The sequence below is a fragment of the Labrys methylaminiphilus subsp. lupini genome (genome assembly GCF_051161885.1).
Classification (GTDB): domain Bacteria; phylum Pseudomonadota; class Alphaproteobacteria; order Rhizobiales; family Labraceae; genus Labrys.
Genome location: NZ_JBMDIH010000002.1, coordinates 696111 through 811453 on the forward strand (window position 1 = coordinate 696111; position 115343 = coordinate 811453).

Genomic DNA, 115343 nt, shown 5'->3' on the forward strand with positions numbered 1-115343 from the left:
TCACGACGTCCTCGACGAGTTTTCGGCAGAAGTCTTGGTCCATGAGATCGCCGGGCGGGGCGAGCCCTTTGCGGCCTACGGCCTCGATCAGCTTGATAACCTCTTTGGCATCTTCTTCTTCTTTGGGATGGTAGTTGATGGCGACGCCGCCTCCCTCCATGGCATAGGCGATGGCTGTGGCACGGCTCATTCCGGAGTCGCCGCCGGTAATAAGGGCTTATCTGCCAGCCAACCGTCCGGAACCGCGATAAGATTGCTCGCAGTGATCCGGTCTTGGGTTCATTTTCGAAGCCAACCCCGGCCAGGGTTGAACCTGGCGCTTGAAGGGCCGTTTTGGATACTTCTCGACAGGGTTTGTTGTCGGTGACTTGGGGGGCTGACTCCTGGACATACGGATCTCCAGCGCAAATGGGAAGGGTGCTTTCGAACTTCGCCCAGGGCCCGGGTTCCATTGACGGGGAGTTTCGAGAAGGCACTGTGCCCACGGAAGAGTGGTGGCGGGAACGAATGATATCGCCAATCGTTCGGTGGGTCTCCAAGAGCAGTCCGATCAGATCGGCCCCGTTGCCTGCTCGCTTGCAACAACGAGGTGGAGAAGGTGGACCCCCGCAACTTCGTTGCGACCTTTCGTCAAAGGCGCACACAAGGAGGATTTCTACATGGCTATCGAGAGCACGGAATATGGCAATCTAATTGGCAGCGACAAGGTTGAGGGCACGGCCGTTTATGGCGCGGACGGGGAGAAAATCGGCTCGATCGAGCGCGTCATGATCGACAAGAAATCTGGTCAGGTATCTTACGCGGTGCTGGGCTTCGGTGGCTTTCTCGGCATTGGTACCGAGCATTATCCGCTGTCTTGGAACTCACTGACCTACAACACCGAGCTCGGCGGCTATCAGACCGCTTTGACGGACAGCCAATTGCAAGGTGGTCCGAAATATTCATCCGACGATGAGTGGGACTGGGACAACCCCGATCGCCCCCGTGCCGTTGATGCATATTACGGCGCGCTGTGGAGCGGTAACCCTCTCGATCCGAGGTTGGATCAGCGTCCATAGTATCGTTGATCGAGAGGGGCCGGAATCCAGGTTCCGGCTTCTCCGTTCGATCGTGACGAGGCTGGGCTTGCCGGGCGGCGATCGCGGGGGAAGAATCCCATGAGACGGTTGATCGATCGGAAACTATTACTGACATGACGGTTTAACGCTGCGGGAATAGCGCCCAGGCTTTCCTACCGATGCCTGCGGCGATGCTGGCGCTTGAACACATCGACGGCCCGATCGCCATGTTGGCGCGCAGGCGCGACAAGCAGGCCTTGCAGCGTAAACAGCGTGAATGGTCGGGGCGAACCCTGGGAGGAGATATCCCGATGGCAAAGAAAACCCGAGAAAAGACCGCGAGAATCCACGAGCAAACCCTGATGCGTGGCAATGGCGGCGAACTGCATCAGATCGCCGAGGGCGATACGCCCGTGCTTACGACGGCGCAGGGCAATCCGGTTGCCGATGACCAGAACAGCCTCAGAGCCGGACCGCGTGGTCCAACCCTCCTCGAGGACTTCCATTTCCGGGAGAAGATTTTCCATTTCGATCATGAGCGCATTCCCGAGCGTGTCGTTCATGCTCGAGGTTATGGAGCGCATGGCTATTTCGAGACCTACAAGTCCCTGGCGGAATATACGCGTGCCGATTTGTTTCAGCGTGCTGGCGAGAAGACGCCGGCCTTTGTGCGCTTCTCGACGGTCGCCGGCTCCAAGGGTTCGTCCGATCTGGCGCGTGACGTGCGCGGTTTCGCGGTCAAGATCTATACAAAAGAGGGCAACTGGGATCTGGTTGGCAACAACATCCCGGTTTTCTTCATCCAGGACGCCATCAAGTTCCCCGATATCATTCATTCGGTGAAGCCAGAGCCCGACCGTGCTTTTCCCCAGGCCCAGTCGGCGCATGATAATTTCTGGGATTTCATTTCACTGACGCCGGAATCCATGCACATGATCATGTGGGTCATGTCGGATCGGGCGATCCCGCGTTCTTTCCGCTTCATGGAAGGGTTCGGCGTCCACACGTTCCGCTTCCTCAATGCCCAGGACAGTTCCACTTTCGTCAAATTCATCTGGAAGCCAAAACTCGGCCTGCAGTCCGTCGTCTGGAATGAGGCGGTCAAGATCAATGGCGCCGATCCCGACTTTCATCGTCGCGATTTGTGGGATGCAATTCAGTCCGGCAATTTCCCTGAATGGGAACTGTGCGTGCAGCTTTTCGATCAAGCGTTCGCCGACAGTTTCGACTTCGATGTGCTCGATCCGACCAAGCTCATACCGGAGGAAGTCATCAAACCCGTTCCGGTGGGACGTCTGGTATTGGATCGGATGCCGGATAACTTCTTCGCCGAGACCGAGCAGGTTGCATTCATGACGCAGAACGTGCCGCCTGGGATCGATTTTTCCAATGATCCCCTGCTGCAGGGCCGCAACTTTTCCTATCTCGATACGCAGCTGAAGAGGCTTGGAAGCCCGAACTTTACCCACATCCCCATCAACGCACCGAAATGTCCTTTCGCGCATTTCCAGCAGGATGGGCATATGGCAATGCGCAATCCCGTCGGCCGCGCCAACTATCAGCCGAATTCATGGGGACAAGGGCCGAGAGAAGATCCCGTTCGCGGCTTTCGCTCCTTCCGGGAGGACATCGATGCGCCGAAGGTCCGCCTGCGTGCCGAGAGCTTTTCCGACCATTACAGCCAGGCGCGGCAGTTCTACATCAGTCAAACCGCTCCCGAGCAAAAGCACATCGGGATGGCGTTGACCTTCGAACTGAGCAAGTGCCAAAATCCCCTCATCCGCGAGCGTATGGTCTCACATCTATTGAACATCGATGAAGAGCTTGGTGCAGCGGTCTGTGACAAGCTCGGGATCGGCAAATTACCCGCACCTGCGAATGCCGCCGTCGCGCCTCGAAGGGATCTTCCATCATCACCCGCTCTCAGCATCATCCAGAATGGCCCCGCAAGCTTTGCTGGCCGCAAGGTTGGCGTCCTGGTCGGCAATGGCTCGGACGCTTCGATGCTCAAGACGCTGCAGGCCGCGCTTGAAAAGGAAGGTGCAATTCTGGAGGTGATCGCGCCGAAGGTGGGTGGGGTGAAGGCAAAAGACGGGTCGCTCATTCCGGCACATCATATGATCGACGGCGGCCCTTCAGTCCTTTTCGACGCTGTGGTGCTGTTGCTGTCGGAGGAGGGGGCAGAAGCGTTGACGGGCGAGGCGGCGGCGCGAGATTTTGTGGCGGATGCGTTTACGCATTGCAAGTTCATCGGCTTCAGCCATGGGGCCGAGACCCTCTTGTTGAGATCGGGCGTCGCCGCCGATGCTGACGAAGGGCTCATATATCTCGGCGATGAGAGGGCAATCGCTGGTTTCGTGAAGGCCTGCCGTAAATTGCGCCTGTGGTCACGTGAAGCAAGCGTCAAACTTTGAAGAGCACCTCGAGATGGCTGTCCGCGCGACGGCCGGTTGCCATCTCGCCTGCTCGGCTTTGATTGTAGAGATATTGTTCGCGGCTGCATGCTGAAAGGGGGATGCGCACCGCTGCCCCTGAAACTCTCTCCCCGACCTGCAGGCGAAGCCCCATATCTAAGGACACCGGGGGACGAATGGGGAACCCCGGCAGCGCTCAGATTGCGCTGTTGCGGTGCTCGGGCTCGCAAACTCAGGTTGCGATGGTGATGCCGGCCTCCCCGGCCGCGAGTACGAAAGCTTGCCTCGCATCCTCCGGGTCACGCTTGCCTTCGATCACTTCGAGGCAGAACCGCCTGGCTAACTCGTAGTGATCGCCGTGCTCGATCGGCCAGTCTTCCACCAGATATTCCGCAGCCTGGTTGACGTCAGCGATAACGATCTCCTCGATCACGAGCGGGCGGGAAAAGGCAGTGTGGGCCATGGTTTACCTCCTAGGAACCCAACCCGGCGCAGACGCGATGGTTCCCAATCTTGGTCGGCTTCCCAGCCACCACCAGGGAAGAAGCTCAACGAGATGATGCATTTGCATCAGCAAATCTGATCCGTGGAAATCTGGTTCGCACGCACTGTCCGACCTAAGCTCTTATGCCGGGGAAGGTCGCTGAGCCTCCCCTCCATAACGATAAGCGGGAGTGCCAAATGAATGCGAATGTCAGAACGCTGCGTGCGGAGCATCATCTCATTTCCGCTTCCGGCGACCTCCTCGCGATGTCGTTGAAACAAGCACCGATCGAGCTTGGCGGGACATGCCCGGCCGTGCGTAGTGAGGCCGACTATCGCCAGCTCGAGCACAAACTGGCGCAAGCCTTGCAACGCCTCGAGCAGTGTGAAGCCCAGCTCGGAGAGGCCGATCACCGCATCCGTAACTCCCTGCAATTGGTGGCGAGCATGCTCTCGCTCCAGGCTCGCAATACCATCGATGAGAAGGCCGCCGACGCGCTCCTCACCGCCAAGGACCGGATCTACACCATTGCCATGGTGCACGAGCAGCTCCATGGCTGCGCCACCGAAGATTGTGTCGACCTTGGTGAGCTTTTGACCCGGCTCGGCGAATTGCTGGCGGGCAACAGGCCGGACAATGTCAGGCAGGTCATCGTCACTGCCGCCCATGTTTCCGTGCCAACCCAGTTGGCCAAGCATCTGGGCTTACTGGTCTGCGAACTCGTTACCAACGCTTTCAAATACGCCTATCCGGGTGAACGGGTGGGCGACGTACGCGTGTGGCTGACCTTAGCGGCTGATCAATGCCGGCTCATGGTTGAAGATGACGGCGTTGGTATGCCGCACGGGCTCGATGGCATGCCCGCCCGGGGATTTGGCGCGTTCATGCTCAAATCCATCGTTGGGGTGACCGGCGGCAAGATGCGGATCGGCAAGGGCGCCGGCGCATCTGTCGTCATCGAGATACCGAGCAAGAGCCTGTCGATCGCGTGAGACCGACCCGTCCAGCGGAAGGACGAGAGCCGGCACCAGTGCTCCTCGATGGAAGAAAGCCGCCTGTACATCGAAGGTGCAATCATCATGCCCACACAAAAGCCGTGACACGCTCACAATCCAGCGCCGGGCAGCGATCTGGTCCAGATGTTCCGAAGCGATCCATCGAGGAACAAAATTCCCAGGCTTGAGTTTGGCACCGGGATTCGCAGATAGGCAGATAGGATGAGCAAAATGGCAGGTTCTACGAAGGAAGACAACGGGCAGGCGATTTCTCGCGATCGTCTTGCCGAATTGCTGAACGAGGACCTTTCCCGTGAATATCAGGCGATCATTGCCTATGTTGTGTACTCGCAGGTAATCAAGGGTCCCGAGTATATGAGTATCGCGGAACAATTGGAGACCCATGCGCATGATGAGCTAAAGCATGCCCTCATCTTGTCCCGACAAATCGATTATCTCGGCAAGATGCCGACCGTCGTGCCGAAGCCAGTTCAGACATCGAAGGTCGCCCGTGAGTTGTTGCGATTTGATCTGAACAACGAGAATGAGACAGTTCGCAATTACAGGGAGCGGGTTCGCCAGTGCGAAGCCTTGGGTGAGTTTGCCCTTGCCGAACAGATTCGTCAGATCCTCGTAGATGAACAAGACCATCAGATTGATCTTGCCACCGCGTTGGGAGAGGACGTTCCGGATATGAGCAGACCTCTAAAGAAATAACCTCCCGATCGTTCATATGATTGATCCCAGTGAAGCGGGAGACGGTGCTGGGAATTTCGGAACGGTCGCGAGCGATGTTGCCGAGATGTTACTTCCAGGCCGGGAAAATAATTAGGGAACAGCCGACGAAGGCGGCGGTTATATGCGGTTGAAACTTACAGGAGGCCGAGTATGGACCACAGCACACACACCAGGCTTGCCGACAGCGAACTCACACCCGAATATTTGGAAGGCGCGACGATTTACGGCCCGGAGGATGAGAATATCGGCAGTGTCTCCCATGTCCACGGTATAGGCACGGACACCATTGTCGTGATCGATGTCGGCGGTTTCCTGGGCATAGGTGCCAAGCCCGTGGCCGTGAGGGTCGCTGACCTCGATTTCATGCGGGACGAGAATGGCGAGGTACACGCGGTGACCTCGTGGACGAAAGACCAGCTCAAGGCAATGCCCGAACACCAGGACTGAAGTCTGGTCTCGGGAAAAAAACGGCGTGGCGGATAGGTCGCCTAAAGCGTTCCGTTTCTTGCAATGAGCACAGTTAACGTGGAAGAGCAGGTGGATCTAACATCTGCTCTTCATGTTTTCGGGCATCTATTTAATATCGAATATTAAATTTATATTGATAATAATCTGGAACATTTGCGGCTGTTGAAGGTTAATATCAAGAAATAGCAGATAATTTCTATCTGTTTAATCCTTGGGTTTCAATGGATAGCGCGCCCGTTTCCCTTCTTTCTTCTTTGCCCGGCCATCCGCAGCAGCACGAAGAAATGCGTCCTGCGATCATTGCCATCCCCGCTTGCAACGAGGAGGAACGGATCTCGCGCTGTCTCGCGGCTCTCGCCGTCCAAAGAGACAAGAGGGGCCAGCGCATTCCCTTCGAAGCCTATCAGGTGCTTGTCTATGCCAATAATTGCACCGACGCGACCGCCGCAAGGGCGGCCGACATACGCAATGGCACGGGCGTGCGGATCGATGTTGTCAGTGTTACCTGTTCCGAGGAACTGTCCTCGGCGGGTCTTGCGCGCAAAGCTGCCATGGACATTGCGGCTGGGCAACTCGAAATGGCGGATTTGCATAACGGCGTCATCTTGACGACGGATGCAGACAGCATCGTTTCGCCGTCCTGGCTTGCGAGCAGCTGGCAGGAGTTTTCGCAAGGCGCCGATTGCATTGCCGGCTATATCGACGCGGATCCGCACGAATTCATAGAGCTCGGTCGAAGTTTCCAGTATCGCGGTTTCTTCGAGGAGCACTATCACGCGCTCGTTGCCGAGATTTTCGCGTTGTTGGATCCACGGCCTCATGATCCATGGCCCAATCACCAGGTCAGCTCAGGTGCCAGTCTGGCCGTTACGTTGAAGATGTACCGCGCAATCGGCGGTTTGCCAGCTAAGGCGACAGGCGAAGATGCCGCGCTCGCGCTGGCCGTAGAGTGCCTGGGTGGAAAAGTCCGTCATTCCATGGATGTTTGCGTGACGACATCCTGCCGGCTAGACGGTCGGGCTGTGGGTGGGGCGGCTGACGCCATGAAGCAACGCCATGCAGAGCCCGACGCACCTTGTGATCAGGAGCTGGAATCCGTTTTCGCGGTGACCAAGAAGGCGTGGCTGAAGGGGCATTTGCGCCGGTCAAGCAACATCGGCTTCATGGAAGAGTCTGCAATCCTCGCAGCATTGGGACTGGGGTCGGAAGAGATTGGGAGGCTTCTCACAACCCTTCGTCGATCGTGCTTTGAAGTCTTCTGGCAGGAGTTAAGCGCTGCCAGCACCTTTCTGCGCTATGGCGAACCCTTGAGACCTTCCATGCTGGCAGGGGAGATCAGCCGCGCCGAAATCCTACTGACTTTCCTTCGGTCCCAGCCTAATCCACTCGAGGCGATAGATCTCCTGATGGAGGACCGTGTGGCATTCGAGGCGAGGTTGCAGCGCGTCCAGGAATAACGCGGCCGCTTCCGTACCGCCCAGGGGATAGTTCGTCGGACCAAGCCAGTGACAGAGAACGATCTCGGCTGCGGAGCTTGCGTTGGCCCGGCACCAGGCGGCGAGTGACAACAGATCCGTGACGTCCAGATAATACAGGACCTCGGACAGCACGATGAGATCGAAGGGGCCTGCAGGCAGCCCGTCCGGCGCCGCGGCGATATGAAAGTTCACATTGTCCAAGGTAGCGCAGGCGATCCTGGCCTTTGCGATGGCAGTGGGCGAGATGTCGACAGCATCGAGCGCATCACAGTGAGCAGCCAGGCGTGCGGTCAACACGCCGATTGAACAGCCGATCTCCAATGCTTTTGCGTAGGAGGCTCGGGCGAGCGCCCGCAAGGTTGCCTGATATTTCCGATCCTCGTACTCGCTCGTCGCAAAGTTCCACGGGTCGGAATCCGATCTATAGAGCGCCTCGAAATACTCGCGGCCGATTGTGTGCTGATGTCTCATGTTTGGCTCCGGATAAAATATTCCGTCGGTTCGAGAAAACGGCGGAGCTTTTCTGCGCTGAACGTAAAGCCCTCGGGATCATCATCGATCAGCTTCGTCATCTGTGACGCGTGCGCAGCAATAGCTCGGTGCTTTTGGCCGATCCAGGGTGAGATATCGAGACGGAAACCTTCCGGATGAGGTCGTTCGATGGACATCGAGCTGGGAAGATACCAGCCCCATATCGGGTAATGCCACAAGAGGAGATGAGGCAGCTCCTGCCCGACGGCCTCCGCGATCCTTGCTGCTGCCAAATGGTCGCAGTGGGGGTCCTTGTCCCAGCTGACGAAGAGACTGGTCGAAGCACTCCTGACGACCAGTTGGGATAGACGCTGCACGGCTTGATCGAACAATGCCCCGGACGTCGGGGCGGACGTGTCCGGCACGTCGAAATGAGTTATGTTTGCCGGCAAAAGACCTAAGGCTTCCAAACCCGTGCGACATTCCTGGCGTCGTAGCTCGATCAAGCGCGCCTTTGGAAAGCGCAGCGAATTTGGATGAGAACCAGCACCGTCCGTCAAGACGGCAACATTCACATCGATGCCCGCTTGAAGGCATGCAGCGATCAGGCCACCGGTGCCCAAAGCCTCGTCGTCCGGGTGAGGGGCCAGAATGGTTACGGCACCGCCACCAAGCTTGTCGAGGCCAGCATAGGGCAGGTTGGCGACCTTTGCGAGATAGGCGCTAATTCTCATCGGCGTTCCACAGTTCATGAACCGGGACGGAAGCGGTCAACGCGAACCGTGCCGCATCGGCCATTGCAAGATCGGGAACCGGTTGCCTCAAATAGGTTCTTAGATCGCGTGATATACGCTCGATGGGGTCAGGGCGCATGAAGGAGGCCAGGCCAATACCTCGCTGTATGGTATCCATGACGTCGAGCGCGGCTCGCTCCGTCACGCCTCTCGTCAGATTTGAAAGGGCCACGCAACCTTGAGCGTCGTCTGCTCTTAGCGCCAGATGCCGAGCCGCTGCTCTCGTCCACGAGGCCGCGGTTCGAGCCGCGGCGAGGCATATGGCAACGCGCTGAAGCTGATAGGGATCCTCACCGCGCTGGCGTGCCCGTAATTGCGAAAGATAGAGATCGACAAGCCGTTCGATGGCGCCGAGGTGGACGGCGCAAAAGCGCCAGGAGCCCCCTGAAAAATACGGTTGGCGCATGAAATCGCCTGGCTCGCCGATCAGATTTTCGTCGGTGATGGTGATCCCAGACAGGTCGATCGATCCGGTCGCGCTGGAGCGCATCCCTTGCGGGGTCCATCTTGACAGGTCTACGCGAGCCTCTGCGCCCTGGAGTTCCAGAAGAACGATGCGTTGACCCGCTTCGCTGTTCGCCGTGACCAAAGGCCTCGAAAGAAAATCGGCCCCGGAAGCGAGGATCTTTCCACCCCGCAATATCCAGCCCCCCTTGCTGCGCTCGATGCAGAGGGGATCTTTTCCATCTGCGCCCCACACGCCGGTCATGGCACCGCGCCTTACCGATGAGGCCAGACTATCCAGTTGCGCGGAGGTGCCGTAACGCTGAAGGAGATCGATCGCGTTGCAATGGCCTTCAAACAGGCGCCCAATTGAAAGATCGGCCGCTCCCAGCGAGCGAAGGGCCTCATGCAGCCGGGGCCAGTGCGGCGCCCCGAGAAGCCCGCCTCCGTCCCGGTTTTCTGGAAGCGGCTCCGCCAAGATGCCCATTTCATGCAAGGCTCTCGTTACTGCCGGATCGAGATGGCAGGTTTCATCCGCTTCCGCGGCTCGTTCTTCACAAAGCCTGGTGAAGCCGGCTAGACGATCAGCCCATGAACCATGCCCCTCGCTGCGACCAGTTTCACTAGGCAGTTTCGTGGCCGCACTCGCCCGCATTTTTATTGTTCCTCGCCGCTGTTCTCGGAGTCCAACACGTGGCGGCACGAAATCGTTCCAGCCGAAAGCCGGGCGTGGCTGAAGCATCACCCTTCAAACTCGCCTTCTACCGGGCGGGTACCGGAACAAAGGCTACCGGCTATGGTTTGAGCCGTCATGGGCTCGGGAATTGCGATGGAATAACAACGGACGAAGCACATGCCGCACAACCGGGCGTTGGTTGATCTGTCAAACGGATTGCCTTTGTCGTCTCTCGAAGAAGGGCAACCCTTCTTCGGTCGGGTCGGCGATGCTCCTGTCTATGTGCTCAAGCGGAAATCCTCTGTCGACGCCTTCAGCTCCCTGTGCAGCCACCTCGGTGGTCCCTTGCAGGACGGTTTGGTTGACGGGGCCCATGTGCGCTGTCCCTGGCATCACGCGTGTTTCGAACTCAAGAGCGGAAGAGCCCTTGCGGCACCTGCCTTCAATCCCCTGGAGCGCTATGACGTGGACGTGCGAGACGGCACGGTGAGGGTCACCAAGCAAATGCCGGCAGCCGAACCTCGGGGTGTCGCATCGCAGTCTCGGAATCCCGATCAGGGCGCTTTTGCTATCATTGGCGGCGGGGCCGCGGGTTTTGCCGCGGCGCATGCATTGCGTGCAGACGGCTGGCCTGGCCGGATCCTCATGTACTCGGCCGATAGCCGAGCACCTTATGACCGCACGCTGCTGACCAAGGATTATCTCGACGGGCATTTCGGCGATGATCGTCTCGAGATCGCCAAGAACGCATTTGAGAAGCTCGGTGTCGATCTTGAACTCGACGTCGAAGTCGAGGCGATTGAGCCTGCCGATAATTTGCTTCGCTTCAGCCAGGGACGAACACAGATCTATGACAAGCTGCTATTGGCGACCGGCTCTCGACCCAAGCGCCTCGACATACCGGGTGGAGCCGGCTCAAACGTCTTTACGCTTCGAACTCTCGCCGATTGTCGCCGCATTCTCGCTGCCGTGTCTCATGCCCGACGCGCGGTCATCATCGGTGGCAGCTTCATTGGGCTTGAAGCGGCCGCTTCCCTGACGAGCCGAGGAATTTCCGTGGCGGTCGTGGTGCCTCAATTCCATCCAATGGAAAAGCTGCTGGGCCGTGCGTTGTCGGATCTTATAATCCAAACACTCTCGGCGAAGGGCGTCGAGTTCCATTTCGGATGCAAGCCAGCCAGGATCGAGGGGAATTGGGTAACGCTCGACAAGGGGGATAGCCTGGAAGCCGACTTCATGCTCGTGGGTATCGGTGTCACTCCGAGAATCGGGCTCGCGCGCTCCGCTGGCATAACGATCGACCAAGGTGTGGTGGTCGACGAGTATTTGCGCACGTCCGCTCAGAATATCTATGCTGCTGGCGATATCGTCAGTTGGCCATACCGGATCAAGGAAGAGAGGATCCGAACGGAACATTGGGTCGTCGCCCAAAGACAGGGACAGACGGCTGCGGTCAATATGTTGGGGAGCCAGCAGCCATTGAGATTGGTGCCTTTCTTCTGGAGCAAATTTTTCGATCTCTCGTTCCGTTATATCGGCCACGCCAGGGAATGGGACGCGGTAACGATCGAAGGAGATCTCCAAAAACGCAATGCTCTATTGCGGTACTGGAAGGATGGGATTGATGTCGCAGTAGCAAGTGTCGGCCGTGACCGGGATTGCTTGCTTGCCGAAAGGGACTTTTATGTCCGACTTCGAAATGGGAAAGATGGCAACGCAGCTTAATCACTAGAGCGGACGCGGCGTCGCCTCCCTAGCAGCTAGACAGAATGCGAGAGTACCTTGCGTTGATCTAAACATGATTATTGGCGGGATTACCGGCTCGGCTTACCATCGCACCTGCCAACATCAATTTTGTAGTTTCTCGATCTCCTGTATCGCGGCTTCGCCGGCTTCCGTGATCTCCCAATAATTGGCCGCCGGGCGGGGCTTGATAGCTACGAATCCCAGAATGCGCAGGCGCCAAAAGGTTCGTTGCGATCGAACTCCTTCGGGCATGGGACCAATCGGCACGCCTCCCGGAGTCATCCTGACTTCTATGCCCGCCTTCAGCGCAGCGAGCGCACGGATCTGGGCGGGGGATAGCTTCGCCATGCAAGCAACGCCGTCCTAGCATATCAGCGCAAGTTCGAGCACTCGGTTACGGCCTCGATACGCTTGAAGCGTTTATTCTACATGAGATCAAGCAAGTCAGGGGCGAATTGCGCCGTGGCTGCAAAAATGAGTTGCCGGTGTCCTACACCGGCGGGCTGTCTTGGAGGTGCATGCTGTTCTGTAACGCAATCATGCTTGAGCGGGTCCATTCGGTGTTTCCGCGGTCCGAATAGCGATCCAGACGCCGAGAGCCAGACGCTTCTGTTGACTCCTCTGTCCAGATTAGCTTCTCCCTGATGGCCGCTTGCGTCAGTGTCGGCGTGTCGCTGAGATCAGGAACGATATGAGGCCGTGCTATGGCATGCACCCTCACCGAGCCCTGAACGGAACAACCAGCTTTTTCTTCAGTTTGATAATCGCAGGTGCAGCTTTGCGCCAAACATACGGGAGCAAAAGTCATGGGCCGTGGGATTTTACTTTGGCTTCTCGGGGTGCCGATCCCGATCATTATCTTGATCGCGCTGCTTTATCATTAGGGAGATTGGTGATGGCTCAAACCGGCGTACTCGTCGAAGATGGGGTCGAGGCGTCCGCATCGGCGGTTTCCTGGGCTGCGATTTTCGCTGGGGCGGCAAGTGCCGCTGTGTTTTCGTTGATACTCATCCTCATCGGAACGGGCATAGGCCTTGCCTTTATCTCGCCATGGCAGAACAGCAGTGCTTCAGCAACGACTGTGGGCATGCTCGCTATCGCCTGGTCGGTAGCAGTTCCTTTGTTTTCGTATGCGGTGGGCGGCTATCTGGCGGGCCGGCTGCGGACTCAATGGGTCGGCCTCCATTCCGACGAGGTCTTTTTTCGTGACACCGCCCACGGCATGCTCGTGTGGGCTATCGGGACGTTGTTTTCCGCATTGTTGTTAGGGACGGTTCTTTCCTGGGCAGGGCAGGGTGTCGTGCAAGTGGGAGCGAGTGCTGTAACGGCGGCCACCCGCGCCGTGACTTCCTCGGCTGACGAAGCGCCGAGCAATGGATGGAACGCATACTTCACGGACGTGTTGTTCCGATCGCCGCAGCAACAAGCACAGAGCAACGATTCGGGGGCGAAGGCAGAGATCGGTCGGATTGCAGCTCGCTCGCTGGCAGCCGGGCAGTTGAGCAATGACGACAAAGACTACGCGGCCCAGTTGATCGCGCGCCAGACCGGCATCAGCCAATCCGATGCCACAAAGAGGATTGATGGTGTTATGGCTGCGGCAAAGCAGGCTGCAACACAAACAGCCGAGAAGGCAAAAGCTGCGGCGGAAGTCGCGCGCAAGACCGGTGTTTATACCGCGCTTTGGGCTTTTGTTGCGCTTCTGATAGGCGGTCTGTCGGCGTCCTATATGGCAACCGTCGGCGGCCGAATTCGCGACAATTTACCTGCCATTTGACGCTTCCCCAGTCCCCACCTAGGCGAATGAATGAGAGCTGGTCCAGCTTCTTTTTCCAGCTCTAAGCACCATTTAGCCAGACAGTTGGCAACCGAGCCTCAGGTCGTTGTCCGACAGGTTCCAAACGTTCCTACCTGCCCGATGTCAAAATTGGCGTCGGGCACTTTTGTGAAAATCCCACCACGATGTTCCGATAGATGCTGCCACCTTCCACCGTTGATGGCGTCTTTACGGCAGGCTTTCAATTTTTCTCAATGCCATCGCCTTGAACAGCGGTAACACGAAAAATGTGCCCGTTGCCCGCCGCCGTTCCAGGCGATGATCAGGTTTCTCGTATCGACCATGGTTCCAGATGATTATCCTAGGAAAACCGATACGCCCATTCCGATCGCGCAAAGAGCCATAACTGCCGTCGAGAGCCAACCCAGGCCGATCAACCAGCCGCCAATGGTCTCATCGCCCATGATCTTCTTGTTCGTCGACATCAGCATCATGATGACCATAATGGGGACCGCTACGACTCCATTCACGACAGCACTCCAAAACAGCGCTTGGATCGGATTAATCGGCGTGAAGTTCAAGGCTACGCCAAGCATGGTTGCGATAGCTATTGTTCCATAGAACGCTTTCGCGTCCTTGGGCTTGCGAGCCAGTCCGGTGGGCCAACGCAGGGCTTCGCCGAGGCCATAAGCGGCCGATCCGGCAAGCACTGGAACAGCCAGCAGGCCCGTTCCGACAATGCCGACAACGAATAACAGTTCGGCAAACTTCCCCGCTACAGGCTCCAATGCTTCAGCTGCCTGGGCCGAACTTTCGATGTTGGTGACATGGTGAGTGTTCAGCGTTGCTGCCGCCGTGACCATGATGGACAGTGCGATGAAATTTGAGACGCCCATGCCAACCAAGGTGTCCAGTTCAATCCGCTGCTCGGCGTCTTCTGCTTGTTCCGGGCAGTCCTTCAGTGGCTCGCGCCCGGGTTTTTCCTTCAAATCCTCAACCTCCTGTGAGGCTTGCCAGAAGAAAAGGTATGGACTGATGGTTGTCCCGAAAATCGCCACGACCGCGGTGAGATAGTCAGCGGTAAATTCGATATGTGGAATGAAAAGACCGGACGCTAACGTGGCCCAATCGATCTTCACGATGAGAAGCGTGGCGACATACGCCAACAGTGCCAAACTGAGCCACTTAAGGAGACGAACATACTGCTTATATTGAAGAAACACTTGGGCGACGGCGCATCCGATGCCGAGGATGATGATATAGATCAGGGTGGGGCCGCCTACGATGAGTTTAATGGCGTCTCCCATTGCGCCAATATCAGCCCCGATATTGATGACATTCGCGACAATCAGTAGGAAGATAGCTGAATAGACCAGCCAGTTAGGATAATACTTACGCAAGTTACCAGCTATTCCTCGCCCTGTGGTTCTCCCGAGGCGGGCACTGATCATTTGGATCGCGCTCATGAGCGGATAAGAAAATATCAGTGTCCAGCTCGCGCTATAGGCAAATTGCGCGCCTACCTGCGAATAAGTGGCAATACCGCTTGGGTCGTCATCGGAGGCGCCTGTGATCAAGCCTGGTCCTAGTACGCTCAATATTCGAGGCTTGCTGGATTCTCCGGCCGGGCTGCGTTCCGCCCTCGTCTTGTGGTCATCGTCTCGTTCGGTCATTTCCCCGCCTTGCTGGAAAGGTGTTTTTGTTTGCCCACTCTTGAGGCTGCACAGGAACAGTTTCTGCGTAAATCGGTTCCCGGAGGATGCCGGACCGCGAGATCTGCCCGCGGCCATAATTTAGGAACAACTCCACTCGCGTGATGTTTGAGGCGCGCGAGGCGATGCGTGCTGGCATCGTCTTGTGGTCGATGGTGTAACGGCCCGCGCTGGCCTTCGGCTCGTCCATGTGCCACTTGCCGGTCACGGCTCGTTTGCGCCGGTTGAAGCGTTTCGGAAGCAACGGCGAGAGGTGAAGGGCCCAGCGATGGATCGTCGAGTGATCGACGGTGATGCCGCGTTCCGCCACCATCTCTTTCAAGTCGCGCAGGCTCAGGCCGTAAGCCAGGTACCAGCACTCGCAAAGCAGGATTACCGAGCGGTCGAAATGGCGCCCTCTGAACATCGCAAGCCCCTCGAAAATCGGAGGGCTTCATTGCCGGACATAGATTGCCATTCGGCTGGCGACAAGCCGCCTGAACCGCGCCTGCCGCCCGATTGACCGCCTCTTAGAAGCAATTCCCCATCGTGGCCGAAAGCATATCCGCGTTGGGAAGTCCTGACGCGCTGGCCAATTGCCTATGAAAAAAATGTTTGGCGAATTGAGTATTTTATGCGTATGCTACCAGTTACGTTCAACAGAGAACGCGGTCACGGCACATTGCGCGCTGCGCAACATGTACTGTGCGTGACCATTCCCCCAAACATAAAAGACAATCGTACTGCACGACGCGAGTTGTGCTGTCCGCCTCACACTGTCCAACATAAATCGGGAGGAATCCGCCTATGAATATAGACGGAAGACTGAGCGGCTATGCGTCCAAGGGATCGCGTGTTCGAGTTGCCATAGACGTCGGAGGAACATTCACCGACGTTTTCATTCTTGACTCCAACGGCAATCAAACCGTTGCAAAGGTGCCGAGCACGGCCAATCCAATTGACGCTGTCATGAACGGGGCAGCGGCGGCTCGGATTGATTGGCATGACGTGGAACTGTTTACCCACGGGACGACGATCGCGACAAACGCGCTGATAACACGCAATTTCAAGCCCGCAGCCATGGTGACGACCAAGGGCTTTCGAGACGTTCTCGAAATCGGGCGCGGTACCAGAGAAGACCCCTGGGATGCATATAAGGAAGGCACCCCACCCTATGTTCGGCGGCGCGACCGTTTCGCCGTTACCGAGCGCATCAACTATCGCGGCGAGGTCATTGAGCCATTCAACGAGGCCGAGGCTCGCGAAGTAGCGCGCATCCTGCGCAAGCGGGAAGTGACCGCGGTCGCGATATGTTTCATCAACGCCTATGTCAACGGTGCTCACGAACTGCGAATGGCCGAAATACTTGCTGAGGAGCTTGGGCCGGACGTCGCAATCACGACTTCGCACGAAACTCACCCAGAGATCTTTGAGGACGACCGGTTTTCGACGACAGTCGCCAATACAATATTGGCGCCGATCATCCGACCCTATGCGCGTGACATAGATCGCAGAACGACCGAAGCCGGTTACGAAGCCGACGTGCTGCTCCTGCATTCGGGTGGTGGGGTGATTACGCCGGCGACGGCGGAGAAATACGCCGCCCGCCTTGCGGCTTCAGGCATCGCGGCGGGTGCGATTGCAAGCAGGCATTTCGCCGGCCTGTGCGGTTACAAGAATGCAATCGGCCTGGATATGGGTGGAACATCGGCCGATATTTCGCTCGCGGCAGACGGACATTTGCGAATGACCGACAAATGGGAGGTCGATTGGGGCCACCCGATCTGTTTCCCCTCGGTCGAGGTTCTCACCATTGGCGCGGGCGGCGGCTCGCTCTCCTGGCTTGACAAGGCGGGGTCGCTGCGCAACGGCCCACAATCGGCCGGCTCCGTGCCTGGTCCCGCCTGCTATAAGGCCGGGGGGACCGAACCGACCAACACCGATGCGAATATCATTCTGGGGCGCGTCGGCACCGAGTTGGCCGGCGGCAGCATGAAGCTCGATCGCGATGCCGCACTCGAGGTGATGAAAAAGATCGCCGAGCCGCTCGAGCTCAATGTGATAGAGGCCTCGCTCGCGACGCTCCGGGTCGCAAATGCCAATATGGCAGATGCAGTTCGCCTGATCTCCATTGCCCGGGGCCATGATCCTCGTGATTTCGCACTGGTGGCTTTTGGAGGCGCCGGCCCCTTGCACGGCGTGGATATTGCTCGCGAGCTCAACATTCCAGTGGTGGTGGTTCCGCCAAACCCTGGCGTGACCTCCGCGGTCGGGTGCATGCTTGTCGATGTCCAGCACGACGTCACCCGCATGTTCTTCAAGGATGCCGTCGAGGCCGATCCGGCCGACATCGAGGCGGCGTTCAAGGAGATCGAAGCCGAAGGGCGCGCACGGCTGGAAACCGATGGTGTCGACGAAAAGGACATGACGTTCCAGCGTCTGGTCGACATGCGCTATCGTGGCCAGTGGCGTTCGCTGGCGGTGCCGGTTCCCGGCCAGATCAAATCAATGAAAGAAGCGATCGCAATCTTCCACAGTGAATATGAGAAAGCCCACAACTTCCGCCGTGAGGATTTTCCGGTCGAGATCTATCGTTTGACCGTTCGCGCGATCGGCGTCACGCCCAAACCGTCCTTCCCGAAAGTCAAGATCGACAAGGGCGCAAAGGCGACACCCAAGGGAACGCGCGAGGTCTGGTTCCACGGCCAGCCCCAGGCAATGACCACGAACCTCTATGATCGTGATCATTTGGCGGCAGGTGTCACCATCAAGGGACCTGCCATCATCGATCAGCTCGACTCGACCACCGTCATCCCCCCCGACTGCGTCGCCCATATCGACGAGTGGCTCAATATCCAGATCAAGCTCGACGCCGCCTAAGCGACGCCTGGCATAGGAACATGGAGAGGAAGAACAGCATGAGCAACTTGAGCAAATATGCGGGGCTGTCCGACAAAGGCATTCAGCATCCGCCACTTCCCGCGGACCGAAAGACGGTATTCAAGACCACACTCGACCCGATCACGTTCGAAGTTCTACGCAACGCCTTCGTCAACATCGTCGATCAGATGGCCGAGCAGTTGCTGAGAACCTGCTATTCATTCGTGATTTACTGCCGCGATTTCTCGTCGGGGTTGAGCGATCCCCAGGGTAACCTGGTGATGCAGGGAACGGGCGACATCGCCGCGCATGTGGGAACACTCCACTATACGTGCAAGGCGGTGATCGAGGCGTTCGGCGACGATATCCACCCGGGCGACGTCTTCATCATCAACGACCCCTTCCGGGGCGGCAGTCACTTCAACGACACGCGGATCCTGCGCCCCATGTTCTACAAGGGCGAGTTGATCGGATACTCGCAGGCGAACGGGCACTGGGCTGATATGGGGGGAGCGGCACCCGGGTCCTTCAACATCAATGCGCTCGACCACATGGGCGAAGGGCTACGCATCACGCCGGTGCGGGTTTGGAGCAAGGGGGTCTGGCTCGAAGACGTGGCCCGCATGATCGCTGCCAATACGCGCAATCCCGGCGATGTCATCGGTGACATGCAGGCGCAGGCCGAGGCGACCGCCGTAGCCGAGCGTGAGATCGTCCGGCTTTGCGACAAATACGGCGCCGAGACCATCAAGACCGCGTTTCAGGAAGTGCAAGACTATGTTGAAGTACTCATGCGCGCGCGTCTTGCCGAATTGCCGGACGGCACTTGGTACGCTGAAGACTATATTGACCAAGATCCCAAGCTCGAGGAGGGCCTGATCCCGATCAAGATCAAGTTCACGATCGATGGCAATCACGCCCATTACGATCTGTCGGGATCGCATCCGCAAATTTCCACATTCCTGAATGCGGCCTATGGAGGCTCGTTCGCAGGCATCGTAGCGGGAACTAAGTATCAGTTCCCGGATCTACCACTGAACTCCGGCCTCTACCGGGCGGTAACCGTAAATGTGGGAGAGCCGGGAACCGTTGTGAACGCCGATTGGCCGAGCCCTTGCGCCGGCTTCTGTTCGGGTCCGTTCGAAAAGCTCATGAACTCGGTGTTCGGCCTTTGGGCCGAAATCCTGCCCGAACGGACCATGGGTTGCGCCTTCAATCTCGAATATCTGCTGGTCGGAGGGCGTGACACCAGGATCAAGGGGCGTCCTTATTTCATGTGGTATGATTGGATGGCAGGCGGTTGGGGCGGCCGCAACGGTCGTGATGGCTTCAATGCCACCGCCCCGGTGTTCGGCGCGCAATATGGCATTCAGCCACTCGAAGGCCAGGAGCGCCTCGCCCCCGTGCTGACGAAATGCCACGATTTCGTTCAGGACTCGGCCGGACCTGGGGAGTCCCGAGGGGGACTCGGTGCCGAGAAGGGCGGCTCCGTCTTTGAAGGTGAGCGCATCGTGGTGTCCTATTGCTGCGATCGCGAGCGCTCTGTCACATGGGGTATGTGGGGCGGTCTGCCCTCGATCCCACACGGTGTGTGGCTTAACAAAGGGACGGAGAAGGAGCGCTATCTCGGCTCCATCTTCTCGAATCTGCCGATTGAGCTGGATGACGTGTTCACGCGTCCATCCGCCGGCGGCGGAGGCGTCGGCGATCCCCTGCTACGCGACCCGCGGCTTGTCCGCGAGGACGTGGCTGACGAATATGTCAGTATTGAGCGGGCAAGAATTGACTACGGCGTTGTCATCAGGGTGATCGACCGCGATCTGGCTCAGTACGAGGTCGACGTCGAGGCAACAGAGAGGGAGCGCCAGCACATCGCTGCGGCTCGCCTGGGCTGGCTCGATGAAGATGCAGAGAGGGTAGCCGCAGATTATCGCGCCGGAAAGCTCAACGAGATGGATTGTATCCGGCAATACGGCGTTATCCTCGATTGGGGGGATGGCACGCTTCTGCCCAATACGACCAATCAATTTCGTCAGATGCTTAAGCGCAGGGCCGTGCCCTATTGGGGCAAGACGCTGGCAGTCCTAGGCAAGGAAGCAACCCAAAGATCTCGGGCCGCCTAAGGTGGCTGGGCACGGGAGGCGGAGCGCACGAACGCACCGCCTCCCCACGAGTGCCGCTAGGCGAGGCGGCTGGAAACGGTGATGGATTGGCCAGGAACGCCAATGCCATCACGTTCAGGGCAATGCGCATATTCTCGATAATGCTGGCTCTCCTCCGTTCGCCTCCTGGGCGAGAGCACAGTCGCGCATGAACCTGTTCAAGGCGGTTCTCACGTGTAGGCAAATAGCCATCTGCGACAAAAGACGGTTGGCATTTCACATCCTGCGGACGGGCCACTGAAACCTGGCTGCCCAGCTGACATTGGTACGACCGCGACCACAGGAGGGGACACCATGGATACAGCCAGTAGCATTCCAAAACCGGATATCATCTATCAGGACGAACCTGGAGTCTTGCGCCAGGCAGCTGCCGAAGACTTCTCTTTGCATATCGTGCCGCCGACCTGGCGAAGCTCGCGTTTTTCACTCGCGATGGCTTGGTTCGGCCTGATGAGCGCCATGTTCTGGGTCGTCGTCGGGAGTACCGTTGCCCTGTCCGTCGGCACGATCGATACGCTGATCGGTATCGCGTTATCGACTGTGGTTTATGGGGTCCTGTGCAACGTCGCCGCTCGCTTTGCGGCACGAAGCGGAACGAATGTGGCGCTGTTTTCCCGAGCGGTTTTCGGACAGGTAGGCGCGACTTTCGCTGCACTGCTGTTTGGCGTGACGATTACCTACTACGCTATTGCCGAGGGCACGATCGTCGCGATCGCTCTCCAGGACTATTTCGGCGGACCGATGAGCCTGTGGTATTTCATCGTCTGCTGTTATAGCGCCCCCTTGGTTATGCGTGGCATACGCACCTGGCTCGATCGGATCAACGGGGTTCTACTTCCTTTATATGTCGTTGGGCTTATCGCCTGTGTGATTTGGGCAATTGTTACGCACGGTTATTCAAATAACTGGCTAACCCATCTTCCGGTAAGAAGCGCTGACATGGGTGTCCCCGGTTGGTGGTTCGCCTTCACGGTCTATATGGGCGTGTGGGTCGTCGTGATGATGACATGGGATGTGGCCCGCTTCGGCCGCAAGGAGGATGCCGCCGCCAACGGTAGCACGAGCTTTGGCATTCCCTTCTATGTCGTCACATTGCTGATCAACGGCGCGGTCGGGATCTTCATCGCTCAAACCATTCCGATCGTGGGGCCGTTGTCGGAGACTTCAGCGATCATCGGCATCGTGGCACTGATGGGGCCATTCGGAGTGCTTCTGGTCTGGGTCAGCCAGACGAGGATCAACACGATCAACTTCTATCTTTCGTCCACGAATATGCAGAACTTCTTTGCACGGGCGTTCAAGATTTCATTGCCCCGTACCATGTGGGTGGCGATCATGTCGGTCGTGATCTTCCTTGTGATGCTCACGAATGTCTTCGGCTACCTTCTGCAGACGCTCCAGTTCCAGGGCGTGATCATCGTCGCCTGGGTCGGTGTCGCCATTACCCATATCGGCTGGTGCTATCGACGCGGGATCAGGGCTGACATGCTTGAGTTTCGTCCCGGTCGAGTTCCGCTGGTTAATCCGGGCGGACTTGGAGCCTGGGTCGTCGCATCGGCCGTCGGCTGTCTTCTGCTGGTGTTTGGCGGCAGCTTTGGTGGCATCTGGGCACCGCCGATCACCCTGGCTATAGCCGTCGTCATCTATGCGGCGTCACTGGGGATAGCGCGCGCGAACTGGTATATCGTGAGCCGGCCTCACGACCCACGGAGCGAAGTCGACGATCCATGGACCGCTAGGATCCGCTGTAGTCATTGTGCGCAAGCCTATATCGCCCACGAAATGGATCGCGACCCCTCATTCCGTCATGAGCCGATTTGCCTTGCATGTGCATCTGACCGCCGCGAATTCCTGCTGGCGGCTCGGGCAGAGGCAAGAACATATGCCGGACGCTGCGAGCCTGTCATGCTCGACCCTCAACGCAGCTCGGTGACGTAAGTTACGATTGCGGGCTGCGCCTTCGGTGCAGCCCGCCTTGCATGACCACCTATCCCTTACGGAAATTCACGATCGCACCATTCTTTGAGGCTCGCCTGTTCGTCCTCGTCGCACCAGTCGAGTGCGTTCAAAATCTCGCCGGAAACGACCTCCACCGTGGTTCGCCGCCTCATCGCCAGGTTCCGCAGCCTGCCATAGGCTTCATGTTCCGAGCGACTGTTTGTAAGCATCATCGCAAGCTTGGCACGCTCAATGGTACGGCAGGTTTCGAGCTTGGCCTGCATGCGTTGCAGGTTTGCGCAAAGCCGCTTTTCGCGCCGGAAGTTATTGACCGTCACCAGGAGATTGGTGAGAATTCCGAAGGGTCGGATCGGCAATCCGATGACAGCATTCGCTTGCATTCGCAGCAATCTGTCGATCGCAAGCGGGTTTTCATAATCGATAACCCCGATCAAGACTGCGGGAGGGTCGTCAGCCTGCCATTCAAACGTCAGTTTATGTTCTATGATCTGATCGAACATCGCGAAAACGATATCGATGTTCTTGAAGGCACCCGGCGGGGGCCAGATTTCTTCGACGTGACAGCCGATCCGCATCAGGTGGGACCGGAGAGCCGCGCCCTCGGTATTCTTGGGCTGGACGAGCAGGACACGCAAAGATCGCAAGTCCTTGACCAGAAGCATCTGATCCCTCTCCTTGCCACTGGAAGAATGGGAACCCCGCATGATCAGACTCTCCCATCGGCACCTGTTTGTCGAGAGCGGCCCGCCTGTCCAAGCGCTTGAGGCCCCCCAGGCATCACTGGATCACTCCTGAGTGCCGAAGGAGTCAGCTCGAAGCGTTTTCGGTAGGTCGGTGGTCTGCACTGGTCCGTCCTCGTCATCCAGAAAATAAGCGGTCCGATAGGGGTCCGGGGAGACGGCGTGGCTGGTTTCGGCAACGATCTCGAACTGCCCATCGTCTCGCACGACTCCGATCTTTGGCCAGACATGTGCGTGAGAATTCAGCGGGTCGATCGTGATTACGCCCTGCGGCGCATCGAAGGTCGTACCAAGAATTTGCGCACGCACGAGATTGACGTTGTCTGAATCGCATCGCCGCATTGCCTGCGCGACCACATGCGCTTGAGTGTATGCGGCCTCCCAGCCCATATTCGCATTTGGCGGTTCGCCGTGCGCGGCCTGATATCGCTCGAGACACGATCGATTTGCCAGATTGGTTTGTGACTGGAAATATGTGGCAGCCGTAATATGGCCAGATGCCGAGCCTACCCCGATCTCCCGGATGTCGGTTTCACTGGTCGTCAAGCTCGCCACGGGCATCTGATACGCGTCGAGGCCATTGTCGGCATAGGCCTTGTAGAATTTCACGTTCGAGTGGCCGACGAAATTGTTGAATACGATATCCGGTTTGCGGTTTTTCATATCCTTGATTAGGGCGTCGAATTCTTCAAATGGCGCTTCTTCTCGAAGGTAGCGTTGGCCAACGATCTCGCCGTCACACGAACTGATAAGATCGGCCATTATCCGCCCGGACTCACGAGGCCACACATAATCCGATCCGACGATGTATAGTCTCGGCGTGAAGTTTTCTAAAAGATATGATCCCAGGAAAAAGCTATTTTGATTAGGGACGGCGCCAAAATATACGATATTTCTTGAATATTCAAAGCCTTCATATTGTGCTGGATAGCACAACAATCCATGTTCTTTGTCTAAAACACTTAAGACCGCCTTACGCTGGCTGGAAGTGTAGCATCCGAGGATAATGCTTGTCTTCCTTTCCGACAGAAGTTCGCGCGCCATATCCTGATATGCTGATGGCTTTCCCTCCGGGTCGCCATAGATAGGAACGAGCGGGCGCCCGTTTATTCCCCCGGCTTCATTGATTTCATCAATGGCGAATTTGGTGGCGGACAGCATGCTGCGCTCAGTTGCCGCGGTCCAACCCGTTTTCGAGAATAATACCCCAATATGAACTGGTCGATCCCTTGTCATTATTGTGTAAGACTCCATCGCACGAAAATGGGGCAACCTGCCTTTCAAGCAGCACTATCGTCGTAGGCGATCTCAAACGCTAGATGAGCTAATCTAGTCGGTCAATGGCTTGTTCAGGATTGGCTTATTAAAGCTGAGTGCGGACGCTCATGAAACCATCGCTCGTGCAAAAGGGTTCTGTCGCAAACTCAAAGTATTGACGTAAAAGTCGATTGCCCTGTCGATGCGGCGGCGAGGATTTCGAACTGCTCGCAAAGCGCGGATGTTGGGTTATAGGCATATCTGGCCTGTCGTTGGCGCTTCGTGTGAATCATCTCGATACAGGGCACGATTATCGCCGCGCAGATGGTTGACTTGAACCCGAGCATGGCCGCGCTTGACGCGCCGATGATCCTGCTGGATGGGGTTGCTCGGATATTGGCTCTGGCGGATGCGGATTGGTTTCAACCGGCGGTGGGAACGATCCAGCAGACGGCTTCGCTGTCAGAGGTCGTAATGGCTTCCCGTTTTGTCTGGCTGCCCTCAAATTTAGGCAACGTACCAGTGCCGATGCTGAGCCTCAGCGTTCAGCCAATCGTCCGCTCCAATATGCCAACCCAGTTCTTCCAAGCGATCTTCGCGATCAGCTCCTCTCCATAGCCGTGCTGGCGGAAGGCTTCGATCAGCCGTGGAAGCCCCGATGCGTCGCCGATCTCGGGTGGAATGGGCGCTCCGTCGAAATCCGAGCCCAGGCCGACGCCGTCCTCGCCCACCTTGTCGAGCAAAGTGTCGATATGGCGCAGCATCATCTCGAGATCAGCACCTTCGGCGGTTGGTCCCCCGGGATTGAGGAAGCTCGTGGCGTAGTTCAGGCCCACCATGCCATGCGTCTCGCGGATGGCGCCGAGTTGCCAGTCGGTGAGGTTGCGCGCATGCGGGCAGATGGAATGCGCATTGGAGTGGGTTGCCACCAGCGGGGCATCGCTAAGGGCGGCAACATCGCGGAAGCCCTTTTCGTTAAGATGCGACAAGTCGATCATAATCCTCAGCTGATTGCAGGCCTTGACCAGGGCTTTGCCGGCGTCGGTAAGGCCCGGGCCGGTATCTGGCGAGGATGGATATCGGAATGGCACGCCATGGCCGAAGATGTTCGGCCGGCTCCAGACCAGGCCAAGCGAGCGCAGGCCGGTGGCGTGCAACACGTCCAGCATGGCAAAATCGGGATCGATCGCTTCAGCACCCTCGATGTGGAAGATGGCGGCGAGGGTGTCTTGCGACATGGCGTTGCGGATGTCCGCTGCGTTGCGACACACGCTCAGGAGCCCGGCACGCTCCAACCTGAACAGGATCGAGGCCATGCCGAGGGTAGCGATGCGCGCCTCCTCCATCGGCAGGGGTGGTGGTAGAGGCTCGTCATTGCTGGGGATCGGGATGGCCGCTCCGGCCTTGGCCGCGCCTTCCTCCTGCGGCGGGGCGAAGATCGCGAACATGCCACCGGCAAGGCCGCCTTTGCGGGCGCGTGGCAGGTCGATATGCCAATCTGCCGGTGCGCCTTGTGAAAAGATCCGCACCTTATCGGGCTCCGGCGCGTGATAGAGATTAAGCAGCGTGTCGTTATGACCGTCGAAGACGGTGACGAGATTGTTTTGGGTCATGATCGATCCGTGTGATGCATTTCTTCGAAAATTGATGCGTCTTCGACGGAGAAAAGGCGTTTCGATGAATCGCAGTTCTTTCGAAGGCGAAGCTGTCCCGGCAACTGGCCTCCGATCCATTCCTGTCCTGAATCCCGCGAAAAGCTCATCCCGAAAGCTTCGCGCCAGCGAGGAGATCTTCGGTCACGGAACTCCTGAATTTGTCGTTCGCGTCTGCCTTGTCGATGTTCATCAGCACCGCGACGGCATGGCTGCGATCCTTGCTCAGCGCCACCATGTTCGTCGCGCCGGTATCGCGGCCGGAATGGCCGACGAAGGAGTGCCCGTCGATCTCCTCCGAGACCCAGCCCAGCCCTTGATAGGGTGTGATCTTCGGATCGACCTGGCGGCGCAACATGGCTGAGACGGCACGCGGGGATAAGATCAGGTGCCCATCGGTTTTTCCACCGAGCATGGCATGCAGGATGGTGGCAAGATCAGCCACCGAACAGCGCAGCATGCCGGCGGGGACGTCTGGATAGCCTTCCTGCGGCAGTTCGACGAAGGCATTGTTCTCGAACTTGTAAGGCTTGGCCAGCATGTCCGGCTTGAATTCCTTCAGATACCAATGAGCGTTGCGAATGCCGAGTGGTTCGAAGATGTTGGCCTCGGTATAAGAAAAAAAGCTCCGCTTGCTGACATGCTCGACGACATAGCCGACCAAGGCGATGGCGATGTTAGAGTAGTCCCATTTCCTGCCAGGTTTGGCTTTGAGGAACGACTTGTCCGGCGAATAAGCCCGCCCCCCCTCCACAAGATAATCCTTGAGGAAGCTCGACAGGCTTTGCGTCGGATCTCCCTCGCTGGAGAAATCCTCATAGCCCTCATCCGAGATGCTGGATGTGTGGGTGAGGAGCTGGCGCGGTGTGATCGGCAAATTGGGATGATTAGGGTTCCTCACCGGGAAATCGATGAACTTGTTGACATCATGGTCCAGATTGTAGCCGCGGCGCTCGAACAGCTGGACCAGGGCCGAGGCGGTGACCAGTTTGCTGACCGAGGCGAGATGGAGGGGCGTGTCGACGGTAAGCTTGCGGTCCTGCTTCAGATCAGCAAAGCCGAAGGCTGCCTTATAGCGTGTCGAATGACCCCTGGCGGTTATCGCCACGGCCACTCCCGAAACATTGGCGGCCTTCATGCGTGCGGGAATGCTTGCTTCGAAATCGAGGCGCCAGGCATCGAATGACTTGTTCGGCTTGTCATCGGCCAGGGCAAGATATCCCTGGGGGATGAGAAGCCCGGCCAATCCCATCTTGAGCAATGAACGTCGCGTCGAGATCATGGTCGATACTCCTGTCTGGCGGCTTTGCCGCTGATTAGGTCTGGGTGCTGGAACTTGAGGAAGTGATTCAGGCTTCAAGGCTCGCGGGATGACGGCTGCGTCGGCGGCGCCGTAGCCGCGGGCCATGGCTGGTTCCGGTCAGAAGATGCGGGAGATGCGCATGCCGGCAAGCCAGCTGTCGAGGCTGCGGCCGGCCCGGTTATCCGCGAGGGAGGCCGGAATTGTCTCCCGGCTCCAGGCAAATTCGCCGCTGAACCGCACATCTTTGGACAGCGAATATTTGAGATTGGTGCCGAGCCAGCCGGCCCGGTATTCGCCAAAGCCGGTGGTGTCGATAGCGGTCCGGCCGACATTGAGATAGCTGCCGAACACGGCGCCTGTCAGCTTGGGCGTCAGATTCATGCCGATCTCGCCGCTGACCGCCCAGGATGCCACATTCGTCAGGAGCCCGTCATCATCGACATAGGCGTCGGGCGCGGCGCCGATGGAGTCGCGCAGCATGCCGATGCCGCCCGTGGTGTAGCGCGAGGCGCCCTTGGCATAGGTCACCTCCGTGACGACATAACCGCCGGCCGTGGCCGGAACGTTGAGGCTGAGCGAAGCACCGAGGGCATAGCCCAGGGTCGATTTCGTGCTCTGGCGGCTGGCATGGTTTTCATGCAGGGCGGCCGAGAGCATGGCTGCTCCCCAACCCTTGTCGAGGCGCAGATTGGCGACGAGATCGGGCAGGCGTTGATGCCCAATGCCCTCGGCCTTATCGGTCTCCTCGAAGCGCAGAATGGCTTCCTGCCGGTTCTCGCCGTGTTCGAGCGCGATCGTGCCCGTCACCCCGTCACCGAATGTCGCCTTGTAGGCCAGGAGATTGACGACGTCCTGTTCGCCGAAATAGTCGGCGAACATCGTGCTGGAATAGAAGTCATCATACATGCCGAACACCGAGTGGGCGTAGCCCGCGGTCAGGCCGGCGAATTGAATGAATGCGGTGTCGAGAACGGTGCTGCTGCCGTCCTTGGCATGTTGGGCGCCGCCATAGCCGTAGATGGTGATGAAGGAGCGCAGCGTGCCCCATTCGGTCTTCGTCCTGGCGTCGAAATCGAGGGTCGCCCGGCTCCTGAACTCGGTTCTGTCGGCGTCCCTGGCAAAGGCGGTGCCACCACGCAAGAGATAGTCGGCCCGCACCTCGCCTGCGATCTGCAGACAGGTATCGGTGCCGGGAAGCAGGAAGAAGCCCTCGCCATAGTCGCGGCATGCCGAGAGGCTTTCGGCGTACGCATCTGACCCTTGCAAAAAGACAGCACTCAACGTCCCCAGAACCAAGCCTGGTCTAAGCATGTTCCCACCCATGTCTTTATTGGCGTTGTTTTAGTCTGCGAAAGTCTTGTTCAGTCAGAATCGGATTGTCGGCGCACGAAGCCCTCGCTGGCGCGTAGAAGGTTGGCGGTGTATTGCTGGCTGACGCGACCGGCGACGAGATCCCCAGCGGCGAGTTCTTCCACGCTCTCGCCGTTTTGCATCACCATCAGGCGTTCGCACATGTGGTGGATCACGCCGAGATCGTGACTCACCATCAGGAAGGTGAGCTTGCGCCAGCGCCGCACATTCTCCAGGAGGTTCAGCACTTCCGCCTGGACGGAGGCATCGAGCGCGGAAGTGGGCTCGTCGAGCAGCAGGATCGACGGTTCGAGGATGAGGGCGCGTGCGATCGCGACGCGCTGGCGCTGGCCGCCGGAGAGCTGGTGCGGATAGCGGAAGCGAAAGCCGTTGCCGAGCCCGACCTCGTCCAGCGCACGCTGGATGCGCCTTTCGCCCTCGCCGATGCCGTGGATGGCGAGCGGCTCCTGCAGCAGACGGTCGACGGTCTGGCGCGGGTTGAGCGAGCCATAGGGGTCCTGGAACACCATCTGCACCTGGCGGTAGAACGCCTTGTTGCGGCGATGGTCGAGCAGCCTGCCGCCAACCGTTATGGTACCGGCGGCGACGGGCGCGAGCCCGGCAATGGCGCGCAGCAGGGTCGATTTGCCCGAGCCGGATTCGCCGACCAGGCCGAAGGATTGACCGGGCTGTACGTCCACACTCACGCCCTTGAGGGCGCGGAAACGGTCGAAGACGACTTCCAATCCCGCGACGGAAAGCGCTGTCGTCATAGGGCCCACTCCGGCATGCGATCCAATACAGGCAGGGGGTGGCGGTCGGCGCCGATCCTGGGCATGCAGTCGATGAGGCCGCGCGTATAGGGATGCTGGGCGCGGGTGAGGTCGGAGGTCGCCAGTTGTTCCACGACCTTGCCGGCATACATGACAACGACACGGTCGCAGAAGGACGAGACCAGACGCAGATCGTGCGAGATGAAGATCAGGCCCATGCCGCGCTCGGCGACCAGACGGTCGAGGATGGCGAGCACGTCGAGCTGCACGGTGACGTCGAGCGCTGAGGTCGGCTCATCGGCGATCATCAGTTCGGGGCTGGCGATCAGCATCATGGCGATCATGGCGCGCTGGCCCATGCCGCCCGACACTTCATGCGGATACAGGTCGAAGACACGTCCGGGGTCGCGGATCTGCACGGCGGCCAGCATGTCGAGCGCCCGCTCGCGGGCCTCGGCCCTGGAGACCGCCTCATGCGTCCGCAGTGTCTCGACGATCTGCCGGCCGATGCTCATGACGGGATCGAGCGAGTATTTGGGATCCTGCAGGATCATGGCGATGCGCTTGCCGCGCAGGACCCGTCGCTCGGCAGGCGATGCGGCGAGAAGGTCGATGCCGTCGAAGGTGAGCTTTGCCGCACGGATGCAGGCCTGCGGCGTCAGCCCCATGATGGCTCGGCCGGTCTGCGACTTGCCGGAGCCGGACTCGCCGACAATGCCAAGCCGCTCGCGTCTGAGTGAGAAGGAAGTGCCGCGCACCACCTCGGCCGTGCCCGAGCGGGTGGGGTAGGTGATGCGAAGATCCTCAACCTCGAGCAGAGGGCGGCCCGCCGCGGCCATTGCGGTCATCGTCGTATTCGTCATGTTGTTGGCATCCGTGTTCATTGGTCGGCACTGCGCGGATCGAGCGCATCGCGCAACCCGTCTCCGAGCAGGTTGAAGCCGAGGCTGACGGCGAGGATGGCAAGGCCCGGTGCCGCGGCCACCCACCACTGGTCCAGGATGAAGCGACGGCCGGAGGCGATCATCGCGCCCCATTCCGGCAGGGGCGGCTGCGCACCCAACCCGACGAAACCGAGGCCGGCGGCGACGAGGATGATGCCGGCCATGTCCAGCGTCACGCGGATGATGAGCGAGGACGTGCACAGCGGCATGATATGACGCAGTACGATGCGAAGGGGAGAGGCACCCATCAGCTGCACCGCCTTGATGTAGTCGGAATTGCGCACCGTCAGCGTCTCGGCCCTGGCGATGCGGGCATAGGGGGGCCAGGAGGTGATGGCGATGGCCAGCACCGCATTTTCGATGCCGGGGCCGAGGGCGGCGACGAAAGCCAGCGCCAGGATGAGGTGGGGGAAGGCGAGGAAGATGTCGGTGATACGCATCAGCAGCGCATCGGTCCAGCCGCCGGCATAGCCGGCCACCGTACCGACCAGGAGCCCGATCGGTGCCGCGATGATGGCCACCAGCACCACCACGAACAGCGTCAGGCGCGAGCCGCAGACGAGGCGCGAATAGATGTCGCGGCCAAGATCGTCAGTGCCGAACCAATGCTGCAGGGAGGGGGGCTGGAGGCGCGCATGCTTCAAGTCGCCGATCACCGGCGAATAGGGCGCGAGTTGGTCGGCGAAGATGGCCACGAACAGCAGGGCCAGGATGATGACAAGCCCGGCCACCGCCAGCCGGTTGGCGCGGAAGCGCTGCCACGTCACATAGGCACGGCCAAGCCTGGCTTGCCAGCGTGAACTCGGCCGCTCCGTAAGCAGCCATTTGCGACGGGATATCGTCAATCGTTCTGCCGCGCTCATGGCGTCTTCGTCCTCGGATCGAGCAGTCGGTAGAGCAGGTCCGCGAACAGGTTGATGGCGATGAACACCGAGCCGATCACCACGGTACCGCCCAGCACCGCATTCATGTCCACGTTCTGCAGCGAGTTGGTGATGTAGAAGCCGATGCCCGGCCAGGAGAACACGGTCTCCGTCAGCACCGAGCCTTCAAGCAACCCGGCATAGGAGAGCGCGATCACCGTCACCAGCGGCACCGCCGCATTGCGTAGCGCATGCCCCCAGATGATGCGTGGTTCCGAAAGGCCTTTGGCGCGCGCGGCCACGACATATTCCTGGGAAAGCTCGTTTAGCATGAAGGAGCGCGTCATGCGGCTGATATAGGCGAGCGACAAATAGCCCAGCAGCGAAGCCGGCAGCACGATGTGCCGCAGGACATCATGGACGACGTCCCATTGACCCTGCATGAGCGCATCCAGCAGGAAGAAGCCGGTGACGGGCGTGAACGAATATTCAAAGGTGATGTCAATGCGGCCGGGAAAGGCGACCCAATGCAGCTTGGCGTAGAACAGCACCAGCGCCAGCAGGCCCAGCCAGAAGATCGGCACCGAATAGCCGACCAGGCCGACGACGCGCACGATCTGGTCGGTCAGGCTGCCTCGCCTGACCGCCGCCAGCACGCCGAGTGGAATGCCGACGACCGAGCCGATCAGCGTGCCGAGGGTCGCGAGCTCGATGGTCGCTGGGAAGACGCGGCGGATATCGGCCATGACAGGATTGGAGGTCAGCACCGAGCGGCCGAAATCGCCGGAAAGCACGCCCTTAAGATAAATGTAGAACTGCTCGATCAGCGGCAGGTCCAGGCCCATTTCGCGCCGCGTGCGCTCTATTACGCTGGCCGGCGCGCGGTCGCCTAGCACCGCCAGCACAGGGTCGACGGGGACTACCCGGCCGATGAAGAAGGTCACCGCCAGCAGGCCGAGATAGGTGGTAAGGGCGATGACGAGGAAGCGTGCGACGGATTTGGCGAGCGCGAGAGCGCGGCCACCCCCGCTGGCCGGCAGCGCCTGTGTTTGCGTGATACCCAGAAGAGGCGATGCCACCTTCTATTCCTTTGTGATGTCGGCGACGAAATTGGTGTCGAAGCTCGGCCCGAGCTTGAGGCCCCTGACGTTGGTGCGCACGCCGGCAACCTCGGTCTGCTGGAAGATGAGGGCGAAGGGACCGGTTTCGAGCACCTGCTTTTGAAGGCGCTGGTATATTTCGACCCGTTTGGCGGTGTCTTTCTCCAGGAGAGCGGCCTCAGCTTCCTTGGCTAGTTCCGGCACGGCCCAGCCATTGCGCCAGGCCAGGGTCTGGTCCTTGCTGTCGTCCGAATTGTCGATGTTGGTGGCGAAATTCTGGGCGTTGGAATTCGGGTCGAAATAATCCTGGCCCCATTGGCCGATATAGATGTCGTGGTTGCGGGCACGGTATTTTGTGAGCGTCTGCTTGTCGTCGCCGGGGATGATCTCGATCTTGATGCCCGCTTCGCCGGCCGTCTGCTGGATGGATTCGGCGATCCCCGTCACCGGCTGGATACTGGTTACGTCCATGGTCACCGAGAAGCCGTCCTTCAGGCCGGCCTTCTCCAAGAGTGCCTTTGCCTTGGCAACGTCGAGCCTGAAGGGGTTGTCGTCGAGCTCGCCCAGCACACCCTTTGGCAGGAAGGTCTGGTGGGTTCCGCCGATACCCTTGATCAGGGTCGAGCCGATCGCGTCGTAGTCGATCAGATATTTGAAAGCCTGGCGTATTTCCGGCTTGGCCAGCTTCTCGTTTTTCTGGTTGAGGCCGATGTAATAGAGCGTCGCCTTCGGTGCGCTGGTGAGAGCAATCTTGTCGTTCCTGGCCACGGCATCGAGATCATTGGGCGCAAGATTGCGGGCGACGTCGATATCGCCGGCCTCCAGCGCCAGCCGTTGGGCTGAGCTCTCCTTCATATGGCGATAGATGACGCGGGCGAGCTTGGCCTTGTCGCCCCAATACATGTCGTTGCGATCCATGACGACGGCTTCGTTGGCGCGCCATTCACGCAACGTGAACGGTCCGGAGCCGGCCGTATGCGCCTTCAGCCAGTCATTGCCGAAGTCATTGTCATATTTGTAGTCCGCGCTGGGCGTTACCGGGACGACATGCTCAAGCACCAGTTTCTTGTCCACGACGGCCGCCACGGTTGAGGCCAGGCAGTTCAGCACGAAGCTCGGCGCATAGGGCTTGTCGATCGTCAGCACGAAGATGTCGGGCGCCGCGGCCTTCGCCTTCTCGACAACATTCTGGCTGGAGAGGCCGAGCTGGCCGAGAATGAAGCCCGGGCTCTTGTCCAGCTTGATGATGCGCTCGAACGACCAGGCCACGTCCTCGGCTGTCAGCGGATTGCCGGAGGCGAAATTCAAATTGGGTTTGAGCTTGAACGTATAGGTCAATCCGTCGTCGGAGACGGTCCAGTTCTGCGCAAGGTCGCCCTTGACCTTGGACGGATCGGCCACGTCGAAACGCACCAGGAGATCGTAGATATTGGCGCTGATCTCGGCGGTGGAGAGCTCATACGCCTCGCCGGGATCCATGGTGATCATCTCGTCAATGGCGAAACCCTCGACCAGCGTGTTGGCAGGCGTCGCCGCCAGGGCGGGCGCCATGGTCATGAGCAGCGCTGAAACGGCCGCATTTACGAGCCAGCGGCGTGGGCGAAAGACGGTCTTTTCCACAAACATGTGAACTCCTCCCCTGGTTGCCGGAGTCCCGCATGCCGGCCCGGTTTGGCCGTTCATCCGCGCTGAGGCTCTGGCATTTGCGTGCGGCGTTGCAGACGCAGCAACGGCGATCCATCTGTCCCGGGCTCGAAGCCGTTTTTTGTTCAGTGGACAATAAAATATATGTATAGACTTTTTGCGATGTCAATGATGTTTTTTGTGCGCTGATCAAAAGCTGGTCGAGGCAGGGGGCGGAGCCCGCGGATCCACCAGCTGCGTCCGGCGGGTGCACAAGGCATCGCAAAAGCGCCATCAAAAGGCGCCTCACCAGGAGGTTGGAACATGCACTCGGTTCAGAAGAAGGCACTCAGGCCGCGCCAGGAGGTCGCAACGCTTCCCCTCTATAATGCGGGCATCTCGATCGCGGCTGCGCGACTGGCCAGCGGGCGGCAGGACATTGCGGCCTTGGCGAGCAACGAAAATCCCCATGGCACTTCGCCGGCGGTGCCGACGGCACTGGGCTCCCTGGTGCCGTCGCGCTACAGCGATTCGGCATGCACCGCCTTGCGGCGGGCGCTTTCGGCGAAACTCGGCGCTGACTCCGACCGGATCGTCTGCGGAAACGGGTCGGAAGAGTTGATCGCTGCCCTCTGCCGCGCTTATCTCGGCAAGGGCGATGCCGTGCTCACTATCGCCCCCTGTTTCGGTCTGCACGAAATCGAGGCGATGGCAGCGGGAGCGGAGGTGACCAAGGTGCCGATGACGGCAGCCTTCGACTATGACGTCGATGCGCTCGTGCGCGAACTGGCGCGCGGGCCAAAGATCGTCTTCATCTCCTCACCTTCCAATCCGGTCGGCAAGGCCCTGTCGCGGCCCCAACTCGACCGCCTGCTGGACGCGGTGCAGCCTGAAACCCTGTTCGTGCTGGATGAGGCCTATTTCGAGCTGATCGACCCCGATTATCCCGATGGGCTCGGCGTGCTGGCCGATCGGGCAGGCCTGTCCTGGGTCGTATTGCGTACCTTTTCCAAGGCTTATGGCCTGGCCGGCCTGCGCGTCGGTTACGGTATCACCTCGGATGACGGCATCGCCCGTAGCATGCGCACAACCCTGACACCCTTCAACGTCAACGCGGCCGCCCAAGTGGCTGCCATCGCCGCCCTCGGTGATGAGGGTTGGATGCGTGGGGCCGTCGCGCAGATCCGCCGTGATCGCACCCTCCTGGCCGATCGCCTGCGCGTCATGGGTGTGGGCGTCATCCCGTCGCAGACGAACTTCCTGTTCCTTGATCTCGCAACGGAGGCCGCATCTGTGGCTGACGCCTTGCTTCGGAAGGGCATAATCGTCAAACCATGGCGGGAGGCCGGCTATACTAACTTCCTCAGAGTGAGTATCGGAACGGCAGGGGACAATGAACGATTTGCACGCGAACTCGGGCACGCCCTCGGCCTTGTCTGACAGCAAGAGGCGGTGGCGGTGAGCGAACATCCTCCGGCAAAGAAACGGCATGTGGGCCGGGCTGCCGCCATCGGCCTGACCCGGGAGCGCATTGTCGAGGTCGCCATCGCGTTGATCGACGAGGACGGGCTAGGGGGATTTTCCGTCCGCGCCCTCGCCCGCCGCCTCAATGTCTATCCAGCCGCGCTCTATTGGCATGTCGGCGGCGACAAGACCGACCTGCTCGCCGAAATCTCCGGCTCGCTGATCGCCAGCCTGATGTCGCCGGCAGATCTTCCCGACGACTGGCGCGAGACGATCCGGCTGCTATTCCGGCGTTTTCGCGCGCGCGTCCACCAGCATCCGCATGCCGCGCCTCTGCTCGGCCCGCATATCCGCTCGAACGGTGCCCCGAACGCGCCCTGGGTCGAGATCATCCTGAAAGCCCTGACCCAGGCCGGATTTGAAGGCCAGCGCCTGATCGACGCCTTCAACGCCGTTGTGGGGGCATTGGAAGGCTATATCACCATGGAACTCGCTGCCGATGGCGCGAGCGAGGGCTCGCAATGGGTCCAGGCCTTCGATGCGGGCCTGGGTGAGCTCGACGCGACGCGCTTTCCGCTGATCACACGGCATTTGCCGCAAATGTACAATCGAGCTTTCGTGATGCGCTGGAAGAGCGGTGATGCCGCTCCGCTCCAAGAGGGCTACGACTTCCTGATCGAAACCCTTATTCTCGGTCTGGAGGCACAGGCGAGGCTTGGACGGGATCTTTGAGAGCGGCCTATTCGACGATTGCGATCTTCGAGCCATGAGGGACTGCAAGAAGCACGGATCGCCGCCGAGGTTCTGGATCGGTCGTTAGAACGATCGGAGAACGGCCGGCTCGCGCAGGGAGGGTCAATGATGACGCCTTACTGCATTCAACTGTTATGCAAAACGTGAGCTATAGGGACGGAAGGACCCGCCGGATGTGATCAGCAAAAGCCTCGATCGCGGGCGACCGTTCTTCTTCGGCAAACGCAATCAAGATGCCTAGCTGGGGCAAGGACGGAAGAGGTGCCTTGAGAATGAACAGGTCTGCAGGCACGGCTTCTTGAGTCATGACACTTATTGCGAGCCCCGATCGTGCAACGCCTATCAGGCCTGCAATACTGTTGCTCGCGTATGATATTTTAAAGCGTAGTCCGGTGCGGGCCATGGCATCGCATGCGGCCCTATGATCCATAGCGTTCGAAGCCGGTAAGGCCATCGGCACCGTATCGCCAAAATCATGCAGCTCCAGCGTCGGCTTGCTGCCCACCCAGACAAGCGGTTCCGCACGCACCACGTCCTTCGATACATTCGCATCCGGAATCGACACAAGCGCGAGGTCGATCTGGCGCGCGCGTAAGAGCGGATGCAGCTCGACCGTCGGCGCTGAAACGACCTTGATCTCCACGTCGGGATAAATCGCTCCGAAACTTTTCAGCAGCGTCGGAAAGAAGGCGATCAGATAATCTTCCGGGCTGCCGAAGATGATCGAGCCATGCAGGCCCTTACCCGAGAACACCGAGACGGCTTCGTCATGAAGTTTGAGAATGCGCTCGGCATAGCCCAGGAAGCGCTCTCCGCTTCCCGTGAGACGAACGCCGCTGCCGCTGCGGTGAAACAGGCTTTGGCCGCCCAAGGCTTCCTCGAGCCGCTGAATCTGCATCGTAACAGCCGATTGGGTGCGACCCACCTGGATGGCCGTCGCGCTGAGCGTTCCCGAATGAGCTGCGCGAATGAAGGTCGCCAGCAACCTAAGGTCAAAAGAGGGTTGCATATCAATTCCATTGATATCGGAATCCAACAACTATCAAATTTACTGCAATCCCGCCAGCCGGTAATCATGGCTCCAGCGCTTTGATGAGGCTGCAAGATGTCAAAAAACTTGGATAAGACGTTCTGGGCGTCGGCAGGAAAGCACCTGATACGATATGGCGGCACATTCGAGCCCGCGATCATCGAGCGTGCCGAAGGCTCCTTTGTCTACGACGCCGATGCCAGGCCGATCCTTGATTTCACGTCCGGGCAGATGAGCGCGTTGCTCGGCCACGCGCATCCCCGGATCGTCCAGACGGTTAGCCGACAGGTTGAGACGGTCGCGCACCTCTTCAGCGGCATGCTGTCTCGTCCAGTGGTCGAATTGGCCGAACGCCTCGCCGTCCTGGCGCCCGGCCTTGACAGGGTGTTGTTGCTGTCGACCGGGGCAGAGTCGAACGAGGCCGCCATCCGTATGGCCAAGCTGGTGACGGGTAGGCACGAAATCGTCGCCTTCTCGAAGAGCTGGCATGGCATGACCGGCGTCGCCGCCTCGGCGACCTACAGTGCCGGGCGTAGAGGCTATGGACCTGCGGCGGTTGGATCCCTCGCAATACCCGCGCCCAACAGCTTCCGCCCACGCTTCAAGCACGCCGATGGCTCACTGGACTGGCACACCGAGCTCGACGATGCCTTCAATCTGGTGGACAGCCAGTCGACCGGCAGCCTGGCGGCCTTTATCGCCGAATCGATCCTGTCCAGCGGCGGCATGCTGGAGCTGCCGCAGGGCTATCTCAGCGCCCTGAAGCAGAAATGCCGCGAACGCGGAATGTTGCTCATCCTTGACGAGGCACAGACCGGTATCGGTCGCACCGGCGACATGTTCGCCTTCCAAAGGGACGGCGTTACGCCTGACATCCTCACCCTATCGAAGACTATCGGAGCAGGCCTTCCTCTGTCGGCCGTCATGACGACGACGGAGATCGAAGAGGCAGCACATGAAAGGGGCTTCCTTTTCTACACCACCCATGTGTCCGATCCGCTGCCGGCAGCTATCGGTCTCGCGGTGCTCGACGTGGTTGAAGAGGAGAACCTTGTCGAACGGGCCCGATATCTGGGTGCGAGGCTGTTCGACGGCCTGACGAAACTCAAGCTGCGCTATGACTGTATCGGAGACGTGCGCGGCCGTGGCCTCATGCTGGGGGTCGAGATCGTGAAGCCCGGTCAGAACAAGGATCCCGACCATGAGCTTGGCGCGCGGATCGCCGCCGAAGCATTCCGGCGCGGCCTCAGCATGAACATCGTCAAGCTTCCGGGCATGGGCGGCGTGTTCCGCATCGCGCCACCTCTGACGATTTCGGAAGAAGAACTCGACCTTGGACTGGGCATCATTGCAGACGCCATCGAAGCCGTGTTCGCCACGACCTCGGATCGCCCCGGCATTGCTGCAGAGTAAAGGAAACGCAGCCATGACCGAGGCAATCCCAACGGACCAGGGTCCGAACACCGATAGCGGTAGCGTGGCGCGCGCTTCGGACACTATCCGGGTGCTTGTCGCCAAAATCGGGCTGGACGGGCATGACCGGGGCGCCAAGATCGTCGCCCGCATCCTGCGGGATGCCGGCATGGAGGTCGTCTATACCGGCCTCTACAAATCGCCGGGCGAAGTGGTCGGCGCCGCGATACAGGAAGACGTCGATGTCATCGGTGTCAGCCTCCTGTCGGGTTCCCATGTTCCGTTGTTCCGGGAACTGGGTCGCTGCCTTCGCGAGCAGAAGGCCGAGCACATCATGGTCGTCGCCGGCGGGGTGATCCCCGGGCAGGACTATGCCAGCCTATGGGACAGCGGTGTCGACGCGATCGTGCCACAGGAGGCGCGGGCCGATCTGATCGTGACGACGATCCGCAACCTGGTTGCCGCTCGTGGCCGCCTATGACCATTTCAACCCCTCCGAGACCAGCAAAGCGTGCGGCCTATACCGCCTCGGGCGAACTCGTGCCCTGCGTCCTCGCCGGCGACGTTCCCGCCGTAGCGCGCATGATCTCGCGGGCGGAGGGCGGCTATCCGGAGGCATCGAACGCCCTGGCCGAAATATACAGGCACACGGGCAGGGCGCATATCGTCGGCATTACCGGCGTGCCGGGCGCCGGCAAATCCACCCTGGTCTCTTCCCTTATCCGGGCCTTCGCTTTGGCTGGACACAAGGTCGGGGTGATTGCGGTCGATCCGAGCAGCCCCTTTTCGGGCGGCGCCATTCTCGGCGATCGCGTGCGGATGAGCGATGCGGCCTGTGCCTTCCAATGTTTCGTGCGCAGCATGGCAACACGCGGTCATCTGGGCGGCCTGGCGCGTTCGACCCTGCAGGCCGTCGATATTCTCGATGCCGCCGGCTATTCGCCCATCATCGTGGAGACCGTGGGCGTGGGGCAGGACGAGGTGGAGGTGGTGACGGCCGCCCATACCATCGTGGTGCTGTCGGCGCCCGGGCTTGGAGACGACATTCAGGCGATCAAGGCCGGCATCCTGGAGATCGCCGATATCCATGCGGTGAGCAAGTCCGACAAGCCTGAAGCGGCAGCTATGGTGTCGGCGCTCAAGGGCATGATGGCCTTGGGGCCGACGGGAACGAGCGCGCACTGGCCTCCTCCGGTGCTCGCGGTCTCCTCGCTTTCGGGTGAGCGCGTCCAGGATCTGAAGGATGTGATCGACCGGCATTGGCGGCATCTCAAGGACAGCGGCGAGTTGGCCGGGCGTCAGCGCGTCATGTCGAGAGCGCGAATACTGGCCACCGCCAGGCATCTTTTCCAAAGCAAATTCAACCAGGGAGCCGACGAGCTCGAAAAGCATGTGCGGGCCGTGGTGGACAGGGACACCGACCCCTCAGTGGCCGCCTATCGGCTCCTGGGCTGGGACAACGAGGTAGGGGCGATATGAAACTATTCTCGGAACAGGCGATCGGTGCCATTCGGGAAAAGCAAGCCGAATGGGAGGAAAACCAGCTCGCGGCAGCCTTGACGATGAGGCCCGAGGAAAAACCGGCCTATGAAACCGAATGCGGTATTGCGCTGAAGCGTGTCTATACAGCCGCCGACGTCGCGGACATTCCCGCGAGCGAGCTCGGGTTCCCGGGAGCCTATCCGTTCACGCGGGGCGTCTATCCCACCATGTATCGCGGGCGGCCATGGACTATCCGGCAGGTCGCGGGCTTCGGCAACCCAGAGGCCACCAACCAGCGCTACAAATACATGATTCAAACAGGCCAGACAGGCCTGTCGACCGATTTCGACCTGCCGACCCTGCTTGGCATGGATTCCGACGACCCAATGGCGTTCGGCGAAGTCGGGCGGGTAGGCGTCGCCATCGATACGCTCGATGATGTCGATCGCCTCTTCGACGGGATCGACCTCGAAAAGATCTCGGTTTCACTGACCATCAACCCGTCGGCCTGGGTGATCTATGCGATGTTCGTTGCCGTTGCCGAGCAGCGCGGCTGCGATCTCGGCAAACTGACAGGCACGCTGCAGGCCGATCCCTTGAAGGAATATGTCGCCCAGAAGGAATGGATCTATCCGGTGCGCCCCGCCGTTCGCCTGTTGCGTGATCTGATCATGCATAGTGCCAGGACGACGCCCAAACTCAACCCGATCAGCCTCAGCGGTTACCATCTGTCCGATGTCGGCGGAAATGCGATCCAGGAGATCGCGTTCATCATGGCCTTTACCATCGCCTATTGCGAGGAGGTTACCGGCGCAGGCATGGATATCGACGATTTTGCGCCCAGGCTGTCCTTCTTCTTCATCAGCCACCAGGACTTCTTCGAGCAGATCTGCAAGTTCCGGGCGGCTCGGCGGGTTTACGCAAAGATCATGTCGGAGCGGTTCAAGGCCAGGAAGCCCGAATCCATGCGGCTTCGCGTGCATGTCCAGACCGCGGCGATGAGCCTTACCAAGGTCGAGCATCACAATAATCTGATGCGGACGGCCATCCAGGCACTCGGCGCCGTGCTGGGCGGTTGCCAAAGCATGCATACCAACGGCCTCGACGAGGCCTTTGCCATCCCGACCGAAGAGGCGATGAAGCTCGCCATCCGCACCCAGCAGATCATCCGCGACGAGATCAACGTGACATCGGTGATCGACCCTCTCGGGGGCTCCTACTTCGTTGAGCGCCTGACGCGGGACATGGAAAACGAGATCTGGAAGATGCTGGGCGAAGTGGACGAGCGCGGCGGCGCCATCAAGCTGGTCGAAGAGGGGTGGTTCCAGCAAAAGCTGGCCGACTCGGCCTATGCCACCTTCAAGAAGATCGACAGAGGCGAGAAGATTTCGGTCGGCGTCAACCGCCATGTCGACGAGGCAAGCCGCTCGGCCGAGGTCGATATCCACCCCTATGACGAGCACTGCACCCAGCTCCAGATCGACCGCCTGAACGCCGTGCGGAAAAACCGTGACAACAGCCGCGTCCAGCATCTGCTGCGGGAACTCGCCGAGCAGGCAACGTCCGACGACATCAATCTTCTGCCCAAGACCATCGAGTTGGTGAAGGCGAGAGCGACGCTCGGCGAGATCTGCGGCGCCCTGCGGGGCGTCTGGGGCTCTTACGCCGAACCGATGATCGTATGAGGAGCACGTCATGACAACCGCAGTCATTTCCAGTGACGACGGGCCTTTGACCTGGATCAGGCTGAACCGGCCGGAACGGCTCAACGCTATGAATCGGCAACTGGTGGACGAGCTTGCCGAGGCTCTCGCGCGAGCCGAGGCCAATAAAGCCACCCGCGTCATCATTCTGCACGGCGAAGGGCGAGCTTTCTGCTCCGGCGACGATCTCAAGGATCTCGATGCGCAAACCGCCTCCGACGGGGCCACGCAGGCCTGGGTGGATGCCATCCAGGACATCACCCTGCGCATCATGCAATCGAGCAAGATCGTCATCGCCGCGGTGCATGGCTGGTGCGTGGGCGGAGCTCTCGAATGGGCGGTCAACTGCGATTTCAGGTTGTTTGCCGAGAATGCGCGTTGGTTTTTTCCTGAGGTCAGCTACGGGCTGTTCGTCACCGGTGGCGTGACGGCGCTCCTGACAAAGCAGGTCGGGCCGCAGATTGCCAAGGAACTGATGATCCTGGGTGAACGCCATGACGCCGCGAAGGCTGTCGAGGTCGGCATCGCCTGGAAGCTTTTTCCGGAGGCCGCCTTGCTCGACGAAGCAAGGAAACTGGCCTTGGTCATCGCAGAGCGCCCCGCCAGCGCCGTGTCCGACATCAAGCACGCCATCAATGAAGGCTTTCACTCCTCTCTCGCGGACGCCATGGCGCTCGAGACCAGGGCCACGGTGCGCGGCTTCCTCTCGGCAGAAGCGCAGGCACGCGCAAAACAATTCCGACGGTCTTGATGACAATGCTTGAGGTCTCATCCCCCTTCACCATTCCAGGCCGGCATGAGGACGATGTCGACAATCGGGTGCTGCCAAGAATCCTGTTGAAGCAGGCCGAACGCCTGGGCAGCCGGCAATTCATCGAGATATGCGGGCGGTCCGCCAGCTTCGAGGACATGCTGCAGATTTCCAGCCGGCTGGCCCGGGGCCTGCGCGGCTTGGGCGTCGGCAAATCCGATCGCGTGGCGATGCTGCTGCCCAATTGCTTCGAACTCGTCGCGATCTGGTTCGCGACTTCGATCCTCGGCGCTATCGAGGTGCCGAATAATCCGGGCCTGAAAGGAGATCTGCTCCGCCATAATCTCAATAATTGCGGAGCGGAGGTTCTGGTTGCGGACGCCAATGCCCTGGCCGAACTCGCCAAGATCCAGGACAGCCTTCCTGATCTTCGCACGCTGATCCTCGTCGGGGCCGAGGCGAGCGAGGCACGGGCCGCCGGTATCCGGATCGACCGCATCGTCGGCTATGAGGAATGCCTCGCGCCTTTGCCGGATTTCAACGTGGCCGACATCCACTATTCCGACCCGATGGCCATCCTCTACACATCCGGCACCACTGGTCCGGCCAAGGGGGCCTTGATGTCGCATCATCATTGTTATTCCTGGGCCACCGCCATGGCGCACAATCTCGGCTATACGGGCCGCGACAGTTATTTCTCGGCCCTGCCGCTGTTTCACACCGATGCGCAGATGTTCGGCGTTTACCTGCCGCTGATCTACAGCACGCGCGCGACCTTGGTCGAAGCCTTCAGCGCCTCACGATTTTGGGACCAACTGCGCAAGAGCGGCGCCACGGCGACAAATCTGCTGGGCGCCATGGCTGTCATACTCCAGCGTGCCCCACCGTCCGAGCAGGACGCCAGCAATCCTGTGAGAATATGCCAGTGCATTCCCATGGTCCCGGACAAGCAAGCATTCGAAGCTCGCTTCGATGTGCACCTCGTCACGGGTTACGGCCAGACCGAAACCAGTTTCGTGACCCTGGACACGGCGGGCGAAACGAGGGCGGGTTCCTGCGGACGTCCCCATCCCGATTGGGACGTGGCAATCGTCGACGAGAAGGACCAGCCTCTCCCGGCCGGTTCGATCGGCGAGATCGTATCGCGCCCGAACAAGAGCTGGAGCATGTTTTCCGGCTATTACCGCGCGGATGCCAAGACGGTGCAGACGCTTCGCAACCTCTGGTACCATTCCGGCGATGCCGGCTTCATGGACGAGGATGGCTGGCTCTATTTCAAGCACCGCCTCAACGAGGCGGTCCGACGCCGGGGTGAGAACATCTCGGTCTATGAAATCGAGACCATTGCCGACAAACATCCCGACATCGTCGAGAGCGCTGCGTTCGGCATTCCGTCAGCGCTCACCGAGGAAGACATCATGATCGTGGCCCTGCGTAGGCCCGGATCCATGGTGCAGCCGCCCGATCTGCTCGACCATTTCAGGGCGCTGGCGCCTCGCCATATGGTCCCACGCTATATCGAGATCGCCGATACACCGCTTCCACGAACGCCAACGGAAAAAATAGCCAGAAACGCCCTAAGGCAACGTGGCATCGGCGAAGCTACGTTTGATCGAGGGGAGCGTTAGCAGTTCGAAGATTGCGCTGGAGCGGCCCCATGATTTCTGGCGCCCGTGTCTGTCTCGGTAAAGTACGGTTCAATTATTGATCGAACAGTCAATAATTTTCGAAAGTCAAAAGACAGGCCGATGCGTCTTCGGACGGTGGAGCGTCTTGATGCCTGGGAAATCCACGATGAGCCGGGGAGGCGCGCATGAAGACTTGAGAATATTCTCGGCGATCTTCCAAGGAAGGTCGTTCTTATAGGTCGTTGAAACTTGAAAACAAAGAGAACAACCACCGCAGGGGAGGAATATATATGAAGCTGAAATGGTTCATGGGTGTAATGTTGTCGGCCTCTTTCGTTCTGGGAGGATCGGCGCAGGCTCAAATCAAGATCGGGGTGGCCGGCCCGATGACGGGACCGCAGGCCGCGTTCGGCGCCCAATTGAAGAACGGCGTCAAGCTCGCCGTCCAGAACATCAATGCAAAAGGTGGAGTTCTTGGCCAGAAAATTGAGGTGGAGGTCGGGGACGATCAGGCAGATCCCAAGCAAGGCGTCTCCGTCGCCAATAAATTCGTAGGCGACGGCGTCACTTGGATCGTCGGCCATTTCAACACCGGGGTTACCATCCCGGCCTCGGAAGTATATGCGGACAATGGGGTGATTTTGATCACGCCCTCAGCGACCAATGAGAAGGTCACCGACCGCAAGCTTTGGAACGTCTTTCGAACCTGCGGCCGAGATGACCAACAAGCACAAGTCTGGGCAGATTTTGCCGCCAGTCATTTCAAGGGCAAGAAAATAGCTGTCATCGACGACAAGACCACCTATGGCCAGGATATTGCCAAGAATACCGTCGCACAGTTGGCCAAGCGCGGCATTACGCCCGACTTGATGGAAGGTGTGAATGCCGGAGAGAAGGATTATTCGTCGATCGTCACCAAAATGAAGAATAAATCGATCGATTTGTTGATTTGGGGCGGATTGTACACCGAGGCAGCGCTTATCCTCAGGCAACTTCGCGACCAGGGCATGAAAACGATCATGTTGTCAGGCGATGGTATCACATCTTCCGATTTTGCCACGGTTGGTGGTGATGCGGTCATCGGAACCCAGATGACCTTCCCGCCAAAATTCGAAAACGAACCGCAGAACGCCGACCTTGTCGGTCAATTCAAAGCAATGGGGTTCACGCCTGAAGGTTATACTCTTTTCTCATATGCCGCGGTGCAGATCTTCGCGCAGGCAGCCGAAGCGGCTAAATCCACGGATCCTCAGAAGATGGCGGAAGTCATGCATTCGGGCATGACTTTTCACACGGTTCGTGGAGATCTAGCCTACGACAAGAAGGGTGATCTTACCACGATTGGATACGCAATTTATACCTGGAGGAAGGGCCCCGACGGTAAAATCGATTACTATCAGAATTCAAGATAGAATATTGTATAAAGGTCTGATGGCTTGTCTCGCTTTTGCGGGACAGGCTACCTGAGGAATTAAAATTTTTTATAATATAACTGCCATTATTGTTGGCATTTACATAAGTCCGAGCCTATTGCACCGACATCATGGGGACCGCGGTGACCTGAGCCCAAAAAACTGCCCTAGTTCGAAGCGTTCAGATCACAGTCTTGGCGACTTCAAGGTGTTGTTCCGAATGAACAGGCTCGATGCGTAAGTTCTCGTAGCAAGTCGGCAAGACCTGGTTCGGTGACGAGGAGCGCGGCTTCTTCCAACGACATCCATTGCACCTCGCGCTGGCCCTGCTCCTTCCATTTCTTCAAGGTCGCCTTGACCTCGAGGCGGTAGACGGTAGTTTCGACCAGAGCGAAATGCGTATCGAGGCGTTTCCAGTAGGGATAGATGCCGATCGGTTTCTTGTCGGCCTTGCCGAGCAGGCCGGCTTCCTGCTTTGCTTCGATCCTTGCCGCGTGGGCATCCTTGCGTCCCTTCATCGGCCAGCCCTTCGGCAGGGTCCACCGTTTTGTGCTGCGGGTCGTCACAAGGCAGGTTTCGATGCGCCCGTCCTTCATGCGGAGGGGCAACGCCGCAATCTGGCGCAGTGATGGGGATGGCTTGGCAAGGTCCGGCGTCATCTCGACAGCACCTTGCTCGAGATGCGCGTCAGGGTGATCAGCACGATCAGGGTCGCGGCACCCAATATCGTCGTCAGCGTGGCGGCATCAAAGATCGCACCGCGGTCCGACAGCGAGAAGATGCGGACGGGCAGGGTGACCCAGCCCGGCGGATAGATCATGACGGTCGCCCCGAGTTCCCCCATCGACAAGGCGAAGGAGAGGCTGAAGGCGGCGATCAGATAGGGGGTGAGCAATGGCAGTGTCACGCGTCGCAGCCGGTAGAAGGGGCGGGCGCCCAGGCTCTCGGCAACTTGCTCGCAGTCGATCGGAAGACGGGCGAGCCCAGCGGTGACGGTGCCGTAGGTGAAGGCCGAAATCAGCATGAAATGCGCGATGAGCACGATGAGCCTCGTGCCGTTGAGCGGGAAGGGCGGCTGGCTGAAGGCAACCAGCAGTCCAAGGCCGATGGAGACGGAGGGAACCGCGCTCGGCACGAAGAAAAAAAGGTCGAGCACGCGCTTGGGCAAGGGTTTGAAACGGCGCAGGGCCAGAGCTGCCCAGGTGCCGCAGGCGAGAGCCGCCAGGCTGGCGATGATGCCTGTGAGGATACTGGCCTTGAGCGATGCGAAGGAAGCCGTGCGAAAGGCATCGGCATAATGTTGGGTAGTCAGGTGCGAGGGCAGGATGTCGTTCCACTGCCCGCTGAAACTGGCGAGGACGATGACCCCGATCGGCAGGCCGTAGACGAGAAGGAAGAGCGGCACGACGGCCGCCCACAGAATACTGCGCTCGGCTTTAGACCACACCAGCATTGCTGCCTCCGAAATGAGCGACGATGATGCGATAGAGCGTGTAGAGGCCGAGCGAGAGCGCGATGTTCACGACAGCGATGACGCAAGCGGTCGCATAGTCGAACTCCTGGATCGCCTTGCTGTAGATCAGCAGCGGCAGGGTGATGACGTCCTTGGCGCCGATGAACAGCACGATGCCGAATTCATTGACGGTGAGCAGCAGGCACAGACTCCCCCCGGCGACCAGGGCCGGCAGAGCGGCCGGGAAGATGACCTTTCGTACGATGCGCAGGGGGCGGGCGCCAAGGCTGCTTGCCACCTCGATCTGGGCATGGTCGATCTGGGAGAAGGTGGCGAGAAGCGGGCGCATGACGAAGGGGGTGTAAACAGTCACCTCCGCCAGCACGACGCCCCATTGCGAATAGAGAAAGTCGATGGGCGGCAGCTGCAAGGCGAAGGCATGCATCAGCGTTTCGTTGAGAATGCCGGCCGAGCCATAGATGAAGGTGAAAGCAAGGGTGACGAGGAAGGTCGGCAGTGCGATCACCGTATCGATCAGCCGACCCGCAAGTCTGGCGCCGGGAAAGGGCACGAAGGCGAACACCACCGACAGGACAAACCCAAGCAGCAGGCAGCCTATGGTGGAGCAGATGGCGATGACGATGGTGTGGTAGAGCCCGTCGACGAACTGGCGGGAGCCGAGGACCTGCTCGAACGTCGCGAGCGAGGGTGGACCGTCCCCGAGCGAGGCGCGAATGATGAGGGCGAGGGGATAGAAGAAGAGCAGGGCCAATACGATAAGTGGCGGCAGGATCCAGAGCCCGTCGAAATTGCGCCGCGCTGGGGCCGCGCCGAGCGCAATGTCAGCCATGGGCGGGGTCCTCCGGAACCAAAGTGACATCACCCGGCTCGAAATGGATGCGCACGCTTTCGCCGGCCTGCGGTGGATCGGCCATGGGCGTCGTCGTCATGCGGACGGTATGTCCGCCCGTTTCGAAGGTGATGTTCTGGACATCGCCTTGCCATTGCACGCTGAGTACGATGGCCTCGAGGGCATTGGGCTCGGAGGTCGTGCGGGTGAAGCGGAAGTCATGCGGCCGGACGCACAGGAGGCAATCATTGCCGCTGGCAAGACGGTGATGGTTGCGAGCGAAAAGAAAGGTATTGCCGAAGCGGACCCGGGCATGCCCGTTCTCGGTCGGCTGCAGATCCTTGACCGAAAGCAGGTTCGCACGGCCCAGAAACTCTGCCGCAAAGCGGTTCGGGGGATTGCGGAACAAGGATTGGGACGTGCCGAAGGCACGCAACTTGCCATCCCGCATGATGCCGATGTGGTTGGCCAGCGTGAGGGCTTCGGATTGATCATGCGTGACGTAGAGCACCGTCAGGTTCGGTAGGCTGGTATGGAGCTTGGCGAGCTCGTCGATCATGGCCCGCCGGATCTGGGCGTCGAGGGCCGAAAGTGGCTCGTCGAGCAACAGGACCTGCGGTCGCGGAGCCAGGGCGCGAGCAATGGCGACGCGTTGCTGCTGCCCGCCCGAAAGCTCGCGCGGGTAGCGCCGCGAATAAGCTGACATGCCCACCATCCCCAGGCATTCGGGCACGCGCTGGCGGATGGTGTCTTCGCGGGCGCCATGGGCGCGCAGGCCAAAGGCGACGTTCTCGTCGACGCGCATATGCGGGAACAAGGCATAATTCTGCACCACCATGCCGATCTTGCGGTCATAGGGGGCGAGATGCGTGACATTGCGCTCGCCGATCATGATCCGGCCCGAAGAGGGCCGGACGAATCCGGCAACACTGCGCAACGCCGTCGTCTTGCCCGAGCCCGAGGGGCCGATCAGGGCGACGATCTCTCCCGGGTTCACCGTCAGTGTGAGGGAATGTAGAACAGTCAAGTTACCATAAGTAACCGAGACGTTCTCGAATCCGATGCGGCTGCCGCCAGGAGCGGCAGCCTTGGCTTCGGTGCCTGGACCGTTTTTCAGCTGCGCTCTTTCCATGGTTCTGTAGGCCCTCAATTGCTTGAAATGGCCGAATTGTAGGCTGCAACGTTGTCCTTCAACCCGGAAAGCACGCTCGCCCAATCCGGGCTCCAGATCTCGACGCCCTGCAGCATGGCGTGGAGCTTCTTGTAGTTCTCGTCATCCGGTTTGACGTCGTTGCGCACCGGCAGACCCCTGGCGACGACGCTGACCTGCTTCTGAGCATCGGCGGAAAGCAGGAAGTCGATGAGCTTCTTGCCATTTTCGGAGTTGGGGGCGCCCTTGACCAGGGCAATGTAGTAGGGCAGGGCGAATAGCGTCTTCTTGCCGTCTGGCCCTGCCGGCACGAAGATCTGGATGTTGGGGTTGTCGGCCTGCTGGGACAGGTTCATCTGCATGTCGCCATTGGCGACATAGAGCTCGCCCTTGTTGACCAGCGCGGTCAACTTGCCGGTCGAGGCGGAAGGCCCGAGATTGTTGGCCTGGAGCTTTTTGAGAAAGTCGAGCCCCTTCTCCTTGCTGCCAAAGGCGTGGAAAGTCTGCAGCATGAAAGCCGTGCCGTCACCGGCCTGTCCAGGCGTCGAATATTGCAGCTTCTGCTTGAATTTGGGATCGAGGAGATCCTCGTATTTCGCCGGGGGCCGCTTGAGGACCTCGGCGTTGTAGATGAAGTTGGGGTAGTTGTTCACCAGGGCATAGAAACGTCCCTCGGCATCCTTGTCGCGGGCCTCGATCTTGTCGGCTCCGGCCGGGTTGTAGGCTTCGACGAGACTGTCGGCCGCGGCTTTCTGCATGAAGGGAGGCAGTGTCACCAGGACATCGGCCTGGGTGTTGGACTTCTCCTTCGCCAGGCGATCGACCACGCCGCTTGAACCGGCCTCGACATACTGGACTTCGATGCCGGTCGCCTTGGTGAAGGCCTCGAACTGATCGCCGAACCAACTCGGCGTGCCGTCGTGCAACCCATCGGCGCTATAGATGGTGACCACGCCATCGGCACGGGCCGGTACGGCCATGCCGGCTAACATCAGGGCTGCAATCAGGGCGAACCTGGATTTCATGACGTTCTCCTCTAGGGACAGATGTGAGCGTTTGGCGGCTTTCTTGTTTTTGCCTGTGTTTTGCCGTGGCCTGAGCCGAACGCCTTGCTGAAATGTGTTTTCAAGCGTTCGATAAGTAAAATCTATTTATCTTATGAAATGAACGATTCTACTTATAGGATGACTAGGGTGTCGGCGTTGCGCAGTTCAAGGACCAAAGCATGCTCAATCAGGAGCGTTCTCTGCCCCAGCTCCTTGTTTCGACATGTCCTTGCGATTGCCGCCAGATCGCAAAACGCTTCAGGCAAAACGAATGCCGGCGCGCTGTGCTCGCAGGCGGGGGTCGTTGGAACGAACCGTCACCGGCCGGCCCTGAAGGATTTCCTTGCAGCAGGCCAAGGTGTCCGCCTCCAGGCGCTGCATGGCTTCGACCGTGAAAAAAGCAAGATGCGGAAGGAGGATGACATTGTCATGACTGTAGAGCGGGCTCATCGGATGGCCGGCCTTGCGCAGAGGTTCGAGCGAATAGGTGTCCAGGCCAACACCGCCCAGGCGCCCTCCGACGACGGCATCGACCAGGGCGGCTTCGTCGATCAGCGCGCCGCGCGACACATTGATCAGGACGGCGTTCGGCCTCATGCAGGCGAGCTCCGCCGATCCGATCATGCCCCGCGTGCTCTGGTTGAGGACGCTATGAATCGAGACGAAATCGCTCGCGGCCAACAGGTCGTGAAGCGCCTCGACCTTCTCGATGCCGGCTTCGCGCATGGCCGTGGCGTCGAGATAGGGGTCATAGCCCAGGACTCTTGCGCGAAAGCCGGCGCGGGCCATGCGGGCGAGGCTGCGGCCGATCTTGCCGCACCCGACAAGGCCCAGCGTCGCTCCGGCGATGTCACGCCCGAGCCAGCGTGGCTCGGGCCAGATCCAACCTTGTTCGGCAACCGCATGGCTGATGGCCGGCAGGCGCCTGGCGAGTGCGATCATCAGGGCGAAGGCGCCTTCGGCGACCGTTTCCTCGGCATAATCGGCAATGTTGACGACGGGTATGCCGCGCGCCATGGCGGCCGAAATGTCGATCGCATCGATGCCGACGCCATATTTGACGATGCCCTTCAGTCGGAGCGCTGCCTCGATCACCCGGGCGGTGATCGGCGTGTAGCACATCAGCAGCAGGTCGGCGTCGGCCACGGCCGCGCATAGATCGCCTTCCGAAATGCCTTCCGGCAGGGTGACGAGCTCGACGCCATGCGCCCTGAGCCCTGCATCGATGCCGGGGCATTCGAGCTCCCGGTCCGTCCTGACAGCTTTCACCATGGCGCCTTCAACCCGCCAGGACCGCGTCCTCGACGATGGCGAGGGCGCGATCGAGGTCGTCCTTGGCAATGGTCAGTGGCGGCGACAGCGTCAGTACATTGCCCTGGCTGATCTTGAAGGACAGGCCACTTTCCAGGCAGCGATAATAAACCCGCTCGGCCAGCGCATGATTGGGCTGAAGCCCTTGCCTGTCCTCAACGAGCTCGACACCGAAGATCAGCCCTCTGCCCCGCACGTCGCCGACATGGGCGGAACGGGCCATCAATTCGTTCATGCGGCCCATGGCATGATCGCCCAGCTCGCTGGCGCGCTCGGCCAGGCCCTCCTCGCGGATGATGGCGATCGTGGTCAGCGCGGCCCGTGTCGTGACCGGGTTCTTTTCATGGGTGTAGTGGCCGATGGCATAGTCGCCGGCAACATCGAGGTCGCGGCGGGCAATGATGGCGGCGATCGGCAGGATGCCGCCGCCCAGCGATTTGCCGAGCACGAGGATGTCGGGCGTGACGCCGTCGTGCTCGGAGGCGAAGAACCTGCCTGTTTTGCCGAGGCCGGTTGGAATTTCGTCGAAGATGAGCAGCGTGCCGTGTCTGTCGCAGGCTTCGCGCACGCTTTTCCAGAACCCCGGCGCGGGTACGAGCGGGGTCGCGCGCATGGGTTCGGCGATGAAGGCAGCGAAATCGCCTTCGCGGGCCAGGACATAGGAGATCATACTGGCGCAGGCGCGGGCCGACTCCTCCAGCGAATTCGTGCCATAGGGGCAGTGATGCGGAGCCCAAGGCGCCACATGCTCGCTGCCCGGCAGGAGCGGGCCGGCAATGCCGGAGCGGAACGTCGCCTCGCCGCCGACGCTGGAGGCGCCGAAGCCGGCGCCGTGGAACGCATCCCAGAAGGACAGTGTCTTGAACCGGCCCGTCGCCGCGCGCGCCAGTTTGAGGGCGACCTCGATGGCGTCCGAGCCACCCGTGGTGAACAGCACCTTGCCAAGATCGCCCGGCGAGAGCGCTGCCAGCGTCTCGGCCAGTTCGACAGCCATCTCGCAGGTAAAGCGGCGGGGGGCGAAGGGCAGAGTATCCATCTGCGCCCGGATGGCTTCCTTGAGGCGCGGATGCCCATAGCCGATGTGGTGGACGCTGTTGCCGTGGAAATCCATGTAACGCCGGCCGGCGAGGTCTTCGATCCAGATGCCTTCGGCCTTGGCGATGGTCGACACGCAGGGGCTGGAAAGGCTCTGATGCAGGAAGACATCGGCATCGCGCTGCAGCAGTGCGGCCGAGGAGGCGTGATGCTGCCTGGCGTTCCAGTCACGCCGCGCCTGGGCGGTATTGGATTCGCCCTCGGTATGGATCAGGTTCATGGTGCTCCACAGCCGGGCCGCGCCCGCTCCCCTCTTCAGCCACCAAAAAGCTCGGCGATCGTTTCCTCGCCGAGAGCAAAACCCGTGCTTGCGCCGGTGCCGCTGGTCACGATCACCAGCCTGACGCCTTCGCCGAGCGCCAGCCGAAGTGCCTCGTCCTTCGACGAGGATGCGTATGTGCCGACCCAATGGGCGATGACGCGAGGGAGGGACGCACGGAACAGGGCCGCATATTCTGCCAGGATCAGGCCGTCGACCTCGGTAGAGGCGAAGGGATCCGGCGTCGCGCCATAATGGTGTGAATCGCCCACGACCAGAGAGCCATCGGCCGACTGAGTGACAATGAGATGGACGCCATTCTCCAGGGCGGCTGTCCGCTCGTTTTCGAGCCGTCGGCGTAGTGCAGCCGTTTCCGGCAGTGTGGCAAAGGCGCCGTAGCGCAGGAGGCTGAGATCGGACATCAGCGCCGAGTTGAGCCTGAAGCCGGGATCGGCGAGGCGCAACATCTGCAGCTTGCAGCGCCGAACCCTGTGCTCTGCGATCGTCTCGCCAAAGAGGGTGGCGAGATCATCGCCCGGGCAGACTGCAATGCGTGAGGCCGTGACATCCCCGGTGCTGGTGAGAAGCCGCCCGGGCTCGACGCCCCATACCGCCGTGCCGAAGCGGAAGGTGACGCCGTGATGCGCCCGGAGCCACTCGACGAGGCGGGGCAGAGCGAGGAAGGATTCGACCCGCAATTCATGCGGGCTGAAAAAGCCGCCGATTGCAGCGGAACCGGCCAGGGAAGGCTCGCGCTCCGCAAGTTCGGCTGCAGTCAAGACCTGGCATGATGCGCCTTCCGGAGTGGCGCAGAATGCCTCTATGGCGCCGAGCGCCTCGGGACGCTGGGCGGCGATCACCATGCCGCGATGGAGAATGTCGATCTTCGCCTCGGCTGCCGATGCAAGCCAGACCTCGCGGCTGCGCTGCGCGCGCCGATAGGAAAGGCCCGGCGTCTGGCCGCTGACGACGACCAAGCCGAAATTGCGAATGGAGGCACCATTGGCGGCGCTATCGCGATCGACAACCACGACCCGCAGCCCGCGTCGGGCCGCAGCCAGCGCATGGCCAAGGCCGACAATGCCGGCCCCGACGACGGCAAGATCAAAGGTCTCAGGCATGAGGCGCTACCACGGCAACGAGAAAGTCTTGACGTTCGTGAAGGACTTCATCGCCTCGATGACGCCTTCCTTGTAGCCGTTGCCCGAATCCTTGATGCCGCCGAAGGGGCTCATCTCGATGCGATAGCCCGGCACTTCCCAGATATTGACGGTGCCGACCCTGAGGCCGGTGATGAAGGCCTGCATGCGCCTGAAGTCGTTGGTGCATACGCCCGAGGAAAGGCCGAAGGCCGTCGAGTTCGAAAGCGCGATCAGGGCTTCGTCGTCATCCGGGGCGCGGATGATCGGCACGATCGGGCCGAAGGTTTCCTCCATGACGAGCTCGCTCTCATGCGGCACCTTGTCGACGACGATCGGCGGCAGCAGCGCGCCCTGGCGACCGGGATCGTAGAGGATCTGGGCGCCGGCTTCCGCCGCCATGTGGACGCGCCTTTCGAACAGGGCAGCCGCCTTCTCATGCACCACCGTACCGAGTTGGGTCGCCGGGTCGAACGGGTCGCCGAAGCGGATGGCCTTGGCCCGTTCGAGCACCAGGGGCACGAAACGGTCGGCAACCTTTTCCTGCACGAGGATGCGCTTGACGGCGGTACAGCGCTGGCCGGAATTCTTGGTCGCACCAGCGATAGCGAGGTCCGCCGCCCTGGCGAGGTCGGCGTCATCGAGATCGTTGAGGATGATCAGAGGGTCATTGCCGCCGAGCTCCAGGACCTGGCGCTTGTAGCCGGCCTTGTAGGCGATCATCTTGCCGACGGGCACGCCGCCGGTGAAGGTGATCAGATCGATATGGGGATTGGTGATCATTTCATCACCGATCTCCGCAGGCCATCCGGTCACCACCGAGAGCATCTGTGGCGGCAGGCCGGCCTCGTAGAGAATGTCGGCCAGGATCAGCGCCGTCATCGGCGTGAGTTCCGTCGGCTTCACGACCACGCAATTATTGGTGGCGAGCGCCGGCGCCACCTTGTGTGCGACCATGTTGAGCGGATGGTTGAAGGGCGTGATCGCCGAAATCGCCGTGAGGGGCTCGCGCTGGGTGAAGATCCGCCTCTGCTTGCCGTGAGGGGTGAGATCGCAGGAGAAGATCTGGCCATCGTCGTGAATGCACATCTGGCCGGCGAGCGTGAAGACGTCGAAGGCACGACCGACTTCATAGAGCGAGTCCTGCTTGGAGATGCCGAGTTCGCTGGTGACCAGATCGGAAATCTCGTCCCTGCGTGCGTTGAGCAACTCGGCCGTCTTCAACAGGATCTTCTGGCGGTCGTAGCGCGTAAGCTTGGACTGATAGCCGGCGGCGATCTCGAAGGCCTGTCGGGCATGTTCGGCCCGCCCTGCCGGCACGGTACCGATCACCGTATCGGTATAGGGATAGCGGACCTCGACGGTCGCCTCGGCCTCGACCAGTCTGCCGGCGATCCGCATCGGTTCATGGCGGACCTTGATGGTTTTCTCGGGCGTGTTCATTTTGGCTGAGCCGCTGCCAGGGTGGCGTAGTAGAAGGCGTCGAAATTGCGCAACGCCGGCGCTTGCGGCAAGTCGGGCAGGGGGCGGTTCACGATGAAGGGCACGGCCTGCTCGGTAAGACCGCCATGCGAGCGCAGCGGCTCGTCGAGTGCGGCAAGGTCGTGCCGATGCTCGGACGTGCCGATCGTCTTGTTCTCACCCGAGACCATGACGATGTCGCCGATGCGGTCTTCAGGCAGTTCGAAGCGCCGGCACCCCTCCTCGCGTCCGAGAACCAGCGTCATGTCCTCGATATCGCGCAGCCTCGCGATGATGGACTCGCGGTCGGCGCCCTTGGGCAGATAGGCCGTGGCAAACGAGCCCAGCGCGCCATGGTGCACGACATAGGGGTCGGTGATCGGCAGGATGACGCGGGCAGCATCCTTGCCGAGCCATTCATCCAGCAGGTCCTGGACATAGACCACGTTGGGGGAACCGTCCGCATGATGCTTTGGCTTCATGCCGTGATCGGCCGTGATCACGATGGCGGCGCCCAGAGCATCGAGCTCGGCGAGATATTTGTCGAACATGGCGTAGAAGGCGTTCGCCTGGGGCACACCGGGGGCATATTTGTGCTGAATGTAGTCCGTCGTCGTCAGATACATGATGTCGGGTCGGAATTCGCGCAGCAGCTTGACGCCGGCGGCGAACACGAATTCGGACAGTTCCGCCGAATAGACCTCCGGCACCGGACGCCCCAGCCATTTGGATGCGTCATCGATGCCATTGGCGGCCTTGGTGGTGGTGTTGGCCTTTTCCGACGAGAAGCAGACGGCGCGCCCGTCATCATAGGACAGGCCATGGCCCAGGAGGGCGCGCAGCTTGTCCTTGGCGGTGACGATGGCGACCTTGGCTCCTGCATCGTAGAACGCCTTGAACACCGTCGGCGCGCGCAGGAATTTGGGATCGTTCATCATCACCTCCTCGCCCGTTTTGGGGTTGTAGAGGTAGTTGCCGCAGATGCCGTGTACGGCGGGCGGGCGCCCGGTGACGATCGACAGATTGTTGGGGTTGGTGAAGCTGGGAATGACGCTGTGCGCGGTGCTGGCCGTTCCCTTCTGCAGGATGCGTTCGAGGGCCGGCATCAGGCCGGCCTTGATGGCTTCGTCGAGATAATCAGGCTCGCAGCCGTCGAGACAGATGGCGATCGCCGGCACGCGCGGCCAGGCATAATTGCGCTCGTTGGCGGAGACCGAGACGGGGGACAATTGGTTCATCGAGGATCGATCCTTCAATACGGGCCGCCTCAGGCGGCGAGCTTTGCGCGTTCGGCAATGGCGTCGGCGGGCGGGGCGGCGGAAACGACCTTCATCTCGGCAAGAGACTGGCGGGCGGCTTCGACCACGTTGCGCATGACATGCTCGTCCATCCGTCCGATGCAGCCGACGCGGAAGGAGTCGACCACCGTCAGCTTGCCGGGATAGATGATGAGCCCCTTTTGTTTCATCTGTTCGTAGAAGCGGCTGAAAACGAAGCTCGGATCGGCCGGGCAGAAGAAGGTCACGATGATGGGCGAGAGCCAGGTGTCGGACAGCAGCGTCTCGAAGCCGAGCTCGCGCATGCCCGCCACCATCACATCGCGATTGCGGGTATAGCGCGCGCCCCTCCCTGCCACGCCGCCTTCGGCGGCATGCATGCGCAGGGCCTGGAGGAAGGCCGCCACCACATGCGTGGGCGGGGTGTAGCGCCACTGCCCAGTCTTTTCCATCGTGGCCCATTGTGCATGCACGTCGAGGCTGAGCGAATGGCTGTTGCCTTGTGCTGCCTTCAGCGCGTCCTTGCGGGCAATCACGAAGCCGAAGCCCGGCACGCCCTCGATGCATTTGTTGGCGGAAGACACCATGGCCTCGAAGGCGATCTCGTTGACGTCGAGCCGGATGGCGCCGAAGGCGCTCATGGAATCGACGAGGAGCTTGCGTCCCTTGTTCTCCACGGCCGCGGCGATCTCGGCCACCGGGTTGAGGATGCCGGAGCTGGTTTCGCAATGGATGGCGAGGACATGAGTGATTGCCGGATCCGCATCGAGCGCGGCCGCGACCTCGTCGCCACGCGGGGGCAGGTAGTCGCCCTTGTCGATGAGGGTGTAGGCGCGGCCGATATAGCGCATGGTCTCGGCGGCCCGCAGACCATAGGCGCCATTGGCGAGGACGAGAACCTTGCCGTCCTTGGGGACGAAGGATCCCAGCATCGCCTCGACGCAGAACGATCCCGAGCCCTGCATGGGCACGCAATCATAATCGCCCTTGCTGTCTCCGGTCAGCGCAAGCAGGCCTTGCCGAAGCTCGACGGTCATGGCGCGAAAATCGGCATCCCAGGAGCCCCAGTCGCGCAGCATCGCCTGCTTTACCTCGGCGGCGGTGGTCAACGGGCCCGGTGTCAGAAGATAGGGCTCTCCGAGCAGGGGAGGGGCAAAAGCTTGCGTCGACGCACTATCGTGCATGGGCCAATCCTCGTCTGGTGCCGTTTGGTGGCGACCATATAGGACCGGCATAATCTATTCTAAAAATCGTTATTTTGTATCCGTGTATAAGCTGTGATTATATGTCGAACACGGCGTGCCCTGGGGATGATCGTCAATGCGCTATGTTCAGCTTCGTGCCTTTCATTATGTGGCGATTTCGGGCGGTTTTTCCCGGGCGGCCAGCGAATTGCTGCTGACCCAACCGGCGATCTCCGACCAGGTTCGCAAGCTGGAGGAGGAATACGACACGCTCCTGTTCAATCGCCAGCGCAAGCAGGTCGTACTGACGGAGGCGGGAGAGCGACTTCTAACCATCACCCGGCGCATGTTCGAAATGGAGAACCAGGCGCTCGAACTCCTGTCGGAGTCCCGTTCGCTCCGGACCGGTTCGCTGCGCATCGTCGCCGACGCTGCCCACCACGTGCTGCACATCATGGGCGAGTTCCGCCGCCGCTATCAGGGGGTTCATGTCACCGTCCGTGCCGGCAATACGGAAACGGTTATCAAAAGCCTGTTCAATTATGATGCGGATATCGGTGTTGTGGGGGAGGCCCCGGCGGGTCGCGACTTCGAGATCATCACGCTCCACGCCACGCCGATCGTCGCTTTCGCTGCAACCGACTTCGACCTTGGCGGGCGCAAGAGGCTTTCCCTTGCGGATCTGGCCGCGTTGCCGCTTGTCATCCGCGAGCGCGGCTCCAAGACACGCAAGCGCCTGGAGGATGGGGCGGCTGATGCCGGCATAAAGCTAAAATATGCAATCGAGGCAGAGGGGCGGGAAGCGGTTCGCGAGATCGTGGCCTCGGGCGCCGGCCTCGGCTTTGTCTCTCAAGCCGAGTTCGGCAATGATAGCCGGCTTACGAGGATCCCGATCTCCGGCCCTCCGATGCTGATGGAAGAAGCGCTGGTCTGCCTGAGCGAGCGAAGCGAGGCAAAGGCCATTCGAGCTTTTTGGGGCATAGCGCGTGAGTTTGCGCACGTCGCATCAGCCGTCACGACGAAGTAAGTCTCACGCTTTCATTGTGTGTCGCGATAGTTGGTGAAGTACGGCGCCGAGAGACTGGAGCCTCGCCGCGGTCTGGAACGCCGGCGAGACCTTCAACGCGAATTTCAATTCTGGTCGCCAGCGCGGCGTTGGTCCCATGCCGTCGACCATCGGCTCGGATCGCCACCACGGCAGCATGGTCGACGCCTTCCGGTCAATCGCCCAGGATGGCGTGAACGAATCGTCTCTTGGTCTTGAGCGTTCCTCTGTGAAGTTCAGGCCGGGTGCTGCAATTGGCTGAGCCCGCCGTCGACGACGAGGCACGCCGCGTTCATGAACGGGCACTCGTCGGAAATCATGAACACTGCGGCAAGTGCTATCTCGCGTGCCGAGGCGATGCGGCCGCTGGGATGGAGCGCCATCGTATTGGCACGCGCTGAGGCGGGATCGGGAAAACCATTCCAGTAGTCGATGGCCTTCTGTGTTTCGACATAGCCCGGGGCCAGTGCATTCACGCGAACGCCCTGCGCCGCATATTCGAGCGCCAGCGATTTCGTCAGTCCAAGCAGAGCGTGCTTGGCGACAGGATAGGGGAAGGTGTGCGGAATGATGGTGAAGCCATGGGTCGACGCGATGTTAAGGATTGCCCCGCCGCCGCTTGCGATCATCCCCGGCAATACCGCCTTGCTGCAGTTCCAAGCTCCCTTGACGTTGACGTCAAAGTTAAGTGTCCATTGCTCCTCGCTCGCATCGAGCGGCGTGGAGAATACATTGACCCCGGCATTGTTGATCAGTGCATTGACCGGGCCGATCTGTTCTCAACGCCAATCCCATCGGCTCGGTCTCGAAATGCTTCAGCGCATTGGGGCTGTGGCTCATCGGCTCCAGGCAGAAGAAGTCGCGCTTGCCGTTGGGCGCAAAGAGCATGTAGCGATCGAGCATGCTATCGGCGGCGATATCGACGCCGAGTTGACGCTCGGGCCATACGATGCGTGCGCTGCCATTCCAACCTTCGAAGCAATTGTTCAGCCAGCGATCGGGCAGTCGGCGTGCGGTAGAGAAATCGACGTCGCCGACAAGGGCGCCTCTGGAGCCGGGTAGATGTGCATCTCGTTCCGTCCACCATGCGGTGGCCGGTGCAAGAAGGGTTGTCTGCGGTGTCAGCGGAAAGAAGGGATGAAAGCCGATGCCGACGGCGCGCCTGCCGGAAGCAATCAGGGCAAGGCCACGCACAATCTGCATCGTGGCCAGTGTCGTGATGAGCGCATTGATGTGGAATTTCGCAATGACGAAACCGTTGACGAAGCCTACGAAAGTACCGCAGGCGATTGCCGCTACAAGGCCGAGCAGGATCGACCCGGTCGCGTTCGTCGACGGAGCATAGCGGGACGCGATTGGCGCGATATGGCAAGACGGGCGGCCTACCTATGCACGAAATGCTCGCAACGGCGTGCGATCTCGCCATCGGCTTGATGTCGGCTTGCGTGTGCGGGGCGGTCCGGCGCCCGATTTCCGGTCGCCCGACGAGCAGCCGGTGTCTGTCCTCGCGCCGGCGGCGCGCTTCGGCGTCTGGCGCTTCATGAGAGCGCTCGCGATCGAGATGCAGGGTGACGGGAAGGCTGGCTATGCAGGCAGAGGTGGTTCAGGAGGATGGGTCATCGGAGCATGCGCGCGATGGCATGATCTTCGTGAGAGCCGGAATCTTCTGGATGGGCTCGGATCATCACTACCCCGAAGAGAAGCCGGCTCATCGTGTCAGCGTCGAGGACTTCTTCATCGATGAGACCCCTGTCACCAACGCACAGTTTGCCGAGTTCGTAGCCGCGACTGGACATCGCACATTTGCCGAATTCGCGCCCGACCCTCGGGACTATCCCGGCATCTTGCCGGAGCTGCTGTATGCGGGGTCACTCGTCTTCCTGGAGCCGGCCGGGCGCGTCGATCTCCGTGACTGGTCGCAATGGTGGTCTTTCCTGAAGGGCGCCAACTGGCGCCAACCCTATGGACCGCGCAGCAGCATTGCGGGGCTGGATGATCATCCCGTTGTCCACGTTACCCACCACGACGCACTGGCCTATGCGCGATGGAAGGGCAAGGATCTCCCCACGGAAGCCGAGTGGGAATTTGCCGCCAGAGGGGGGCTCGAACAGGCTGAATATGCCTGGGGCTCGCAACTGACACCCGATGGTCGGCATATGGCCAATACCTGGCAAGGATCATTTCCGACGGTCAATCGCAATCTCGACGGATACTCCCGCACGTCGCCCGTAAGGGCCTTTCCGCCCAACGGGTACGGTCTCTACGACATGATCGGAAACGTCTGGGAGTGGACGTCCGATTGGTTCGCCCCAAAGCACGAGGCGGACGCGACGAAAGCCTGCTGCATACCCAGAAGCCCTCGCGGAGGGCTCGAGTCCGCCAGCTATGATCCGTGTCTCCCCCACATAAAAATCCCGCGGAAGGTTTTGAAGGGCGGATCGCACCTGTGCGCTCCGAACTACTGCCGCCGCTATCGACCGGCAGCCCGACATGCCGAGGCGATCGATACATCGACAAGCCATGTCGGGTTCAGATGTGTTGTCCGGAACGGAGAATTGAATGAAACGGCCCCCTAGTCACAAATTCAGAGCGCGCTGGTTGGGCGCAGGCACGACGCTCCTGATGTTGGGATCGCCCGTGATGGCCCAGGAATCGCTGCCGTTTCCGTCAACGCCCTCGGGGAGCAAGGCCGGGCCAACGATCGCGGAATCGACCTACAGCCCCCTGCCGGTGAAGTCGCATCTTCCCGCCAATGCGCCCAACATCGTCGTGATCATGCTCGACGACGTCGGACCAGCATTGCCGAGCACGTTCGGCGGCGTGATCAATACGCCTACATTGAGCCGGGTCGCCGGGGACGGGGTCGTCTATAACCGCTTCCACAATGCCGCGATGTGCTCGCCCACGCGCGCAGCGTTGCTGACGGGGCGCAATCACCACCGCGTCGGCTTTGGCCAGATCGCCGAACTGGCGAACGATTGGGACGGTTATTCGGGCCGGATCCCGCGCACATCCGCGACTGCCGCGAAAGTGCTGGGCTATTACGGCTACGCGACGAGCGCCTTCGGAAAATGGCACAACACGCCGGCCAACGAGACAACGGCCGTCGGCCCCTATACGAACTGGCCGGTGGGTCAGGGGATCGGCTTCGACTACTTCTACGGCTTCCTTGCTGGAGAATCCTCGCAATGGGAGCCTGCGGTCGTCGAAAACACGGTCCGGGTGAATCCGTCCGAAGGGAAGAAGGAATATCACTTCACCGAAGACATGACCGATAAGGCTGTCTCATGGATGAAACAGGTCCACGCGCTGACGCCGGATCGGCCCTTCTTCATGTATTGGGCCCCCGGCGCCTCCCATGGTCCGCATCACATCTTCAAGGAGTGGGCGGACAAATATAAGGGCAAGTTCGACGAAGGCTGGGACGTCACGCGCGAGCGCGTCTTTGCCCGTCAGAAAGAACTCGGCTGGATCCCGAAAGACACCGAGCTGACACCACGGCCGAAGACGCTTGCCGCGTGGGCCGATATTCCCGCGGACGAAAAGCCGTTCCAGCGCCGGCTCATGGAAGTATTCGCCGGATACACCGAACATGCCGATGCGCAGGCCGGCCGGTTGATCGACGCCCTGGACGAGCTCGGTATCCGTGACAACACGCTCGTCTTCTATATCTGGGGCGACAACGGCTCGAGTGCGGAAGGCCAGAACGGCACGATCAGCGAGCTCCTGGCGCAGAATGGCATTCCTTCCGAGATCAAGGATCATATTCGCACCATGAACGAGCTCGGCGGCCTGGATGTGCTCGGGTCACCCAAGGTGGACAACATGTACCATGCCGGCTGGGCTTGGGCTGGCTCCACGCCATATCGGTCGACAAAGCTGATTGCCGCGCATTTTGGTGGAACGCGTACGCCGCTCGCGGTGTCGTGGCCAAGCAGGATCAAGGCGGACAAGACGCCGCGTCCGCAATTCCATCACGTCAACGATATCGTGCCGACGATCTACGACATCCTGCACATCACACCGCCGAAGCTCGTCGACGGCGTCAGCCAAGATCAGCTCGACGGCACCAGCATGGCCTATTCCTTCTCGTCCCCGACTGCGCCGGAACACAAGAAGGAGCAGTACTTCGAAGTTATGGGCAGTCGCGCCTATTACAAGGACGGTTGGATTGCTTCGGCATTCGGGCCGAGAGTACCTTGGCAAACGGGCGTCGATCCTTCGATCATGAATTGGTCGCCGAAGAACGATGTTTGGGAGCTCTATGATCTCAATAAGGATTTCTCGCAGGCGAAGGACATCGCAGCCACTCATCCCGACAAGCTCAATGAGCTGAAGAACGCGTTCGACGTGAGCGCGAAAGCCAACAAGGTCGATCCGGTTGGCGGGGGGTTATGGTCCGTGGTCTTCCACCCGGAGGACGCACCATCCAATCCCGCCCAGACGTTCGACTACACGCAGGAGGTCGTTGGCGTTCCCGAGTTCACCGCACCGCGGCTCGGATCACGCAGCAGCCTTGTCACCATCGATGCGGATTTGCAGCCCGACTCGAAGGGCGTGCTCTACGCACTCGGCGCCGTCTCAGGCGGTGTCGCCCTGTGGGTCGAGAACGGCAAGCTCTACTACGAGTACAATCTGTTCGAGATCGAACGGACGCAGTTGGAAACCTCCGCCCCGCTCCCGACCGGAAAGGTCAAGATCGAGGTCGAAACACGCAAGGCCGGCGGCGTCCGCCCAGCGCCTCTGGACATCGTCATCCGCGTGGATGGCAAAGAGGTCAGCAAGGGGCGTGTCCCACGCTCGGCAGCGCTTACCTTCACCGCCAATGATGCCTTTGACGTCGGCCGGGACAGCTATTCCCCGGTCTCGCTTGCGTATTTCGACCGCAAGCCCTTCGCCTTCAATGGCACGATCCGGCATCTGAAGGTCGAATATCTGAACTGAGCGCCGACCGGTTGGAGGTGGCGAGCAAGACTGCCGCCACCGCCTTTCAAGGGTTGTGTTGCAAACGTCTCGGTCGGCGATGTGCAACATGACAGCGCTATGCGTCCGATGGAGGGCGTTTTGTATTCAAAGGCCGCCATCTCGACCGCTCGCTTCTCCTGCTTTGCGAGCGCTGCAACCTGGCTTACGGACTGCGCCTGTGCGACTTGCAAGAGATGGTGGCGGAACGCGGCATCGGCGTCGATCACCGGACGATCCATCACTGGGTCGTTCACTCCTCGCCGTTGCTTCTGAAACGCTTCAACCGGCGCAAACGAGCTTGACCGGCAAGTGGCACATGGACGAGCCGAAGGGGAGCGCGGATCAGCAACACGTACGTGAAAGTGCGGGGAACGTGGACGTACCTTCACAGGAAAGCCCAAATCTGAAAAAGGGGACGCTCAAAGAGGTCGGCTCCACACCACAAATAGGCCGACGGACAGGCTCGTTACGAGTCGATGGACGCCGCCGCTAGCGCCAACCGGGCCAGCGCCGGAAGCGATTTCGAGCCCGTCTTCCTCATGATCGAGGCACGATGATTTTCGACCGTCCGCTGACTGATTCCAAGGTCTACCGCAATATTCTTGCTGGGGTGGCCGGAGAGAACCAAGTTCATGATCTGTCGCTGCCGTCTGGTCAGTGTGGCGATAATAGCTGCAGCGGCTTCCCGCCATGCGGACAAGGTGCTGGCATCGCGCGACCGCTCAAGGGCCCGTTTGACACTGGCGACCAACTCGCCGTGACCGAAGGGCTTTTCAATGAAATCCAGGGCACCTGCCTTCATGGCCTGAACGGCCATGCGCACATCGCTGTTGCCGGTGATCATGATGGTCGGCAACCGATGGATTTGGTGAGTCAGATGTCGTAACAATTCGAGCCCGCTCATGCCGGGTAGATATGCATCGACCAGAAGGCAGGCTTCGCGGCCCGGAAGGTAAACCTCCAGAAACGCCTCGCACGTCGCGAATGCCTCTACGATATATCCATCTTCATCAAACATCTTGCAGATTGCGTCGCGGATATAGCTGTCGTCATCGACGACAAAGATGACCGGACCAGCAGTTCTGCCAGCCTGAGTGTTGTCGCGGGGCTGCGAAGGTCTAGGTATCGACACCTGCGATGCATGAAGAAGGTGCTGGATGGTTTGTACCAGTTCCTTTGGCCGCACTGGTTTATTGAGCTGGAAGCAATCATGGTTCGCAATATCGCGCAGTGTTGCTGTCGATATATCACCGGTCAGGATAATGGCCGGGATATTCCGATGAAGCTGGGCCCGTAGTTTCGCCGTAACCCCGAGCCCATCCAGATCATTCGGCAGGTTGTAATCCGCTAGGATGAGGTCTGGTCGAACCCTTCCTCGTGCGATCAATCCGAGGGCATCGAGCCCGTCCGCCGCCATTGCCGTTTGATGACCTTTACCCGCGAGAAGAAGGCCCAGGAGATCGCGTAGCTCTGGATCGTCTTCGATGATCAGAATGGTGCCCGTGCAAGGGGAAGCCACGACCTTGCCTTCGGCCGGGGGTGACTGCCGGTCTTGAACCGGCACCGCCAGCGGCCTTGCCTGGAGCACGACGTCCACGGCAAAGACGGAGCCTTTGCCCGGACGCGAGCGGACATGCACCCGGTGATCGAGCAACTCACCCAGATGTCGAACGACAGACAGGCCGAGGCCCAGACCGCGGCTGCGCTCGCGTGCAGCATTGTCGAGCTGATGGTATTCGTCGAATATTGCCTGCAGTTCTTCGTCGGGAATTCCGACGCCGGTATCCCAGATCTCGATGCTTAGCTTGTCCTGGCGACGGCGGCAGCCGAGCAGCACTCTGCCACGCCTGGTATATTTCAAGGCGTTTGACAGCAGGTTGCGGATCATCTGCTCGAGCAGACGCGGGTCACTATAGACGGCAAGGCCACAGGGAATGACACGTAGGACGAGGTTTTGTGCCTGCGCATGATAGGTGAATTCGTCCTTCAAGCGCACAAGCAGATCGGCGACCGGAAAACTCGCCATCTCGGCATGAACGGTGCCTGCTTCGAGCTGATTGATGTCGAGTAGGGAATTCAGCATGCCCGACATCGCAATGGTCGTATCATCGAGCCGCGCGGCCAGCACCAACGCTTCTTCCTTCCTGTCCTCCCTGATGCTTTTTTCAAGAATGCTCCGCATAAGGCTGAGCGCCTGAAGAGGTTGGCGGAGGTCATGGCTTGCAGCAGCGAGAAAGCGCGATTTGGCGACATTGGCGCGCTGTGCCTCCCGCCTGGCCGTTTCCAGCGCGTCCGTCACGTGCCTGCGTTCAGTAATGTCGGCAAAGGTGATGACGACGCCCTCGACACCGTTGTCCTGGGTGCGATAGGGCAAGATACGCCGAAGGTACCAGCTACCGTTAAGTGCTTTGATTTCCCGCTCGATGGGATGAAGGGTGTCCAGCACCGTTCGCGCATCCGCAAGAAGCGCACCATCGGCGGCGAGCAAACTCAAATCGGCGAGCGGCCGGCCGACATCGGTCGGAATGACACTGAAGAGCGCTTTGGTTGCCGGCGTGAAGAAACGGATGTTGAGATTGGTGTCGAGAAAGAGCGTCGCGACATCGGTGCTGTACAGAACATTCTGTAAATCGTTGTAGGTCGTGCGCTGACGTTCCAGTGTTTCCTGGAGCTGGTTGTTGAGGGCGGTCAGTTCCTCGTTGAGCGACTGCAGTTCTTCCTTAGACGTTACCAGCTCCTCGTTGGTCGACTGGTATTCTTCGTTAACGGAGAGGGCTTCCTCGTTGATGATCCTTTGTTCCTCGCTCGAAGTCTCCAGATTGCGGATGGCGGAGCTCAGCTCAGTCCTGGTCGCTTCCAGTTCTTCTTCGAGTTCGGCGATCCGAGGCGCGTCATGGGACGCATTCCCGCGCCTTTGCCTTCGGGCAGAAGCCGGTTCGTCGATAAAGCAGATCAGCAAGAGATCCTCGCCGCCGCTCTGAACGGGTTGCACGACGATACGGAACGATCCCCCGTCGTCGCGGTTCGAACGGACACCGGCGACGACAGTCCATACATTCTCCTGGCTGGCGCGCTGGATGGCCGATCGAAGTTTGATGCGTATGTTCTGCCGGGCCATGGCCAGCAGGTCGCGTGTGGGGGACCCCGCCGGCACATGAAGATAGCGATCGGTCTGCCCCAGATAATAGAGGCACTCATGCTCCCGGTTGATCAGGATGGCCGCGGGCGCATAGGTCTCCAGCACCATCCGCCGGCAAAGTTCGGCAAGGGCGGCTTGTCTAGAAGGCGCGCTGTTTTGCCCCGTCCGGGCCGGTACCCGCAAGCCGTCGCCGGCGTTCAGCGCAAAGTCGAGGCCTCCCGCCCGAGTGCGACCGATACGGCGATAGATGCGCTCGGGCTTGGAGATCATCTCGAAACGATCGGCGGCGTTGAGCATGGTCTCCGAATTGCCGAGAAGGAGAAACCCGCCCTCCCGCAGCGCGAAATGGAAGAGCGCGATGACTTTTTCCTGCGCTTCCGGAAGCAAATAGATCAGAAGATTGCGGCATGAGACCAGGTCGAGGCGGGAGAAGGGGGGATCGGCTAGAACATCCTGCACCGTGAAGACCACCATTGCGCGCAACTCGGGCAAAACCCTGTAGCCTTGCTCTTCCTTCACAAAAAAGCGCGCCAGCCGTTTCGGTGAAACATCCGTCTCGATCGTCGTTGGGTAAAGGCCTTCGCGTGCGCTCGCGACGGCGTCCGGGTCTACGTCGGAGGCGAAGACCTGCAATTTGAGGTTGGGCGTTGCAGCCGCGATTTCTTCGCGAAAGAGCATCGCCAGGGAATAAGTCTCCTCGCCGCTGCTGCAGCCGGCGATCCAGATGCGTAGCGGCCGATCGGGTGGATGGTTGCGGACGAGGTTCGGAATAATCTTCTTAGCCAGAAAATCGAATACTTGTCGGTCGCGAAAGAAGCTGGTGACGTTGATGAGAAGATCCTTGGCAAGCAGATCCAGTTCGCCCGCATCGTTGTTCAGCAGATCGAGATAGCGCTCCATGCCTTCGGGCTCGATCGCAGCCATTGCCATGCGCCGTTCGATCCGGCGCTGCAGCGTTCCCGATTTGTAGAGCCTGAAATCGTGGGCGGTCCTGGTGCGAAGAATTTCGAGGATTTGGGATAGCCCCTTTTTGGGTGAGCCTTCCAGGCCCAAATTGCTTTTTGTGCGTGGAAGGGCCATCCGCCGATCATATCGGGCCAGCGCGTCGGGCATCTCGGCAACAGGGAGCACGAGGTCCACCGAATCTGTCAGGATTGCATTGCGCGGCATACCGTCATAACCGGCCTCATTCGGATCCTGGGCGATGACGAGACCGCCTTCGTGCTTCACGGCCCTCAGCCCGAGGCTGCCGTCGGCTCCGGTTCCCGACAGGATCATGCAGACGGCGCGATCGCCATATCCCTCTGCCAGGGAATGCAGCAGAAAGTCGAAGGGCAGGCGCGCGCCGTGGCGGGCCTGGGGTTCCGAAAGGCGAAGTGCGCCGTTGGCGACCGAGAGGTAGGTGCCGGGCGGAATGACATAGAGGTGATCGGGCTGAAGCCGCATGCCGTCCTCAGCCTGTCCGACGACCATGGAGGTGTGGCCCGCCAGCAGGTCCGCCATCATGCTGTGATGCGTGGGATCGAGATGCTGTATCAGGATGAAGGCCATGCCATTATTCGCCGGCAGGGCCTTCATAAGACCGGCTGCAGCATCCAGCCCACCGGCCGAGGCACCGATCCCGACAACCAAAAAATCGTCGTTCCCGCTCGGAGGACCTCGCTTTGGCAGCGAGCGCTGCCTGGATTGGCGAACTGCCCGCTGGTCCCGGGGTAGGTCATGTGTCGGCATGGCGCTTTTGCTTTCGCGAGGTCCTCCACAAATCCGGTGGCGCGTCATGTTATCACGAAATCCCAGTGACGACGCCGGTTGTCGCAATGACCGCTTGGACGCCGGCCTGAGTAGATTCCGAGCCTGCAATTGCTCCTGCCGGCGACATACGCTGGATAATTGCAGGCTCGTGCCGTCGAAGAAGAAATGGGCACCTGCACGCCTTCACACCGCGGGCAACGCGGTGCATGGGATTATCGTCATGAAGATCCATCTGACGGGCGCTGCCGCCTTGTGCGCTGCACTGGGCCTACTCGTACCTGCCGCTCACGCGGGCATGCTCAAGGCCAAAAATGACATGACGCTCTATGTCTTTGATAAAGACAAGGCAGGAGTCTCGAGCTGTTATGACGATTGTGCCAAGAACTGGCCGCCCTATTTGGGTAAAACGGGCGAGAAGATGACGAAGGGTTGGACCTTGGCCAAGCGCAAGGACGGTCAAATGCAATGGTCGTATGACGGCAAGCCATTGTATTTCTATAAGGAAGACAAGAAAGCGGGTGATAAAGCCGGCGACGGTAAGGGCGGCATTTGGCACGTCGTGGCGGAATAATCGCGCGTCGCAGGCCAGGCTGGAGAAACAGTAGGCAAGGCTACGAAGTGCCCAGCTTTGGAGAGATCCCAGATATGATCAATCGCGGATCCTGCTGAGAAGTTCCGCGCGCCGGGAAAGCTCCCTTCGCATTCAAATGACGCACCTGCGTTGATATTGCGTCCAGGAAGCAAGGTAAAAGGCATGTATTCGCAAGCCCTTCCAGGGGGCGCCCGGCCCTGAATCCGTCAAAGCATAGGGCCGGCTTGGAGGCGCGGATTTGAGTAGTTTCCGAACCTACCGCCTCGTAAAGGCTGACGCATAGGATAGCAGGACCGGTAGGTCGCCTGCTGTGATTGCTAGCCCGTGTGAGAGTTCGAGCTGGGCATTCACGAGAAGTCCGACGGAGACGGAGGCCATGAATACTTCGCCGATGATAGATAAAGATTTCAATAAAACAGTATCTTCGCCGGAAATCCGAGACGAGGGCAATTCGGCTTCCGGCTCGCCCCAGGATCAGAGCTTGGATGCTGTGTCGAAAAACCACCCTAAAACCAGTGTTGCCGTCATCGATGGGAATACTCTTTTCCGCGATTGTTTGGCGCATTGCCTCGCAGTTGGCGATACCGACTTGATGCTTGCTAGCTATCGGGATGTGGAGCATTGGCATGGGATAGCTCCCAACGTTCCGGTCGGGATTGTTCTCCTATGTGCCACGGGGCTTGAACCGACCAGAGTTGCGATTCGCCGCAATGTGGCCTTTGTCATTCGAGCTGCCTTTGCAGCACAAGTCATTGTCGTGTCCGACAGGGAGGAAGCGCTTGAAATTGTTGAAGCGCTGGAACAGGGGGCAAAAGGCTATATATCCATGAGCGCAAATCTCGACGTGGCTATCGCAGCCATTCGTCTGGTACGCGCAGGAGGAATCTTTGTTCCGGCCGGTAGCCTTACGGCGTTCCGGTCTGCTGCTGCGTCGGTTTCAGATCCGAGGGCGCGCGACGATCAGGACCAGAATCTCTTCACCGATAGGCAGCTCGACGTCATTCGCCTGTTGCGCCAGGGAGAGGCAAACAAGCGGATTGCGTACAGTCTCAATGTGGGCGAGTGCACGGTCAAGGTGCATGTCCGCAATATCATGCAAAAGATCAAGGCCCGCAATCGTACCGAAATCGCATTTCTCACAAAGGGGCTATTCCCGCAGTCGGAACTAAATTGACCCGAGGATAGGAGTTCATAGGGACTGGAGTTCGGTAGGTGAGGCCGCTTTCCTACGCCCTGAGTAGTTTCCGAGGCTACTCTGTCGGATGGCTGCCAGCTACAACTGAGGTTCGGATTGCCCGCGTGGAACGCAGATGCAGCGAACGGCTGTGGCCGTCGCGTGAAGTGTCCACCGTCTATTTATTTGAGAATTCGGATGTTGGACGACAAAGACATCGATGCCCTCACCCAGGCTCCGCGATCCTGGAATTTCATCCTGAGCCGATATCGTGAGCCGGCAACCTCACGCAGTGTCTTCGAGGTGTTGGTCACGGTCATTCCGTTCATCGGCCTGTGGGGGCTCATGTGGCTAGCGCTCGGCATCGGCTATTGGCTGTGTCTTCTTCTGGCTATACCGACTGCCGGATTCCTCGTACGCCTCTTCATGATCCAACATGATTGCGGACATGGAGCGTTCTTTCGCCGACGCGCGACAAATGACTGGATCGGCCGGGTGATCGGTGTGGTGACACTGACCCCTTATGGCTTTTGGCGCAGGGCCCACGCGACGCATCACGCAGCCGTGGGCAATCTCGAGCATCGAGGCGTGGGAGATATCTTCACCCTCACAACCACCGAATATCTTGCCCTGAACCCTTACAGCAAGCTCGGCTATCGCCTGTATCGAAATCCGATCGTCTTGTTTGGCTTCATGCCGGCCTATCTGTTTTTGCTGCATCAGCGCCTGCCATTCGGTTTCATGCGTGCCGGATGGCAGCCCTGGTTCAGTACGATGGGAACAAATGCGGCAATCGCAACGCTGGTCGTTACGATGCTATGGCTTGTGGGGATCAAGTCATTTCTTCTCGTGGAAGGCCCGGTGATGTTGATCGCCGCCTCGATCGGGGTCTGGTTCTTCTATGTGCAGCACCAATTCGAGGATACGCAATGGGCACATGACGGTGACTGGAATGTGCAGGAGGCAGCGCTTCATGGAAGTTCCTATTATGAACTTCCACCTCCTTTGGCGTGGTTCACCGGTAATATAGGTGTGCATCACGTACATCATTTATGCAGTCGTGTTCCGTTTTACCGCCTTCCGCAGGTTTTGATCGATCATCCGGCATTGGCAACCGTCGGCAGGCTTACGCTGGCCCAAAGCCTGCACTGCGCCGGGCTGGCTTTGTGGGACGAAAACCAGGGAAAACTCATTTCGTTTCGTGAATTGCGCAGGCGTCGCCTGAACGCAGCCACCGCTCCGTCGCAACGCCATAATATCAGCCTCTGACCTCCAACCGGTTGCTCGCGGGCCCTGCAGCGCCAGGCGACTCATCAGCAGATGGGGACAAGGAAACGGAGGCTGGGCATGAAAATTGCGCCAGCAAGTCCAGATGCCAACCACCGGTTGGGCGGGGTCGCCTACGCCGCAGCCCCTTCGCAAAACCGCGGCCCGAACTCGGCGACCCGACGACGGACAGTTTTGTCGGAGATGTCGATCTCTCGCTCCGCCAGAAGGTCCTCAATATCGCGGTAGCTCCAGGAGAAGCGAAGGTACCCGCAGATGGCATGCCGAACGACCCTGGGCAGGATGCGAGGGCGGGCGTAGGCAATGGATGTTGTCCCCGCCCTTAACCCAGCCCGGACGCCTCCGTGATGGTGCCTTTTCCCTATCTGCAGCTATAGCCGCCATCGATTGGAAGGGAGACACCGGTGATCATCGATGCCGCATCGCTCAGCAGGAACACGATGGGAGCGGCAATTTCGTCCTCCGTTGCCCAACGGCCTAGTGGCATGTTCTTCAAGAAAGGCTCGGCAACGTGGGGCTGGCTCCAATGTCCGGATGATATCGGCGTCATGACCACCGTTGGGTTCACGCTGTTGACGCGAATGTTGTATTTGCCGAGCTCAATTGCCGAGACACGCGTGATGTTGTCGAGTGCGGCTTTGGACGACCCATAGGAGATGTGACCGTCGAGAGCCACCAGGGCAGCCTGACTGGAAACGTTGACGATGGCGCCGCCCTCGCCAAGCCGAACCATCGACTGGGTGGCGTATTTGGTGACGATCAGTGCACCGCGGGCATTGATGCTGATCACCTTGTCGAAGATCGCGATATCGGTATCCATCGGGGTGGCGATCTCTCCGCCAAAGCCGCCGCAATTGACGACCCCCCATAGATCGAGCCCTTCCAGGGCGCCGCGGATCTCTTGCTCCGATGCAAGATCGAACGCCAGGGTGCGGCAGCCTGTTTCCTTCGCAATCGCGTCCAGCGCGCTTTGCGAACGTCCGCTCGCGATGACCTTGGCATTGGCCTTGACGAGATGGCGCACGGTGGCTCCCCCGATCCCGCCGCTACCACCCGTGACCAAGATAGTGCGCCCGTTGAAGTCGGTCATTTGTCGTCTCCTTTGCAAGTTTTTGTGGTGCCCGAGGCATTTGCGCTGCCTCGGCGGCGGCACGAAGCCGGTTCGTCAGTTTGCCTGTGACACGCGCAGGCCAGCGGCGTTGAACAAGTGGCAGGCCTCCGCAGGGAAGGACAAAGCAATCCTATCCCCCGCTCGGGCGCGGCGGCCCGCACTGTCGCGGATAACCAGGGCTTCGTCGTTGCAACGCAGATGAATAAAGGTGTCGCTGCCCAACATCTCGACCATGTGGGCTTGACCGATATAATCAGCGGCCCCCCCGTCAAGGGAGTAGGACACGTGCTCCGGCCTGATGCCCAAAGTCACCAGATCGCCAGGCTTCAAACCTGCGATCGGGGGAACGGGCACATGGGCCCCGATCTCCAGCGCAATGGATATTTGCCCGTCGGCAAGGGCTTCGGCCCTGCCTTTCAGGAGGTTCATGGCCGGTGAGCCGATGAAGCCGGCAACGAAGAGGTTGGCCGGCCTTTCATAGAGCTCCAGCGGCGGGCCGACCTGCTCGATGCGGCCGGCATTCATCACCACGATGCGGTCGGCCAGCGTCATGGCCTCGACCTGGTCATGGGTGACGTAAATCATGGTCGATGCAAGTTCGGCCTTGAGGCGGGCGATCTCGAGCCGCATGCCGACACGCAAAGCCGCATCGAGGTTCGACAGGGGCTCATCCAGAAGGAAAAGCCTGGGCTTGCGTGTAATCGCTCGCCCAATCGCAACGCGCTGGCGTTGCCCGCCGGAAAGCTCCCGAGGCCTGCGACGAAGATAGCTGGACAGGCGCAGTTTGTCCGCCACCTTGCCAACCCGGTCCGAGATCTCGCTACGCGGTGTGCGGGCTATTTCCAACCCAAAGCCTATGTTCCGCCTGACATCCATGTGCGGGTAGAGTGCATAGGATTGGAAGACCATCGCCACGCCGCGCTCCGTCGGCTCGGCCGCACTCATATCGGCACCGTCGATGAGGATACGGCCCGATGAAATCGGCTCGAGCCCGGCGATGATCCGCAACAGGGTGGACTTCCCGCAGCCCGAGGGCCCAACGAGCACGCAAAACTCTCCATCGGGTATGGTCAGCGAGAGTTCCGGTATGACCGAGTAGCTTCCGTACCGCTTGGTGATGTTGTCGATCGACAGCGTGGCCATATCTCAGCCTTTCACCGCACCAGCCAGCAGACCTCGAACGAAGGCTCGCTGCACCAGCACATAGAGGAGGATCAGGGGAAGTGCGATCAGAGTCAGGATCGCGAACAAAGCGCCTGGATTGGCCATGTAGAGGCCGGAATATTGCATCGGAACGATGGTAAGCGTTTTCATCTCGGCCTTGGTCAATACGATCAGCGCCAGGAAGAATTCGTTCCAGGTCACGATGAATTGCCAGATCGTCACGAAGACCAGGGCCGGTCGCACCAATGGCAGCGCCACGTGCCAATAGGTCTGCCAGGGGGTGCACCCGTCAATACGTGCTGCTTCGAAGAGCTCCTGCGGAGAGTCCTCCATGAAAGCCTTGAGGATCACCATGGCGAAGGGCACGCCAAGCGCGGCATAGGGCATGATCAGCCCGATATAGGTGTTGATCCAGCCGAAATTCTTGAGAAGGATCGCAAGCGGGAGCACCAGCGAGGCGAGGGGCACCATCAGCGTGGTCAAAAGGGCTGTATAGATAAAGAGTGTTCCCCTCAGGCGCAGTACAGCGCAGGCGAAAGCAAAGAGCGAGGAAACCGCGACGACGATCGCCACAGTCGCAACCGTGACGATAAGGCTGTTCAAGAAGATCCTGCTGAGAGGATTGTCCCTTATTACCGTCACGAAATTGTCGAAGGTGACAGGCCAGGTGACAAGAGAAGCGTCGAAGGCCTGTGCCGGGGTCCGCAGCCCGATCGAGAGCATATAGATTTGCGGCACCATCCAAAGCGCCAGCACGATGAACAGCACGAAGTGAACGGCAAAAGAGTGGATCTGGCTTCGGGTGAGGCTTGTCACGGTCGCTCCTTCGAGGCAGGCGCGAGGCGGGTGCCGAGTAGAACGATCTGAACCAGCGAAAGCGCCAGGGCGAGCAGCAAGACGATAACCGAGAGTGCCGCTCCTCCTCCGCCATCGTTGAGGATGAAACTCTGTTTGAAAATGTAGGTGCCGAATACCTCGCTGGCATGGTTGGGCCCGCCGCCGGTCATCAGATGGACGATCGGAAAGGTCTGCAGCGTACCGATGATGCCGAGCAACAGCAGCGACTTGGTCGCCGGAGCAAGCATCGGTATCACGACATTCACAGCCAGGCGCCAGCCAGTCGCGCCGTCGATACGGGCCGCATCGAGTATCTCGCTCGGCATGTTCGCAATGCCCGCGATATACATCAGCATCGAAAACCCGGTCCACTGCCAGATATTCACGATGATGAGGGCATATATTGCCGTCTTGGCATCGCCGATGGGCGAGGTCGACATCGTGATCCCGACATGCCTCAGATATTCCTGGGCGATGCCATAGTAAGGCGCGTAGATCTGGACCCATACGAGGCTGACGACGGAAACCGATGTCACCACCGGCAGGAAGAACATCGTGCGGAAAAAGCCGCGCAGACGATGTGTATGCCGTTCGATGAAATAGGCGAGCAGGCCGCCAATCAACATCTGTACCGGGATGGTGATCATCGCCCAAAGCGTCATGTTGCGGACGACCAACCAGAATGTCGGGTCGCGGAATACGGCGATGTAGTTCGCCAATGCGCTCAATGAGACTGCGCCAGCCGCATCCTTGACATAAACACTTTGGCCCAGAACCCAGAGAATGGGATAAGCGATGAAGACGACGAACAGCGCTACCGCCGGGACCACGAAGCTGTAGAGGCGCAGCAATTTCGTTGAAGAGGAGGGCTTCGTCGTCGCGATCGCATGTCCCGTCATCCCGGTTCTTGCTGCCATGTTTTCATCTCCGGGAAGGACCGGGCGCGCCGCACCCGGCCCCTGGGCTGTTCAGCTTGATGGTCACTTGCCGAGAGCTTTGTCCGTCGCAGCTTGTACGGAGGCCAATGCCGCCTCTGGCTGAACACTGCCATCTGCGACGCCAGCGAGCGCGTTGTCCAACGCCTCGGCAACGGCGGGCGAGGCAAATCGCTGGTTCTCGGCCTTTGGCAGGTCGGCCATGAACCGAGCCGACATTTGCTTGACGTGAACGGTGATGTCGCCCTTGGGCTCATGCCCCTCGAAAGCCGGCAGATCGTTGAGGTCGTTCAACGCCGCCTGCAAGCCGACGCCGTTGGTCAACTCGGAGAGGAAGGTCCAGGCCTCGGGATTCTTCGCGCCGTTCTTCGTCAGGCCATAGCCGATGTCGATGCCGCCCACCGGCGGGCTTGCGGATCCGCCGTCTCTGACAGGCGGAAGATAGAAATAGTCGAAGCCATCCATGTTCTGGACGAATTCGGAAAGCGGCGGTGGAAATTTACTTTCCTGCATCCACCACGAACCCAGTGCCATCATGCCTACGCGACCCTGCGCGAACAATTGAGCGCCGGTGGGATAGGCATGCGCGCCCAGGGCGCCCTGCTGGAAGATCCCGTCGTCGAACAAGCCCTTCCAGGCCTTCATTGCAGAGATCAGTTCGGGGGTCGACCAGGGGATCTGGCCAGCCTGAGCCTTGTCGACGATTCCTGGCGAGAATTGGTTGGCGAGCATCAGAAATACGTTCTCGTTCTGCCAGCCGTCAGCGGCCCCTTGGAACATCGGAATATAGCCACCATCGGTGAGAGCCTTGGAAGCCACCTTCAAATCGGCATATGTCTTGGGTACGGCGATGTTCAATTTTTCAAAGAGTTTTCTGTTATACCAAATGCAAAGAACCTGCGATTCCTGCGGAACAATATAATTATTGTTGTCTCCGGCCGGGTTTCCCATCTGCATCTGCTTGCGGTTGACGACGAAAATCTTGTCTTTCCAGCCGTCGCCCCACGTCTTCGCGGCGAGCTGGTCGATCGGAACCAGATTGTCACGATATTGTTGGGTCAGGGAGCCCGGCTGCAGGCCGATGACATCGGGTAGACTGTTCGAGGCGGCAGCCGCTTTAAGCGCTGTGATGTATTCTGGCGAGTAATTATAGTAGGTATAGGTTACCTTGATATCCGGATGCGCCTTTTCGAAGGCATCGATGGACTTTTGCATGGTGCTCTGGATGAACCAGGACCACACCGTGACTTCCTTTTGCTGCGCAAATGCCGACACGGTCGACAAGGCGAACACAAACAAGCTTGTGCCAAGAAAAGCTCTGCGTCGCATAACGTTTCCTCCTCATGGATATTTTTATGTTTAGGCGCGCGCACGGTGCCGTAACTGCTCGTGGTCCTTCCTCGCTATGTGCGCATTGAAACGAGGCAGCGAAGACGTTGCGGCTGAGAGACCGGCGTGATGTCGACGATGTCTCGCCGATCGATCTCTATGACCTGTTTGATGAGCCTCAGACGATTGCGTCGGGGTAGCGGCTTGGAGGGCCAGTCGAAGCCAGCGTCAGTTAGATCGGCCCCGACATCGCTATCCGCGTTGGCGCTGAAAATGAACTCAGAGTGCTCATCGCAGCCAGTGCGACTATGTGCCGGTTTCTGATCAAGTCTGGCTGACACCGGGTGATCCTCGTTGACGGCACCGCTTTGGTTCGCTTGCCATAAAAGCAAAATTCCAAACTCTGTCAATATCTATCTAATTAGAGCAGTCAAATTGGGAGAGCCTCCATGTCCAAGCTCTCGACGCACCGCGATATCTTCGATATTTTTGGCTATTTATGCCAAAGTTGAGTGAATTGGCCGGTGATCTATCCTCCTTCGGGGCTGGGTCGGGCATCGGCGCCATCTCCGTTTTTGATTTCATATTTTCTCTCCATCTCCGGAGACCATGATCAAATGACAAGAGAGGAGCATGAAAATCAATGTGAGTGATGCAGATCGTCACGGTTCCGGCAGCGATGGTGTCATCATCAGCAAGACTTCGATTGCTTACTTGATCGATAATGGTAGAAATTGAAGGATTAGGCGCAATGATCGGATCTGGTCTGGTCGTGGATCGCGGGTACACGATCTGTTAGTGGCAGCGGGAAGCGCGCAGGCCTGTATGCTCGTGGGGAAGCGGCAGGGACAACCAAGGTAGGGCCATGGAATCGGCGACCAAACGAGTAGACATGGTTCCCGCGAAGCGCAGGGCGATCATCCTGGAGCATCTGCGGGCGAATGGCGCAGCCAGCGTCCAAGAGCTGGCTGATGCGACAGGCGGGTCTCAATCCACCGCGCGGCGCGATCTCGAATACCTGATGGAAAAAGGCTATCTTGAGAGAACCCATGGCGGTGCACATCTGGTTCAGCCTGCACGAGCAACCTTTGAGCGCGAGAATTCGCTCAATGCTCAACTGCAGCGCGCCGAGAAGTTGGCAATCGGACGGGAGGCTGCATCACGACTGAGCGCTGGGCACAGCGTCATTTTGGACAGTTCCTCGACCGTCATGGAGGCTGTGCGGGCTGCGGCCGAGCGAGATCTTCCCCTGACGATCGTGACGAACAGCCTCGAAATCGCAGATTTCGCCGCCGACATCAGGTCTTGGCGGACGATCATGCCCGGCGGAAGCATCCGGGCCGGTTATAGGCATCTTGCTGGAGAACCTGGAGAGAGCTTCATTCGCACGTTGCATGCCGATCTGTGTTTAATGGGGGCTTCGGCTGTTACCGGCACCCTCCTGACCGAGGCGTCGCTGGAAGTGGCCTCGCTGAAGCGCGCCATGATTGCATCGGCGGGACGCAAGATCCTGCTCGTAGACAGCTCCAAATTTACCTCGCCGAGTTTTTGTACCCTTTGCGAGGTTTCGGAGATCGACGAAATCATTACCGACGACGCGGTCGCCGATGAAGCCCTAGCACCTCTGCGCGCAGCTGAGAAACCTGTGACAGCGGTGCCGGTACAACGCGTGGAAGGCAGGCCCGTTCGTCGCGCAGGTGGCGTGCTTGGCCAAGCGATGCCGTCGCAAACCTTTCGATAGAGGGCGTCTGAGAAGAGGCTTCCTCTGTTTTCTGGACATCACATCGTGTTCAAAGGCTTCCATTTCGACCAATCGTCATGCCCCTTGCTTGCGTTGGTCCCCGCTTGCAGTTTGAGCCAGACCTGTCTTCTAGGAGTTGTGACATGACGACCCGCGCCCCTGCGGCCCATCTGCCGACAGTCGATTTCTCACGCTTCCACGGCGCTCCGCCCGAACGAGATGCCTTCATCAAGGAATTGACAGGCGTTCTGCATGAGCACGGCTTCTTCTACATGACCGGTCATGGCGTGCCCCAGAGCCTGATCGACGATGTGCTGGCTGCCTCAAAGCGTTTCTTCGCACTGCCTGACGACGAGAAGCTGAAGATCGAGATGGTGAGGTCGCCGCATTTCCGCGGCTATAACCGAGCGGGCTACGAGCGCACGCGAGGCGAGCAGGATTGGCGCGAACAGCTCGACATCAACACCGAAGGCGAACCTGTCGAAGCGGGTCCCGACACGCCGTGGAACAGGCTTTATGGCCCGAACCAGTGGCCAGAAGCCCAGCCGGAGCTGAAGCCGCTGCTGTTGCGCTATCAAGCGGAAGTCACGCGCATCGGCATCGATGTGCTGAAGGCGATGGCGCTTGCGCTCGGCCAGGCTGAAAACGCCTTTGCCGAGATCTACGAGCCCTCGCCGTCGCAGCTTCTCAAGATCATCCGTTACCCGGGTCGCGAGGCTGCCGGCAGCGACCAGGGGGTCGGCGCGCACAAGGATGGCGGCTTCGTCACCGTCCTGCTGCAGGATACGACGCCGGGCCTGCGGATCCGCACGGAAGAAGGCGCCTGGATCGATGCACCGCCCGTACCCGGTACCTTCGTCATCAACAGCGGTGAACTTCTGGAAACGGCGACGAACGGCTTCGTGCGCGCCGACGTTCATGATGTCGTTACACCGCCGAGCGGCACGGAACGCTTTTCGGTCGCCTTCTTCCTCGGTGCCCGCTATCACGCCCGGATACCGGTGATCCCGCTGCCGGACGCGCTTCGGGGCAGCGAGCGCGGCGTGACGGTCGATCCGCTCAATCCGATCTTCCGGGAGGTGGGCATCAATCATCTCAAGAGCCGCCTGCGCTCTCATCCGGACGTTGCCGCCAAACATCATCCGGATCTGCTCCATCTGCTGGAGAAGACGGCGACCGCCTGATCCGCATGCCTCACACGCGGGACGACCCCGACTTTTGTGCTGCCCCCCGACAGCCGTCTCCAACGCGGCGACGGCCCGGTGTCCATCCATTCGCCGCGTATCTTCACATACTCGCTCAAGAACAAGCTTCTGATCCTGCTGCCGGTCTCACTTGCGCTTAGCCTTTTTGCGCCGCAGACGATTATGCCCTTGCGGATGCTCGGGGCTTGACCGGCAAGAGCCCGCCATTTCTCTGAGGTTTTGGTGAGCGGCGGTAGGGAGGAAGCCATCTCGGGCGCTTCATGGAATAAAAGCAGTCGCCGGACGGCGGTTGGCGCGAAATGGCAAGACGGGTGGTCTGCCTATGCTCGAAAAGGGCCGAACAAAGTTCGTCTGCTGATCAGACCTTGACGGGTTGGACAGCGTTTGAGATGCCCCGCGCCGCGCCCTGTGGAATGGCACCACATCGTTACTCTGCGCGGTCTTGAATGAAGAGGTTTGTTTATGTTCCGCCTGGTTGGGATCGGTCTCGCCTTTGCTTCAGTTGCGCTGACCAGTGGAGCATTTGCCCAGACGGCAAGCAGTAAAATGCCGGTCACCATGGACAATTTCCTCCGCGCTGAGACCGACCATTACCTCGCGATGAATGCAAAGGTCATAGGCGGACTGGGCAAGTTTCAGCACTCCCGAGAGCCCGCGTCGATCGACAATCAAACGGTCATTCGCATGAACCGCGACACGCTCTATTCGTTTGCGGTGTTTGATCTCGCCGGCGGCCCGGTAACACTCTCGCTGCCTGACGCGGGCAAGCGCTATATGTCGATGATGGTGGTCGACCAGGACCACTACCTGCCGATCGTCGCCTACGGCACGAAGCCAGTGACGCTGACGCAGAAATCGGTTGGCACCCGATATGCCTTCGTGGCTGTCCGGACTCTGGTCGATCCCAACGATCCGAAGGATCTCGACGAGGTCCACAGGCTTCAGGATGCGATCAAGGTCAACCAGAACGAGGCAGGCAGGCTCGATCTTCCAAACTGGGACGAAGGCAATCTCACGGATATTCGCAATGCACTGCTTGCCTTGGCAAAATATCAGACGTCTTTTCGGGGCGCCTTTGGAGCTCGCGGCAGTGTCGATCCGATCCAGCACCTGATTGGCACAGCCGCCGGATGGGGCGGTATTCCAGACAGGGACGCCATCTATGTGAGCTTCACTCCCGCGAAAAACGATGGCCAAACAGTCCACACCCTCAGCGTGCCGGCGAATGTGCCGGTGAAGGATTTCTGGTCGGTCAGCGTCTACAACCCAAAGGGCTTCTTCGAGAAGAACGCCTACAACGCCTATTCGGTCAATAGCATTACCGCCAAGAAGAATGCGGACGGATCGACGACAATCCAGTTCGGCGGCTGTGACGGCAAAATCCCGAACTGCCTGCCGATCGTCGAGGGTTGGAACTACACCACGCGGCTTTATCGTCCGGAGCAATCCATTGTCAGCGGGAAGTGGAAGGTTCCGGAGGCGAGCCCGTTAAACTGAGTCCTCAAGGGATTATTCTGCGAGGAAGGAGAAGGCGGTTGGCTTTGTCGCAGCGGCGATATGCAGTCACGACAAGGCCAGCTAGCACCGGCTCAAGCCGCCAAAGTCTCCAATTGCCCGGCCAATGACGGCGCCGGATCATAGGCATTGCCTCGCCTGTCGTTTGCGCATCATGTGAACCATCTCGAAGCTGGAGCGGATCGTCTCCGCGCGTGGGGCGTGATCTACATCCGAGTGCGGGTCGGAAACCCTGCTTGATCCGACGATGGTCGACCGCACAGCAGGATCACCGAGCGATCAAAGTGATGCCCTGAAAACATTGAAGGGCACCCCTGAAATCGAATGCCCCTCATGCACCAACAACCATTGACGATGAGTTTGCGATAAAGCCGTCATTCGTGTGGTTTTCCGCCAGCTGGAGCTCGCTCTTCTTGCGAGCCCATGACGTTCGGTGTCGAACGGACGCGAAGGAGTACGGCTCACCCGGCCGGAATCGGCTTACTATTCGGACAAGGCCGTAGCCTCGGCCGCACAGTCCGCTGTCGGAACAGCGTGCTTGGCCTTCGCCGCTTCCACTTCCGCTTTTGCCGCCTTGAGGTCGGCCAGGAAGGCCGCATTGGTCTGCAACCGCGCAACGGTCGCCGCACCCATGATGCGCCCCGCATCGACATCGCTCTGCCAGTGAGCGTCGCAGATCACGCGGCTCTGTCCGAAGGCGATGCCGCGCTTGAGCAACTCGTTGGAACGTTCGGGATTGATCTGCGCGAAGATGAGGGCCCAGCCCCAACCGGCCGCCGTATGACCTGACGGATAGGAGCCGTCTGTGCGCAGAATAGCTTCCTGATCCGCCCTGCATGTCGCCTCGTTGTGAACGACGAAGGGGCGGACGCGATTGTACTTGTTCTTCACGCCATAGGTCGACAGTCCGAGATCGGACAACATCTTCTGCATCATCGCATAGAGCCGCGGGGTTTGTTTCTCATCGATCTTGATTCCCATCGCGCAGGAAAAATTGTCGGCCGCCTGCGGGAAAGCGAGATCGGCGTCGGTATAGGCGAGCTTCCAGCGCGCGGTGTCTCGCATGGGGATCGTCGCTTTGCGCGCCTCTTCGTCCCTGGCCAGCGCTGCCGAATCCTTCTCGGGTGGCGGCCCCAGAAGGAGCAGGCTGTTGGGCAGGTCGGATTTCTTCAGATAGCCCGGCGCGATCTTGAAATGCGGATCGGTGACATTGGGCTGGGCCTCGCTTGATTGCGCGAAGGCCTGCCCGCAGAGCGCGAGCAGCGCAAGCGCGGAAATACTTGCCGCCCGAACCGCATTCCCAGTCATAAACATTTCCATTCCTTTTAACATCGTCGATATAATAGACTGATCGATCAAAATCGGTATGTTACCGCCAAGGCCGGACCGTGCTGTGTCACATTGTACGAAAAGCCGCCATTGCGATAATCGACATGGATCGCTCGATAGCCCGCTTTCAACGTCAAGCTCTCGCTCCAGGCGTAGTTGACGCTGCCCAATGCCTGCCAGGTGAACTTGGCGCCGATATCGAAACCGCCGATATCGCCTGCTGCCGTCAAGCTCCACGGGCCGCTGAGCTTGATCCCGAGCCGGGCACCGACGATGGGGTCTGCCCACATCTCGGAGTCGCGATGATCGATACGAAGATTGGCCAGGCCCGGCAGGATCTCCAGCTTGTTGTTCAGGTTCCAGAACCGCACGCCGCCGCCCACATCCAGTGAAACGGTCGGGCCGTCATAGACCCGATGAAGAATGGAGCCCTGTACGGTCGTGGTTTGGGAACGCAGCTTCACCGAGGAAAAGAAGGGGCCTGGCAGCGCGCCCGCAGAGGTGACCTGGGAAAATTGCCCATCGACCAGAAAACCCCAGCGGCCGATACGCATCTCCAGGGAGGCCATCATCGCGCCGTTGAGCTCTTTGAGCACATCGCGAAAGCTCAAATTGATGGCGGCGGCAGGAAGCGGGGGGAATGTTGCACTCTTTCCGTCGATCGCGGTCGCCCAGATATAGCTGGTGATGAAAAAGCTCGGGCCCGATGCGATGAAGGGCTGGTGCGGCGAGGGAGGCTGTGAGAAATCGGATGCCCAAGCTGGCGTTGCCAATGATGCCGAAATCACCCCGATAGCGAGATAGCGCACTGTTTTCCCTTGGCATTTCACCGTCGTCGACACGCTCCCGAGAGCAGGGACCGCCGCACGAAGGACGGCATGGCCGACGTTCCGGACCGACAGATGGACCTTGTTCAGGTCATTTCGGACATTGGCCGATCGCTGGTCTTGCCATTTCGCGCCAATCGCCAAAGCGTTTTGCGATTGGAAGCAAGCGCCAGGATTCGTAAAGACGCGTCGAAACGCGTTTTGCTCTAGGGGATATTCTTTGTTCGCGCCGATAGCGAATCTCACGAAACTCTGCCTAATTAGAAGTATCAATCTACCATTGCGGCGAGATCCGATGGCGAACATCCCTTTGACGCGCTGCCAGTTTCTTCTGCCCTTCATCGGAATTCTTGACGATATTGGTGCACCGACCAGTTCGCTTCTGGAAAAATTCCGACTGCCGTCGTCTCTGGAGGACAAGAGCGATCTCTATATCCCGTTGCTCCCGACACTCCGTTTTGCGGAAACCGCGCAAAGAAGCCAGGGTATCGAAGATTTAGGCTTTCTGGCCACGCAGCGGATCAGCTACTCCCACATGAGGGGAAAAACCCGGACCCTGATCGCTCACTCCCCCACGCTGCTTGTGGCGCTGCGGCACGCTTGCAGATGGGCGTCGCGAGAGGATACGGTTCTGAGTATGTGGCTCGAGCATGATGACGATCACGTGCGGATTTGCAGCAGGCTCGCCAGGACGAATGGATTCTTGCATCTGGAGCACGCACAGTGGATCCAGAATATTTTCGCCATACATATCGTCCGGCAATTCGCGGGGCTCGACTGGATGCCGGCAACGATCGCCTTCGAAGCGCGCTACACGCCGGGGCCGGCGACACAGGCTTTCTGGCCAAATGTGCGCTTTCTGTCAGGCCAGCCTGCCGCCTGGATCAGCCTGCCGATCTCGTATCTCAGTCTTTCCCGGCGTCCGACCGAATTAGGTCTTCCGCCGGACGATAACGAGGACGGTCCTGCTGCCTATGATATCGTCGAACTCCTCAAGCTGATGTTGCCCGCCTATCTCGACGAGGGAATTCCGGCTCTTGCTAATGTTGCGGAGATGGCAGGCGTCAGCACGCGAACCTTTCAACGTAAGCTCTCTCATCTCGGACTTGCATATTCGGATATACTCGACGCCGTCAGATACGAGAACGCCAGTAAGCTTTTGCGCGATACTGAATCCAAGATCATCGATGTTTCATTTTCTTCCGGTTATACGGATCCCGCACACTTCAGCCGCGCCTTCCGCCGAATTTCTGGCCTTACACCACGTCAGTTTCGTGAGCAGTCGCGGTTGCGATAATCGCGTTTCGGCTCGCCTTGATGGTCCGGCACACGCTGCGGCTGGAACCTCCAATGTCGTACTCCTCTACTACCCGTGATGCGAAGACCTGGCCTATAAGGTGACGCTGGTGGGGCGGCCGGAAAAAGAATATGCTCGTTTCAGAGCATGAAATGCCGCCGTTCTGGCCAATGAAATCTGGGAGGGATTCGTGGTCGAGATCATTTCCAAGCGGGATGGTCCGCGCCGGGAGGATGCCGCGTTTCGCAGGCTTCTTTCGGAAAATCGGGCTACCATCACGCGTCTTGCCGATCAGTTCAGCGGCGGCGCTTACTCCGCGGGCAGGGCAGCCAAGCCGAAACCTCAGCCGAGAGGGCTCATCTTCCACGATATGAGCGGGGCTGCTGCTGCCCAGGAGGCCCTCGCGCGGGTGCGGGTCAGTCTCAATGGCCGTGTCATCATCGTGGATGAAAACACCAGCCGCCAGCTCCATCATCTCGGCCAGATCACGGCGCGTGACGGGAACGAGATCTTCGTGCTGGCGACCAGTGAGAATGGTTTTTTTGCGCCTCTCGAGGAGCAGATCGCCGTCCTCATTGCCGATCTCGACAACCGGATATTGTCCGGCAATCATTCCGAAGACTGGCTTGTTGCCGAAATCGGCCACCGGCTGGAGCTCGAATGAGCTCCGGAGCCTCGCTCTTGCCTTGTCTGCCTGATAGGGCGGAGACAGCGTGCTCTTGATGTTCGTTTGGCCACGGCATGGCGGCGTCCTTCGAACTTCGCAAGAAGGGCGCCGTCCGATTGGAACTCACATGAACTAGAGGTGCTACTCGAGAAAGCAATGTGAAGCACGCATGACACGCGATATCGATCTGGACGACATCCGCACCAGCGTTGCCCAACCCGGTCGGCAGGCACAAAACCTGTCCGTGGCGAACCACGACTATGACGAACGACGGACCATGCGAGCCTGGGAGAACCTGCTCTCCGGTGCCTCGGATCAGGATCGTGCGCGTTCGCCGGTCCGTTCCCTCATTCACGACTCCTGGCATCGTTGCGCGACGGGCGGCATCGACGCTCAACAGAATGAGGCTCCCCTGAGGGGAGGGCGCGATGAGGTCGAGCATCTGGCCTATCTCAATCGGGAACTCCTGGAAGCGGCGCGCCGATCCTTCTTCACGATCGGCCGGTTGCTTGAAGGCACCGGCGCCATGCTGGTTCTCGCTGACGGCGAGGGCACCCTCATCGACACTGTCGGCGACGAGCGCACCTTGCGCGATGGCATGGACATCCATTTGGCGATTGGTGGCAAATGGACCGAGGATGTCGTGGGCACCAACGGCATCGGTACGGCGCTCTGGGCTGGTGAACCCGTCTTCGTGCATGCGGCCGAGCATTTCTGCGCGGGCATCAAGGCGTGGACCTGTGCCGGTGCACCGGTGCGCGATCCCTTCGACGGGCGCATCATCGGCGTGGTCGATCTGTCCGGCCATCCCGATATCTTCAGGCCCCACAACACCGCCCTGGTCGCAGCGGCCGCGCGGGAAATCGAAAAGGCCCTGGCCGACCAGCAGAGCGAGGAGCGCACGCGCCTGCTCGAAGCCTTCATCACCTCGGCGCCGCGCTATCGCCGTTCCGACGGATTGATGATTGTCGACCGCCATGGCCGGGTGATCTACAAGGCCAATCTGCCCAGGCCGATCGAGGGCGGCATCCTCGCCTCCTTCTCGGGAGCCCAGGCCAGGAGACTTGTCGAATTGACGGCTGCCGACAGACTGGAGAGGGTGGTCAGCCAACTGCCGCAGGAATTCCAGACCTGTCATGTCAATCGGCTCGAGCTGGATGGAGATCTACGCGGTGCGGCGCTGGTGTTTCCGCCCGTTTCGGCGCCGAGCCTGGTGTCGGCCGTCAATCCGGCATCCACGCGCCTCAACGAGGCGAGAGCTGCCATCGTCGGCGACAGCCCGGCCTTGCGGGCAGCCGTCGACATTGCCTGTCGGGTGTCCCAGTCCAGTGACGTCACCTCTTTGCTGATCGAAGGGGAGACCGGCGTCGGCAAGGAGCTGTTTGCCAGGCTCGTTCAGCAAGGCAGCCCATCGGGGGCGAACGCTCCGTTCGTTGCGGTCAATTGCGGGGCGATCACGCGCGAACTGTTCGGCAGCGAGCTGTTCGGGCATGCTCCCGGCGCCTTCACCGGCGCCAGCCGCGAGGGCAAGCCGGGTGTGTTCGAGCTTGCGAATGGCGGCGTGCTCAGCCTCGACGAAATCGGGGAAATGCCGCTGGATATCCAGCCTTTCCTGTTGCGTGTGCTCGAAGACCGCGTGGTGACGCGCATCGGCGACAGCCGGCGCCGGCCGATCGATGTCCGATTGGTGGCCTCGACCAATCGCGAGCTCAAGCAGGAGGTGGAGGCGGGGCGTTTTCGCAAGGATCTCTTCTACCGCATCAGCACGGTGTCGATCCGCGTACCGCCGCTGCGCGAGCGCGGGGAGGACATATTGTTGCTGCTCGACCACTTCAACCAGAAGATTGCTGCCCGCATGCAGATGGAGCCGTTGGTGTTTACGCCGCAGGTACTGGATCACCTTATGGCCTATCGCTGGCCGGGCAATGTGCGTGAGCTGCGCAATCTGGTCGAGAAGCTGCATGTGCTCAGCAATGGCGGCAATGTCGGCCTTTCCGACCTGCCAGCGGAAATCATCCGCTCCACATGCAGCGATGGCCACGCCCAGGCCTCATCGTTGCCGGTGGTTTCGGGAACGCTGGAAGAAGCCGAACGACAGGCGATCCGCCAGGTCCTGGCTGCCGAGGACGGCAATCTGAGCCGGGCAGCCCGCAGGCTCGGCGTCTCCCGTCCCACGCTTTACCGCAAGCTCGATCAATACGGCATCCGCCGCGGTTTTGTCTGAACTGTGCCGCCTGCGAGCAGGGGGCGAGCCGGCGCAAGGCCGTACTCGGCCTGCCCGGACAAGGCGCGTCGCCTTGTCCGGGGTCTCGATGTGAAAGGCCCTTGTATGGTTCGGCCTGGCAGCAGCGCCGCTCAGGCGCGTCCGAGTTTTTCGGCGCCGCCGCCGAGGGCCGGGCCCGCGGTGGGATCCTCGTCCTCGGCGAGATCGCCGACCAGGGTCTCTGTGGTGAGAATCAGCTTGGCGACCGAGGCCGCATTGCTCAGGGCGGCACAGGTGACGCGAACGGGATCGATGATGCCCGCCTCGTACATGTTCTGGTATTCGCCGAGCGCGGCATTGTAGCCGAAGCCGCCATTGACGCTCGACACCTTCGCCACCACCGCCTCGGGATCGCCGCCGGCATTGGCGACGATACGCCAGAGCGGACGCGTCAGCACCGATTTCACCAGGCGAACGCCCGCCGCGACATCCCCGTCGAGCCGGGCAAGCAGGGGATCGAGCACCGGCCCGATCTGGGCGAGGGCGGCGCCCCCGCCGGCGACCACCCCTTCATCGAGCGCAGCCCGCACGGCCGAGAGCGAGTCTTCGATCAATTGGATGGTGCGCTTCTGCTCGACGGGCGTGACCCCGCCGGCATGGAGCACCGCCGTGCCGCCGGAGAGCTTGGCGAGGCGTTCGCGCAATTTGTCCTGCTCGATATTGGGCGGCGCGTTCTCGAACTGATGTTGGACCTGGGTGCGGCGTGCGGCGATCGCCGCCTTGTCGCCGGCGCCATGGATGATCGCCGTGTGGGTCGCGCTCGTGCGCACCCTTTCGGCGCCGCCCAGATCGGCTGCTTCGATCTGTTCGAGCCTACCGCCCAGGTCACGGGCAACGACGCGCCCACCGGTGATGATGGCCAGGTCCTCCAGCAGCGCCTTGCGCCAATGACCGTATTCGGGCGGATGCACGATGAGATATTTGCCGGCGCCGTTGCGCCCGAGCAGTGTTACGACCACCTCGGGCGAGACTTCCTCGGCCACGATCAGCAGCGGCCTGCCGGCCTTGTCGGCGATCGCCCGCACTGCGTCGAGTGAAGTAGGGTCCTTGATCTTCAGGTCGGTCAACAGGATAAGCGGGCGCTCCAGCACCGCCTGCATCTTCTCCACATCGGTGACCATGTGATGGGAGATATAGCCGCGGTCGAAGGACATGCCCTCGACGACGTCGAGCGTGGTCTCGGTGGTGATGCTGAAATCGGTGGTGATGATGCCATCGGCACCGACCTTCTCGAAGGCCTCGGCCACCAGGGCGCCGAGCCTGGCGTCGGTGGCTGCGATATTGGCGACGGCCGCCAGGGCGCCGTTTTCGCGAGCCGGGCGCGCGCTGGATTTCAGCGACGACACCACGGCGTCGACGGCAAGATCGATGCCCTTGACGAGGTCGACGGCCTTGGCACCTTGCTCGTTGGCTTCCACGCCTTTCTGGACCAGGGCATTGGCCAGGACGATGGCGGTGGTGGTGCCATCACCGGCGATCTCGTTGGTCTGCATCGAGACCTCGCGCACCACCTGCGCGCCCATATTCTCGAAGCGATCGTGCAATTCGATCTCCGAGGCGATGGAGACGCCGTCGCGCGTCACCATCGGCGTGCCGATCGGCCGGTCGATCATGGCATTCATGCCCTTGGGACCGAGAGTCGGCTCCACGGCGGCTGCGAGTTGGTGAACGCCGCGGGCGAGGGCCCGGCGGGCGTGCGAATTGTGAAGCATCAATTTGGGCATGGCTCCTCCTTCCACCCTCGCGGGTGGTTGTTGTTGACCTCGGGCGACGAGGCGTCGATTCAGCTGTTGACGGCTGGCGCTTCCCTCGCCGCAGGCGGCACGCGATCGAGGATGAAGTCGACCAGTGTGGGTTCGCCGTCCGCGAAGTCGGCCTGCTTGTACCGGGTCTGCTTGAGCCCACGGCACAGGGCGCCGTTGAACTCCATGTTGATCCGCAGGCTGCGCAGGTCTCCCAGATAGGAAGCCAGCGTTGCGGCGGTGAGGGGGATGCCCTCCCAGGTCAGGAAGACGCCGTTTCCCCGGCCGATTTGGGGATGGCGCTCGAGCAGGGCCTGGCGATAGCGCGGCTTCTGGGCCGCCGCTTCCGGCCCCATCGGCTGGGCGGCGTCCAGGGCTGCAAGATCCATGGCAAGGATGGCGTCGTCGCTGACGCCGGCCTGGCGCAGACCCAGCAGCACGGCTTCCTGCCGCCGCTTATAGGCCTTCGCCCGGAACGTCTCGCGAAGGGCTTCAAGGTCGAGATCACCCGTCATCTCCCCGAAGACCTGCCCGAAGCTCTTGCCCACCGCGATGCCCCGATTGACCTCATCGGCGAACATGTGATCCTGCAGCCGGATCCGATAGGCCGGCTTCCAGGACAGTGCCTCGATCGCCTCGCGCACGCCGTCGAGCATCAAGAAGGCGAAGTTGGGCGAACACCAATAGGTTGGCAGCCTGAACTCGACGTCCACGCAGGCATCGTCCAGGATCTCGGCACGCTCGACGAAGCCCATATTGGTGACGGGCTCGTCGAGTTCGGGATCGTTGACCTCGGACAGCCGCCGCCAGAGTTCGGCCTGGCGGCGACCACGGAGCGCAGCGCTCATCATGCGCTTCACTCCGCCGCGATCGACAGCGGCGCCTTGGCCAGGGCCGCCTTCTTGGTCGCGATGTCGATGTCGTAGAGACGCGCCGCGTTGAGGCCCAGGATCTTTTCCTTGATTTCGGGTGTGAGATCGACCCCACGCTCGCGCTTGATGTCCTCGGGCAGTTCGAAGGCCCAGAATTTCTCGACCAGCCAGCGCGGCGTCCAGATCGCATAGTCGGAGCCGAACAGGATCTTGTCCGGGCCGAGCCAGAACAGGAGCTCGGCGATCACTTCGGCGAAGTAGCGCGGACGCGAATGGATGAAGGGCAGGGCGACGGCAAGGCCGCCATAGACATTGGTCTCCTGCACGGCGATCCAGCAGAAATCGTCCAGGCGAGGCAGGCCGCAATGTTCCACGATCCAGTTCAGGTTCTGGAAGTCGGTGGCCGCGTCATCAACGTCGCCGACATTGAAGGCGTCCTTGCTGAGTGGGATGATCGTCGGGCCCTTGTGGACATGGACGTTGCGGATGCCGAGTTTCTCGCAAAGCTCGAAGCAGCGATAGGCGTTGGGGTCGGTCAGTTTCCACCCGCGGGAATCCCCATGCCACTCGGCCGTGTACATCTTCACGCCCTTGATGTCGTAGGTCTCCTTCATGAAGTGGATGTATTCGAGCGCCGCCTCGCCATCGCGCGGATCGAAGGAGCCGTTGACGATGAAGCGCTCGGGATAGCGCTTGGCCATCTCGGCATTGCGTTCGAGGGTATTGAAACCCTGTTTGTAGAAATCCTTCAGATAGGTCGATTGCACGATGGCGACATCATCAGGACCGTCGACGAACAGGTCGCGATAGAGATCGTCGGCGCTGTATTTCTCGAACTTGTCCTTGGGCCACAGCTGTTCCTTGGGGCTGAGCGCCGTGTGATAGGCATAGAAGCACTCCACGAACTGCTTGCCGTGAATGTTGCGCTGGTTTTCAGGGCTGCCGTCCCAGAAATGAGTGTGGCCATCAACGACGAAAATTTCCTTGCCTTCGGGCGTGATATACATGGCTTCCTCCGTTGGTATTTTGCTCAAGGTTTTGATTAAATTGACTGTTTGGAGATTTTTCGGGGACTAGGTCGGGCGCGCTAAAGCTCCGCGAGATGCAGAACCGGAAGGCAGGCGAGCCATCCGGGCGGTGCGCAGTGGGCATCCCGCACATCCCTCGGACGTAGCGCCGTTGCAGGCATGGTCGTCCCGCGCCGCCGTTTCCGCATCATCCGGGCTGGCGCCGCGCTTATGCGCCGACCGGCCCATTCTCACGGTCGGGATCTCGGCCTCGAAACAGGATCCGTATGAAGCATCGAGCATGGTTCTCTCCCCCATCGCTGTCGTGGTGACGGGTGTTCCTCAGGTCGTGATGGCGACCTTCAGCACGCCGTCGCGCTGGTTGGCGAAGAGGTCGTAGGCCTCCTCGATCTGATCGAGCTTGAAGCGGTGCGTGACCAGTCCGCCCAGATCGACCCGTCCCGAACTGACGACATCGAGCATGCGGCGCATGCGTTCCTTGCCGCCCGGGCACAGCGAGGTGCGGATCGATTTCTCGCCGAGGCCGGCGGCGAAGGCGTCGAGCGGGATCTTGAGATCCGACGAATAGACGCCCAGGCTCGACAGCACGCCACCGGGTCTGAGGACACGCAGGGCCGCCTCGAAGGTTACCTGCGTGCCCAGCGCCTCGATCGCCACGTCGACGCCGCGGCCATCGGTCAGACGCATGATGGCCTCGACGGGATCTTCCTTCTTGAAGTCCACCACGATGTCGGCGCCCAGGCGCTTGGCCATGGCAAGGCGAGCGGGCACCGTGTCGACGGCGATGATGGTGGTCGCCCCCATCAGCTTGGCGCCGGCCGTGGCGCACAGGCCGATCGGTCCCTGCGCGAAAACGGCAACGATGTCGCCGATCCGGATACCGCCGGTTTCGGCGCCAGCAAAGCCGGTCGACATGATGTCCGGGCACATCAGCACCTGTTCGTCGCTGACCTCGTCCGGGATGGGGGCGAGATTGGCCATGGCATCGGGCACGCAGACGAACTCGGCCTGGCAGCCGTCGATAGTGTTGCCGAACTTCCAGCCGCCGATGGCCTTCCAGCCATGTTTGGTGCCGGTGCCGTCCTGCGAACCACAGCCGCATAGGCAGGCATGGCTCCAGCCCGAGGGGGTGATGGCGCCTGCGACGACGCGCTGGCCTTCCTTGAAACCGCGTACCGAGGAACCGAGCTTTTCGATGATACCCACGGGCTCATGACCGATGGTCAGGCCCTTGGCGACGGGATATTCTCCCTTCAGGATATGGACATCCGTTCCGCAGATCGTCGTCGTCGTGACACGTATCAGGGCGTCGGCGGGACCGATCTCGGGGATCGGCTTGTCATCGAGAACGATGCGCCCTTTCTCGACAAAGATCGCGGCCTTCATTTTGCTTGGCATGATCGGTTACTCATTTTCGGCTGTGCATGGGCGGGGGAAGGGCGATGCGCTCTAGAGCAAAGCGCGTTCAAGCGTGAACGCTTATTTGCTCTAACTCTTTGTTTCGACGCGTTTTGCGATTCTTGGCGTGACCGCCAAATCGCAAAACGCTTCAGGGCGCATCGCCCGAGATCTGCCGTCGTGCTCAGATGTATTCGAAGACCTCGTCCATATCGCCGAACAGGATCACTGTATTGTCGTCGACCCTGACCATGCGGCCATAATGGGTGGAGGTATTGACTTCGAAAATCTCCGCAGTCATCTCGCGACCGAGATACTCGCTGATCTCGTCCATCATGAAGATGAGCTTGCCGTTGCCGTCGATGCGGATCAGCGCGGGTTGATAGGTGACGGTCACACCATCCTTCTTGCCCATGAATTCTGCGATGGCGCGCGCCTCAACCGAGTCGTTCATGGTGACCCCGCACTGATGCGAGATGGTCTGCTCGAAGGTGATGTCCTTCATCGACTTGAAGATATTGGCGTGCGAGGAATCGCGTGCTGCCGTGGACATGGTCGTTTCTCCCTGTGATGGTTGCCGGCCGGTCAGTCGTCGAGGCCGAGTTCGCGCAGGATCTGGCCGATCCGCTCCTGCGAGACGGCGCGAACATCCTCGAACGAGATCGGCTTGGAATGCGCCATCGACCAGATCGGCTGCAGCCCCAGCGCTGCCTTGTCTGCGAGCGCGCGGTGCTTCTTCAGCCAGGCCTTGAACAGCTGGCGGTTGCCCTGAGCATGCTTTTCGTCATGCGCCAGCAGGTAGATCAGGTCGATGGTATTGGCGAGGTTGCGCTCATAGTCGGCTTCGGCCGCCGAGATCACCGGCGGAGTGATGAAATCGTGGTTGGCGGCTGCCACCTGCATCAGGAAGCCGGAACGGAAGAGTTCGCCGACGAGGGGCTCGAAGACGATGTTGATGGCGAAATACTGCTCCAGATAGTCCTCCGATCCCATGATGGTCTCGACGGCTTCCCGGGCGCCCTGCCAGACGCCGTCTTCCAGCCAGGTCTTCTTGCCCAGTTCGTCGTTCCAGCCGGGAATGTCCATGCCGATCTCGGCCAGATAGAGCGTGATGTCCTGGGCCAGGCGCAGCTTGTAGGAAGAGTTGGTCAGCGTGGCATTGTTGATCATCTGGGTGTAGCCGTAACGCTGGGCCTGCATCAGCGAGGTGCCCAGTCCGAATTCGGCATGCTTCCAGGCCCCGAGATGGTGCTGCAGGATGCTGATCCAGGCCTTGTCGAAGCTCTTGGGCGCGCCGGATTTGCGGCCATTGGCGATCACGCTCTGCACCATCGTCTCGATCTTGGACTGGCGCTGGTAATGGGTGCGCTCCCATTCCTGGTCGGGCGCCCGGAAGGCGTGCCAGTTCGAGCTCTGGGCCAGGGTGTTGCCCTTGACGTAGGCGCCTTTGCCGTCGGCGAAATTGATGATCCAGTTCTGGATCAGATAGCGCTCGGGATCGGGCTGCACATCAACGGTGACATCCTCGTAATGGGTGGCGCGCTGCCCCCTGGGATCGAAATAGCGGTATTTGCGGCTGTCGGAGTCGGCGAAGATCGCTGCACCGGCTGCGCCGGATCCGACCGAACTCGAAATGGCAGGCATGGTATTCACTCCCTGGTTGTGGTGCGTTTCGACGATCCGCCCGAGGTGAGGGCGGTCCTTAGTGGCCGGACGAGGTTGCGCCCGACGAGGTGGTGAATTTGTCGAAGAAGATGTGCTCGACCTCGAAGCCGTTCATGAACAGGACGGGCTGCAGCGCATCGATCATGGGGGGCGGGCCGCAGGCATAGACGTCGCCCTGCCCATCGATGGCGAGTTCCCTGAGCTTGGCGCCCACGCTCTCATGGACGAAGCCGCGTTCGCCCAACCACGCACCGTCCTCGCCGGCATGGGAGAGCACGGGGATGAACTGTACCTCCGGGTAACGCTCGACCAAGGCCGAGATCCGGTCGAGATGGAACAGGTCGTCTTGCGTGCGGGCCCCGTAGAAGAAATAGACCGGCCTTTGTTCGCCGCTGGCCAGGTGATCGTTGAGGATCGACCAGACCGGCGACATGCCCGACCCGGCACCGACCAGGATCAGGGGTCCCTCGCGCTCTTCTCGTCGGAAGCAGGTTCCATAAGGCCCGACGATGGAGACCTCGGCTCCGACCTGGATTCCTCCGGCGTCGAGTTCGCCTGAGAATTTTCCCTCGGGGTATTTCTTGATGATGAAGGAGAGGGCCTGGGTTTGGTCCGGCGTATTTGCCATGGAGAACGAGCGCGTAAGCGTCTCCCCCTTTTGCGTGGTGACCGTGATGTCGACATATTGGCCGGCCCAGAACTTCATCGGCGAATTGAGACTGATCTCGATGCCACGGATGTCGTGGGTCAGCCGCTCGATACGCGTGATCTGGCCGCGATAGGTCTTTACCGCGATCGACTTCGCCAGCACCTCCTCGTCATAGTTGAGGAGTTCCACCTCCATGTCCGAATAGGCGATCGTCCGGCATAGGAGGACGTGGCCGCTGTCCTTCTCCATGTCGTTCAACGCGAAGGTCGAGTATTTCAGCATGTCGACTTCGCCGTCGAGCAGGACGCATTTGCAGGCCGAGCATTGCCCTTCCTTGCAGCCGTGCGGCAGCGCGATGCCTTGACGAAAGGCTGCGTTCAGCACGGTTTCGCCGTTCTCAACTTCGAATTCGACGCCGACGGGTTCCAGGCGCACGGTATGGGCCACGCTCATCGGTCCTTTCTCCAAGACTGTCCCGTGCCCCCTCCCGGCGAGGAGAGGGGGCGTGATCCGTCCGGTCGCGGAGACCGCTGGGCGGTATCCGCGGATTGGCGGGTTCAGTGACAGGGGTTGACGGTGAAGCCGGCGCGATACTCGGCCAGATGTTTCTCGCGATCGGCGGGAGACATCTCACGCAGCAGCGTCAGCGGCGACAGGATGGTGTGGCCCCTGACATCGTCGAGGGTCCACATCTCCTTGGGATCGAAGCGCAGATGCGGCTGCGGGATCAGGGTTTCGCCGTCCGAGCGCACAAAGTTGAGATCCTTCATCGCCTCGGCGAGATCCCAGCCATGATACAGCGTCTCCCATTCGCGCTTGCCGCTAAAGCGGCCCATCGCCGGGGTGGGACGTCCCTGGTACTCGTCGGAAAAGGCCTCCACTGCCGTCCAACGGTCGAGTTCATGGGCGAAGGTGTGCAGCTTGCCGTCGATTTCGTCGACGACCATGTCCTCGCGGATCAGACAGGGGACCAGGCAGCTCCAGCAGCGGTGCGGATAGACGTAGCCCACCTCCTCGTTGAAGGTGAGGATCTTCTCGCCTCTGTGGCTGAGCTTGTCGTGCCACTTCCAGAATTCGCCGAACTGGGCATACCAGCCCGGATATTTATGCTCGAACCACTCAAAGTCCTTGTCCGTCTGGGCTTCGATACGCCAGAAGTTGAGCGGCCAGCCCACGGTGAAGAACTGGGCCACCTTGTGGACGTAGAACTTCTCGGTGATGCGCTTCCAGGCTTCCTGAACGTCGTCGTGATGGATCTTGATGCCGTATTTTTCCAGCGGCAGCATGTAGGTGCGGTAGTAGTCCTCGAAGATCCAGCGGTGCCACATCTCCGCGTAGGATTCCTTGTTCTTGTCGCGGTTGGTGGTGCCGTATTCGATGAAAGTGCCGATGGCGGCGTCGACGATGGCGTGGTTCTGCCAGAAGGCGTAACGCAGGTCGCGCTCGAGCAGGAGGTGGTTTTCCGGCTCCTTGAGAGCGGCCATCAGGAGGGAGTGGCCGTTGCCGATATGGCGGCTCTCGTCCGACTGCACCGAAAGGAACACCGTCGGCAGGGCATAGTCACCATTGCGTGCGGCCTCCGAGGGCATGGCGACGAACAGCGTGTTGGTGAAGGCCGTCTCGGCGACGACGGTCAGATACATGCAGGCCGCGGTCATGGTATCGCCGGTGATGAAACCTTCACCGAACTGGCGGCCGATCGTGGTGGCATAGCATTTGCCGAAGGCCTCTTCGGTAATGTCGAAGCCGGCTGGATCGATATAGTTCTCCATGTACCACTTCTTCAGATTCATCTGAATGGTGGAATGGCGGAACTCGTCGACCATCTGCATGGTGAAGCCGGTGCGCAGGTCTTCGCCGGGTGCCAGCCTTGCCACCATCGCCATCGAGCGGGCGGCCGAGATTTCCGGGAAGGGAATGATGGCGAGGAAGAGCTTCATCCACTCCACCCAGCGCGGCTCGACATTGCGGAACATGTCGCCGCGCAAGGCGGCGTCAAGCGCGCCATAGACGCGGTTGTCCTTTTCCTCCTGCATCGGGAAATAGGAACGCAGCACCTGCTTCATCGGATCGCGCGGCGCCTTGCTGATCTTGTAGTCCGTCGGGAAGGTCATCGCTTCCTGGACATAGGTCGGGTTCCAGCCGAGATCGGATATCTTCTTGGTCGCCTCGCCGACGGAGATGCCGCGCTGCGAGGTTATCTTGTTGAGCGTCAAAGACGTCATAGCCATGAGCCTCCACCAGATTGCGCCACGAACCCCCATGGTCCGGGCGGGGAGCGGCAGGTATCGCCGCCGATGAGTGCGGGCGGTCCGCCTGGAAGCAGGCATGCCTCCATCCGGCCGCTCAAGTGGATCACGGCAAAGGTATCTGGAGCGGTGCTGAAAGCCTGGCGCGTGCATACGTAAGGCATGCTGCGCCGCGTGCATTCCGACCTTGGGTTCCCCATTCCTTCGTTCTTTTGGCATCGCGCCGAAACGCGATGGGCTTCTTATGGGAAATGGTACAGCAAGGACCGTGCCAACTCGCGACAAGCTCTAAATTGCGCAGCTTCAGGCGCCCTGAATGGATCGGTCATTCTCGGGAATGTCGCGAGTGTAACATAATGTTACAAGTGTAATTTACATATGTAAAACTATCTATATATTCATGAATCCGGTTTATTTATTATGTTTCTCTGTAACGGATATTATGGACAACTTAGTTTGATGGGTTATCCTGTCGGCATTGTGACAGCTTACCGATGTAGGGCCATACCGATGTCCTCTTCCGACAATCCTCGATCGCCATCGGCTTTCGATGGGCCCGACGACAGCGACGTGATCATGGATCTGCTCCGGCTGATGCCGCGCGACCTGATCTTCTCCATGCGTTTTCTGGGCGAAAGCCAGCTGCGCCTGCAGCGCCATTTCCACGACTTCATGATCGCCGAGCTGATGCTGGCGGGGATCACGGAAGAGACCCATCCCTTGCTTCATGCTTTCGTCGAACGGCATGCCATCACGCTGCGCGATTTCGTCTTTTCGGGGGTTTCCCTGTCCCGGCAGTTTCGGGTGGAGGACATTGAACGCCTGACCGGCGATACCACCTCCTTGCTGCGCGTCGACATCTGGGACCAGCTCAGGAGCCATGTGGAGACGGCTCAACGCCAGTTCAAAGCCCAATTGCCAGAGCTGCCGAACCTGTTGTCCGGCTGGGAAAGGCCTGGAGCGGTCGAGGAGAAGAGACGGCAATGACCCAGCGAGTACCCAATCCGCAGGATCTGCTGGGCCGCCGGCTCGAACTGGTTGCCGGTCTGTCCGCTCTCAACGCGCAAGCCCTGAAGCTGACCCAGTTCCTTGCGGGCCTCGACATGGAGATGCTGCGCCTCGAGCTGGCATTGAAGCAGGCGACGGTGGAGGGAGAGTTGGCGCGGGAATTGCAACGCGATCTGCGAACGACACGCGAGAGTGCCGACGCGGCCGCCGGGCGGCAGGGCGAATGTGCCGAGCGTATCGCAAAGGCCGAACAGGAGATCGAGGATCTCGATCTTCTGCTCCGGCAGGCGATGGCGCGAGAGGGGAGGACATCATGAACCAGCAAAGCAGACAGAACCCGACTCTGTTCGATCTGCTGGGCCGCTGCTGGCAGCGGCCGGCACCCGTCGCAAGCGCGAGCTTCGATCGGCAGGGAGGTTGCGTTGCCTTTGCAGCTGTCGACGGAACCATCGCTCTGGCGCCCGTCGCGGAAGCGGAGGGACCGGAAAGCCGTATCCGGGTCAGCGGCGACCTCGGACAGATGAGGATCCTGCCGCGCACCAAGCCGCCGGCGCCCCTGACCGCATGCGCGGTTCAAGAGGAGGATGCCCCTTTTGTCATGCCCTTTCATGAAGGAGGCTTCCTTGTCCGGACGGGTGGTGGCGTGGTGAGGCGGGTTTCGGCGCAGGGAGAGTCGAGCGAGGATTTTCTTGGCCTTGGCCGGCCCGTCCTGGCTCTCGACCATGCGGCGCAATCGGGTTTGACTGCCTTGTCGGACGGCGAAGAGCTTTGCCTCCTGGACCAGGCGGCAAACGTCATTGGCCGTTCGCGCCCCGTGCCCATTCCGACATCGCTCAAATTCTCACCTGACGGCCGATATCTGGCGGGACTGAGTGAAGACAGCCTCGTCATCATGGCGTTGGACGGGGGCGTGTCGGTTCAACGCGTGGTGACACTGCCCTCGCTATCATCAAGCCTTTCCTGGAATCGGCAGGCCGACCGCATTGCCTGTGGCCTGGAGATTGGCGGCCTCAGCATCGTCGATGTTTCGCTTGGACGCACCGACACCATCCTCGACTTTCCCGCGCCGGTGCGGGGACTGGCCTGGGGCATTGGAGGCCAGCTGGTGGCATCGGGTGCCTATCGTATTGCAGCCTGGGGAACGAAGACCGAGGCTGCCAGCCAAGCCTTGCTGACCGGCCATACCGGCCTGATCCTGGTCGAGGCGGTTGCCGCCCATCCCACGCGCGATCTGGTGGCCGCCGGCTATGCCGATGGCCGGATCGTGGTGGCGCAGCTCGGTGGGCGCGACGAACTGTTCGTGCGACCGTTCGGCGGCAAAGTTACCGCGCTGGCCTGGTCGGCGGACGGGCGTCATCTCGCCGTCGGCGATACCGAGGGCCAGGCCGCTCTCCTCACCTTTCCGCCCCAGCTCTTCAAATAGGTGCAGCAAAGCGCCGATCAACAGGAGGACGACATGCCGACAGAGCCGACCCGCGAGGAAGACAGCAAGGACCTGTTCTTCCAAAAGCTGGAAAATCTCGCCCGCGAGATGATCGACACCCATGACAAGGACTTTGCCATGGGAGCGCTGATCCTGACGGCGCGATGGATCGCCGAGGATCGGATCGCCAAGGTCGCCCAAGCGAGCTGAGGTGGAGAGCCGAGGTGGGGGAGAGGAGGCCGGAGCGACCCGGCCTGCCTCGAATTGTCAGCCCTCCGGCGGGATCATCCCCCGGTAGAGCAGGCAGACGGTACGCAGGAGCGAGGCGAAATTGGGAGCGGCGCCATGGCGCTCGAGTGCTTCCTCGTAAAGCACCGAAATCAGCCTGGAGGTCGAGAGCCCCTCCCGGAGCGCCATTTCGTCTAGGACTTGCCAGAACGCCTCCTCCAGCCTCACCGTCGTCGAATGCCCGGCGATCCGCATCGACCGGCTCGCCTTGCGAAAATGGAGCGGGCTCTGGCTCGTGAGGACCTTGCACATGGCTCGCCCTTTCAGCCTTGCCGTCGCCCTCCCGCCGTCCCGGTTGTCCGGGCGCGGCCATGGGAGGGTCCGGCCCCCGCCGATCAAGGGGAGGCCAGGGCTTTTCTCGTCATGGAATGAGGACGGCGCGACCATGGATCCTGCCGGCGTTGAGATCCTGGAGAGCCTTGTTGGCGTCGGCCAACCGATATTCCACAGTGGTCAGTTCGACCAGGCCACGGTCGGCCAGGGCCATCAGTTCGACGAGCTCGGCCCAGGTGCCGACCAGATTGCCGATGATGTTCTTTTCCGTGATGACCATGTCGACGGTGGGGACCCTGATGTCCTCGCCATAGCCCACGACATAATAGCTGCCGGCCGATCGGGTCATGGCGAGGCCCTTGGTCGTGGTGCCCTTCTCGCCGACGAAGTCGATCACGGCTTCGGCGCCGGCACCGCCGGTCAGCGCGAGCACGGCCTCCACTTCGTTCCCGTCTGCCTTCACCAGTTTGTCGGCTCCGATCTTGCCCGCCAGGGCCAGGGAGGCGTCGGACTTGTCGACCACGATCACATCGGCGGCGCACATGGCCTTGAGGCATTGGATGCCGATATGGCCGAGGCCGCCGGCGCCGATCACCACGCAGCTTTCGCCCGGCAGGAGATGGCGCGTCGCCTTCTTGGCAGCACGATAGGCGGTGAGGCCCGCATCGGCATAGGGAGCGACCTCCTTGGGGGCGAGCGTCTTGGGAAGCGGGACGATGTTGCGCTCGGAGGTGCAAAGAAACTCTGCGTAGCCACCGTTGCAGTCCAGGCCCGGGAAGCGACCCGGACCATGCATGTCCATGCCGCGCCGGCAAGCCAGGCAGGTGCCGCCCGAGATCTTGGGGTGCACGATGACGGGATCCCCGACCTTGATGCCCTCGACCTCCTTGCCGATCGCTTCCACCCAGCCGGCATTTTCATGCCCCATGATCAGCGGCAGCAGCTGGTCGCCGTTGGGATCCATATGCGGACGCCAGACGCCCTCGATGATGTGGAGATCGGTGCGGCATACGCCCGCTCCACCGATCCGCACGATGACGTCGTTCGACTTCTCGATCCTGGGGTCGGGAACCTCCTGAAGATCGACCCATTGGCCGGCCCTCAGCTCGTCGTCGTAGCGGGTGAGTACTTGCGCCTTCATTGTCACTTCCTCCGCGAGCCCGGTCTTGTCCGTGCTTCGCAAGGGAAACAGCAATCCTCGTGCCGCGATGAATATACAAGCAATATCAATGATATGGATGAATTCATGAATCCCGGGATGTCGCTGGTCTGAACAGTCGCGCGGACTGAGTGTCCAATTCGCGGACAGTTTTCCGTGACATTGGCGAGGCCGGTCAGAAGGTCGAATCCAAGGAGTTGATCATGCAGATCTTGTCGGGAATGGATCGGGCGCGAAATGCCCTCGAACGCGGCGATCGCCTGCCCGGTGGCACCTTGCCGGCGCCGATCGCCGAAAGCTGGCAGCGTTGCCGGGACCTGGGCCTCGACCCGCGCCTCCAGCCTCGCGGCGAGGTGGTGCCATTTGCGACGGTGATGCGCCGGCGCCAGAAAATGGAGGGCCTGCGCCGGCTGGCCCTTGCCGAGATGCAGGTGCTCTATGCCCAGATCGCCGGATCCAATCTGATGATCGCCTTGGCGGATGCGAGCGGCATGGTGCTCGACACCATCAGCGATCAGGCCTTCACGGAGAGCACGGCGGGGCGCTCCATCATTCCCGGCAGCCTGTGGGACGAAGCGCGACGGGGCACCAATGCCCTCGGGCTGGCCAGTGACAGCAGCCAGCCGGTCGGTGTTTTCGGCCGGGAGCACTACTTCACCTGCCATGCCCATCTGAGCTGCATGGCGGCACCCATCCTGGATTCGCATGGGCAGGTCCTGGGTTTGCTTGATGCCTCCTGCGCCAACGAGGCGCGGCAGCAGCATACGCACGCGCTGGTGCGCATGGCCGCGGCCCAGATCGAGAATGGGTTGATCTTCCAGGAATGCGCCGACAAATTCATCCTGGCCTTCCATCCGCGTGCCGAATATCTCGATACGCTGTCTGCGGGGCTGCTGGCCCTTTCGCGCGATGGTGTCGTCACGGCGCTGAACCGTCCCGGCTCCGCCTTGCTCTCCGGCTTGCCGATCGGAGCGGGCACGAGTTTCGACACCCTGTTCGAAATGTCCTTTGCCAAGGCACTGGATGGCCTCCTGAGGGGAGGCGTCATCCCGATCCGGGATGCTGCAGGCAGCCAGGTCCTGATGGTCTGCCGTCAGATCGCTCCCGGGCTCGCGGTCCGCAACCCGCGCCGGGAACCGCAGGTGCCTGTCCATGACAAGGGCGGATCTGCCCCTGGATTTGTGTGTGTGGACCCCACGCTGAGGGCCGCCATGGCCGATGTCGGGCAGGCCGTCGCCATGGGCATGCCCATTCATCTCACCGGCGAGACGGGCACCGGCAAGGAACTGATGGCGCGTCATATCCATGAGGTGAGCGGTCGGAGCGGGGAGTTCATTGCCGTCAATTGCGGCGCGCTGGCCGAACAACTCTTCGTCGCCGAGATCTTCGGCCATGAGCAGGGCGCCTTCACCAACGCCCGAGCGGAGGGATCGATCGGGCTGGCGCGGCAGGCCGATGGAGGCACCTTGTTCCTCGACGAGGTTGCCGATGTGCCACCCTCGGCCCAGACAGCTTTGCTGCGTTTTCTCGATGCCATGGAAGTGCGGCCGATAGGTGGGCTGAAAGTCTACAAGGTCGACGTCCAGATCATATCCGCCACCAACCGTGATCTGGGGGAGATGGTGGCGGAGCGAACCTTCCGGGCCGATCTGCTCTACCGCCTCAACGGCCTCGTCCTGCATCTGCCGCCCCTGTCGGGCCGCAGCGACTTTGCGCTCGTGGTCCAGCACCTCTTACAGGGACTGGCCCCGGGCGTGGCGATTACCGATGCCGCCATCGCGAGGCTGGCCCAACGTAAATGGCCCGGCAATATCCGTGAGCTCCGTAGCGTGCTGCAGCGCTTGCTCATACGCCGGCGCGGAGGGTTCATCGACGAGACCGATCTTGCCGATACCGCAGCGGGATCGGGCGATACCTGCCCAGCCTGTCGGGATCGCGGCCTGGCCAGTCGGATCTGCCGCGAAATCAGGGCGACATATCGCGCCTGCCAGAACGTCACGCGCACGGCGCAGATGCTCGGATTATCGCGAACCACCATATACAAGCATCTCTGACGGAGGCATTGCGGTCCTGACCGGGGTGGCGCATTGCACGAATAACCTCGTCGGTATACTGCTGTGGCTAGAGAAACAGCGGCGTTTCCCGTTCTCGCCTGTGTCGACCGGCCCGACAGGCGTATTTCCTGTCTGTGCTCTGTCCTCAGGTGATAATTGTGACCAACGACGATTGGAAAATTGGAGTTCTGTTTTCCAGGAGCGGCGTAACCGCCGCCGCGGAAATAGCCGAAGCAAATGCGACCCTCCTCGCTACCGAGGAGATCAATGCAGCGGGAGGAGTGCTCGGGCGAAGAATTACGCCGACATTCTATGATCCCGAGTGTTCTGCCCGTAAATATCGTGAGCTTTCGATTCGGCTTCTGACCGAAGGTAAAATTAAAGTTATTTTTGGCTGCTATATGTCGACTGCCCGAAAGGCTGTGCTTCCGGAAGTTGAGGCGTATAGGGGATTACTGTTCTATCCGACATTTTATGAGGGTTTTGAATATTCTGGAAACTGCTTTTATACAGGTTCTTCGTCAAATCAAAATGCTCTTCAACTTGCGCAATATCTGATCGAGAATTACGGCAAGAGATTTCTGCTGATAGGCTCGAATTATGTTTTTCCCTATGAGTATAATCGTGTCGTAAGCGACCTTGTTACCTTGGCGAATGGAACGATACTCGACGAGATTTATGTCCCGATCGAAGCGGTAAGCAAGGATTTCGACAAGGTCATCAAGCGGATAAAAGATCTTAAGCCCGATGTTGTCGTCTCCAACGTTGTCGGCACGGGTGCGGTGCTCCTCTATCAGGCCTACCGGGAGGCCGGTTTTGACCCAAGCTCGATGCCCATCGCCAGCTTGGCGACGACCGAAGCGGAAGTCGCACTCATGCCGGCGGGGTTGGCGGCAGGACACCTGACGGCTGCTTCATTTTTCGAGACGCTGAATACACCTGCCGCAAAACGCTTCGTCACTGCGTTCAAACGGCGTTTCGGCGAGGCGGCACCGGTGACTGCCAGTGCTGAGGCCGCCTATTTTCAGATATATCTCTATGCGGCGGCACTCGAACGCGCAGGGAGCGACAATGCCGATGCTCTCGTGCCCAACCTGGCGGGGCTGGAATTCGACGCGCCGCAGGGGCGGGTTCGTATCGATCCCAACAACCATCACACGGAACTGTGGGCGCGCATCGGCAGGCTCAACCCGCAAGGCAAGTTCGACATCATCTGGGAATCGGAGGCACGTGTAAGGCCCGATCCTTATTTCGTGACGGCCGCTCACGAGGGCTGGGCCACCAGCCTGACCGGCACGCGTCGCAAGGCCTGATGGGAGCAGATGATGTCAGCCCATTTGCTCAAGGACCTCAAGGGCCTGCGGGTTCAGGTCATACACCCTCCCGACGCGCAGGGGGTGACACTGGTCGAACACCTGCGCCGTATCGGATGCAGCTGTGAGATCACGTGGCCGTTGCCGCAGGCAATCAGCTCGACGGCCGTCGTCGTCTTGGTCTCCATCGAGCAAGAAAATCGCGATAAGATCCTGCGGCTTTTCAGGCCTGTCGAACCCTCTGATCCTGCCGTGCTGGCGGTCGTCTCCTTCGAGGATCCCAGTACCCTGCAGGTGGTGCTCGAATGCGGTGCGCTGGCGGTGATTGAGCGGCCCATTCGTCCCTTTGGATTGCTCACCAATTTGATCATAGCTCGGTCTCTCTGGATGGAGCGCCAGAGCGCGGCCAAGAGGATACGCAAGCTCGAACGCAAGGTGGCCGGTAATAACAGGATCCTGCGAGCGAAGACTATTCTCATGGAAACACAAGGGCTTAGCGAGCCGGAAGCCTATGAGAGCATCCGCAAGCAGGCGATGGGCAAGCGCGTGGCGATGGACGATGTAGCCGCTGCAATTATCAATGCCTATGAGCTCTTGACGTTTAAAGAAAGACATGCCTAGTATGAAACTTAGTTGACGTCCGGTGAAACGGCGTCATTGTTGGTGCAGGACAGTGTCGTCCGCACCATTTGGCTGGGTAGCCCGCAAACTCCTGTTCGGAGGTGGCGGGCTTTTTTGTTTTGGTTAGGCCGACAAGGCTGTTGGCCTTCCTGTCCTACCGTATCGGCGACACTGAGCATGTTCGAGCCGGAGCATGCGAGGCGATGCTTTCATATCCTCATCCGAAATACTTTTGTCCAAGCACGGTGCCTGGGCTCGTGCCCGCTTGCGCGGTCGAGTTCGACCGAAAAGAGGAGCTCATTTCATCGTTTTTCGATCGCGGTCCTTCTCCGAATCCGGAGCTTTCGTCCGCGACGACCGCGGTGCGCTCAGGCGCCCGCATGACTTCCGAATGATCCTGCACGGCCGCGAGGGGCGGCACGAAGACAAGGACGCGCACATCGAGGCGCAGAGGAGGGGTAATGAACGACAAGACAAGGCGCACCTTTCTCAAGGTGGGCGGATTGGCAGCTATGGGACTGGCCGCGCCAGCCCTTCTGCGGCTGGGCGATCGGGCCTGGGCGGCCGGAGAGGTGCCGGTTGGCATCATGTATTCGCTCACGGGCACGACGGCGATCGTCGAGAAATCGATGAATCAATGCGCCCAGATGGCAATCGCCGAGATCAATGCCAAAGGAGGCGTGCTCGGTAAGCAATTGCGTCCGGTGATCGAAGATCCAGCTTCCGAACCTCGCACTTATAGCGAAAAGGCGCGCAAGCTGGTGATGGAAGACCAGGTACCCGTCATATTCGGTTGCTACACCACCGCCAGCCGCAAGGCGGTGCTACCCGTGGTCGAGCGTCGCAAGGGCCTGCTGGTGTGGCCGACCTGGTATGAAGGGGAAGAGTGCTCCAAGAACGTACTCTATGCCGGATCGGCTGTCCCAAATCAGCAACTCGAGAATTCTCTGCCGTGGCTGAAGAAGAAACTGGGGCGCAGCAAACTATTCATTGTCGGCTCCGACTATGCCTTTCCCCGAGGCATGGCCAAGACTTCGAAAACGATTTGCCAGAAGATCGGCATGGAAGTGGTCGGCGATGAATATCTCCCGCTCGGTCACACCGAATGGGCGTCGATGGTGTCCAAGATCGGGGCCAGCGGGGCTGATGTGATCTTCTCCAATGTCGTCGGGGATTCGATCGTTGCCTTCTATCGCGAGCTGCGCAATCAGGGCTACAGCTTCGATAAGCTGCCTTTGTGTTCGTCGACGACGACCGAAGTCGAAATCAAGGCAATGGGGCCTGAATATGCCCTCGGCAGCTACGTTTCCCTGCCCTATTTCCAGACTGTCGAAACACCGCAGAACCAGGCATTCGTGAAGGCTTTCAAAGCCTATGCCGGCGCTGACGCGGTAACCCATGCGGCGATGGAGGCTGTCTATATCGGCGTTCACATGTGGGCGATGGCGGCGGAAAAGGCCGGCGAATTCACAGCCAAGGGCGTGACTTCGAGCATCGGCGGCATGTCCTTCGAGGCACCGCAGGGCAAGGTCACGATCGACCCGCAAAGCCTTCATAGCTACCTGACGCCGCGGATCGGCAAGACGAGGGCCGATGGCCTGCTCGACATCGTCGATCAATATCCCGAACCGCTACTGCCTCTACCCTATTCCAGCGTCGGGGAAAGCGCGGAAAAGCGTATCTGCACCACAAGCGGCGCATCGCTCTAACGCATCATTGGTCGGAAGCCAGGCCAGTGCAGAACCTGCACTGGCTGCCGGCAACCTGCGATCGGGTTTGAGATGGAAACCTTCGTCATCGGACTGAGCATCGGGTCCATCCTGTTCATGGTCGCGCTTGGCCTTGCGATCATCTACGGGACCATGAAAGTCATCAATCTCGCCCATGGCGAGATGGTGATGATCGGGGCCTATGTCACCGTGCTGGCAACCCGGCATCTGGGCTTGAACATTTACCTGTGCCTGCCTCTGGCATTCATCGTCACAGCGATTTTCGGGCTCGTCATCGAGCGCACGGTCGTCAGCCACCTCTATGGGCGCCTGCTCGACACCTTGCTGGCGACCTGGGGTATTGCGCTCATTCTCCAGCAGCTCATCCGCATCCATTTCGGGCTGGCCCTGTTCGGGGTCACCATCGATGGACTTGGGTCCGATCTGCAGAATGTTCCGGTTCCCGCCGAATTACAGCAGACATGGCATTTGCTCGGCGCAAACATACCGGTCTATCGGGCCTTCGTTTTTGGTGTCGCTGCGCTTCTGGGAGCCCTGACCTGGTGTCTCCTCTACCGAACACGCTTCGGTAGCCAGCTAAGGGCCGTGTCGGTCGCGAGGAACACGGCAGCCGCCTGCGGTGTCAACGACAAGCGGGTCAATGCATTCGCCTTTGCCTATGGCTGCGGACTTGCCGGGATAGCGGGCGTCCTGGTTTCCGGGTTCAAGACGGTGTCCCCGGATATGGGAACCTCCTATGTCGTCGATGCTTTTCTTGTGGTGGTTGCCGGAGGGGTGGGTCAGTTGCTGGGCACCTTTGCTGCCGCCGGAATGCTTGGCGAGGTCCAGAGCTTCGTCGCCACCTGGCTCAATGATGTGTATGGCCGTACCGTCCTGTTTGTCGTGGTCATCCTCATCCTGCTGTTCAAGCCTCAAGGTCTGTTCGTGACCAAGAGCCGCTGACCCCCACGATCATGGATGAGCGCATGACATACCGAAATATTTCCATTGCCGCCTACATAGTGTTCTTCGCGGTGGTATTCGCCCTCCCGTTCCTGCTCAGCAGCTTTTGGACCAACCGGGTTGCAACCTATCTCGTCTACGCAATCTGCGCCGTCGGTATAAGCCTGGCTTGGGGGTACACGGGAATACTCAGTCTGGGCCAGGGCCTTTTCTTCGGGATGGGCGCCTATATGCTGGCAATGTCGCTCACGCTGGCCGCGCCGGAAAACAACCCGGTGCCGGAGCTCATGTTGCTCAATATGCAGCCAGACGCCTTGCGCGACCTGTGCTGCGTGACTCCCGGCTCTTTTCTCTGGATCCCGTTCAGATGGCTCGCGATCGGGGTGATGGCAGGATTGCTGGTGCCGTGCGCCCTGGCTGCGGGGCTTGGCTATGTCATGTTCAAGCGGCGGACGACGGGCGTCTATGTCAGCATCATCACCTTGGCGTTTGCCCTGATCGGACAGTTGCTGGTGATCAACAATCAGCCCTTGACGGGCGGCTTCAATGGCCTGGCCAATTTTGCGCCCTTGACGATTGCCGGCTTTGAATTCGATCCTTACGGACCCAGTGTCTACTATGCCGTCGCCGGTGTGCTGTTCCTGGTCGTGCTCGGGCTGCGCCTGCTCCTTTCCGCCAGGATCGGACAGATTCTCAAGGCCATCCGCGAGGACGAGGCGCGTGCCCGCTATCTGGGCTATGACGTCGAGAGCTACAAATTGTTCGTGTTCTGCCTCTCGGCCATCATTGCGGGGCTGGCCGGCATGTTGTTTACGCTCACGGCAGAGTTCGCTTCGCCCTCCCTGATGGCGACCTCCTTCAGCATCTCGATGGTGATCTGGGCAGCAACGGGCGGACGGGCGTCGCTGCTCGGGGCCTGCATCGGCGCCTTGCTGGTGAACTTCGTCGGGTCCTACGCCAGCGAGAATGCGGTGTTTCAGCCGGTTTGGCCGATCATCCTGGGCGGATTGTTCGTTTTCGTGGTGCTGGTGATGCCCAACGGTATTGCGGGCGTCATCAAGGCGTGGCTCGAACGTTCACCTCGCAAGCGTGCCTCCGGGCGGGAGGCCTATCCATGAACGCCGTGACCAGAATAGCGGCCGCACAATCGAAGGCTACCAAACCGCCTATTCTCATGACTCGCCAACTCACCGTCCGCTTCGATGACTTTCCGGCAGTGAGCAATGTCGACCTGTCCATCGAAGACGGTGAACTCAGGGTCATTATTGGCGCAAACGGCGCCGGCAAGTCGACGCTGCTCGATCTGTTGTGCGGAAAGGTATTGCCGTCCGAAGGAGAGATCTGGCTGAACGACCGCAACATTACCGGCATTGGTGAGGCCGCGATTGCGCGCAGTGGTGTCGGGCGGAAATTCCAGACACCAACCGTCTTCAAGGAAATGACGGTGCTCGAGAACCTGCAGATAGCAAGCAACCGGTACGTCAAGGTTCGCGACAATTTGTTTCGGCGCTTCTCACGCCGGCCGACCGACAGGGAGTTGGCGGTCGCCGACCGAACGGGGCTGACCTCCTTCATGATGCGCCGGGCTGGGGAATTGTCCCACGGACAACTTCAATGGCTGGAACTCGCCATGGTCCTCAGCCAGGATCCCAAGGTCATTCTTCTCGACGAGCCAGCGGCGGGAATGACAGCCGCCGAAACCGACAAGACGGCCGAACTCCTGCTGTCGCTGGCTGGTGAACACACCGTGCTCGTCATCGAGCACGACATGGCGTTCGTTCGCAGGATCTGCCGCACCATTACCGTTCTCCATCAAGGCGCGGTCCTGGCGGAGGGAACGGCGGACGACATCGAAAAAAATCCCGCTGTCATTGAAGCCTATCTCGGTTCGGCGACGCTCAGCCATGCTTAAGATCAGCCACGTCAATGCCTTCTACGGCACGAGCCACATCATCCACGATCTCGACCTGGAGATCCGCAAGGGCGAGACCTTCTGCCTCCTGGGGAGGAACGGTGTCGGCAAGACCACATTGCTGCGCAGTCTTCTTGGAATCGGGGTACGCACCACGGGCAACATCCAATTTCAGGGCAGCGAAATCAGCCAATCTCTGACCCATGATCGCGCCCGGCGCGGAATTGGCTATGTGCCGCAAGGGCGGGAAATCGTTCCCGGCATGAGCGTTCTCGACAATATCCTTCTGGGCTGCAACGCGCGCACGGACGGCAAGGTCGAGGTGCCGCCGCTGGTGTGGAGTCTTTTTCCATTCCTGAAGGACCATCTCGGCCGTCGCGGAACCAATTTGTCGGGTGGCCAGCAGCAGCAGCTGGCTATCGCTCGCGCTCTCGCCACCGATCCAAGTCTCCTGGTCCTGGACGAGCCCACCGAGGGCATTCAGCCCAACATCGTCGAGGATATCGAGAGAGCGATCATCGCCCTCAACCGCGATCATGGCCTGACGATCATCCTGGTCGAACAGAAGATCCGCTTTGCTCGAACGGCGGCCCACCGCTTCGCCATCCTCGAAAAGGGGCGTGTCGCGGCGGCCGGACCGACCAGCGAACTCACCCAAGAAGTCGTCCATCGACACATGAGCCTGTAGCGCACCGCAAGGACAGGCGCTGCAACCAGACAATGGGAGGAACCCAGCATGCTTCGCATCGAGAGCCTTGTCGGCGCCAGCACGGATCCCGGCCTGCATGAGCATCTTCATCATCTCGAACATCACGGTGATCTGGAAGTGGTCAAGATCGCGGTCGGAGATCTCGATCGTCGACGCCTGCTCGCCCGGACCGAACGTGGTGAAGAACTCGCTATCGCGCTTCCGAGAGACCAGAAGCTGTTCGACGGGGCCGTGCTGCTCATGGAAGCGAAGAGAGCCATCGTCGTCAAAGCCGGCGAACAGCGCTGGCTCAGGCTTTCACCGCGTGCTGCCGAAGAGGCGCTGGAACTTGGATATCATGCCGGCAATCTGCATTGGCGCGTGCGTTTCGAGGGCAGGGACCTGCTGGTGTCGCTGGATGGCCCGGCCGCCAATTATATCGCGCGCATAGAACCGCTGGTTAGGAGCGGGCGTGTTCTCGCGGCTGAAGAGCAGCAATGAACACGGCCGATCCGGAGCAATTGCTGGTGGCTCTGCAGCACGCCGACAGCCAGTTCCCGTCGGGGGGCTTTGCCTTCTCACAGGGACTGGAAGCCTCCGCCCTTTTGAGAGAGATGCTGGGCGGTTGGGACCTGGCCGAGTTCGTGCTTATCCAACTCCGCCATCGCTGGGCCGGCGCCGATCGCGTCGCCTTGATCAGGGCCCATCGTTGTGCAGGCGAATTGTCGAGCGTTACCGAATTGGATCTCGAAGTCGAGGCGTCGACCCTCGTGGAAGGCCTCAGGATCGGTTCGCGTCGCAACGGCATGGCGCTGCTGACGACCCACGCGCGTATCGCCACGTCCAGAGCGTCGGACTATCGAACCTTGGTGCGTGACGGTTCCGCCTGCGGGCACCTGGCAGTCGTGCAGGGCCTGCTCTGGGGGGGGATCGGGCTCGACGAAACCGCGGCTGCATCGATGAGCGGCTATCAGGCTGCCGCATCGCTTAGCACCGCCGCGATCAGATTGGGCCTGATCGGCGCCATCGAGGCGCAGGCCATCCTCACCTCGGCCCTGCCGGTCATTGCTGCCATTTGCCGGGAACCGGTGGCTGCCAACGAGCCGATCCGTTCATTCAATCCGCTGACTGAAATCGCCGTCGCCTTTCAACGCGATGGCGGTCAGCGGCTGTTCTCCAATTAGCCCGATCAAGGAGGGAGCGCATTCATGTTGCTGACACCCACTGAATTGGAACGCCTCACCATCTTCACGGCCGCAGAACTCGCCCGCAAACGACGCGCCAAAGGTCTCAGGCTCAATTATCCGGAAGCCGTGGCCCTGATTTCCGACGAGATCCTCGAGGGTGCGCGCGAGGGGCGCTCTGTGGCGGAAATGATGGCGTTGGGGTCGCAAATTCTCACGCAGGACGATGTCATGTCAGGCGTAGCCGCGATGCTCCCCATGTTGCAGGTGGAGGCGACCTTCAAGGATGGCACCAAGCTCGTCACGGTTCACGACCCCCTGCGCCCCGCGCCCGACGGTCCTCACGACACGTTTGAGCCGGGAGAAATCGTCAGCGAAGAAGGCGAAATCGAGCTCAATGCCGGCCGGGAAAAGCGGTCGCTTCGGGTGGTCAACACGGGTGACCGTCCCGTGCAGATCGGCTCCCATTACCATTTCTTCGAGGTCAATCGGGCACTGGAATTCGACCGCGCCGCCGCCTTCGGCATGCGCCTCGACATCGCGGCTGGTACGGCGGTGCGCTTTGAACCTGGACAGGAAAGGGAAGTGGAACTCACCACCTTTGGCGGCAGCCAGACGCTCTCCGGGCTGAACGCGTTGTCCAATGGCTCGGCCCGGGATCCCAAAGTCAAAGAGGCTGCCCTGGAACGCGCCCGCGGCGCTGGCTTTCGTGGCGCTTGAAAAGGAGAAGACAGATATGGCCTCTCTCTCCCGGCGCGATTATGCCGCGATGTATGGACCAACCCTGGGCGACGGTTTCCGGCTGGGTGACACCTCGCTCATCGCCGTGGTCGAGAAGGACTACGCCACCTATGGCGACGAATGTCTCCACGGTGGGGGAAAGACATTGCGCGATGGTGCGGGTCTTGCCGCGGGTGTGACCAGCGCCGAAGGGGCGCTGGACTTTCTCTTGTGCAACGTCACCGTGATCGATGCCGTGCTCGGGATCGTCAAGGGCGATCTCGGCATCAAGGAAGGGCGCATTGTGGGCATCGGCAAGGCCGGCAATCCAGCGATCATGGACAATGTCGATCCTCGTCTGATCGTTTCGGCGGCGACGACGGTGCGCGATTGCGAGGGCCTCATTGCCACGGCCGGGGCGCTCGATGTCCATGTTCATTTCGACAGCGCCCAGCTTTGCGAACACGCAATCGCCTCGGGCATCACCACGATGCTGGGCGGTTCGCTCGGGCCCATCACCGTCGGCATCGATTGCGGCGGCGCCTTCAATGTCGGCAAGATGCTGCAGGCCGCCGAACAATGGCCGATCAATTTCGGTTTCCTCGGCCGTGGCAATTCGCACAAGCCCGCCTCGCTGATCGAGCAGATCGAAACGGGATGTCTCGGCCTCAAATTGCATGAGGATTGGGGCACGATGCCCGCCTCCATCGATACCTGCCTGTCGGTCGCCGACGATATGGACTTTCCTGTCCAAATTCATACCGACACGCTGAACGAGTCCGGCTTCCTGGAAGATACCCTGGCAGCCATCAAGGAGCGCACCATCCACATGTACCACACCGAAGGTGCGGGAGGCGGTCATGCGCCCGACATCATCCGCGTCGCCGGTGTGCCATGGTGCCTTCCATCTTCCACCAATCCCACCAATCCCTACACGGTCAACACCTTCGACGAACATCTCGATATGACGATGGTGTGCCATCATCTCAACCCGTCCATACCCGAGGACGTGGCCTTCGCGGAAAGCCGCATCCGGGCGCAGACGATCGCCGCCGAAGACGTCCTGCACGATATCGGCGCGATATCGATGCTGGGATCCGACAGCCAGGGCATGGGCCGCATCAACGAGGTCATCTGCAGGACCTGGCAACTCGCCGACAAGATGAAGCAGCAAAGAGGGCGCCTGCCCGAGGAGAAGACGCGTCTTGGCGACAATGAGCGGATCAAACGCTACGTCGCGAAATACACCATCAATGCGGCACGCACCTTTGGCATCGCAGACCATGTCGGTTCGCTCGAGGACGGCAAGATCGCGGATATCGTGATTTGGCGCCCGGCCTTCTTTGGCATCAAGCCCGAATTGGTCATCAAGGGCGGTTTCATAGCCTGGGGCGCGATGGGGGACAGCGCAGCCTCGCTGATGACCTGCGAACCTCTCTTGTTGCGTCCGCAATGGGGAGCGTTCGGACGGGCCAAACAGGCCTTGTCGGCCTGTTTCGTCAATCCGGCCGCAATCGACCGTGGGCTGGCCTCCACGCTCGATTTGAAGAAGGCGCTGTTGCCCTCCCGGGGATCGAGGCAGCTGTCCAAGAAGGACATGCTCCATAACGACGTCTGCCCCCAGATACGTGTCGATCCCCAGACCTTCGATGTCTTTGTCGATGGCGAGCTTGCCACATGTGAGCCGGCGCGGGAGCTGCCGCTGGCACAACGCTATATGCTGAGGTGACGCCATGGACGCGACATATCTATTGAAGGATCGGCCATCGACCCGCGTGGGCGCTGCCCGGGTTGGCATTGGCGGGCCGGTCGGGTCGGGCAAGACGGCGCTTATCGAACAGCTGATCCCTGCCTTTGCGGCAAGAGGTGTCTCGCTGGCGGTCGTCACCAACGATCTCGTGACGGCGGAAGATGCCGAGCGTCTGCGGCGTTCCGGCCTGATCGATCCGGCGAGGGTTGCGGCTGTCGAGGCCGGGGCGTGTCCGCACACGGTCATTCGGGAAGATCCCACTCTCAACATTGCCGCCGCCGACGAGCTGGAGCTGCTCTTTCCCGATGCCGAACTGATCCTGATCGAGAGCGGCGGCGACAATCTGGCCTCCACCTTCTCGCTGGACCTCGTCGATTGGTGGATGTTCGTCATCGACGTCGCCGGTGGCGACGACATTCCCCGCAAGAATGGCCCGGGCGTGCTCAAATGCGATCTGCTGGTGATCAACAAGAGCGATCTGGCTCCCTATGTCGGTGTCGATCTCGATCGCATGACAGGCGAGGCCGCTGCCGCCCGCCGTGGTCGCCCCCTGGTGCTGACCAATTGCCGCAAAGCCGAGGGCATCGATGCAATTGTCGATCGTATTCTGGCCGAAGTGTTGTTCCGATGACGCAGCATTGGCAGCCTCAAGCATTGCATCTCGACCCGGGCTTGCGGACAATGGCCGAGTCCCGCGGCCGCTTCGAACTGGATTTCGTTCGCCACGGCGCACGAACGACGCTTGCACGCCAATTTGTCTCCTACCCTTTTCATTTGACCCGGCCCTTTCGGCTGGATCC

97 protein-coding genes and 6 pseudogenes (2 of these 103 cut by a window edge) are annotated in these 115343 nt (G+C 60.2%); 52 read left to right on the forward strand and 51 right to left on the reverse strand.

Features of this window, described 5'->3' with window-relative positions; all coding sequences use genetic code 11:
- Window positions 1-391 (reverse strand): annotated as a pseudogene (locus tag ACN6KF_RS28955) (SDR family NAD(P)-dependent oxidoreductase); its annotated part reaches 17 nt to the left of the window's first position; the annotation flags it as partial.
- Window positions 392-659: 268 nt separating this feature from the next.
- Here ACN6KF_RS28955 and ACN6KF_RS28960 point away from each other — a divergent pair.
- Entirely contained in the window at window positions 660-1058 is a 399-nt protein-coding gene (locus tag ACN6KF_RS28960; RefSeq protein WP_434960346.1) for a PRC-barrel domain-containing protein, read from the forward strand.
- A gap of 311 nt (window positions 1059-1369) precedes the next feature.
- A complete protein-coding gene (gene katE / locus ACN6KF_RS28965) occupies window positions 1370-3472 on the forward strand; it encodes a catalase (protein ID WP_434961334.1) in 2103 nt (700 codons plus the stop codon).
- A 232-nt stretch (window positions 3473-3704) separates the two neighbouring features.
- Here katE and ACN6KF_RS28970 read toward each other — a convergent pair whose 3' ends face one another.
- Window positions 3705-3935, reverse strand: coding sequence for a DUF982 domain-containing protein (locus tag ACN6KF_RS28970; RefSeq protein WP_434960347.1), 231 nt, complete (start codon window positions 3933-3935; stop codon window positions 3705-3707).
- Window positions 3936-4153: 218 nt separating this feature from the next.
- On the opposite strand from ACN6KF_RS28970, the gene ACN6KF_RS28975 reads away from it, so the two are divergent.
- From ACN6KF_RS28975 to ACN6KF_RS28990, 4 genes are all read left to right on the forward strand, one after another.
- Window positions 4154-4948: a sensor histidine kinase gene (locus ACN6KF_RS28975; protein WP_434960348.1), complete on the forward strand. Its 795-nt coding sequence runs from the start codon at window positions 4154-4156 to the stop codon at window positions 4946-4948.
- Between the two features lie 234 nt (window positions 4949-5182).
- On the forward strand, window positions 5183-5668 hold the full coding sequence (locus ACN6KF_RS28980; RefSeq protein ID WP_434960349.1) for a ferritin-like domain-containing protein: 486 nt from the start codon (window positions 5183-5185) through the stop codon (window positions 5666-5668).
- 171 nt (window positions 5669-5839) lie between these two features.
- A complete protein-coding gene (locus ACN6KF_RS28985; protein ID WP_434960350.1) occupies window positions 5840-6136 on the forward strand; it encodes a PRC-barrel domain containing protein in 297 nt (98 codons plus the stop codon).
- Window positions 6137-6378: 242 nt separating this feature from the next.
- The gene (locus ACN6KF_RS28990; protein WP_434960351.1) at window positions 6379-7614 is read left to right on the forward strand and encodes a glycosyltransferase family 2 protein; all 1236 of its coding nucleotides are present in this window, start codon (window positions 6379-6381) and stop codon (window positions 7612-7614) included.
- Here ACN6KF_RS28990 and ACN6KF_RS28995 read toward each other — a convergent pair.
- The 3 genes from ACN6KF_RS28995 to ACN6KF_RS29005 are packed head-to-tail and all read right to left on the reverse strand — an operon-like array spanning window position 7510 to window position 9999.
- The gene (locus ACN6KF_RS28995) at window positions 7510-8106 is read right to left on the reverse strand and encodes an SAM-dependent methyltransferase (RefSeq protein ID WP_434960352.1); all 597 of its coding nucleotides are present in this window, start codon (window positions 8104-8106) and stop codon (window positions 7510-7512) included. The genes ACN6KF_RS28990 and ACN6KF_RS28995 overlap by 105 nt on opposite strands.
- On the reverse strand, window positions 8103-8840 hold the full coding sequence (locus tag ACN6KF_RS29000) for a PIG-L deacetylase family protein (RefSeq protein ID WP_434960353.1): 738 nt from the start codon (window positions 8838-8840) through the stop codon (window positions 8103-8105). The genes ACN6KF_RS28995 and ACN6KF_RS29000 overlap by 4 nt, the downstream gene beginning before the upstream one ends.
- Window positions 8830-9999: an acyl-CoA dehydrogenase family protein gene (locus ACN6KF_RS29005; protein WP_434960354.1), complete on the reverse strand. Its 1170-nt coding sequence runs from the start codon at window positions 9997-9999 to the stop codon at window positions 8830-8832. The genes ACN6KF_RS29000 and ACN6KF_RS29005 overlap by 11 nt, the downstream gene beginning before the upstream one ends.
- A gap of 198 nt (window positions 10000-10197) precedes the next feature.
- Between ACN6KF_RS29005 and ACN6KF_RS29010 the strand changes: the two genes are divergently transcribed.
- Complete coding sequence (locus ACN6KF_RS29010; protein WP_434960355.1) at window positions 10198-11745, forward strand: FAD-dependent oxidoreductase; 1548 nt, start codon at window positions 10198-10200, stop codon at window positions 11743-11745.
- 123 nt (window positions 11746-11868) lie between these two features.
- On the opposite strand, the gene ACN6KF_RS29015 is transcribed toward ACN6KF_RS29010, so the two are convergent.
- The gene (locus ACN6KF_RS29015) at window positions 11869-12114 is read right to left on the reverse strand and encodes a hypothetical protein (protein WP_434960356.1); all 246 of its coding nucleotides are present in this window, start codon (window positions 12112-12114) and stop codon (window positions 11869-11871) included.
- A 547-nt stretch (window positions 12115-12661) separates the two neighbouring features.
- On the opposite strand from ACN6KF_RS29015, the gene ACN6KF_RS29020 reads away from it, so the two are divergent.
- Window positions 12662-13543, forward strand: a complete 882-nt coding sequence (locus tag ACN6KF_RS29020; protein WP_434960357.1) for a hypothetical protein — start codon at window positions 12662-12664, stop codon at window positions 13541-13543.
- Between the two features lie 356 nt (window positions 13544-13899).
- Here the strand turns inward: ACN6KF_RS29020 and ACN6KF_RS29025 are convergent, their stop codons facing one another.
- On the reverse strand, window positions 13900-15216 hold the full coding sequence (locus tag ACN6KF_RS29025; RefSeq protein ID WP_434960358.1) for an NRAMP family divalent metal transporter: 1317 nt from the start codon (window positions 15214-15216) through the stop codon (window positions 13900-13902).
- A gap of 220 nt (window positions 15217-15436) precedes the next feature.
- A pseudogene (locus tag ACN6KF_RS29030) lies at window positions 15437-15661 on the reverse strand (IS6 family transposase); the annotation flags it as partial.
- 380 nt (window positions 15662-16041) lie between these two features.
- Between ACN6KF_RS29030 and ACN6KF_RS29035 the strand changes: the two are divergent.
- The 3 genes from ACN6KF_RS29035 (at window position 16042) to ACN6KF_RS29045 (ending at window position 22214) form a co-directional block, all read left to right on the forward strand.
- Window positions 16042-18114: a hydantoinase/oxoprolinase family protein gene (locus tag ACN6KF_RS29035; RefSeq protein WP_434960359.1), complete on the forward strand. Its 2073-nt coding sequence runs from the start codon at window positions 16042-16044 to the stop codon at window positions 18112-18114.
- A gap of 38 nt (window positions 18115-18152) precedes the next feature.
- Window positions 18153-20237: a hydantoinase B/oxoprolinase family protein gene (locus tag ACN6KF_RS29040; protein WP_434960360.1), complete on the forward strand. Its 2085-nt coding sequence runs from the start codon at window positions 18153-18155 to the stop codon at window positions 20235-20237.
- 333 nt (window positions 20238-20570) lie between these two features.
- Window positions 20571-22214 (forward strand): purine-cytosine permease family protein, encoded by a 1644-nt coding sequence (locus tag ACN6KF_RS29045; RefSeq protein WP_434960361.1) that lies wholly within the window; start codon window positions 20571-20573, stop codon window positions 22212-22214.
- A 56-nt stretch (window positions 22215-22270) separates the two neighbouring features.
- Here the strand turns inward: ACN6KF_RS29045 and ACN6KF_RS29050 are convergent, their stop codons facing one another.
- The 11 genes and pseudogenes from ACN6KF_RS29050 to ACN6KF_RS29100 all read right to left on the reverse strand — a co-directional run bounded on the left by ACN6KF_RS29050 (window position 22271) and on the right by ACN6KF_RS29100 (window position 33843).
- On the reverse strand, window positions 22271-22897 hold the full coding sequence (locus tag ACN6KF_RS29050) for an ANTAR domain-containing response regulator (RefSeq protein ID WP_434960362.1): 627 nt from the start codon (window positions 22895-22897) through the stop codon (window positions 22271-22273).
- A 123-nt stretch (window positions 22898-23020) separates the two neighbouring features.
- Window positions 23021-24229 carry a transporter substrate-binding domain-containing protein gene (locus tag ACN6KF_RS29055; RefSeq protein ID WP_434961335.1) on the reverse strand — a complete coding sequence of 403 codons (1209 nt, stop codon included), beginning with the start codon at window positions 24227-24229 and terminating at the stop codon, window positions 23021-23023.
- 170 nt (window positions 24230-24399) lie between these two features.
- Window positions 24400-24735 (reverse strand): annotated as a pseudogene (locus ACN6KF_RS29060) (IS6 family transposase); the annotation flags it as partial.
- A 42-nt stretch (window positions 24736-24777) separates the two neighbouring features.
- Window positions 24778-25845, reverse strand: a complete 1068-nt coding sequence (locus tag ACN6KF_RS29065; RefSeq protein ID WP_434960363.1) for a dipeptidase — start codon at window positions 25843-25845, stop codon at window positions 24778-24780.
- A gap of 145 nt (window positions 25846-25990) precedes the next feature.
- Window positions 25991-27166 carry a serine hydrolase domain-containing protein gene (locus ACN6KF_RS29070; RefSeq protein WP_434960364.1) on the reverse strand — a complete coding sequence of 392 codons (1176 nt, stop codon included), beginning with the start codon at window positions 27164-27166 and terminating at the stop codon, window positions 25991-25993.
- 138 nt (window positions 27167-27304) lie between these two features.
- Window positions 27305-28453, reverse strand: a complete 1149-nt coding sequence (locus ACN6KF_RS29075; RefSeq protein WP_434960365.1) for a porin — start codon at window positions 28451-28453, stop codon at window positions 27305-27307.
- A 95-nt stretch (window positions 28454-28548) separates the two neighbouring features.
- Window positions 28549-29310 (reverse strand): ABC transporter ATP-binding protein, encoded by a 762-nt coding sequence (locus ACN6KF_RS29080; protein ID WP_434960366.1) that lies wholly within the window; start codon window positions 29308-29310, stop codon window positions 28549-28551.
- Complete coding sequence (locus tag ACN6KF_RS29085; RefSeq protein ID WP_434960367.1) at window positions 29307-30173, reverse strand: ABC transporter ATP-binding protein; 867 nt, start codon at window positions 30171-30173, stop codon at window positions 29307-29309. Before ACN6KF_RS29085 ends, ACN6KF_RS29080 begins: the two co-directional genes overlap by 4 nt.
- 17 nt (window positions 30174-30190) lie before the next feature.
- Window positions 30191-31117 carry a nickel transporter permease gene (gene nikC / locus ACN6KF_RS29090; protein WP_434960368.1) on the reverse strand — a complete coding sequence of 309 codons (927 nt, stop codon included), beginning with the start codon at window positions 31115-31117 and terminating at the stop codon, window positions 30191-30193.
- Window positions 31114-32196 carry an ABC transporter permease gene (locus ACN6KF_RS29095; RefSeq protein ID WP_434960369.1) on the reverse strand — a complete coding sequence of 361 codons (1083 nt, stop codon included), beginning with the start codon at window positions 32194-32196 and terminating at the stop codon, window positions 31114-31116. Before ACN6KF_RS29095 ends, nikC begins: the two co-directional genes overlap by 4 nt.
- Window positions 32197-32199: 3 nt before the next feature.
- Window positions 32200-33843, reverse strand: coding sequence for an ABC transporter substrate-binding protein (locus ACN6KF_RS29100; protein WP_434960370.1), 1644 nt, complete (start codon window positions 33841-33843; stop codon window positions 32200-32202).
- Window positions 33844-34164: 321 nt separating this feature from the next.
- Between ACN6KF_RS29100 and hisC the strand changes: the two genes are divergently transcribed.
- Both hisC and ACN6KF_RS29110 read left to right on the forward strand, forming a co-directional pair.
- Window positions 34165-35280, forward strand: coding sequence for a histidinol-phosphate transaminase (hisC, locus tag ACN6KF_RS29105; RefSeq protein WP_434960371.1), 1116 nt, complete (start codon window positions 34165-34167; stop codon window positions 35278-35280).
- A gap of 18 nt (window positions 35281-35298) precedes the next feature.
- Window positions 35299-36036 (forward strand): TetR/AcrR family transcriptional regulator, encoded by a 738-nt coding sequence (locus ACN6KF_RS29110; protein ID WP_434960372.1) that lies wholly within the window; start codon window positions 35299-35301, stop codon window positions 36034-36036.
- Window positions 36037-36205: 169 nt separating this feature from the next.
- On the opposite strand, the gene ACN6KF_RS29115 is transcribed toward ACN6KF_RS29110, so the two are convergent.
- Window positions 36206-37066: a LysR family transcriptional regulator gene (locus ACN6KF_RS29115; RefSeq protein ID WP_434961336.1), complete on the reverse strand. Its 861-nt coding sequence runs from the start codon at window positions 37064-37066 to the stop codon at window positions 36206-36208.
- Window positions 37067-37162: 96 nt separating this feature from the next.
- On the opposite strand from ACN6KF_RS29115, the gene ACN6KF_RS29120 reads away from it, so the two are divergent.
- From ACN6KF_RS29120 to ACN6KF_RS29150, 7 genes are all read left to right on the forward strand, one after another.
- Window positions 37163-38500: an aspartate aminotransferase family protein gene (locus ACN6KF_RS29120; RefSeq protein ID WP_434960373.1), complete on the forward strand. Its 1338-nt coding sequence runs from the start codon at window positions 37163-37165 to the stop codon at window positions 38498-38500.
- A gap of 13 nt (window positions 38501-38513) precedes the next feature.
- Window positions 38514-38981: a cobalamin B12-binding domain-containing protein gene (locus tag ACN6KF_RS29125; RefSeq protein ID WP_434960374.1), complete on the forward strand. Its 468-nt coding sequence runs from the start codon at window positions 38514-38516 to the stop codon at window positions 38979-38981.
- Window positions 38978-39979, forward strand: a complete 1002-nt coding sequence (meaB, locus tag ACN6KF_RS29130) for a methylmalonyl Co-A mutase-associated GTPase MeaB (RefSeq protein WP_434960375.1) — start codon at window positions 38978-38980, stop codon at window positions 39977-39979. Before ACN6KF_RS29125 ends, meaB begins: the two co-directional genes overlap by 4 nt.
- Window positions 39976-41667 carry a methylmalonyl-CoA mutase family protein gene (locus ACN6KF_RS29135; protein WP_434960376.1) on the forward strand — a complete coding sequence of 564 codons (1692 nt, stop codon included), beginning with the start codon at window positions 39976-39978 and terminating at the stop codon, window positions 41665-41667. Before meaB ends, ACN6KF_RS29135 begins: the two co-directional genes overlap by 4 nt.
- 10 nt (window positions 41668-41677) lie before the next feature.
- Window positions 41678-42436 carry an enoyl-CoA hydratase/isomerase family protein gene (locus ACN6KF_RS29140; RefSeq protein ID WP_434960377.1) on the forward strand — a complete coding sequence of 253 codons (759 nt, stop codon included), beginning with the start codon at window positions 41678-41680 and terminating at the stop codon, window positions 42434-42436.
- On the forward strand, window positions 42436-44064 hold the full coding sequence (locus tag ACN6KF_RS29145) for an AMP-binding protein (RefSeq protein WP_434960378.1): 1629 nt from the start codon (window positions 42436-42438) through the stop codon (window positions 44062-44064). Before ACN6KF_RS29140 ends, ACN6KF_RS29145 begins: the two co-directional genes overlap by 1 nt.
- A gap of 290 nt (window positions 44065-44354) precedes the next feature.
- Window positions 44355-45476 carry a branched-chain amino acid ABC transporter substrate-binding protein gene (locus ACN6KF_RS29150; RefSeq protein WP_434960379.1) on the forward strand — a complete coding sequence of 374 codons (1122 nt, stop codon included), beginning with the start codon at window positions 44355-44357 and terminating at the stop codon, window positions 45474-45476.
- Window positions 45477-45679: 203 nt separating this feature from the next.
- On the opposite strand, the gene ACN6KF_RS29155 is transcribed toward ACN6KF_RS29150, so the two are convergent.
- From ACN6KF_RS29155 to ACN6KF_RS29205, 11 genes are all read right to left on the reverse strand, one after another.
- The gene (locus ACN6KF_RS29155) at window positions 45680-46135 is read right to left on the reverse strand and encodes an NUDIX hydrolase (RefSeq protein WP_434960380.1); all 456 of its coding nucleotides are present in this window, start codon (window positions 46133-46135) and stop codon (window positions 45680-45682) included.
- Window positions 46132-46929, reverse strand: coding sequence for an ABC transporter permease subunit (locus tag ACN6KF_RS29160; protein WP_434960381.1), 798 nt, complete (start codon window positions 46927-46929; stop codon window positions 46132-46134). Before ACN6KF_RS29160 ends, ACN6KF_RS29155 begins: the two co-directional genes overlap by 4 nt.
- Window positions 46913-47779: a 2-aminoethylphosphonate ABC transporter permease subunit gene (locus ACN6KF_RS29165; RefSeq protein ID WP_434960382.1), complete on the reverse strand. Its 867-nt coding sequence runs from the start codon at window positions 47777-47779 to the stop codon at window positions 46913-46915. Before ACN6KF_RS29165 ends, ACN6KF_RS29160 begins: the two co-directional genes overlap by 17 nt.
- A complete protein-coding gene (locus ACN6KF_RS29170; protein ID WP_434960383.1) occupies window positions 47772-48806 on the reverse strand; it encodes an ABC transporter ATP-binding protein in 1035 nt (344 codons plus the stop codon). Before ACN6KF_RS29170 ends, ACN6KF_RS29165 begins: the two co-directional genes overlap by 8 nt.
- A gap of 119 nt (window positions 48807-48925) precedes the next feature.
- Window positions 48926-49954 carry a 2-aminoethylphosphonate ABC transporter substrate-binding protein gene (locus ACN6KF_RS29175; RefSeq protein WP_434960384.1) on the reverse strand — a complete coding sequence of 343 codons (1029 nt, stop codon included), beginning with the start codon at window positions 49952-49954 and terminating at the stop codon, window positions 48926-48928.
- Between the two features lie 279 nt (window positions 49955-50233).
- Window positions 50234-51247 carry an NAD(P)-dependent oxidoreductase gene (locus ACN6KF_RS29180; RefSeq protein WP_434960385.1) on the reverse strand — a complete coding sequence of 338 codons (1014 nt, stop codon included), beginning with the start codon at window positions 51245-51247 and terminating at the stop codon, window positions 50234-50236.
- 7 nt (window positions 51248-51254) lie between these two features.
- A complete protein-coding gene (pbfA, locus tag ACN6KF_RS29185) occupies window positions 51255-52601 on the reverse strand; it encodes a (R)-1-hydroxy-2-aminoethylphosphonate ammonia-lyase (protein ID WP_434960386.1) in 1347 nt (448 codons plus the stop codon).
- Between the two features lie 35 nt (window positions 52602-52636).
- Window positions 52637-53761, reverse strand: coding sequence for a TIGR03364 family FAD-dependent oxidoreductase (locus tag ACN6KF_RS29190; protein WP_434960387.1), 1125 nt, complete (start codon window positions 53759-53761; stop codon window positions 52637-52639).
- Window positions 53762-53767: 6 nt separating this feature from the next.
- Window positions 53768-55222 carry a phosphonoacetaldehyde dehydrogenase gene (phnY, locus tag ACN6KF_RS29195; protein ID WP_434960388.1) on the reverse strand — a complete coding sequence of 485 codons (1455 nt, stop codon included), beginning with the start codon at window positions 55220-55222 and terminating at the stop codon, window positions 53768-53770.
- A complete protein-coding gene (phnA, locus tag ACN6KF_RS29200; protein ID WP_434960389.1) occupies window positions 55219-56478 on the reverse strand; it encodes a phosphonoacetate hydrolase in 1260 nt (419 codons plus the stop codon). The genes phnY and phnA overlap by 4 nt, the downstream gene beginning before the upstream one ends.
- A 29-nt stretch (window positions 56479-56507) precedes the next feature.
- Complete coding sequence (locus ACN6KF_RS29205; protein WP_434960390.1) at window positions 56508-57701, reverse strand: 2-aminoethylphosphonate--pyruvate transaminase; 1194 nt, start codon at window positions 57699-57701, stop codon at window positions 56508-56510.
- A gap of 136 nt (window positions 57702-57837) precedes the next feature.
- Between ACN6KF_RS29205 and ACN6KF_RS29210 the strand changes: the two genes are divergently transcribed.
- A complete protein-coding gene (locus tag ACN6KF_RS29210; protein ID WP_434960391.1) occupies window positions 57838-58728 on the forward strand; it encodes a LysR substrate-binding domain-containing protein in 891 nt (296 codons plus the stop codon).
- 254 nt (window positions 58729-58982) lie between these two features.
- Here ACN6KF_RS29210 and ACN6KF_RS29215 read toward each other — a convergent pair.
- Window positions 58983-59525, reverse strand: a pseudogene (locus ACN6KF_RS29215) (SDR family oxidoreductase); the annotation flags it as partial.
- Window positions 59431-60081, reverse strand: a pseudogene (locus ACN6KF_RS29220) (aldose epimerase family protein); the annotation flags it as partial. The pseudogenes ACN6KF_RS29215 and ACN6KF_RS29220, both read right to left, overlap by 95 nt.
- A gap of 305 nt (window positions 60082-60386) precedes the next feature.
- On the opposite strand from ACN6KF_RS29220, the gene ACN6KF_RS29225 reads away from it, so the two are divergent.
- The 3 genes and pseudogenes from ACN6KF_RS29225 to ACN6KF_RS29235 all read left to right on the forward strand — a co-directional run.
- On the forward strand, window positions 60387-61322 hold the full coding sequence (locus ACN6KF_RS29225) for a formylglycine-generating enzyme family protein (RefSeq protein WP_434961337.1): 936 nt from the start codon (window positions 60387-60389) through the stop codon (window positions 61320-61322).
- A complete protein-coding gene (locus ACN6KF_RS29230; RefSeq protein ID WP_434960392.1) occupies window positions 61306-63690 on the forward strand; it encodes an arylsulfatase in 2385 nt (794 codons plus the stop codon). Before ACN6KF_RS29225 ends, ACN6KF_RS29230 begins: the two co-directional genes overlap by 17 nt.
- 158 nt (window positions 63691-63848) lie before the next feature.
- A pseudogene (locus tag ACN6KF_RS29235) lies at window positions 63849-64103 on the forward strand (IS6 family transposase); the annotation flags it as partial.
- A gap of 74 nt (window positions 64104-64177) precedes the next feature.
- On the opposite strand, the gene ACN6KF_RS29240 reads toward ACN6KF_RS29235, so the two are convergent.
- On the reverse strand, window positions 64178-68581 hold the full coding sequence (locus ACN6KF_RS29240; protein ID WP_434960393.1) for a chemotaxis protein CheB: 4404 nt from the start codon (window positions 68579-68581) through the stop codon (window positions 64178-64180).
- 241 nt (window positions 68582-68822) lie between these two features.
- Between ACN6KF_RS29240 and ACN6KF_RS29245 the strand changes: the two genes are divergently transcribed.
- From ACN6KF_RS29245 to ACN6KF_RS29255, 3 genes are all read left to right on the forward strand, one after another.
- On the forward strand, window positions 68823-69173 hold the full coding sequence (locus tag ACN6KF_RS29245; RefSeq protein ID WP_434960394.1) for a COG4315 family predicted lipoprotein: 351 nt from the start codon (window positions 68823-68825) through the stop codon (window positions 69171-69173).
- Between the two features lie 397 nt (window positions 69174-69570).
- Window positions 69571-70368 carry a LuxR C-terminal-related transcriptional regulator gene (locus ACN6KF_RS29250; RefSeq protein ID WP_434960395.1) on the forward strand — a complete coding sequence of 266 codons (798 nt, stop codon included), beginning with the start codon at window positions 69571-69573 and terminating at the stop codon, window positions 70366-70368.
- A 198-nt stretch (window positions 70369-70566) separates the two neighbouring features.
- On the forward strand, window positions 70567-71637 hold the full coding sequence (locus ACN6KF_RS29255; RefSeq protein WP_434960396.1) for a fatty acid desaturase: 1071 nt from the start codon (window positions 70567-70569) through the stop codon (window positions 71635-71637).
- Between the two features lie 379 nt (window positions 71638-72016).
- Here ACN6KF_RS29255 and ACN6KF_RS29260 read toward each other — a convergent pair whose 3' ends face one another.
- The 5 genes from ACN6KF_RS29260 to ACN6KF_RS29280 all read right to left on the reverse strand — a co-directional run bounded on the left by ACN6KF_RS29260 (window position 72017) and on the right by ACN6KF_RS29280 (window position 77031).
- Window positions 72017-72745 carry an SDR family oxidoreductase gene (locus ACN6KF_RS29260; RefSeq protein WP_434960397.1) on the reverse strand — a complete coding sequence of 243 codons (729 nt, stop codon included), beginning with the start codon at window positions 72743-72745 and terminating at the stop codon, window positions 72017-72019.
- Between the two features lie 75 nt (window positions 72746-72820).
- Window positions 72821-73909: an ABC transporter ATP-binding protein gene (locus ACN6KF_RS29265; protein ID WP_434960398.1), complete on the reverse strand. Its 1089-nt coding sequence runs from the start codon at window positions 73907-73909 to the stop codon at window positions 72821-72823.
- 3 nt (window positions 73910-73912) lie between these two features.
- The gene (locus ACN6KF_RS29270; RefSeq protein WP_434960399.1) at window positions 73913-74746 is read right to left on the reverse strand and encodes a carbohydrate ABC transporter permease; all 834 of its coding nucleotides are present in this window, start codon (window positions 74744-74746) and stop codon (window positions 73913-73915) included.
- The gene (locus ACN6KF_RS29275; protein ID WP_434960400.1) at window positions 74743-75684 is read right to left on the reverse strand and encodes a carbohydrate ABC transporter permease; all 942 of its coding nucleotides are present in this window, start codon (window positions 75682-75684) and stop codon (window positions 74743-74745) included. Before ACN6KF_RS29275 ends, ACN6KF_RS29270 begins: the two co-directional genes overlap by 4 nt.
- Before the next feature lie 63 nt (window positions 75685-75747).
- Window positions 75748-77031 (reverse strand): ABC transporter substrate-binding protein, encoded by a 1284-nt coding sequence (locus ACN6KF_RS29280; protein ID WP_434960401.1) that lies wholly within the window; start codon window positions 77029-77031, stop codon window positions 75748-75750.
- A gap of 865 nt (window positions 77032-77896) precedes the next feature.
- Here ACN6KF_RS29280 and ACN6KF_RS29285 point away from each other — a divergent pair.
- From ACN6KF_RS29285 to ACN6KF_RS29300, 4 genes are all read left to right on the forward strand, one after another.
- Window positions 77897-78772, forward strand: coding sequence for a DeoR/GlpR family DNA-binding transcription regulator (locus tag ACN6KF_RS29285; protein ID WP_434960402.1), 876 nt, complete (start codon window positions 77897-77899; stop codon window positions 78770-78772).
- Between the two features lie 143 nt (window positions 78773-78915).
- Window positions 78916-79956: an isopenicillin N synthase family dioxygenase gene (locus ACN6KF_RS29290; protein ID WP_434960403.1), complete on the forward strand. Its 1041-nt coding sequence runs from the start codon at window positions 78916-78918 to the stop codon at window positions 79954-79956.
- 78 nt (window positions 79957-80034) lie between these two features.
- Complete coding sequence (locus ACN6KF_RS29295; protein ID WP_434960404.1) at window positions 80035-80166, forward strand: DUF808 family protein; 132 nt, start codon at window positions 80035-80037, stop codon at window positions 80164-80166.
- A gap of 273 nt (window positions 80167-80439) precedes the next feature.
- The gene (locus ACN6KF_RS29300) at window positions 80440-81474 is read left to right on the forward strand and encodes a DUF1254 domain-containing protein (RefSeq protein ID WP_434960405.1); all 1035 of its coding nucleotides are present in this window, start codon (window positions 80440-80442) and stop codon (window positions 81472-81474) included.
- A 501-nt stretch (window positions 81475-81975) separates the two neighbouring features.
- Here ACN6KF_RS29300 and ACN6KF_RS29305 read toward each other — a convergent pair.
- Complete coding sequence (locus ACN6KF_RS29305; protein ID WP_434960406.1) at window positions 81976-82800, reverse strand: acid phosphatase; 825 nt, start codon at window positions 82798-82800, stop codon at window positions 81976-81978.
- A gap of 47 nt (window positions 82801-82847) precedes the next feature.
- On the reverse strand, window positions 82848-83894 hold the full coding sequence (locus ACN6KF_RS29310) for a hypothetical protein (RefSeq protein ID WP_434960407.1): 1047 nt from the start codon (window positions 83892-83894) through the stop codon (window positions 82848-82850).
- A 49-nt stretch (window positions 83895-83943) separates the two neighbouring features.
- Between ACN6KF_RS29310 and ACN6KF_RS29315 the strand changes: the two genes are divergently transcribed.
- The 3 genes from ACN6KF_RS29315 (at window position 83944) to ACN6KF_RS29325 (ending at window position 87836) form a co-directional block, all read left to right on the forward strand.
- Window positions 83944-84945 carry a helix-turn-helix transcriptional regulator gene (locus ACN6KF_RS29315; protein ID WP_434960408.1) on the forward strand — a complete coding sequence of 334 codons (1002 nt, stop codon included), beginning with the start codon at window positions 83944-83946 and terminating at the stop codon, window positions 84943-84945.
- 190 nt (window positions 84946-85135) lie between these two features.
- Window positions 85136-85609, forward strand: coding sequence for a hypothetical protein (locus ACN6KF_RS29320; protein WP_434960409.1), 474 nt, complete (start codon window positions 85136-85138; stop codon window positions 85607-85609).
- A gap of 172 nt (window positions 85610-85781) precedes the next feature.
- Window positions 85782-87836 carry a sigma-54-dependent Fis family transcriptional regulator gene (locus ACN6KF_RS29325; RefSeq protein ID WP_434960410.1) on the forward strand — a complete coding sequence of 685 codons (2055 nt, stop codon included), beginning with the start codon at window positions 85782-85784 and terminating at the stop codon, window positions 87834-87836.
- 131 nt (window positions 87837-87967) lie between these two features.
- Here ACN6KF_RS29325 and groEL read toward each other — a convergent pair whose 3' ends face one another.
- The 8 genes from groEL to ACN6KF_RS29365 all read right to left on the reverse strand — a co-directional run bounded on the left by groEL (window position 87968) and on the right by ACN6KF_RS29365 (window position 97460).
- Window positions 87968-89599 (reverse strand): molecular chaperone GroEL, encoded by a 1632-nt coding sequence (gene groEL, locus ACN6KF_RS29330; protein WP_434960411.1) that lies wholly within the window; start codon window positions 89597-89599, stop codon window positions 87968-87970.
- Between the two features lie 59 nt (window positions 89600-89658).
- A complete protein-coding gene (locus tag ACN6KF_RS29335) occupies window positions 89659-90468 on the reverse strand; it encodes an iron-sulfur cluster assembly protein (protein WP_434960412.1) in 810 nt (269 codons plus the stop codon).
- Window positions 90469-90473: 5 nt separating this feature from the next.
- Entirely contained in the window at window positions 90474-91496 is a 1023-nt protein-coding gene (locus ACN6KF_RS29340) for an amidohydrolase family protein (protein WP_434960413.1), read from the reverse strand.
- Between the two features lie 342 nt (window positions 91497-91838).
- On the reverse strand, window positions 91839-92915 hold the full coding sequence (locus tag ACN6KF_RS29345; RefSeq protein ID WP_434960414.1) for an NAD(P)-dependent alcohol dehydrogenase: 1077 nt from the start codon (window positions 92913-92915) through the stop codon (window positions 91839-91841).
- 184 nt (window positions 92916-93099) lie between these two features.
- On the reverse strand, window positions 93100-93468 hold the full coding sequence (locus tag ACN6KF_RS29350; protein WP_434960415.1) for an MmoB/DmpM family protein: 369 nt from the start codon (window positions 93466-93468) through the stop codon (window positions 93100-93102).
- A 32-nt stretch (window positions 93469-93500) separates the two neighbouring features.
- Complete coding sequence (locus ACN6KF_RS29355) at window positions 93501-94559, reverse strand: aromatic/alkene monooxygenase hydroxylase subunit beta (RefSeq protein WP_434960416.1); 1059 nt, start codon at window positions 94557-94559, stop codon at window positions 93501-93503.
- A gap of 58 nt (window positions 94560-94617) precedes the next feature.
- Window positions 94618-95682 (reverse strand): NADH:ubiquinone reductase (Na(+)-transporting) subunit F, encoded by a 1065-nt coding sequence (locus ACN6KF_RS29360; protein WP_434960417.1) that lies wholly within the window; start codon window positions 95680-95682, stop codon window positions 94618-94620.
- A gap of 104 nt (window positions 95683-95786) precedes the next feature.
- Entirely contained in the window at window positions 95787-97460 is a 1674-nt protein-coding gene (locus ACN6KF_RS29365) for an aromatic/alkene/methane monooxygenase hydroxylase/oxygenase subunit alpha (RefSeq protein ID WP_434960418.1), read from the reverse strand.
- Window positions 97461-97937: 477 nt separating this feature from the next.
- Here ACN6KF_RS29365 and ACN6KF_RS29370 point away from each other — a divergent pair, with 477 nt between their 5' ends.
- Genes ACN6KF_RS29370 through ACN6KF_RS29385 form a run of 4 tightly spaced genes read left to right on the forward strand, consistent with a single transcriptional unit; the run spans window position 97938 to window position 100119 of the window.
- Window positions 97938-98465 (forward strand): hypothetical protein, encoded by a 528-nt coding sequence (locus ACN6KF_RS29370; RefSeq protein ID WP_434960419.1) that lies wholly within the window; start codon window positions 97938-97940, stop codon window positions 98463-98465.
- Window positions 98462-98803: a hypothetical protein gene (locus ACN6KF_RS29375; protein WP_434960420.1), complete on the forward strand. Its 342-nt coding sequence runs from the start codon at window positions 98462-98464 to the stop codon at window positions 98801-98803. Before ACN6KF_RS29370 ends, ACN6KF_RS29375 begins: the two co-directional genes overlap by 4 nt.
- On the forward strand, window positions 98800-99909 hold the full coding sequence (locus tag ACN6KF_RS29380; RefSeq protein WP_434960421.1) for a WD40 repeat domain-containing protein: 1110 nt from the start codon (window positions 98800-98802) through the stop codon (window positions 99907-99909). Before ACN6KF_RS29375 ends, ACN6KF_RS29380 begins: the two co-directional genes overlap by 4 nt.
- Window positions 99910-99942: 33 nt before the next feature.
- On the forward strand, window positions 99943-100119 hold the full coding sequence (locus tag ACN6KF_RS29385; RefSeq protein ID WP_434960422.1) for a hypothetical protein: 177 nt from the start codon (window positions 99943-99945) through the stop codon (window positions 100117-100119).
- Between the two features lie 57 nt (window positions 100120-100176).
- On the opposite strand, the gene ACN6KF_RS29390 is transcribed toward ACN6KF_RS29385, so the two are convergent.
- Both ACN6KF_RS29390 and ACN6KF_RS29395 read right to left on the reverse strand, forming a co-directional pair.
- Window positions 100177-100449, reverse strand: coding sequence for a ribbon-helix-helix domain-containing protein (locus ACN6KF_RS29390; RefSeq protein WP_105865575.1), 273 nt, complete (start codon window positions 100447-100449; stop codon window positions 100177-100179).
- Between the two features lie 109 nt (window positions 100450-100558).
- On the reverse strand, window positions 100559-101611 hold the full coding sequence (locus tag ACN6KF_RS29395; RefSeq protein WP_434960423.1) for an NAD(P)-dependent alcohol dehydrogenase: 1053 nt from the start codon (window positions 101609-101611) through the stop codon (window positions 100559-100561).
- 221 nt (window positions 101612-101832) lie between these two features.
- Here ACN6KF_RS29395 and ACN6KF_RS29400 point away from each other — a divergent pair, with 221 nt between their 5' ends.
- The 14 genes from ACN6KF_RS29400 to ACN6KF_RS29465 form a co-directional block, all read left to right on the forward strand.
- Window positions 101833-103683, forward strand: a complete 1851-nt coding sequence (locus ACN6KF_RS29400) for a sigma-54-dependent Fis family transcriptional regulator (RefSeq protein ID WP_434960424.1) — start codon at window positions 101833-101835, stop codon at window positions 103681-103683.
- Between the two features lie 155 nt (window positions 103684-103838).
- A complete protein-coding gene (locus tag ACN6KF_RS29405) occupies window positions 103839-104996 on the forward strand; it encodes a transporter substrate-binding domain-containing protein (RefSeq protein WP_434961338.1) in 1158 nt (385 codons plus the stop codon).
- Window positions 104997-105008: 12 nt separating this feature from the next.
- Complete coding sequence (locus tag ACN6KF_RS29410; protein ID WP_434961339.1) at window positions 105009-105617, forward strand: ANTAR domain-containing response regulator; 609 nt, start codon at window positions 105009-105011, stop codon at window positions 105615-105617.
- A 461-nt stretch (window positions 105618-106078) separates the two neighbouring features.
- Window positions 106079-107326, forward strand: coding sequence for a transporter substrate-binding domain-containing protein (locus tag ACN6KF_RS29415; RefSeq protein WP_434960425.1), 1248 nt, complete (start codon window positions 106079-106081; stop codon window positions 107324-107326).
- 72 nt (window positions 107327-107398) lie between these two features.
- Window positions 107399-108289, forward strand: coding sequence for an urea ABC transporter permease subunit UrtB (urtB, locus tag ACN6KF_RS29420; RefSeq protein WP_434960426.1), 891 nt, complete (start codon window positions 107399-107401; stop codon window positions 108287-108289).
- 23 nt (window positions 108290-108312) lie between these two features.
- Window positions 108313-109407, forward strand: a complete 1095-nt coding sequence (urtC, locus tag ACN6KF_RS29425) for an urea ABC transporter permease subunit UrtC (RefSeq protein ID WP_434960427.1) — start codon at window positions 108313-108315, stop codon at window positions 109405-109407.
- Between the two features lie 56 nt (window positions 109408-109463).
- The gene (urtD, locus tag ACN6KF_RS29430; protein ID WP_434961340.1) at window positions 109464-110201 is read left to right on the forward strand and encodes an urea ABC transporter ATP-binding protein UrtD; all 738 of its coding nucleotides are present in this window, start codon (window positions 109464-109466) and stop codon (window positions 110199-110201) included.
- Window positions 110194-110889, forward strand: a complete 696-nt coding sequence (gene urtE / locus ACN6KF_RS29435) for an urea ABC transporter ATP-binding subunit UrtE (RefSeq protein WP_434960428.1) — start codon at window positions 110194-110196, stop codon at window positions 110887-110889. Before urtD ends, urtE begins: the two co-directional genes overlap by 8 nt.
- Window positions 110890-110937: 48 nt before the next feature.
- Window positions 110938-111390, forward strand: coding sequence for an urease accessory protein UreE (ureE, locus tag ACN6KF_RS29440; protein WP_434960429.1), 453 nt, complete (start codon window positions 110938-110940; stop codon window positions 111388-111390).
- Window positions 111387-112073 (forward strand): urease accessory protein UreF, encoded by a 687-nt coding sequence (locus ACN6KF_RS29445; RefSeq protein ID WP_434960430.1) that lies wholly within the window; start codon window positions 111387-111389, stop codon window positions 112071-112073. Before ureE ends, ACN6KF_RS29445 begins: the two co-directional genes overlap by 4 nt.
- 24 nt (window positions 112074-112097) lie before the next feature.
- A complete protein-coding gene (locus ACN6KF_RS29450) occupies window positions 112098-112793 on the forward strand; it encodes an urease subunit gamma (protein ID WP_434960431.1) in 696 nt (231 codons plus the stop codon).
- A gap of 16 nt (window positions 112794-112809) precedes the next feature.
- Window positions 112810-114522, forward strand: a complete 1713-nt coding sequence (ureC, locus tag ACN6KF_RS29455; protein ID WP_434960432.1) for an urease subunit alpha — start codon at window positions 112810-112812, stop codon at window positions 114520-114522.
- 4 nt (window positions 114523-114526) lie between these two features.
- Window positions 114527-115174, forward strand: coding sequence for an urease accessory protein UreG (gene ureG, locus ACN6KF_RS29460; RefSeq protein ID WP_434960433.1), 648 nt, complete (start codon window positions 114527-114529; stop codon window positions 115172-115174).
- Window positions 115171-115343, forward strand: partial view of an urease accessory protein UreD gene (locus tag ACN6KF_RS29465; protein WP_434960434.1) — the start only. It continues 703 nt past the right edge of the window; only the first 173 of its 876 coding nucleotides appear in the window; its start codon is at window positions 115171-115173; its stop codon lies beyond the right edge, outside the window. Before ureG ends, ACN6KF_RS29465 begins: the two co-directional genes overlap by 4 nt.

Coding starts and splice junctions, on each gene's coding strand:
- ACN6KF_RS28960 (WP_434960346.1), top strand. CDS start 660: ATGGCTATCGAGAGCACGGAATATGGCAATCTAATTGGCAGCGACAAG.
- katE (WP_434961334.1), top strand. CDS start 1,370: ATGGCAAAGAAAACCCGAGAAAAGACCGCGAGAATCCACGAGCAAACC.
- ACN6KF_RS28970 (WP_434960347.1), bottom strand. CDS start 3,935: ATGGCCCACACTGCCTTTTCCCGCCCGCTCGTGATCGAGGAGATCGTT.
- ACN6KF_RS28975 (WP_434960348.1), top strand. CDS start 4,154: ATGAATGCGAATGTCAGAACGCTGCGTGCGGAGCATCATCTCATTTCC.
- ACN6KF_RS28980 (WP_434960349.1), top strand. CDS start 5,183: ATGGCAGGTTCTACGAAGGAAGACAACGGGCAGGCGATTTCTCGCGAT.
- ACN6KF_RS28985 (WP_434960350.1), top strand. CDS start 5,840: ATGGACCACAGCACACACACCAGGCTTGCCGACAGCGAACTCACACCC.
- ACN6KF_RS28990 (WP_434960351.1), top strand. CDS start 6,379: ATGGATAGCGCGCCCGTTTCCCTTCTTTCTTCTTTGCCCGGCCATCCG.
- ACN6KF_RS28995 (WP_434960352.1), bottom strand. CDS start 8,106: ATGAGACATCAGCACACAATCGGCCGCGAGTATTTCGAGGCGCTCTAT.
- ACN6KF_RS29000 (WP_434960353.1), bottom strand. CDS start 8,840: ATGAGAATTAGCGCCTATCTCGCAAAGGTCGCCAACCTGCCCTATGCT.
- ACN6KF_RS29005 (WP_434960354.1), bottom strand. CDS start 9,999: ATGCGGGCGAGTGCGGCCACGAAACTGCCTAGTGAAACTGGTCGCAGC.
- ACN6KF_RS29010 (WP_434960355.1), top strand. CDS start 10,198: ATGCCGCACAACCGGGCGTTGGTTGATCTGTCAAACGGATTGCCTTTG.
- ACN6KF_RS29015 (WP_434960356.1), bottom strand. CDS start 12,114: ATGGCGAAGCTATCCCCCGCCCAGATCCGTGCGCTCGCTGCGCTGAAG.
- ACN6KF_RS29020 (WP_434960357.1), top strand. CDS start 12,662: ATGGCTCAAACCGGCGTACTCGTCGAAGATGGGGTCGAGGCGTCCGCA.
- ACN6KF_RS29025 (WP_434960358.1), bottom strand. CDS start 15,216: ATGACCGAACGAGACGATGACCACAAGACGAGGGCGGAACGCAGCCCG.
- ACN6KF_RS29035 (WP_434960359.1), top strand. CDS start 16,042: ATGAATATAGACGGAAGACTGAGCGGCTATGCGTCCAAGGGATCGCGT.
- ACN6KF_RS29040 (WP_434960360.1), top strand. CDS start 18,153: ATGAGCAACTTGAGCAAATATGCGGGGCTGTCCGACAAAGGCATTCAG.
- ACN6KF_RS29045 (WP_434960361.1), top strand. CDS start 20,571: ATGGATACAGCCAGTAGCATTCCAAAACCGGATATCATCTATCAGGAC.
- ACN6KF_RS29050 (WP_434960362.1), bottom strand. CDS start 22,897: ATGCTTCTGGTCAAGGACTTGCGATCTTTGCGTGTCCTGCTCGTCCAG.
- ACN6KF_RS29055 (WP_434961335.1), bottom strand. CDS start 24,229: ATGGAGTCTTACACAATAATGACAAGGGATCGACCAGTTCATATTGGG.
- ACN6KF_RS29065 (WP_434960363.1), bottom strand. CDS start 25,845: ATGACCCAAAACAATCTCGTCACCGTCTTCGACGGTCATAACGACACG.
- ACN6KF_RS29070 (WP_434960364.1), bottom strand. CDS start 27,166: ATGATCTCGACGCGACGTTCATTGCTCAAGATGGGATTGGCCGGGCTT.
- ACN6KF_RS29080 (WP_434960366.1), bottom strand. CDS start 29,310: ATGACGACAGCGCTTTCCGTCGCGGGATTGGAAGTCGTCTTCGACCGT.
- ACN6KF_RS29085 (WP_434960367.1), bottom strand. CDS start 30,173: ATGACGAATACGACGATGACCGCAATGGCCGCGGCGGGCCGCCCTCTG.
- nikC (WP_434960368.1), bottom strand. CDS start 31,117: ATGAGCGCGGCAGAACGATTGACGATATCCCGTCGCAAATGGCTGCTT.
- ACN6KF_RS29100 (WP_434960370.1), bottom strand. CDS start 33,843: ATGTTTGTGGAAAAGACCGTCTTTCGCCCACGCCGCTGGCTCGTAAAT.
- hisC (WP_434960371.1), top strand. CDS start 34,165: ATGCACTCGGTTCAGAAGAAGGCACTCAGGCCGCGCCAGGAGGTCGCA.
- ACN6KF_RS29115 (WP_434961336.1), bottom strand. CDS start 37,066: ATGCAACCCTCTTTTGACCTTAGGTTGCTGGCGACCTTCATTCGCGCA.
- ACN6KF_RS29120 (WP_434960373.1), top strand. CDS start 37,163: ATGTCAAAAAACTTGGATAAGACGTTCTGGGCGTCGGCAGGAAAGCAC.
- ACN6KF_RS29125 (WP_434960374.1), top strand. CDS start 38,514: ATGACCGAGGCAATCCCAACGGACCAGGGTCCGAACACCGATAGCGGT.
- meaB (WP_434960375.1), top strand. CDS start 38,978: ATGACCATTTCAACCCCTCCGAGACCAGCAAAGCGTGCGGCCTATACC.
- ACN6KF_RS29135 (WP_434960376.1), top strand. CDS start 39,976: ATGAAACTATTCTCGGAACAGGCGATCGGTGCCATTCGGGAAAAGCAA.
- ACN6KF_RS29140 (WP_434960377.1), top strand. CDS start 41,678: ATGACAACCGCAGTCATTTCCAGTGACGACGGGCCTTTGACCTGGATC.
- ACN6KF_RS29145 (WP_434960378.1), top strand. CDS start 42,436: ATGACAATGCTTGAGGTCTCATCCCCCTTCACCATTCCAGGCCGGCAT.
- ACN6KF_RS29150 (WP_434960379.1), top strand. CDS start 44,355: ATGAAGCTGAAATGGTTCATGGGTGTAATGTTGTCGGCCTCTTTCGTT.
- ACN6KF_RS29155 (WP_434960380.1), bottom strand. CDS start 46,135: ATGACGCCGGACCTTGCCAAGCCATCCCCATCACTGCGCCAGATTGCG.
- ACN6KF_RS29160 (WP_434960381.1), bottom strand. CDS start 46,929: ATGCTGGTGTGGTCTAAAGCCGAGCGCAGTATTCTGTGGGCGGCCGTC.
- ACN6KF_RS29165 (WP_434960382.1), bottom strand. CDS start 47,779: ATGGCTGACATTGCGCTCGGCGCGGCCCCAGCGCGGCGCAATTTCGAC.
- ACN6KF_RS29175 (WP_434960384.1), bottom strand. CDS start 49,954: ATGAAATCCAGGTTCGCCCTGATTGCAGCCCTGATGTTAGCCGGCATG.
- ACN6KF_RS29180 (WP_434960385.1), bottom strand. CDS start 51,247: ATGGTGAAAGCTGTCAGGACGGACCGGGAGCTCGAATGCCCCGGCATC.
- pbfA (WP_434960386.1), bottom strand. CDS start 52,601: ATGAACCTGATCCATACCGAGGGCGAATCCAATACCGCCCAGGCGCGG.
- ACN6KF_RS29190 (WP_434960387.1), bottom strand. CDS start 53,761: ATGCCTGAGACCTTTGATCTTGCCGTCGTCGGGGCCGGCATTGTCGGC.
- phnY (WP_434960388.1), bottom strand. CDS start 55,222: ATGAACACGCCCGAGAAAACCATCAAGGTCCGCCATGAACCGATGCGG.
- phnA (WP_434960389.1), bottom strand. CDS start 56,478: ATGAACCAATTGTCCCCCGTCTCGGTCTCCGCCAACGAGCGCAATTAT.
- ACN6KF_RS29205 (WP_434960390.1), bottom strand. CDS start 57,701: ATGCACGATAGTGCGTCGACGCAAGCTTTTGCCCCTCCCCTGCTCGGA.
- ACN6KF_RS29210 (WP_434960391.1), top strand. CDS start 57,838: ATGCGCTATGTTCAGCTTCGTGCCTTTCATTATGTGGCGATTTCGGGC.
- ACN6KF_RS29225 (WP_434961337.1), top strand. CDS start 60,387: ATGATCTTCGTGAGAGCCGGAATCTTCTGGATGGGCTCGGATCATCAC.
- ACN6KF_RS29230 (WP_434960392.1), top strand. CDS start 61,306: ATGAAACGGCCCCCTAGTCACAAATTCAGAGCGCGCTGGTTGGGCGCA.
- ACN6KF_RS29240 (WP_434960393.1), bottom strand. CDS start 68,581: ATGCCGACACATGACCTACCCCGGGACCAGCGGGCAGTTCGCCAATCC.
- ACN6KF_RS29245 (WP_434960394.1), top strand. CDS start 68,823: ATGAAGATCCATCTGACGGGCGCTGCCGCCTTGTGCGCTGCACTGGGC.
- ACN6KF_RS29250 (WP_434960395.1), top strand. CDS start 69,571: ATGAATACTTCGCCGATGATAGATAAAGATTTCAATAAAACAGTATCT.
- ACN6KF_RS29255 (WP_434960396.1), top strand. CDS start 70,567: ATGTTGGACGACAAAGACATCGATGCCCTCACCCAGGCTCCGCGATCC.
- ACN6KF_RS29260 (WP_434960397.1), bottom strand. CDS start 72,745: ATGACCGACTTCAACGGGCGCACTATCTTGGTCACGGGTGGTAGCGGC.
- ACN6KF_RS29265 (WP_434960398.1), bottom strand. CDS start 73,909: ATGGCCACGCTGTCGATCGACAACATCACCAAGCGGTACGGAAGCTAC.
- ACN6KF_RS29275 (WP_434960400.1), bottom strand. CDS start 75,684: ATGGCAGCAAGAACCGGGATGACGGGACATGCGATCGCGACGACGAAG.
- ACN6KF_RS29280 (WP_434960401.1), bottom strand. CDS start 77,031: ATGCGACGCAGAGCTTTTCTTGGCACAAGCTTGTTTGTGTTCGCCTTG.
- ACN6KF_RS29285 (WP_434960402.1), top strand. CDS start 77,897: ATGGAATCGGCGACCAAACGAGTAGACATGGTTCCCGCGAAGCGCAGG.
- ACN6KF_RS29290 (WP_434960403.1), top strand. CDS start 78,916: ATGACGACCCGCGCCCCTGCGGCCCATCTGCCGACAGTCGATTTCTCA.
- ACN6KF_RS29300 (WP_434960405.1), top strand. CDS start 80,440: ATGTTCCGCCTGGTTGGGATCGGTCTCGCCTTTGCTTCAGTTGCGCTG.
- ACN6KF_RS29305 (WP_434960406.1), bottom strand. CDS start 82,800: ATGACTGGGAATGCGGTTCGGGCGGCAAGTATTTCCGCGCTTGCGCTG.
- ACN6KF_RS29315 (WP_434960408.1), top strand. CDS start 83,944: ATGGCGAACATCCCTTTGACGCGCTGCCAGTTTCTTCTGCCCTTCATC.
- ACN6KF_RS29325 (WP_434960410.1), top strand. CDS start 85,782: ATGACACGCGATATCGATCTGGACGACATCCGCACCAGCGTTGCCCAA.
- groEL (WP_434960411.1), bottom strand. CDS start 89,599: ATGCCCAAATTGATGCTTCACAATTCGCACGCCCGCCGGGCCCTCGCC.
- ACN6KF_RS29335 (WP_434960412.1), bottom strand. CDS start 90,468: ATGATGAGCGCTGCGCTCCGTGGTCGCCGCCAGGCCGAACTCTGGCGG.
- ACN6KF_RS29340 (WP_434960413.1), bottom strand. CDS start 91,496: ATGTATATCACGCCCGAAGGCAAGGAAATTTTCGTCGTTGATGGCCAC.
- ACN6KF_RS29345 (WP_434960414.1), bottom strand. CDS start 92,915: ATGCCAAGCAAAATGAAGGCCGCGATCTTTGTCGAGAAAGGGCGCATC.
- ACN6KF_RS29350 (WP_434960415.1), bottom strand. CDS start 93,468: ATGTCCACGGCAGCACGCGATTCCTCGCACGCCAATATCTTCAAGTCG.
- ACN6KF_RS29355 (WP_434960416.1), bottom strand. CDS start 94,559: ATGCCTGCCATTTCGAGTTCGGTCGGATCCGGCGCAGCCGGTGCAGCG.
- ACN6KF_RS29360 (WP_434960417.1), bottom strand. CDS start 95,682: ATGAGCGTGGCCCATACCGTGCGCCTGGAACCCGTCGGCGTCGAATTC.
- ACN6KF_RS29365 (WP_434960418.1), bottom strand. CDS start 97,460: ATGGCTATGACGTCTTTGACGCTCAACAAGATAACCTCGCAGCGCGGC.
- ACN6KF_RS29370 (WP_434960419.1), top strand. CDS start 97,938: ATGGGTTATCCTGTCGGCATTGTGACAGCTTACCGATGTAGGGCCATA.
- ACN6KF_RS29375 (WP_434960420.1), top strand. CDS start 98,462: ATGACCCAGCGAGTACCCAATCCGCAGGATCTGCTGGGCCGCCGGCTC.
- ACN6KF_RS29380 (WP_434960421.1), top strand. CDS start 98,800: ATGAACCAGCAAAGCAGACAGAACCCGACTCTGTTCGATCTGCTGGGC.
- ACN6KF_RS29385 (WP_434960422.1), top strand. CDS start 99,943: ATGCCGACAGAGCCGACCCGCGAGGAAGACAGCAAGGACCTGTTCTTC.
- ACN6KF_RS29390 (WP_105865575.1), bottom strand. CDS start 100,449: ATGTGCAAGGTCCTCACGAGCCAGAGCCCGCTCCATTTTCGCAAGGCG.
- ACN6KF_RS29395 (WP_434960423.1), bottom strand. CDS start 101,611: ATGAAGGCGCAAGTACTCACCCGCTACGACGACGAGCTGAGGGCCGGC.
- ACN6KF_RS29400 (WP_434960424.1), top strand. CDS start 101,833: ATGCAGATCTTGTCGGGAATGGATCGGGCGCGAAATGCCCTCGAACGC.
- ACN6KF_RS29410 (WP_434961339.1), top strand. CDS start 105,009: ATGTCAGCCCATTTGCTCAAGGACCTCAAGGGCCTGCGGGTTCAGGTC.
- ACN6KF_RS29415 (WP_434960425.1), top strand. CDS start 106,079: ATGAACGACAAGACAAGGCGCACCTTTCTCAAGGTGGGCGGATTGGCA.
- urtB (WP_434960426.1), top strand. CDS start 107,399: ATGGAAACCTTCGTCATCGGACTGAGCATCGGGTCCATCCTGTTCATG.
- urtC (WP_434960427.1), top strand. CDS start 108,313: ATGACATACCGAAATATTTCCATTGCCGCCTACATAGTGTTCTTCGCG.
- urtD (WP_434961340.1), top strand. CDS start 109,464: ATGACTCGCCAACTCACCGTCCGCTTCGATGACTTTCCGGCAGTGAGC.
- urtE (WP_434960428.1), top strand. CDS start 110,194: ATGCTTAAGATCAGCCACGTCAATGCCTTCTACGGCACGAGCCACATC.
- ureE (WP_434960429.1), top strand. CDS start 110,938: ATGCTTCGCATCGAGAGCCTTGTCGGCGCCAGCACGGATCCCGGCCTG.
- ACN6KF_RS29445 (WP_434960430.1), top strand. CDS start 111,387: ATGAACACGGCCGATCCGGAGCAATTGCTGGTGGCTCTGCAGCACGCC.
- ACN6KF_RS29450 (WP_434960431.1), top strand. CDS start 112,098: ATGTTGCTGACACCCACTGAATTGGAACGCCTCACCATCTTCACGGCC.
- ureC (WP_434960432.1), top strand. CDS start 112,810: ATGGCCTCTCTCTCCCGGCGCGATTATGCCGCGATGTATGGACCAACC.
- ureG (WP_434960433.1), top strand. CDS start 114,527: ATGGACGCGACATATCTATTGAAGGATCGGCCATCGACCCGCGTGGGC.